95 protein-coding genes, 2 tRNA genes and 3 pseudogenes (1 of these 100 only partly in view) are annotated in these 109,662 nt (G+C 72.4%); 38 read left to right on the top strand and 62 right to left on the bottom strand.

The window, feature by feature from the left end; translation table 11 throughout:
* Positions 1-377 precede the first annotated feature (377 nt).
* From ACZ6Y1_RS14610 to ACZ6Y1_RS14595, 4 genes are all read right to left on the bottom strand, one after another.
* On the bottom strand, positions 378-1,544 hold the full coding sequence (locus tag ACZ6Y1_RS14610) for a serine hydrolase domain-containing protein (protein WP_469627952.1): 1,167 nt from the start codon (positions 1,542-1,544) through the stop codon (positions 378-380).
* A gap of 87 nt (positions 1,545-1,631) precedes the next feature.
* On the bottom strand, positions 1,632-2,420 hold the full coding sequence (locus ACZ6Y1_RS14605) for an energy-coupling factor ABC transporter ATP-binding protein (RefSeq protein WP_469627950.1): 789 nt from the start codon (positions 2,418-2,420) through the stop codon (positions 1,632-1,634).
* Positions 2,408-3,169 carry a cobalt ECF transporter T component CbiQ gene (gene cbiQ, locus ACZ6Y1_RS14600; protein WP_469627948.1) on the bottom strand — a complete coding sequence of 254 codons (762 nt, stop codon included), beginning with the start codon at positions 3,167-3,169 and terminating at the stop codon, positions 2,408-2,410. Before cbiQ ends, ACZ6Y1_RS14605 begins: the two co-directional genes overlap by 13 nt.
* A complete protein-coding gene (locus ACZ6Y1_RS14595; RefSeq protein WP_469627945.1) occupies positions 3,169-4,221 on the bottom strand; it encodes an energy-coupling factor ABC transporter permease in 1,053 nt (350 codons plus the stop codon). Before ACZ6Y1_RS14595 ends, cbiQ begins: the two co-directional genes overlap by 1 nt.
* 163 nt (positions 4,222-4,384) lie before the next feature.
* Here ACZ6Y1_RS14595 and ACZ6Y1_RS14590 point away from each other — a divergent pair, with 163 nt between their 5' ends.
* Entirely contained in the window at positions 4,385-4,783 is a 399-nt protein-coding gene (locus ACZ6Y1_RS14590; protein WP_385122604.1) for an SsgA family sporulation/cell division regulator, read from the top strand.
* A gap of 66 nt (positions 4,784-4,849) precedes the next feature.
* Here ACZ6Y1_RS14590 and ACZ6Y1_RS14585 read toward each other — a convergent pair whose 3' ends face one another.
* Positions 4,850-7,054, bottom strand: coding sequence for an MMPL family transporter (locus tag ACZ6Y1_RS14585; protein ID WP_469627941.1), 2,205 nt, complete (start codon positions 7,052-7,054; stop codon positions 4,850-4,852).
* A gap of 123 nt (positions 7,055-7,177) precedes the next feature.
* Positions 7,178-7,768 carry a TetR/AcrR family transcriptional regulator gene (locus ACZ6Y1_RS14580; RefSeq protein WP_469627938.1) on the bottom strand — a complete coding sequence of 197 codons (591 nt, stop codon included), beginning with the start codon at positions 7,766-7,768 and terminating at the stop codon, positions 7,178-7,180.
* A 152-nt stretch (positions 7,769-7,920) separates the two neighbouring features.
* Between ACZ6Y1_RS14580 and ACZ6Y1_RS14575 the strand changes: the two genes are divergently transcribed.
* Complete coding sequence (locus ACZ6Y1_RS14575) at positions 7,921-11,175, top strand: S41 family peptidase (protein WP_469627935.1); 3,255 nt, start codon at positions 7,921-7,923, stop codon at positions 11,173-11,175.
* 114 nt (positions 11,176-11,289) lie between these two features.
* On the opposite strand, the gene ACZ6Y1_RS14570 is transcribed toward ACZ6Y1_RS14575, so the two are convergent.
* The 4 genes and pseudogenes from ACZ6Y1_RS14570 to ACZ6Y1_RS14555 form a co-directional block, all read right to left on the bottom strand.
* Positions 11,290-11,475, bottom strand: coding sequence for a hypothetical protein (locus ACZ6Y1_RS14570; protein ID WP_469627932.1), 186 nt, complete (start codon positions 11,473-11,475; stop codon positions 11,290-11,292).
* A gap of 76 nt (positions 11,476-11,551) precedes the next feature.
* Positions 11,552-12,436, bottom strand: coding sequence for an SDR family oxidoreductase (locus ACZ6Y1_RS14565; RefSeq protein WP_469627929.1), 885 nt, complete (start codon positions 12,434-12,436; stop codon positions 11,552-11,554).
* Positions 12,433-13,347: an alpha/beta fold hydrolase gene (locus tag ACZ6Y1_RS14560; protein ID WP_469627926.1), complete on the bottom strand. Its 915-nt coding sequence runs from the start codon at positions 13,345-13,347 to the stop codon at positions 12,433-12,435. The genes ACZ6Y1_RS14565 and ACZ6Y1_RS14560 overlap by 4 nt, the downstream gene beginning before the upstream one ends.
* 262 nt (positions 13,348-13,609) lie before the next feature.
* Positions 13,610-15,086: pseudogene (locus ACZ6Y1_RS14555) on the bottom strand (flavin-containing monooxygenase); the annotation flags it as partial.
* Between the two features lie 137 nt (positions 15,087-15,223).
* On the opposite strand from ACZ6Y1_RS14555, the gene ACZ6Y1_RS14550 reads away from it, so the two are divergent.
* A complete protein-coding gene (locus ACZ6Y1_RS14550) occupies positions 15,224-15,919 on the top strand; it encodes a MerR family transcriptional regulator (protein ID WP_469627922.1) in 696 nt (231 codons plus the stop codon).
* On the opposite strand, the gene ACZ6Y1_RS14545 is transcribed toward ACZ6Y1_RS14550, so the two are convergent.
* A complete protein-coding gene (locus ACZ6Y1_RS14545; RefSeq protein ID WP_469627919.1) occupies positions 15,901-16,704 on the bottom strand; it encodes an exodeoxyribonuclease III in 804 nt (267 codons plus the stop codon). The two genes, ACZ6Y1_RS14550 and ACZ6Y1_RS14545, sit on opposite strands and share 19 nt — an antisense overlap.
* A gap of 38 nt (positions 16,705-16,742) precedes the next feature.
* On the opposite strand from ACZ6Y1_RS14545, the gene ACZ6Y1_RS14540 reads away from it, so the two are divergent.
* A complete protein-coding gene (locus tag ACZ6Y1_RS14540; protein WP_469627916.1) occupies positions 16,743-17,234 on the top strand; it encodes a GNAT family N-acetyltransferase in 492 nt (163 codons plus the stop codon).
* 430 nt (positions 17,235-17,664) lie between these two features.
* Here the strand turns inward: ACZ6Y1_RS14540 and ACZ6Y1_RS14535 are convergent, their stop codons facing one another.
* From ACZ6Y1_RS14535 to galU, 8 genes are all read right to left on the bottom strand, one after another.
* On the bottom strand, positions 17,665-19,050 hold the full coding sequence (locus ACZ6Y1_RS14535; RefSeq protein ID WP_469627912.1) for a CoA transferase: 1,386 nt from the start codon (positions 19,048-19,050) through the stop codon (positions 17,665-17,667).
* Between the two features lie 171 nt (positions 19,051-19,221).
* A tRNA-Ala gene (locus ACZ6Y1_RS14530) sits at positions 19,222-19,295 on the bottom strand.
* Positions 19,296-19,373: 78 nt separating this feature from the next.
* Positions 19,374-20,420 carry a divisome protein SepX/GlpR gene (gene sepX / locus ACZ6Y1_RS14525; RefSeq protein ID WP_469627909.1) on the bottom strand — a complete coding sequence of 349 codons (1,047 nt, stop codon included), beginning with the start codon at positions 20,418-20,420 and terminating at the stop codon, positions 19,374-19,376.
* A 169-nt stretch (positions 20,421-20,589) separates the two neighbouring features.
* Positions 20,590-21,198, bottom strand: coding sequence for a GNAT family N-acetyltransferase (locus ACZ6Y1_RS14520; RefSeq protein ID WP_469627906.1), 609 nt, complete (start codon positions 21,196-21,198; stop codon positions 20,590-20,592).
* Between the two features lie 17 nt (positions 21,199-21,215).
* Positions 21,216-21,707: a MogA/MoaB family molybdenum cofactor biosynthesis protein gene (locus ACZ6Y1_RS14515; protein ID WP_469628297.1), complete on the bottom strand. Its 492-nt coding sequence runs from the start codon at positions 21,705-21,707 to the stop codon at positions 21,216-21,218.
* An 86-nt stretch (positions 21,708-21,793) separates the two neighbouring features.
* Positions 21,794-22,273 (bottom strand): cyclic pyranopterin monophosphate synthase MoaC, encoded by a 480-nt coding sequence (moaC, locus tag ACZ6Y1_RS14510; RefSeq protein WP_469627903.1) that lies wholly within the window; start codon positions 22,271-22,273, stop codon positions 21,794-21,796.
* Positions 22,274-22,346: 73 nt separating this feature from the next.
* Positions 22,347-23,708: a molybdotransferase-like divisome protein Glp gene (gene glp / locus ACZ6Y1_RS14505; RefSeq protein WP_469627900.1), complete on the bottom strand. Its 1,362-nt coding sequence runs from the start codon at positions 23,706-23,708 to the stop codon at positions 22,347-22,349.
* Positions 23,709-23,712: 4 nt separating this feature from the next.
* Positions 23,713-24,615 (bottom strand): UTP--glucose-1-phosphate uridylyltransferase GalU, encoded by a 903-nt coding sequence (galU, locus tag ACZ6Y1_RS14500; RefSeq protein ID WP_469627897.1) that lies wholly within the window; start codon positions 24,613-24,615, stop codon positions 23,713-23,715.
* 94 nt (positions 24,616-24,709) lie between these two features.
* Between galU and ACZ6Y1_RS14495 the strand changes: the two genes are divergently transcribed.
* Positions 24,710-25,321, top strand: a complete 612-nt coding sequence (locus ACZ6Y1_RS14495; RefSeq protein WP_469627894.1) for a 5-formyltetrahydrofolate cyclo-ligase — start codon at positions 24,710-24,712, stop codon at positions 25,319-25,321.
* Positions 25,322-25,334: 13 nt separating this feature from the next.
* On the opposite strand, the gene ACZ6Y1_RS14490 is transcribed toward ACZ6Y1_RS14495, so the two are convergent.
* Positions 25,335-28,187 (bottom strand): penicillin acylase family protein, encoded by a 2,853-nt coding sequence (locus tag ACZ6Y1_RS14490; RefSeq protein WP_469627891.1) that lies wholly within the window; start codon positions 28,185-28,187, stop codon positions 25,335-25,337.
* Positions 28,188-28,475: 288 nt separating this feature from the next.
* On the opposite strand from ACZ6Y1_RS14490, the gene ACZ6Y1_RS14485 reads away from it, so the two are divergent.
* The 8 genes from ACZ6Y1_RS14485 to mscL all read left to right on the top strand — a co-directional run bounded on the left by ACZ6Y1_RS14485 (position 28,476) and on the right by mscL (position 35,484).
* On the top strand, positions 28,476-29,990 hold the full coding sequence (locus ACZ6Y1_RS14485) for a potassium/proton antiporter (RefSeq protein ID WP_469628294.1): 1,515 nt from the start codon (positions 28,476-28,478) through the stop codon (positions 29,988-29,990).
* A 364-nt stretch (positions 29,991-30,354) separates the two neighbouring features.
* Positions 30,355-31,677, top strand: coding sequence for an MFS transporter (locus tag ACZ6Y1_RS14480; RefSeq protein ID WP_469627888.1), 1,323 nt, complete (start codon positions 30,355-30,357; stop codon positions 31,675-31,677).
* Between the two features lie 67 nt (positions 31,678-31,744).
* Positions 31,745-32,065: an FmdB family zinc ribbon protein gene (locus ACZ6Y1_RS14475; protein WP_469627885.1), complete on the top strand. Its 321-nt coding sequence runs from the start codon at positions 31,745-31,747 to the stop codon at positions 32,063-32,065.
* Positions 32,066-32,155: 90 nt separating this feature from the next.
* The gene (locus tag ACZ6Y1_RS14470) at positions 32,156-32,989 is read left to right on the top strand and encodes an S-methyl-5'-thioadenosine phosphorylase (protein ID WP_469627882.1); all 834 of its coding nucleotides are present in this window, start codon (positions 32,156-32,158) and stop codon (positions 32,987-32,989) included.
* 43 nt (positions 32,990-33,032) lie between these two features.
* On the top strand, positions 33,033-33,500 hold the full coding sequence (locus ACZ6Y1_RS14465; RefSeq protein WP_469627879.1) for a hypothetical protein: 468 nt from the start codon (positions 33,033-33,035) through the stop codon (positions 33,498-33,500).
* Positions 33,501-33,630: 130 nt separating this feature from the next.
* On the top strand, positions 33,631-34,185 hold the full coding sequence (locus ACZ6Y1_RS14460) for a carboxymuconolactone decarboxylase family protein (RefSeq protein WP_469627874.1): 555 nt from the start codon (positions 33,631-33,633) through the stop codon (positions 34,183-34,185).
* A 129-nt stretch (positions 34,186-34,314) separates the two neighbouring features.
* On the top strand, positions 34,315-34,857 hold the full coding sequence (locus ACZ6Y1_RS14455) for a hypothetical protein (protein ID WP_469627872.1): 543 nt from the start codon (positions 34,315-34,317) through the stop codon (positions 34,855-34,857).
* Positions 34,858-34,977: 120 nt separating this feature from the next.
* A complete protein-coding gene (mscL, locus tag ACZ6Y1_RS14450; RefSeq protein ID WP_469627869.1) occupies positions 34,978-35,484 on the top strand; it encodes a large conductance mechanosensitive channel protein MscL in 507 nt (168 codons plus the stop codon).
* Between the two features lie 13 nt (positions 35,485-35,497).
* Here mscL and ACZ6Y1_RS14445 read toward each other — a convergent pair whose 3' ends face one another.
* The 10 genes from ACZ6Y1_RS14445 to ACZ6Y1_RS14400 all read right to left on the bottom strand — a co-directional run bounded on the left by ACZ6Y1_RS14445 (position 35,498) and on the right by ACZ6Y1_RS14400 (position 47,439).
* Positions 35,498-35,716 carry a hypothetical protein gene (locus ACZ6Y1_RS14445; RefSeq protein ID WP_469627866.1) on the bottom strand — a complete coding sequence of 73 codons (219 nt, stop codon included), beginning with the start codon at positions 35,714-35,716 and terminating at the stop codon, positions 35,498-35,500.
* 37 nt (positions 35,717-35,753) lie between these two features.
* On the bottom strand, positions 35,754-37,181 hold the full coding sequence (locus tag ACZ6Y1_RS14440; RefSeq protein ID WP_469627863.1) for a NarK family nitrate/nitrite MFS transporter: 1,428 nt from the start codon (positions 37,179-37,181) through the stop codon (positions 35,754-35,756).
* Positions 37,182-37,183: 2 nt separating this feature from the next.
* The gene (locus ACZ6Y1_RS14435; protein WP_469627860.1) at positions 37,184-37,552 is read right to left on the bottom strand and encodes a hypothetical protein; all 369 of its coding nucleotides are present in this window, start codon (positions 37,550-37,552) and stop codon (positions 37,184-37,186) included.
* A complete protein-coding gene (locus tag ACZ6Y1_RS14430; protein ID WP_469627857.1) occupies positions 37,549-38,208 on the bottom strand; it encodes a QcrA and Rieske domain-containing protein in 660 nt (219 codons plus the stop codon). Before ACZ6Y1_RS14430 ends, ACZ6Y1_RS14435 begins: the two co-directional genes overlap by 4 nt.
* Positions 38,205-38,867 (bottom strand): 4Fe-4S dicluster domain-containing protein, encoded by a 663-nt coding sequence (locus ACZ6Y1_RS14425; protein WP_469627854.1) that lies wholly within the window; start codon positions 38,865-38,867, stop codon positions 38,205-38,207. The genes ACZ6Y1_RS14430 and ACZ6Y1_RS14425 overlap by 4 nt, the downstream gene beginning before the upstream one ends.
* A 6-nt stretch (positions 38,868-38,873) precedes the next feature.
* Positions 38,874-41,192, bottom strand: a complete 2,319-nt coding sequence (locus ACZ6Y1_RS14420) for a molybdopterin oxidoreductase family protein (protein WP_469627851.1) — start codon at positions 41,190-41,192, stop codon at positions 38,874-38,876.
* Entirely contained in the window at positions 41,189-42,295 is a 1,107-nt protein-coding gene (locus ACZ6Y1_RS14415; protein WP_469627848.1) for an MFS transporter, read from the bottom strand. Before ACZ6Y1_RS14415 ends, ACZ6Y1_RS14420 begins: the two co-directional genes overlap by 4 nt.
* Positions 42,296-42,362: 67 nt before the next feature.
* Positions 42,363-43,190, bottom strand: a complete 828-nt coding sequence (gene pflA / locus ACZ6Y1_RS14410) for a pyruvate formate-lyase-activating protein (RefSeq protein ID WP_469627845.1) — start codon at positions 43,188-43,190, stop codon at positions 42,363-42,365.
* Positions 43,191-43,375: 185 nt separating this feature from the next.
* A complete protein-coding gene (gene pflB / locus ACZ6Y1_RS14405; RefSeq protein ID WP_469627843.1) occupies positions 43,376-45,646 on the bottom strand; it encodes a formate C-acetyltransferase in 2,271 nt (756 codons plus the stop codon).
* Between the two features lie 383 nt (positions 45,647-46,029).
* Positions 46,030-47,439, bottom strand: coding sequence for a NarK family nitrate/nitrite MFS transporter (locus ACZ6Y1_RS14400; protein ID WP_469627838.1), 1,410 nt, complete (start codon positions 47,437-47,439; stop codon positions 46,030-46,032).
* A 275-nt stretch (positions 47,440-47,714) separates the two neighbouring features.
* On the opposite strand from ACZ6Y1_RS14400, the gene ACZ6Y1_RS14395 reads away from it, so the two are divergent.
* Complete coding sequence (locus tag ACZ6Y1_RS14395; RefSeq protein WP_469627835.1) at positions 47,715-48,881, top strand: low temperature requirement protein A; 1,167 nt, start codon at positions 47,715-47,717, stop codon at positions 48,879-48,881.
* A 327-nt stretch (positions 48,882-49,208) separates the two neighbouring features.
* Positions 49,209-50,456, top strand: a complete 1,248-nt coding sequence (locus tag ACZ6Y1_RS14390; protein ID WP_469627832.1) for a cytochrome P450 — start codon at positions 49,209-49,211, stop codon at positions 50,454-50,456.
* Between the two features lie 95 nt (positions 50,457-50,551).
* On the opposite strand, the gene ACZ6Y1_RS14385 is transcribed toward ACZ6Y1_RS14390, so the two are convergent.
* Positions 50,552-51,046: a DUF5949 family protein gene (locus tag ACZ6Y1_RS14385; RefSeq protein WP_469627829.1), complete on the bottom strand. Its 495-nt coding sequence runs from the start codon at positions 51,044-51,046 to the stop codon at positions 50,552-50,554.
* 57 nt (positions 51,047-51,103) lie between these two features.
* Positions 51,104-51,697 carry a DUF4352 domain-containing protein gene (locus tag ACZ6Y1_RS14380; protein WP_469627826.1) on the bottom strand — a complete coding sequence of 198 codons (594 nt, stop codon included), beginning with the start codon at positions 51,695-51,697 and terminating at the stop codon, positions 51,104-51,106.
* Between the two features lie 155 nt (positions 51,698-51,852).
* On the opposite strand from ACZ6Y1_RS14380, the gene ACZ6Y1_RS14375 reads away from it, so the two are divergent.
* Entirely contained in the window at positions 51,853-52,299 is a 447-nt protein-coding gene (locus ACZ6Y1_RS14375) for a DUF6299 family protein (RefSeq protein ID WP_469627823.1), read from the top strand.
* A 52-nt stretch (positions 52,300-52,351) separates the two neighbouring features.
* On the opposite strand, the gene ACZ6Y1_RS14370 is transcribed toward ACZ6Y1_RS14375, so the two are convergent.
* The 5 genes from ACZ6Y1_RS14370 to ACZ6Y1_RS14350 all read right to left on the bottom strand — a co-directional run bounded on the left by ACZ6Y1_RS14370 (position 52,352) and on the right by ACZ6Y1_RS14350 (position 57,632).
* Complete coding sequence (locus ACZ6Y1_RS14370; RefSeq protein ID WP_469627820.1) at positions 52,352-52,519, bottom strand: hypothetical protein; 168 nt, start codon at positions 52,517-52,519, stop codon at positions 52,352-52,354.
* Between the two features lie 95 nt (positions 52,520-52,614).
* Positions 52,615-54,714 carry a SpoIIE family protein phosphatase gene (locus tag ACZ6Y1_RS14365; RefSeq protein ID WP_469627817.1) on the bottom strand — a complete coding sequence of 700 codons (2,100 nt, stop codon included), beginning with the start codon at positions 54,712-54,714 and terminating at the stop codon, positions 52,615-52,617.
* 12 nt (positions 54,715-54,726) lie between these two features.
* Positions 54,727-55,062 carry a hypothetical protein gene (locus tag ACZ6Y1_RS14360; RefSeq protein WP_469627812.1) on the bottom strand — a complete coding sequence of 112 codons (336 nt, stop codon included), beginning with the start codon at positions 55,060-55,062 and terminating at the stop codon, positions 54,727-54,729.
* A 31-nt stretch (positions 55,063-55,093) separates the two neighbouring features.
* Positions 55,094-56,377: an NAD(P)-binding domain-containing protein gene (locus tag ACZ6Y1_RS14355; protein WP_469627809.1), complete on the bottom strand. Its 1,284-nt coding sequence runs from the start codon at positions 56,375-56,377 to the stop codon at positions 55,094-55,096.
* A 37-nt stretch (positions 56,378-56,414) separates the two neighbouring features.
* The gene (locus tag ACZ6Y1_RS14350) at positions 56,415-57,632 is read right to left on the bottom strand and encodes a carboxylate--amine ligase (protein ID WP_469627806.1); all 1,218 of its coding nucleotides are present in this window, start codon (positions 57,630-57,632) and stop codon (positions 56,415-56,417) included.
* A gap of 296 nt (positions 57,633-57,928) precedes the next feature.
* On the opposite strand from ACZ6Y1_RS14350, the gene ACZ6Y1_RS14345 reads away from it, so the two are divergent.
* The gene (locus tag ACZ6Y1_RS14345) at positions 57,929-59,452 is read left to right on the top strand and encodes a glycoside hydrolase family 26 protein (RefSeq protein ID WP_469627803.1); all 1,524 of its coding nucleotides are present in this window, start codon (positions 57,929-57,931) and stop codon (positions 59,450-59,452) included.
* A 5-nt stretch (positions 59,453-59,457) separates the two neighbouring features.
* On the opposite strand, the gene ACZ6Y1_RS14340 is transcribed toward ACZ6Y1_RS14345, so the two are convergent.
* The 9 genes and pseudogenes from ACZ6Y1_RS14340 to ACZ6Y1_RS14300 form a co-directional block, all read right to left on the bottom strand.
* Entirely contained in the window at positions 59,458-60,603 is a 1,146-nt protein-coding gene (locus ACZ6Y1_RS14340) for a GNAT family N-acetyltransferase (RefSeq protein WP_469627800.1), read from the bottom strand.
* Complete coding sequence (locus tag ACZ6Y1_RS14335; protein WP_469627797.1) at positions 60,600-61,298, bottom strand: YveK family protein; 699 nt, start codon at positions 61,296-61,298, stop codon at positions 60,600-60,602. Before ACZ6Y1_RS14335 ends, ACZ6Y1_RS14340 begins: the two co-directional genes overlap by 4 nt.
* A 409-nt stretch (positions 61,299-61,707) precedes the next feature.
* Positions 61,708-62,820, bottom strand: a pseudogene (locus ACZ6Y1_RS14330) (glycosyltransferase); the annotation flags it as partial.
* Positions 62,817-63,593 carry a polysaccharide deacetylase family protein gene (locus tag ACZ6Y1_RS14325; protein WP_469627794.1) on the bottom strand — a complete coding sequence of 259 codons (777 nt, stop codon included), beginning with the start codon at positions 63,591-63,593 and terminating at the stop codon, positions 62,817-62,819. The gene ACZ6Y1_RS14325 and the pseudogene ACZ6Y1_RS14330, both read right to left, overlap by 4 nt.
* Complete coding sequence (locus tag ACZ6Y1_RS14320) at positions 63,583-65,313, bottom strand: lipid II flippase MurJ (protein WP_469628291.1); 1,731 nt, start codon at positions 65,311-65,313, stop codon at positions 63,583-63,585. Before ACZ6Y1_RS14320 ends, ACZ6Y1_RS14325 begins: the two co-directional genes overlap by 11 nt.
* 629 nt (positions 65,314-65,942) lie before the next feature.
* Positions 65,943-67,424, bottom strand: a complete 1,482-nt coding sequence (locus tag ACZ6Y1_RS14315) for an O-antigen ligase family protein (protein WP_469627791.1) — start codon at positions 67,422-67,424, stop codon at positions 65,943-65,945.
* Positions 67,424-68,941 (bottom strand): exopolysaccharide biosynthesis polyprenyl glycosylphosphotransferase, encoded by a 1,518-nt coding sequence (locus ACZ6Y1_RS14310; RefSeq protein ID WP_469627788.1) that lies wholly within the window; start codon positions 68,939-68,941, stop codon positions 67,424-67,426. Before ACZ6Y1_RS14310 ends, ACZ6Y1_RS14315 begins: the two co-directional genes overlap by 1 nt.
* On the bottom strand, positions 68,938-70,134 hold the full coding sequence (locus ACZ6Y1_RS14305; RefSeq protein WP_469627787.1) for a glycosyltransferase: 1,197 nt from the start codon (positions 70,132-70,134) through the stop codon (positions 68,938-68,940). The genes ACZ6Y1_RS14310 and ACZ6Y1_RS14305 overlap by 4 nt, the downstream gene beginning before the upstream one ends.
* A gap of 17 nt (positions 70,135-70,151) precedes the next feature.
* Positions 70,152-71,234 carry a DUF3344 domain-containing protein gene (locus ACZ6Y1_RS14300; RefSeq protein ID WP_469627783.1) on the bottom strand — a complete coding sequence of 361 codons (1,083 nt, stop codon included), beginning with the start codon at positions 71,232-71,234 and terminating at the stop codon, positions 70,152-70,154.
* A 204-nt stretch (positions 71,235-71,438) separates the two neighbouring features.
* On the opposite strand from ACZ6Y1_RS14300, the gene ACZ6Y1_RS14295 reads away from it, so the two are divergent.
* From ACZ6Y1_RS14295 to ACZ6Y1_RS14275, 5 genes are all read left to right on the top strand, one after another.
* Positions 71,439-71,663, top strand: a complete 225-nt coding sequence (locus tag ACZ6Y1_RS14295; RefSeq protein ID WP_469628288.1) for a chaplin — start codon at positions 71,439-71,441, stop codon at positions 71,661-71,663.
* A gap of 118 nt (positions 71,664-71,781) precedes the next feature.
* Positions 71,782-72,192 (top strand): rodlin, encoded by a 411-nt coding sequence (locus ACZ6Y1_RS14290; protein WP_469627780.1) that lies wholly within the window; start codon positions 71,782-71,784, stop codon positions 72,190-72,192.
* A 244-nt stretch (positions 72,193-72,436) separates the two neighbouring features.
* On the top strand, positions 72,437-72,670 hold the full coding sequence (locus ACZ6Y1_RS14285) for a chaplin (RefSeq protein WP_384757197.1): 234 nt from the start codon (positions 72,437-72,439) through the stop codon (positions 72,668-72,670).
* Positions 72,671-72,791: 121 nt separating this feature from the next.
* The gene (locus tag ACZ6Y1_RS14280) at positions 72,792-73,973 is read left to right on the top strand and encodes a chaplin (protein WP_469627776.1); all 1,182 of its coding nucleotides are present in this window, start codon (positions 72,792-72,794) and stop codon (positions 73,971-73,973) included.
* A 191-nt stretch (positions 73,974-74,164) separates the two neighbouring features.
* A complete protein-coding gene (locus ACZ6Y1_RS14275) occupies positions 74,165-74,515 on the top strand; it encodes a hypothetical protein (protein ID WP_469627772.1) in 351 nt (116 codons plus the stop codon).
* 77 nt (positions 74,516-74,592) lie between these two features.
* Here ACZ6Y1_RS14275 and ACZ6Y1_RS14270 read toward each other — a convergent pair whose 3' ends face one another.
* Both ACZ6Y1_RS14270 and ACZ6Y1_RS14265 read right to left on the bottom strand, forming a co-directional pair.
* Positions 74,593-74,832 (bottom strand): chaplin, encoded by a 240-nt coding sequence (locus tag ACZ6Y1_RS14270; protein WP_469627769.1) that lies wholly within the window; start codon positions 74,830-74,832, stop codon positions 74,593-74,595.
* A gap of 110 nt (positions 74,833-74,942) precedes the next feature.
* Positions 74,943-75,512: a hypothetical protein gene (locus ACZ6Y1_RS14265; RefSeq protein WP_469627766.1), complete on the bottom strand. Its 570-nt coding sequence runs from the start codon at positions 75,510-75,512 to the stop codon at positions 74,943-74,945.
* Between the two features lie 270 nt (positions 75,513-75,782).
* Here ACZ6Y1_RS14265 and ACZ6Y1_RS14260 point away from each other — a divergent pair, with 270 nt between their 5' ends.
* Positions 75,783-76,196, top strand: coding sequence for a rodlin (locus ACZ6Y1_RS14260; RefSeq protein ID WP_469627763.1), 414 nt, complete (start codon positions 75,783-75,785; stop codon positions 76,194-76,196).
* Positions 76,197-76,278: 82 nt separating this feature from the next.
* On the opposite strand, the gene ACZ6Y1_RS14255 is transcribed toward ACZ6Y1_RS14260, so the two are convergent.
* Positions 76,279-76,938, bottom strand: coding sequence for a vitamin K epoxide reductase family protein (locus tag ACZ6Y1_RS14255; protein ID WP_469627760.1), 660 nt, complete (start codon positions 76,936-76,938; stop codon positions 76,279-76,281).
* Between the two features lie 183 nt (positions 76,939-77,121).
* Between ACZ6Y1_RS14255 and ACZ6Y1_RS14250 the strand changes: the two genes are divergently transcribed.
* On the top strand, positions 77,122-77,898 hold the full coding sequence (locus tag ACZ6Y1_RS14250) for a DUF6227 family protein (RefSeq protein ID WP_469627757.1): 777 nt from the start codon (positions 77,122-77,124) through the stop codon (positions 77,896-77,898).
* Positions 77,899-77,934: 36 nt separating this feature from the next.
* Here ACZ6Y1_RS14250 and pfkB read toward each other — a convergent pair whose 3' ends face one another.
* From pfkB to ACZ6Y1_RS14235, 3 genes are all read right to left on the bottom strand, one after another.
* Complete coding sequence (gene pfkB / locus ACZ6Y1_RS14245; protein WP_469627754.1) at positions 77,935-78,891, bottom strand: 1-phosphofructokinase; 957 nt, start codon at positions 78,889-78,891, stop codon at positions 77,935-77,937.
* Positions 78,888-79,649, bottom strand: coding sequence for a DeoR/GlpR family DNA-binding transcription regulator (locus ACZ6Y1_RS14240; protein ID WP_469627751.1), 762 nt, complete (start codon positions 79,647-79,649; stop codon positions 78,888-78,890). The genes pfkB and ACZ6Y1_RS14240 overlap by 4 nt, the downstream gene beginning before the upstream one ends.
* Positions 79,650-79,822: 173 nt before the next feature.
* Positions 79,823-81,400 carry an MFS transporter gene (locus tag ACZ6Y1_RS14235; RefSeq protein ID WP_469627748.1) on the bottom strand — a complete coding sequence of 526 codons (1,578 nt, stop codon included), beginning with the start codon at positions 81,398-81,400 and terminating at the stop codon, positions 79,823-79,825.
* A 62-nt stretch (positions 81,401-81,462) separates the two neighbouring features.
* Here ACZ6Y1_RS14235 and ACZ6Y1_RS14230 point away from each other — a divergent pair, with 62 nt between their 5' ends.
* Complete coding sequence (locus ACZ6Y1_RS14230; RefSeq protein ID WP_469627745.1) at positions 81,463-82,422, top strand: helix-turn-helix transcriptional regulator; 960 nt, start codon at positions 81,463-81,465, stop codon at positions 82,420-82,422.
* A gap of 188 nt (positions 82,423-82,610) precedes the next feature.
* Here ACZ6Y1_RS14230 and ACZ6Y1_RS14225 read toward each other — a convergent pair whose 3' ends face one another.
* The 4 genes from ACZ6Y1_RS14225 to ACZ6Y1_RS14210 form a co-directional block, all read right to left on the bottom strand.
* Entirely contained in the window at positions 82,611-83,588 is a 978-nt protein-coding gene (locus ACZ6Y1_RS14225) for a sigma-70 family RNA polymerase sigma factor (RefSeq protein WP_469627742.1), read from the bottom strand.
* 487 nt (positions 83,589-84,075) lie between these two features.
* On the bottom strand, positions 84,076-84,873 hold the full coding sequence (locus ACZ6Y1_RS14220; RefSeq protein WP_469627738.1) for a dioxygenase family protein: 798 nt from the start codon (positions 84,871-84,873) through the stop codon (positions 84,076-84,078).
* Between the two features lie 144 nt (positions 84,874-85,017).
* The gene (locus ACZ6Y1_RS14215; RefSeq protein ID WP_469627735.1) at positions 85,018-86,559 is read right to left on the bottom strand and encodes an MFS transporter; all 1,542 of its coding nucleotides are present in this window, start codon (positions 86,557-86,559) and stop codon (positions 85,018-85,020) included.
* Between the two features lie 91 nt (positions 86,560-86,650).
* Entirely contained in the window at positions 86,651-87,247 is a 597-nt protein-coding gene (locus tag ACZ6Y1_RS14210) for a TetR/AcrR family transcriptional regulator (RefSeq protein ID WP_469627732.1), read from the bottom strand.
* Positions 87,248-87,994: 747 nt separating this feature from the next.
* Between ACZ6Y1_RS14210 and ACZ6Y1_RS14205 the strand changes: the two genes are divergently transcribed.
* The 7 genes and pseudogenes from ACZ6Y1_RS14205 to ACZ6Y1_RS14175 all read left to right on the top strand — a co-directional run.
* Positions 87,995-89,272: a M6 family metalloprotease domain-containing protein gene (locus ACZ6Y1_RS14205; protein ID WP_469627729.1), complete on the top strand. Its 1,278-nt coding sequence runs from the start codon at positions 87,995-87,997 to the stop codon at positions 89,270-89,272.
* Between the two features lie 506 nt (positions 89,273-89,778).
* A complete protein-coding gene (locus ACZ6Y1_RS14200; protein ID WP_469627726.1) occupies positions 89,779-90,768 on the top strand; it encodes a cucumopine synthase-related protein in 990 nt (329 codons plus the stop codon).
* Positions 90,769-90,827: 59 nt separating this feature from the next.
* Positions 90,828-91,298, top strand: a complete 471-nt coding sequence (locus ACZ6Y1_RS14195; RefSeq protein WP_469627723.1) for an SRPBCC family protein — start codon at positions 90,828-90,830, stop codon at positions 91,296-91,298.
* A 36-nt stretch (positions 91,299-91,334) separates the two neighbouring features.
* Complete coding sequence (locus tag ACZ6Y1_RS14190; protein ID WP_469627719.1) at positions 91,335-92,303, top strand: cucumopine synthase-related protein; 969 nt, start codon at positions 91,335-91,337, stop codon at positions 92,301-92,303.
* Positions 92,300-93,415 (top strand): NAD(P)/FAD-dependent oxidoreductase, encoded by a 1,116-nt coding sequence (locus tag ACZ6Y1_RS14185; protein WP_469627717.1) that lies wholly within the window; start codon positions 92,300-92,302, stop codon positions 93,413-93,415. The genes ACZ6Y1_RS14190 and ACZ6Y1_RS14185 overlap by 4 nt, the downstream gene beginning before the upstream one ends.
* Positions 93,416-93,434: 19 nt before the next feature.
* On the top strand, positions 93,435-95,234 hold the full coding sequence (locus ACZ6Y1_RS14180) for a carbamoyltransferase family protein (RefSeq protein ID WP_469627714.1): 1,800 nt from the start codon (positions 93,435-93,437) through the stop codon (positions 95,232-95,234).
* A 189-nt stretch (positions 95,235-95,423) separates the two neighbouring features.
* A pseudogene (locus tag ACZ6Y1_RS14175) lies at positions 95,424-96,053 on the top strand (histidine phosphatase family protein); the annotation flags it as partial.
* Positions 96,054-96,271: 218 nt separating this feature from the next.
* On the opposite strand, the gene ACZ6Y1_RS14170 reads toward ACZ6Y1_RS14175, so the two are convergent.
* Complete coding sequence (locus tag ACZ6Y1_RS14170) at positions 96,272-96,775, bottom strand: nucleoside deaminase (RefSeq protein WP_469627710.1); 504 nt, start codon at positions 96,773-96,775, stop codon at positions 96,272-96,274.
* A gap of 850 nt (positions 96,776-97,625) precedes the next feature.
* Between ACZ6Y1_RS14170 and ACZ6Y1_RS14165 the strand changes: the two genes are divergently transcribed.
* Positions 97,626-97,698, top strand: a tRNA-Arg gene (locus tag ACZ6Y1_RS14165).
* Between the two features lie 278 nt (positions 97,699-97,976).
* On the opposite strand, the gene ACZ6Y1_RS14160 is transcribed toward ACZ6Y1_RS14165, so the two are convergent.
* The 3 genes from ACZ6Y1_RS14160 to ACZ6Y1_RS14150 all read right to left on the bottom strand — a co-directional run bounded on the left by ACZ6Y1_RS14160 (position 97,977) and on the right by ACZ6Y1_RS14150 (position 103,307).
* The gene (locus tag ACZ6Y1_RS14160; RefSeq protein ID WP_469627707.1) at positions 97,977-98,183 is read right to left on the bottom strand and encodes a hypothetical protein; all 207 of its coding nucleotides are present in this window, start codon (positions 98,181-98,183) and stop codon (positions 97,977-97,979) included.
* Between the two features lie 115 nt (positions 98,184-98,298).
* Positions 98,299-100,287 carry an MFS transporter gene (locus ACZ6Y1_RS14155; RefSeq protein ID WP_469628285.1) on the bottom strand — a complete coding sequence of 663 codons (1,989 nt, stop codon included), beginning with the start codon at positions 100,285-100,287 and terminating at the stop codon, positions 98,299-98,301.
* Positions 100,284-103,307 carry a D-alanyl-D-alanine carboxypeptidase family protein gene (locus ACZ6Y1_RS14150; RefSeq protein WP_469627704.1) on the bottom strand — a complete coding sequence of 1,008 codons (3,024 nt, stop codon included), beginning with the start codon at positions 103,305-103,307 and terminating at the stop codon, positions 100,284-100,286. The genes ACZ6Y1_RS14155 and ACZ6Y1_RS14150 overlap by 4 nt, the downstream gene beginning before the upstream one ends.
* Before the next feature lie 186 nt (positions 103,308-103,493).
* On the opposite strand from ACZ6Y1_RS14150, the gene ACZ6Y1_RS14145 reads away from it, so the two are divergent.
* The 3 genes from ACZ6Y1_RS14145 to ACZ6Y1_RS14135 all read left to right on the top strand — a co-directional run bounded on the left by ACZ6Y1_RS14145 (position 103,494) and on the right by ACZ6Y1_RS14135 (position 105,806).
* Complete coding sequence (locus ACZ6Y1_RS14145; protein WP_469627700.1) at positions 103,494-104,231, top strand: GOLPH3/VPS74 family protein; 738 nt, start codon at positions 103,494-103,496, stop codon at positions 104,229-104,231.
* A 268-nt stretch (positions 104,232-104,499) separates the two neighbouring features.
* The gene (locus ACZ6Y1_RS14140) at positions 104,500-105,384 is read left to right on the top strand and encodes a helix-turn-helix domain-containing protein (protein ID WP_469627697.1); all 885 of its coding nucleotides are present in this window, start codon (positions 104,500-104,502) and stop codon (positions 105,382-105,384) included.
* Positions 105,385-105,593: 209 nt separating this feature from the next.
* Complete coding sequence (locus ACZ6Y1_RS14135) at positions 105,594-105,806, top strand: DUF397 domain-containing protein (RefSeq protein WP_469627694.1); 213 nt, start codon at positions 105,594-105,596, stop codon at positions 105,804-105,806.
* A gap of 150 nt (positions 105,807-105,956) precedes the next feature.
* Here ACZ6Y1_RS14135 and ACZ6Y1_RS14130 read toward each other — a convergent pair whose 3' ends face one another.
* Positions 105,957-106,805: a hypothetical protein gene (locus tag ACZ6Y1_RS14130; protein ID WP_469627691.1), complete on the bottom strand. Its 849-nt coding sequence runs from the start codon at positions 106,803-106,805 to the stop codon at positions 105,957-105,959.
* Positions 106,806-106,936: 131 nt separating this feature from the next.
* Here ACZ6Y1_RS14130 and ACZ6Y1_RS14125 point away from each other — a divergent pair, with 131 nt between their 5' ends.
* Complete coding sequence (locus ACZ6Y1_RS14125; protein ID WP_469627688.1) at positions 106,937-108,187, top strand: aminotransferase-like domain-containing protein; 1,251 nt, start codon at positions 106,937-106,939, stop codon at positions 108,185-108,187.
* On the opposite strand, the gene ACZ6Y1_RS14120 is transcribed toward ACZ6Y1_RS14125, so the two are convergent.
* Positions 108,184-108,714, bottom strand: a complete 531-nt coding sequence (locus tag ACZ6Y1_RS14120) for a hypothetical protein (protein WP_469627686.1) — start codon at positions 108,712-108,714, stop codon at positions 108,184-108,186. The genes ACZ6Y1_RS14125 and ACZ6Y1_RS14120 overlap by 4 nt on opposite strands.
* A 493-nt stretch (positions 108,715-109,207) precedes the next feature.
* Here ACZ6Y1_RS14120 and ACZ6Y1_RS14115 point away from each other — a divergent pair, with 493 nt between their 5' ends.
* Positions 109,208-109,662: the 5' portion of an SDR family oxidoreductase gene (locus tag ACZ6Y1_RS14115; protein WP_469627683.1), read on the top strand. 328 nt of this gene lie beyond the right edge of the window; only the first 455 of its 783 coding nucleotides appear in the window; it begins with the start codon at positions 109,208-109,210; its stop codon lies off the right edge, out of view.

Raw genomic sequence — 109,662 nt, 5'->3', positions numbered from 1 at the left:
TGCGCGCTCCTCCTGCGGGGACGCCCCTGCGCGCCCCCGCTCCCCGCACACCTGCCACCACCCGCCCCGGGCGAGGGCACGCCTGACACCACCCGTGCACCTGCCACCGCCCCCTGGGCCGGGGCCGGAGGGGTTCGCCTGTCACCGCCTCCTGGGCCGGGGTGGAGTGGGCGGGGTGGGGACCCGCAGGAGGGTCCCCGCAGGAGGAGCGCGCAACCACCCTCCACCGCGTGCGGTGCCCGCAGGCGCGACGACGAGGAGTCACTCCGGAGGGGCACCGCCCCGACCACTCCGCCCCGGCCCAGGGACACCACCCAGCCCCGCCGGCGATTGAGGCGCGGGGTCCGGGGCGGATCCCCGGCAGCGGGGCCGCAGGTCTAGAGGGCCGACTTCAGGGCCCGGACCAGGGCCTGCGCCCGCGGGTCGGCCGTGACCGACTTGGCGTGGGCGTTGGTGACGTACCCGAAGCCGATGCCGGCCTCCGGGTCCGCGAAGGCCAGCGAGCCGCCGCGGCCCGGGTGCCCGAAGGAGGCCAGGGAGAGCAGCGGGGAGGCGGGGCCGTGCAGCATGTAGCCGGGGCCGAAGCGGGTGTTCACGATCAGCACCCGGTCGGGGCCCGAGGACAGCTCCCGGCCGGCCAGCGCGGTGGTCTCCGGGGTGAAGACGCGGGCGCCGTCCTCGACCACGCCGATGGTGGCCCCGTAGAAGCGGGCCAGGGCGCGGGCCGTGCCGATGCCGGCCGACCCGGGGAGCTCTGCGGCCTGGTAGGCGGGGTCGTTCTCGTCCGGCTGGGGGTCGATGGCCGCGAAGGCGCGGCGGGTGAGGGAGTCCGGGTCGGCGTAGGCCTCGGAGACGTTCCGCCGCGGCCGGGTCCTGAGCAGGCCCGCGCGCTCCGGCGGGTCCACGGGCGCCACCCGCCCCACCCGGTGGGCCTCGGCCTCCGGCAGGCCTATCCAGAAGTCCAGGCCCAGCGGCTCGGCGATCTCCTCCGCGAGGAACGATCCGATGGTGCGGCCGGTCGCCCGCAGGACCAGCTCGGACAGCAGCCAGCTGAAGGTCTGCGCGTGGTACCCGTGCTCGGTGCCGGGCTCCCAGAAGGGCTGCTGCGCGGCGACCGCACGGGCCCCGCTGACCCCGTCCGCGGCCTCGGCCACGGTCAGCCCCCGGTCCAGCGCGGGGACGCCGGCCCGGTGGGCGAGCAGGTCGCGCACCAGGGCCCGGTCCTTGCCGCCCGCCTTGAACTCGGGCCAGTACGAGCCCACCGGCGCGTCCAGGTCCAGCAGCCCGCGCTGGTGCAGCAGCAGCGGCACCGCGGCGGCCACGCCCTTGGTGGCGGAGCGGACTATCTGCGCGGTGTCCTCGCCCCAGGGCTCGGAGCCCTCGCCGCCGTCGGCGTCCTTGGTGCCGCCCCACAGGTCGACGACCTTGCGGCCGTCCCGGTAGACGGCCACCGCCGCGCCCCGGTCGCCGAGCACCTCGAAGTTTCGTACGAAAGCCTCGCGGACGGACTCGAAGCCCTCCGCCACCGACCCGTGGACATCCACGTCTACTCCCAGCACCTGCCGCGGCGCCCCGACGGCGCCTACGCCACGATGCAACGTCTGCCGGGCGGCCCTGCCTCCCGGCGCCGGTCAGTGCGAGGGGTGCGTCACAAGGGGCGTGCGCGGGTCGAAGCCGAACGGCAGCTCCAGGCGGTGCGCCCGCATCAGCTCCTCGTCGCACAGCAGTTCCTGGGTGCGGCCGTCGGCGGCGATGACCCCGTCGCTGAGGATCACCGAGCGGGGGCACAGCTCCAGCGCGTACGGCAGGTCGTGGGTCACCATCAGCACGGTCACGTCGAGCGAGCGCAGGATGTCCGCGAGCTCGCGGCGCGAGGCCGGGTCGAGGTTGGAGGACGGCTCGTCGAGGACGAGGATCTCCGGCCGCATCGCGAGGACCGTGGCGACGGCCACGCGGCGGCGCTGGCCGAAGGACAGGTGGTGCGGCGGCCGGTCGGCGAAGTCCGCCATGCCGACCTGCTCCAGCGCCCCGCGCACCCGTTCCTCCAGTTCGGCGCCGCGCAGGCCCGCGGCGGCCGGGCCGAAGGCCACGTCCTCGCGGACGGTCGGCATGAACAGCTGGTCGTCGGGGTCCTGGAAGACGATCCCGACGCGGCGGCGGATCTCGGCGAGATTGCGCTTCTCCACCGGCAGTCCGGCCACGGTGACCGAGCCGACCCCGCCGCCGAGGATGCCGTTGAGGTGCAGCACGAGGGTGGTCTTGCCGGCGCCGTTGGGGCCGAGCAGGGCGACCCGCTCGCCGCGCCCGACGCTCAGGTCCACGCCGAAGAGGGCCTGGTGTCCGTCGGGGTAGGCGTAGGCGAGGCCGGTCACCTGGAGGGAGGGAACAGCAGCAGCGGGAACAGGGGTCACAGTGACCATCCCATCAGACAGACGGCGAGGGCCGTCACCGGGAGCACGGCCGCGTACGCCCACTGGGCGCGGGTGGCCACGACGTCGTCGATCACCGGCATAGAGCCGGCGTAGCCGCGGCTGACCATCGCGAGGTAGACCCGCTCGCCGCGTTCGTAGGAGCGGATGAACAGCGCGCCGGCGGTCTTGGCCAGCACCCCCCAGTGGCGGATGCCGCTGGCCTCGAAGCCGCGCGAGCGCCGCGCGATGGACATCCGGCGCAGCTCGTCGCTGATGACGTCCCCGTACCGGATCATGAAGGAGGCGATCTGTACGAGCAGCGGGGGCAGTTTCAGCCGCTGCAGGCCGAGCAGCAGTGCCCGCAGTTCCGTCGTCGAGGCGAGCAGGACGGAGGCGGCGACGCCGAGGGTGCCCTTGGCCAGGACGTTCCAGGCGCCCCACAGGCCGGAGACGCTCAGCGACATGCCGAGGACCTCCACGCGTTCGCCCTGTGCGACGAACGGCATGAGCACGGCGAAGGCGACGAAGGGGATCTCGATCAGCAGCCTGCGCAGCAGGAAGCCGGCCGGGATGCGGGCGGCGGCCGCGGCGGCCGCGATCAGGAGCGCGTACACCCCGAAGGCCCACACCGCCTCGCGCGGTGTGGAGACGACGGCCACGACGAAGGCGAAGGTCGCCGCCAGCTTGCAGTGCGGGGGCAGGTCGTGGACGGGGGTGTGGGCGTGCCGGTAGAGCTTGTGGGCGTGTCCCGCGCCCATCAGACGGCTGCCGACGGCTCGGTCGCGGCTGCCGACGGCTCGGTCGTGCGGCGGCGGCGCACGGTCCAGAAGATCCCGGTGCCCACGGCGACGGTAGCGCCGACGCCGAGGGCGCCCGCGAGGCCGCCGGAGAGGCGGGCGTCGGCGACGTCCTTGACGGAGTAGTCGGCGAGCGGGGAGTCCTTGGCGGCGTGCTCCTGGACCTTGGCGTCGATGCCCTGGTCGGCGGCGACCTTCTCCAGGCCGTCGGGGCTGGCGGAGGCGTAGAAGGAGACGAAGCCGGCCAGCGCGAGGGCGGTGACCAGGCCGGTGACCCACACCTTCGTGGTGGAGCGGGCGGCGGCGGGCGCCGCGGCCGCGGGGGCGTCGACCAGTTCGCCGCCGACGCGCAGCTTCAGCGGGTTGCCGAGCCCGCGCGCGCCGTGCACCAGGTCGGGGCGTACGGCGATCACGGCACCCACGGTCGCCGCGGTGATGGCGGCCTCGCCGATGCCGATGAGCACGTGCACGCCGACCATCGCGGTGAGGACCTTGCCGATGGGAACGTCGGTGGTGCCGCCGACGGCGTAGACCGCGGTGAAGGCGGCGGCCGCGCCCGGGACGGAGAGCAGGGCTCCGGCGAAGGCGGCGACGGTAACCGAGCGGCGGGTGGAGGGGAGCACCTTGAGGAGCCCGCGGAAGACGGCGTAGGCCACGACGACGGTGACGACGCCCATGACGGTGATGTTGACGCCGAGGGCGGTCAGGCCGCCGTCGGCGAAGAGGATGCCCTGCATGAGGAGGACCACCGACACGCACAGGACGCCGGTGTACGGGCCGACGAGTATCGCGGCGAGCGCCCCTCCGAGCAGGTGCCCGCTGGTGCCGGCGGCGACGGGGAAGTTGAGCATCTGCACGGCGAAGATGAAGGCGGCGACGAGTCCGGCGAGCGGCGCGGTGCGCTCGTCGAGCTCGCGGCGGGCGCCTCGCAGGCTGACGGCGACCGCGCCGGCCGCCGCGACTCCGGCGGCCACCGATACGGGTGCGTTGATGAATCCGTCGGGCACGTGCATGGGGGCTCCGCTTTCTCGCAGTTTTCAGCCGTCCAAGAATAGTGCCTAGTTGCAAACCGTTGGCAACAGCGTCGTCGCAACAAATGGCCCCGTGCGGTTTCGTGGGAATGTGCGAGGCTGGAGGACAAACGGACGCAGATGTTCCGAAAAGAGGAGTCTTGTCGTGTCAGCCACCGCCGAGAATCCCCCAGCGACCGCCACCTCCGTCGAGGAGCGCGTGATCGCGCGCGTGATCAGCGACGACCCTCTCTACCGGAAGATTCCGGTGGCCCTGCGCTTCGCCGAGTCCGAGCCGCTGGCCGTACGGATCGTCTTCCCCGCCGAGCTGTCCCCCGAGGGCACGGAGAACGAGTGGGTGTTTCCCCGCGCCCTGCTCGAAGCCGGGCTCCAGGCGCCGACGGGGACCGGGGACGTACGCGTCTGGCCCTGCGGCCGCGTCCAGGCGGTCGTCGAGTTCCACTCCCCCGACGGAGTGGCGGTGGTGCAGTTCGACATCGCGGCCCTGCGGCGCTTCCTGCGCCGGACCAACGCCCCGGCCCCCGCGGGGCGCCGGCTCGCCTGAACGGGTCCGGCCCCGCACCCCCGGTGATCAGGGGGTGCGGGGCCGGAACCGTCGTGCGGGTTTCGGTTACGCGTTGACCAGCTCGCGGTCCTTGTCCGGACCCTCCGGGCCGTCCGCGGACTCCTCGGCCAGGTGCTTGCGCAGGCTCTCGCCCTCGACGTCGACGTTCGGCAGGAGCCGGTCGAGCCACTTCGGCAGCCACCAGGCCTTGTGGCCGAGCAGGGCGAGCACCGCCGGGACGATGGTCATGCGGACCACGAAGGCGTCGAAGAAGACGGCGACGGCCAGGCCGAAGCCGATCATCTTGACCATCTGCTCGCTGGCCCCGATGAAGCCCGCGAACACCGCGATCATGATGACGGCGGCGGCCACGACCACCCGGGCGCTGTACTGGAAGCCGGTCACCACGGCCTGGCCGGGGCGCTCGCCGTGGACGTACGCCTCACGCATGCGGGTGACGAGGAAGACCTCGTAGTCCATGGCCAGACCGAAGACCACGCCCACCATGAAGATCGGCATCATCGACATGATCGGACCGGTCTGCTCCACGCCGAAGAGCGAGCCGAGCCAGCCCCACTGGAAGACCGCGACGACCGCGCCGAGGGCGGCGACGACGGAGAGCAGGAAGCCGAGGGCCGCCTTGAGCGGGACCAGGACCGAGCGGAACACCAGCATCAGGAGCAGGAAGGCGAGGCCGACGACGAGCGCGAGGTAGGGCAGCAGCGCGTCGTTCATCTTCTGCGAGAAGTCGATGTTCATGGCGGTGGCGCCGGTGACGAGGACCTCGTCACCGCTGCCGGCGCGGATCTGGTGGACCAGGTCCTCGGTCTGCGTGGAGGAGGGCCGGTCCTTCGGGATCACGTTGATGATCGCCGCGTCGCCGTCCTTGTTGAGCATCGGCGGGGTGACCGCGGCCACGCCGTCGAGGCCCTTGATCCGGTCGGCGGTCTTGTCGGCGAGTTCCTTGCCGCCGTCGACGACCACCATCAGCGGACCGTTGAAGCCGGGGCCGAAGCCGTCGGACAGCAGGTCGTACGCCTTGCGCTGGGTGGTGGAGACCGGCTGGGAGCCGTCGTCCGGCAGGCCCATCTCCAGCTTGCTCGCGGGGATCGCGATGACGCCGAGTCCGATCACACCGGCCAGCAGCACCATGACGGGGCGGCGCAGCACGAAGCGGGCCCAGCGGGTGCCGCCGTTGACCTTGGGCTTGCCGCCCGCGGGCCTGCCCTTGCCGAAGAGCTTGCTCTTCTGGCCGGCCGGCAGGACCTTCTTGCCGGCGAAACCGAGGATGGCCGGGACCAGGGTCAGTGCCACGAGGACCGCGATGACCACGGTGCCGGCGGCCGCCGCGCCCATCTTGGTCAGCATCGGGATGTTGACGACGGCCAGGCCCACGAGGGCGATGACCACGGTCAGACCGGCGAAGACGACGGCGGAACCGGCGGTTCCGGCGGCGCGGCCGGCGGCCTCGTCGCGCTCCCGGCCCTCGGCGAGCTCCGCGCGGTAGCGGGAGACGATGAAGAGGGCGTAGTCGATGCCGACCGCGAGGCCGATCATCATCGCGAGGGTGGAGGTGGTGGAGCCGAGGTCGAGCACGTTCGCGAGCGCGGTGATGGAGGAGACTCCGATGCCCACGCCGATCAGCGCGGTCAGCAGCGGCAGGCCGGCCGCGATCAGCGAGCCGAAGGTGATGACGAGGACGATCGCGGCGATCAGGATGCCGATGACCTCGCCGGAGCCGGTCTCGGGCGCCGCCATCAGGGCGTCACCGCCGATCTCGACGGTCAGGCCGTGCTCCTGGGCCTCCTTGCCGGAGTCCTTCAGCGCGTCGCGGGTCGCGTCGGTCAGCTCCATGCCGCTGACCTTGTACTTGGTGCTGATGTAGGTCGTCGAACCGTCCTGGCTCACGGCCTGCGCCTGGTACGGGTCGGTGACCGAGGAGATCTGGTCCTTGCCCGGACCGGACTTGAGGTCGTCGATGATCTTCTGGACCTCGGCCTTGGGGCCGGGGTCGGTGACCTTCGCGCCCGCCGGGGCCTTGATGACGATACGGGCGGTGGCGCCGTCGGCGGCCATGCCCGGGAAGCGCTCGTCCAGCAGGTCGAAGGCCTTCTGGGCCTCCGTGCCGGGGATCGAGAAGGAACCGGAGCTGGGTGCGCCGGCCGAGGCCGCGCCGAATCCGGCGGCGAACAGCAGCGCCACCCATATGAGGGCGACGATGCCCCGGCGCCTGAAGGCGCCGCGGCCGAGCCGGTAGAGGAAGGTGGCCACGAGGGTGGTTCTCCCGTTCAGGTCGTGGGATGGAAGGGCAGGATGAGCCGGCCCGACGACGAGAGCGGCGTGTCAGGAGCAGCAGCGAGCGACGAGCTGGGGGACGGGGTGCAACGGGGAGGATCAGACGCCGAGGGCGGGGAACACCACGGCGTCGATGAAGTCACCGAGGAAGGTCCGGTCCACCGGACGGTCCTCGATCAGCGGGAGCGCGATGAACGCCCCGATGAGCATGTGCGGCACGAAGTCGAGGGCACGGCAGTCCGGGCTGATCTCGCCCCGGTCCACGGCGCGCCGCAGCATCAGCTGGAGACCGTTGATCTCCGGGTCGACGAGCAGCTCGCGCAGTGCCTTGTGGAGTTCCGGGCTCTCGTGGATGGCGTGGGTCAGACCCCGCATGAGGGCGGTGTCCTTGGCCATCTGCGCGTCGTCGGAGTGCTCCACCATGCGCGCGAAGTCTCCGCGCAGGGTGCCCGTGTCGATCTCCCGCAGCGAGACGGGCTGCGTACATCGCAGGGCTTTGGCGACCAGCTCCGGCTTGCTCCCCCACTGGCGGTAGAGGGTGGCCTTGCTGGACTTCGTACGGGCGGCGATGGCGTCCATGGTCAGCGCCTCGTAGCCGACGTCACGCAGGAGGTCGAGGACCGCCTCGTGCAGTTCGGCCTGTCGTTCGGGGGTGATCCGGCTGCGCCTCGGCGCGTTCGCCTCGGTCATCTCCACACCTCCCATTCGAACGAAACGACTTCGTACTCATAAGACCATACCTCCCCGCTCAGCGAAACGAAACCGTTCCGTTTCGCTAGTGGAGGTGGTCTGGATCACCTGTACGAGTTGCCAGGCCCCCCTGGCGCGGAAAGCATTGGGGGGTGAGTCACGACGTCGCGTACCTCCGCTTCCCGCACCTGCACGACGACCTGCTGTGCTTCGCATCCGAGGACGATCTCTGGGTCGCGCCCCTGGTTCCCCCTGGAGATCCGGTCGGCCGGGCCTGGCGCCTGACCGTCGACCGGACGAGGGTCAGCCACCCCCGCTTCTCCCCCGACGGCAGCCACATCGCCTACACCAACTGGCGCAGCCTCGACCCGGAGATCCACCTGGCCCCGGTGGACGGCGGGCCCGTCCGCCGGCTCAGCTACTGGGGCGCCACCGACACCCGCGTCTGCGGGTGGGACCCGGACGGCAACGTCCTCGCGGTCTCCTCGCAGAACCAGCCCTTCTCCTACTACTCCTGGGCCTACAAGGTGCCGGTGGACGGCAGCCCCGGCGGGCGCCTGCCCTGGGGGCCCGTCTCCGACATCCAGGTCGCCGACATCGACGGCGAGCACCGCACGCTGCTGCTCACCGGCAAGCCCCCGCACGAGCCCGCCGCCTGGAAGCGCTACCGGGGCGGTGCCACCGGCCGGCTGTGGCTGCACGGCAAGCGGCTGCTGGAGGACCTGGAGGGCCACCTCGACGCCGCGATGTTCGTGGACGGCCGCATCGCCTTCCTCTCCGACCACGAGGGCATCGGCAACCTGTACTCCTGCCGGCACGACGGCACCGACCTGCGCCGCCACACCGACCACGAGGAGTTCTACGCCCGGCACGCCTCAAGCGACGGCCGCCGGGTCGTCTACCAGTGCGCCGGGGAGATCTGGCTCGTCGACTCCCTCGCCCCCGACGCCGTCCCGCGCAGGCTCGACGTCCGGCTCGGCGGCCCGCGCGCCGGCCGGCGCACCTACCAGGTCCCGGCCGCCAGCCACGTCGACTCCCTCTCCGTCGACACCACCGGGCGGGCCAGCGCCGTCGTCGTGCGCGGCAGCCTGTACTGGCTGACGCACCGCGACGGGCCGGCCCGGACCATCGCCGACACCCCGGGCGTACGCGTTCGGCTGCCCGAGATGCTCGGCTCCGGCGGCCAGGTCGCCTACGTGACGGACGCCGAGGGCGAGGACGCGATCGAGATCGCCTACCTGCCCCGGGCCTCCGGCGACCGGGAGCCGCGCCGGCTCGCCTCCGGCGCGCTGGGCCGCGTACTGGAACTGCTGTCCGACCCGGACGGGGAACGCCTCGCGATCGCCTCCCACGACGGGCGGCTGCTGCTCATCGACGCCACGGAGGAGTCCGACGGGGAGGTCACCGAGCTCATCCGGTCCATCAACGGGCCCGTCACCGACCTGGCGTTCTCCCCCGACGGGGCCTGGCTGACCTGGTCGCACCCCGGCATCGGGCGCTCGCTGCGGCAGATCAAGATGGCCCGGATCTCCGGTCCCGGACCGCGCGTCATCGTCGACGTCACCAACGGCCGCTTCGAGGACGAGAACCCGGTCTTCACCCGGGACGGCCGCTACCTGGCCTTCCTGTCCTGGCGCGGCTTCGACCCGGTCTACGACGTGCACACCGGCGACCTCTCCTTCCCGCTGGGCTGCCGCCCCTACCTGGTGCCGCTGTCCTCGGCCACCCCCTCCCCCTTCGCGCTCTCCGCCGAGGGCCGGCCCGCCGCGGGCGGACTCGACCCGGCGGAGGGCGACACGGGCGACGGCACGGTGACCGTGGAGGTGGAGGGGCTGGAGAGCCGGGTCACGCCCTTCCCCGTGACCGCGTCCAAGTACTCGGCCCTGTACCCGGTGAGCGGCGGCGGGCTGGTCTGGCTGCGCTGGCCCATCTCGGGCGCGCTCGGCGAGACCTTCGCCAACCCGAACGACATCAGCGGCAAACCGACGCTGGAGTACTTCGACCTCACCAAGGCCCGCAAGACGGAACTGGCCTCCGGGCTCGACTGGTTCGCGGTCAGCGGCGACGGCACCCGGCTCGTCGTCAACGACGACGGCGACCTGCGCGCGGCCCCCGCCACCGAGTCCGGCGACAGCGATTCGACGGTCTACCTCGACCTGCGGCGCATCCTGCACGAGGTGGACCCGGCGGCCGAGTGGCGCCAGGCCTTCGAGGAGGCCGGCAGGCTCATCCAGGCGTACTTCTGGGAGCCGAAGATGTGCGGCATCGACTGGGACGGCGTACTGCGCCAGTACCGCCCCCTCGTCGAACGGGTCGCCTCCCCGGACGAGTTCGCCGACCTGCTGCGCGAGGTCCTCGGCGAGCTGGGCACCTCGCACGCCTACGTCTCCCCCGCCCGGCGCAACGAGGGACCGCCCCACTACCAGCGGGCCATCGGGCTGCTCGGCGCCAACCTCGTGCACCGGGACGAGGGCTGGGTGGTCAAGCGGATCCTGCCCGGCGAGTCCTCCGACTCCAAGGCCCGCTCCCCGCTGGCCGGCACCGGCATCCGGGAGGGCGCGGTCCTCACCCACGTCGACGGCCGGCCCGTGGACCCGGTGACCGGGCCCTACCCGCTGCTGTCGGCGGCGGGCGGCACCACCGTCGAGCTGACCTTCACCCCCGCCGAGGGGGACGGCCCGGCCCGCCGGGTGGCGATCGTGCCGCTGATCGACGAACGGCCGCTGCGCTACCAGGACTGGGTGGCCAAGCGGCGCGCGGTCGTCCGCGAACTCAGCGGCGGCCGGTGCGGCTATCTGCACATCCCCGACATGGGCGGCTCGGGCTGGGCCCAGTTCAACCGCGACCTGCGCATGGAGATGTCCCGGCCCGCGCTGATCGTGGACGTGCGCGGCAACGCGGGCGGTCACATCAGCGAGCTGGTGGTGGAGAAACTGACCCGCTCGATCCTCGGCTGGGACCTCACGCGCAACGCTCAGCCCGTGTCGTACGCCTCCAACGCGCCCCGCGGTCCGATCGTGGCCCTCGCCGACGAGGCGACCTCCTCGGACGGCGACATGATCACCGCGGCCTTCAAACTGCTGGGCCTGGGCCCGGTGGTCGGCCAGCGCACCTGGGGCGGGGTGGTCGGCATGACGGGCCGGCACACCCTCGGCGACGGCACGGTGATCACGGTGCCGATGAACGCCGCCTGGTTCCCGGAGTACGGCTGGTCGGTGGAGAACCACGGCGTGGAGCCGGACCTGGAGATCCTGCGCACGCCGCTCGACTGGGCGGAGGGCCGGCATGCCCAGCTCGACGACGCCGTGCACCTGGCGCTGGAACTGCTCGAACAGGACCCGGCCGCGATCCCGCCCGGCTACACCGACGTGCCCGACCGCCGCCGCCCGAAGCTGCCGCCGCGGTAGCCGGGCCCGGTAGCCGGTACGCCGGGCACACGGAACCGGTACGCCGGGCACACGGAAGGGGCGCGGTTCCCGCGACGGCGGGAACCGCGCCTCTGGGCGCCGTACGGACCGCGGTCAGGCCTCGAAGTCGTCGTCGAACCGGGCGCGGGCCTTGTCGTCCGCCCCCTGCGCCTTCCTCCTCGCCTGTTCCGCGGCCTGCGAAGAGCGTTCGGCGGTTTCGTCCTCGGCTCCGGCGGCCTGCGAGTTCGCCTTCTGCGCGAGCCGTTCGGCCTTGTCCTGGAACTGGTCCTTGATACCCATGCTTCTCACTCCGTGCGGGGGGGTGGGTGGTCGGGCCCGACCAGACTTGCACGGCCGGGCGGACCCCGCATTTCGATCAGCGGCCCACGGTGCGTTCCTTCTCGTCCGCGGCCCCGCCGGCCCCCACGAGCCCCTTGGAGACACCGGCCAGTCGCGGTTCGAAGCGCTTCATCTCGCGCTGTCCGACCGTCGCGATGACCCCCGGCAGGTAGCCGCGCATCCCCTGCATCCCGCGCAGCCACCACTGCGCGTACACGTGGGCCGAGCGCCGCTCGATGCCCGCCACGATCCGGTCGACGGCCGGGCCGAGCGGGTAGGTGCGGTTGGACGGCCACGGCAGCCGCTGGCGCAGCTCGCGCATCACCTCGTCCTGGTCGGCGCCGCGCACCATGTCGGTGTCGGTCCAGGAGAGGTAGCCGACGCCGACCTTGACGCCCTTGTGGCCGACCTCGGCGCGCAGGCAGTGCGCGAAGGCCTCGACGCCCGACTTGGAGGCGCAGTACGCGGTCATCATCGGGGCCGGGGTGATCGCGGCGAGCGAGGCGATCTGCAGGAAGTAGCCGCGGCTCTCCGTCAGTACGGGCAGGAACGCGCGGGCCGTGACCGCCCCGCCGATGAGGTTGACCTCGATGACCCGGCGCCAGGCGTCGGGGTCCGAGTCGGCGAACGGCCCGCCGGCGGCGACGCCCGCGTTGGCCACGACGATGTCGACCTTGCCGAAGCGCTGCTTGACCTCCTGGGCGACGCGGGCCATGGCCTCGTGGTCGGTGACGTCGGCGTACCAGTGGTCGCTGTCGGTGTGCAGCCGTTCGGAGACCTCCTTGAGGGCCTCCGGTTCCAGGCCGACGAGCGCGATCCTGGCGCCGCGGGCCGACAGCTTGCGGGCCAGCAGCTCGCCGACGCCGCGGGCGGCGCCGGTGACGACGGCGACCTGGCCTTCCAGACTCCTGCGGGAGCTCATACCGTCTTCTCCTTCACATTCACATCGACGAGTCGGCGTATCACGTCCGTGACGGCTTCGGGCGCCTCGATCGGCGTCATGTGCCCCATGCCGGTCAGCTCGGTCAGCCCGACGCAGTTCGGCAGCGCGGCGGCGAGGCGGCGGGCGTGCGCGACCGGGGTGAGCCGGTCCGCGGTACCGCCGATCACCGCCGTGGGCACGGTCAGCGCGGCCAGGTTCGCGTCGAGGTCGAGCCCCGCCAGCACCTCGGACCACGCGTGCCGCACCTTGGTGGGGCACGCGTGCACGATACGGGCGCAGGCCTCGACCCGGTCGGGTGCGGAGCCGGGGCCCATGGTGGCGTACTTGAGGACCTTCCGGGCGACGGGGGTGACCGGCCCGAGCGGGGCCCGGGAGCCGAGTACCGCGCCGGTGACACGCGTCCGCGCGCGTCCGGCGGCGAGCGGCAGCACCCGCGCCTCCTCGACCAGCCGGGAGCTGCCGGTGCTGCACAGCAGCGCGGCGGCGACGTGCTCGGCGAACTCCGGCCGCCCGGCGGCGGCCATGATCGTCATGCCGCCCATGGAGTGCCCGGCGACGACCGCCCGCTCTCCGGGGGCCAGGGTGGCCCCGAGCACCGCGACGAGGTCGTCGGCGAGGGCGGTCGTACTGTGCGCGGCCGCGGCGGGACTGCGCCCGTGGCCCCGCTGGTCGTAGGCGACGACCCGATGGTCCTTGGCCAGTTCCCTCACCTGGGCGGCCCAGAAGGCGGTGGAACAGGTCCACCCGTGCGCCAGCACCACGGCGGGCGCCCCCTCCTCCCCGTGCACCTCGACGTGCAACCGCGCCCCGTCGGCCGACACCGCGACGGCCTCCCGCCGCGCGGCGGGCGGCGCGTACGGCCCGGAGGTGACGTGCGCTGCGCGACTCATGCCGCACCCTCCCCGGCCTCAGCCGCCGGACCGGCCTTCGGCTCCTTGATGGCCGCCGGCCGCCCCTTCGCCTGCACCTGGTCGATGCGCCGTGCCCCGACCGCCTCACCGGAGGCCGATCCGGCCTCGCCGCCCTTCGAAGCCCCGCCGGGGACGACTCCGGCCCCGCCGGCGTCCGAGGCGCGGGGGTCCGGGGGCACCGCCCCCGGCATCGGCGCCGCACCGGCCCCCACCAGGCGGGGCACCCGCTCGCGCTCCCGGACCCGTACGACCTCGTACTCCGCCAGATCGACGCCTCGCGTCTCCCGCCGGAACTCCCCCGTCGTCCCCGGCCACACCGTCGTGTTGCGCCCCTGCGCGTCGAGGTACCAGCTGGTGCAGCCGCCGGTGTTCCACACCGTCCGCTCCATCCGCGCCTGCACGTGCCGGTTCCACCGGTTCACCGCCGACGGCCGCGCCGCCAGCGCGACCTTCCCCCCGAGCACGCCCAGCTGCCGCAGGTAGTCCGCCATGTAGTTCAGCTGCGACTCGATCATGAGGATCATCGAGCTGTTCCCCAGGCCGGTGTTCGGCCCGATGATCGTCATCCAGTTCGGGAAGCCGGCCGCCGTCGCCCCGCGCAGCGCCTGCATCCCGTCCTTCCAGGCGTCCGCGAGGGTCTGGCCCTCCGCACCCACCACCCGGTCCGCGATCGGCATGTCCGTGACGTGGAAGCCCGTGCCGAAGACGATCGCGTCGACCTCGGTCTCCGTGCCGTCCGCGGCCACCAGCACCGAGCCCCGGATCTCCTTCAGTCCCGAGGCGACCAGGTCCACATTGGGCCGGGCCAGCGCCGGGTAGTACTCGCTCGACAGCAGGATCCGCTTGCAGCCGATCCGGTACGACGGCGTCAGCTTGGCCCGCAGCGCCGGATCCTTGATCGAGCGCGCCATGTTGGCCTTGGCGAGCGACTCGATGAGCCCGAGCTGGTTCGGCCGCTTGGTGAACGCGCTGACCTGGAGCTCCCGGATCCCCCACAGCAGCCCCCGCCGCGCCGCCCGGGTGAACGGCAGCTGCCGGTGCAGCCAGCGCTCCACGGCCGTGATCGCCCGGTCGGTGCGCGGCATCACCCACGGCGGGGTCCGCTGGAACAGCGTGAGGCGCTGCACGTCCGGCGCGATGGCCGGGACGATCTGGATGGCGGAGGCACCCGTACCGATCATGGCGACGCGCTTGCCGGTGAGGTCGTAGTCGTGGTCCCAGCGCGCGGAGTGGAAGACCTTGCCGGAGAACTCGGCGAGCCCCGGGATCTCCGGCATCTTCGGGTCGGACAGCGGCCCGGTGGCGGAGACGACCACGTCGGCGGTGAGGTCCCCGCCCGCCGTCTCGATCTCCCAGCGCAGCTCGTCCGCGTCCCAGCGCATCATCCGGACCTCGTGGTTCAGCCGGATGTGGCGGCGCAGCCCGAAGGTGTCGGCGACGTGCTCCAGGTACGCGCGGATGGCCGGCTGCCCGGAGAACGTCCGCGGCCAGTCGGGGTTGGGCGCGAACGAGAACGAGTACAGATGGGAGGGGACGTCGCACGCGCATCCCGGGTAGCTGTTGTCGCGCCAGGTCCCGCCGACCGATTCGGCCCGCTCCAGTACGACGAAGTCGGTGATCCCCTCGCGCCGCAGCCGCACGGCCGCGCCGAGCCCGCCGAACCCGGACCCGATCACCGCCACCCGTACGTGCTCCCGCACGCCGTCGCCCTTGCCCATGCCGCCCATGCCGCCGCCTTCCGCATCTGCAACACTGCCAGCAATCACTGGCACAATCGGGAGAGTAGAGCAGGCCCGTACTCATGGGTAGGGGTCGCGCGCGGAAAGTTACCGCCCGTACGCCATAGGCTGCGCCCGTGGCGAAGGATGAGACGGGACCCGACACAGTGCGTGAATACCGTACGGAGGAACTGGCCGAGGCGGCCGGCATCCCCGTGCGCACCCTGCGCTTCTACCGCGAGCGCAAGCTGCTCCCGCCGCCCCGCCGCGTGGGCCGGATCGCCTGGTACGACGAGCACCACCTGGCCCGGCTGCGCACCATCGCCGCCCTGCTGGAACGCGGCCACACCCTCGGCGGCATCGCCGAACTGACCGCCGCCTTCGAGAACGGCCGCGACGCCGGCCAGGTCGGCGAGCTGCTGGGCATCGGCTGGTCGGAGGAGACCCCGGTCCGCCTCTCCCCCGAGACGCTCGCCGACTACTTCGAGGGCGAGGTCACCCCGGAGAACCTGGCCGCCGCGCTCGACCTCGGCTACCTGGCCGTCGACGGCGACGAGATCGTGCACGTGAGCCGCCGGCTGCTCGACGTCTCCTCGGACCTGGTCCGCGAGGGCGTGCCGCTGGCGGTGGTGCTGGAGACGGGCCGCCAGGTCCGCGCGCACGCGGACGCGATGGCGGCCCTCTTCACGGAGCTCATCGCCGCCCACATACCGGGCGAGGACGCCCTGACCCGGCTGCGCCCGCTGGCGAAGAGCGTGGTCGAGGCGGAACTCACGATGGCCATGGACCGCCTGCTGTCCCGCGGTGACGGGAATCAGACCCCGAGTTCGTAGACGACCGTGACCGGCGCGTGGTCGGACCACCGCTCGGGGTGCGTCTCGGCCCGTTCCACGAAGGCCTTCACGGCCCTGGCGGCCAGCCCCGGGGTGGCCACCTGCAGGTCGATGCGCCAGCCGGCGTCGTTGTCGAAGGCCCGCCCGCGGTAGGACCACCAGGAGTACGGGCCCTCGGTGTCCGGGTGCAGCGCGCGCACGACGTCCACGTACCCGGTCTCCGCGTACACCTTGCCGAGCCACTCCCGCTCCTCGGGCAGGAAGCCGGCGCTCTTCCGGTTGGTCTTCCAGTTCTTGAGGTCGGCTTCGCGGTGGCAGATGTTCCAGTCGCCGCACACGACGACCTCACGCCCGTCGGCGGCGGCCCGCACCTTCAGCTCCGCGAGGTAGGCGCGGAACTCCTCCATGAACCGGTACTTCTCGTCCTGCTTCGCGGTCCCGGCCTCGCCGGAGGGCAGGTAGAGGCTGGCCACGGTCACGCCGGGCAGATCGATCTCGATGTAGCGCCCGCTCGCGTCGAACTCGTCACTCCCGAACCCGACCCGCACCCGCTCGGGCTCCCGCCGCGTGTACAGCGCGACACCCGCCCGCCCCTTCACCGCGGCCGGCGCGAACACGGTGTGCCACCCCTCGGGCTTGCGGGCCTCCTCCGGGATCTGCTCCTCCTCGGCCCGCACCTCCTGCAGGCAGACCACGTCGGCGTCGGACCCGGCCAGCCAGGGGACGAAGCCCTTCTTGGCCGCGGCGCGGATCCCATTCACATTCACGGAGGTAACGGTGAGCATCCCAGCACCATAGCCGGAGCGTTCCGTACGATATTCGAATGTCTCACGGTATAAACCTCCGCGCCGTGCCGTACGACCACCCGGACGCGGTCAAGCTCAACGACCAGGTACAGCTCGAATACCGGGAGCGGTACGACGGCGAGGGTGACGAAACGTTCCTCGACCCGGCGATGTTCGTGCCTCCGCAGGGCCTCTACCTCCTCGCGTACGACGCCTCGGGCGCCCCGGTCGCGAGCGGGGGCTGGCGCAGCCAGGAGGAGAACGAGGAGGGCTACGCGGACGGCGACGCCGAGCTGAAGCGCATGTACGTCGTCCCGGAGGCCCGCGGCCTGGGCCTGGCCCGCCGCATCCTGGCCACCCTGGAGGACGACGCCCGCGAGGCGGGCCGCACCCGCATGGTCCTGGAAACGGGCGACCAGCAGCCGGAGGCGATCGCCCTGTACCTCTCGTCGGACTACGCGATGTGCCCCAAGTTCGGCTTCTACCGCGAGTACGACTCAAGCCGCTGCATGTCCAAGCCGTTGCGCTAGCACGGCCCCACCGAACAAACCCGGCCCCGCCGGGACCACTCCAATCCCGGCCAGGGCCACTCCAGCCCGCCGGGGAACACTCCAGCCCCGGCCAGGGCCATTCCAGCCCCGCCGGCGTTTGAGGCGCGGGGGCCCGGGGGCAGCGCCCCCGGCAACGGCGCCGCACCCGCACGGCCGCCCACCCCCACCAGGACCCTCCAACCCCGCCGGGAAGCACTCCAGCCCTGGCCAGGGCCACTCCAGCCCCGCCGGCGATTGAGGCGCGGGGGCCCGGGGGCAGCGCACCCGGCAACGGCGCCGCACCCGCACGGCCGCCCACCCCCGCCAGGGCCACTACAGCCCCGCCGGGGAACACTCCAGCCCCGCCGGCGATTGAGGCGCGGGGGCCCGGGGGCAGCGCACCCGGCAACCGCGCCGCACCCGCAAACCGCTACCCCCGCGGGAGCCAGACGGCCTCGTCCGCGCCCCACCGGGACGGCCCCCGCTCCCACTCCCCGAAGGGACTCGCGGCGTACCGCAGCACCCCGTACCCCGAGCCCACCTCCCGCAGCCACGGCCCGGCCGAGTACGCCCCGCGCCCGCACCGGCCCCCGGCCAGCCCCCGTACCAGCCACGACGCCGTCCCCGCGAGGGAGAACCGCAGCCCCCGCCCGCCCCCCTCCGCGAGCGCCCTCAGCACACCGGCCGCCACGAGGTACCCCGTCCCGTGGTCCAGCGCCTGCGCCGGCAACACCCCCGGCCCCCCAATCCCACCCCCACCCCCACCCCCATCCGCACACGCCGCCGCGATCCCGTACCCCGCCTGCACCAGCGAGTCGAACCCCCGGCGCCCCGCCCAGGGGCCCCACTCCCGCCACCCCCACGCGCACAGCTCGGCCACCACCAGCCCCGGCCACCGCTCCAGCAGCTCCGCCGCGCCCAGCCCGTACCGCTCCAGCGCGCCCGGCCGGTACCCCGAGACCACCACGTCGGCCTCCGCCAGCAGCCCCTCGAACACCTCCCGGTCCCCCGCCACCGCCAGGTCCAGCCGCGCCGACCGCTTCCCGAAGCCGGTGTCCGCGTACGCGTCGTCCGCCTCCGGCAGCCGCGGCGAGTCGATGCGCAGCACGTCCGCGCCCAGCACCCCGAGCGTCCGCGTGGCCACCGGCCCGGCGATGACGCGGGTCAGGTCCAGCACCCGCACCCCGGCCGCGGGCCGCCCGGCGGGGGCGGGCCCGAGCGGCCGCCCCCGCGCGCCCGAGTCCCGTACGGGCTCCACAAGCGGCTGCGGTTCCCCGTACTCCGCGGCCACGGCGACGGCCAGCCCGCCCCCCGCGTACACCAGCTCCTGCACTTCGACGGCCGGCCGCCCCGCCACGGCGGCCCGCAGCGCCTCCGGCGTCGCCGACGGCAGTCCGAGCGCCCGCACCAACGCCGCCTCGTGATGCGGATAGTTGGCGTGCGTCCGCACCCACCCGTCGGCCGCCCGCCAGAAGCCCGACAGCGGCGCGAAGTTCACCGGCGCCCGCCCCGCCACCCTCAGGTGCCGCTCGCTGACGAACGCCGTCGCCACCGCGCCTTCGTCCACCACCACCGGAGGCACGTCCCGCGGCCCGCCCCCGGCCCGTACGGCGGCCAGCTCGGCCGCCGCCAGCGCACACGCCCCGACCGTGGACCGCGCCAACTCCGCGACCGGCAGCGGCCCTTCCCCCAGGTTCCCGGCCCCCCGGTACCGCACGCGCCCGGCGATCCCCGGCGCCCCGCCGATCGCCGCCCAGGCCTGCGCGACGCCCCCGCCCTGCCCTTGCCCCTGCCCACCCGCACCAGCGCTCGTCATGGCCCCATTCTGCGAGCCCCCGCCGCCCCCTCGGCCTGATCCCGGTCACCGCCTGGGAGTTACCTCCGGCCGGGCGCCAAAGGACCCCGGAAAACGCCGAGATCCCGCCCGGTCTTCCGACTGGACGGGATCTCATGACGTTCCCGAGAGCTACTCGCGAACTGTCGTTTGTGGACCTGTGGGGATTTGAACCCCAGACCCCCTCGATGCGAACGAGGTGCGCTACCAGACTGCGCCACAGGCCCTTGCGACGTGTGAAACATTAGCATCCCCGCGCCGGTGCTCCAAAACGCGTATCCAGGAGCGTCCGCGCAGGTCACCGATCACTCGTTCGCGGCGCGCGGGCGGTCGTCGCTCTCGTACTGGTCGAACAGCGGTGTGCGACCCCGGCCCTGGCCGCGCGGGCGCGGGGTGGACTGGGGCTTCGGCTCCGCCTTCGGGGGCGTCGGCTGCTGCTGCAGCTGGGCGCGCAGGCGGGGGTCCGTCGGTTCGGCCGTGCTGGAGCGGGTCGCGCTCCAGGCGTCCGGGGTCGCGGGGCCCGTGGCGCGCGGGGCCACTGGGGCCGTCACGTACGTCGGCAGCGGGACCGGCACCGGCTCCCAGCTGTCACCGCGCGCGGCGCCGCGGTCGCGTTCGCGCTGCTGGTCCACCCACTCGGCGTGGTCGGTCTGCTCGACCAGCGCGCGCCGCCCGGCCTCCTGCGGGGAGACCGGTGGCGCGGGGTCCGGTTCGGCGCCCGGCGCGGGGGTCTCCTCGGAGTCACGGCGGCGCGGGCGGTTCTCCCGCAGGCTGCGCGCGGCGGCCTCGGCGCGGCGCCGGTCCATCGTGAACTCGTAGCGGCGCCGCTCCTGGACCCGCAGGTGCACGATGTACGCGCTCAGGAGGAGGGCGGGGACGGCGGGGGCCCACAGGTAGTGCAGACCGCCGACCGCGGCGACGACCGCGCCCAGCGTGAAGGCGAGGAAGAGGAGCGCGGTGGTGCGCCGGCGGCGCGCGAGGACCTGGAGGCGCTGTTCGCGCCGGGCCCGCTCCGCGCGGTGCTCCCGCTCGACGGCGGCCTGCCTCGGCTCCGCCCTGGTCGGGGGCACGCCAAAGGCCCGGGCGTCGGCGTCGACGGAATCAACCGTTTCCGTGACCGCGTCCGGGTCCGCGTGGGGCTGGGGCTCCGCTTCCTCGGCACCGCGCTCACGCAGTCCCTTGGCGTAACGGCGCTCCATTCCCGCCCGGCCGGAAAGCAGCCGAATGGCAGTGGAGAAGCGTTCCGTCGGACGGGCTTCGTTCAGCTCGTCCTGCCTCCGGAGCCACATGGGCACCAAGTAGGCGGCCCAGGCCCCGACAATGACTGCGTAGATGAGGCCGCTGCTGCTCACACCTCACACCGTAGAGGGGCGCGGCCCACGGGATCGGCCAATTGGGCCGGTGTGTCGCGCGATCTCGCTGATATCACGGACTTTTTTTGTGATTCTTCGGATCAGGTTATGGGCAAATCGGTTGTCGGGGCCCTACCGGGCTCGATAAATCGAACAGATAATCGATTATTTATTCCGGCGGCTTATCCGGCTGCCGGGACCGCTGCCAGCGGCGCAGCAGCCCCTCAGGGACCTCCTCCGCCGTGACCGCGTAGACGAGGTGGTCGCGCCAGGCGCCGTCGATGTGCAGGTAGCGGGGGCGCAGCCCCTCCTCGCGCAGGCCCAGCTTCTCCACGACCCGCCGGCTCGGCCCGTTCTCGGGGCGGATGCACACCTCGATCCGGTGCAGTCCGACCTTCGCGAAGCAGTGGTCCACCGCGAGCGCGACCGCCGTGGGCATGACCCCGCGGCCCGCCACGTCGCGGTCCACCCAGTAGCCGACGTGCGCCGCGCACATCGAGCCCCAGGTGATCCCGGCGACGGTGAGCTGGCCGACGAGCCGGCCCTCGTACTCGATGACGAAGGGCAGCATCCGGCCCGCGTTCGCCTCCGCCCGCAGATGGCGGACCATCTGGCGGTACGTCGGCCGCTGTATGACCGGCCCCCAGGGGGCGGGCGGCGGGATGGTGGCCTCCCAGGGCCGCAGCCAGTCCCGGTTGCGCCGGTTGACCTCCCGCCAGGCCTTCTGGTCCCGCAGTTTTATCGGCCGGAGGGTGACGTCGCCGTCGGTCAGGACCACCGGCCAGGTGGGGCCGTTCAGCTCGTGCTCCCGGAGGTTTCCGCCGGTCTGGGGTGGTCGCCGCCCCGGATCTGGTCCACGGCGTGCGGGATGACGCGGGAGAGGACGGCGAGGCCGTCGCGGACGCCGCCCGTGGAACCCGGCAGGTTCACGATCAGGGTGTGCCCGGCCACGCCCGCCAGCCCCCGGGACAGCGCGGCGGTCGGCACCTTCGCCAGGCCCTCCGCGCGGATGGCCTGCGGGATGCCCGGGATCTCGTAGTCCAGCACGCGGGCGGTGGCGTCGGGGGTGCGGTCGGTGGGCGAGATGCCGGTGCCGCCGGTGGTCAGGATGACGTCGTAGCCCGCGGCCACGCCCTCGCGCAGCGCCTGTTCGACGGGATCGCCGTCCGGGACGACCCGGGGGCCGTCCACCGTGAAGCCGAGCTTCTCCAGCGCCTCGGCGAGCAGCGGGCCGCCCTTGTCCTCGTACACGCCCCGCGAGGCGCGGTTCGAGGCCGTGACGACCAGGGCCCGGCCCGTGGAAGCGGGTGCGGGAGCCGCCGGAGCGGCTTCGGCGTGGCTGTGGCTGTGGACCTCGCCGCCGCGCGGGGGGTTCACGAGCGCGCCCAGTCGCCGGACTTGCCGCCGGTCTTCTCCTCCACCCGGACGTCCGTGATGACGGCGCCCTTGTCCACGGCCTTGACCATGTCGATCACGGTGAGTCCGGCGACCGCGACGGCGGTCAGCGCCTCCATCTCGACGCCCGTGCGGTCGGTCGTCCTGACGGTGGCGAGGATCTCGACGGCGTCGTCGGCGACCCTCAGGTCCACCTTCACACCCGAGACAGCCAGCGGGTGGCAGAGCGGAATCAGGTCGGGGGTCTTCTTGGCCCCCATGATCCCGGCGATCCGCGCCGTCGCGAGGGCGTCGCCCTTGGGCACGCCCTCGCCGCGCAGCAGCTCGATCACCCGGGGGGAGACGAGGACCCGTCCGCTGGCACGGGCCGTCCGGGTGGTGACGTCCTTCTCGGAGACGTCGACCATCCGGGCCGCGCCGGCCTCGTCGATGTGGGTCAGCCTGCTCTGGGTACTCATCGCTGTGCCGCTCCGCTCTGGGCCCGCGCGGGGCCTGTGTGGTGCGACACACGCTACCCGCACCGGCCCGGCTTCAGCCGAGCAGGACCACTTCCAGCTCCGTGCCCGGCTCCACCGAAGTGACGTCCTCGGGTACGACCATCAGCGAGTCGGCGTGGGCCAGCGCGGCGATCAGGTGGGAGCCCGATCCGCCGACCGGGCTGACCGTGCCGCTCTCCGCGTCGTACTTGCCGCGCAGGAACTGGCGGCGGCCGGCCGGGGAGCCGAGCGCCTTGTCGGCCTTCAGTACGGCCCGCACGCTGGGGCGGCGCACCTCGGACTCCGGCAGGCCCATGAGCGTGCGGATGGCGGGGCGCACGAAGAGCTCGAAGGAGACGTACGAGGACACCGGGTTGCCGGGCAGGGCCAGCAGCGGGGTGTGGTCCGGGCCGATGGTACCGAAGCCCTGCGGCTTGCCGGGCTGCATGGCGAGCTTGCGGAAGTCCATCCGGCCGGCGTCGATGTCCGCGGCGTCCGTGCCGTCGCCGCCCGTGCCGGACTGTCCGACCGAGGACAGCGCCTCCTTGACCACGTCGTACGCGCCGACGCTGACCCCGCCCGTGGTGACGAGCAGGTCGGCCCGGATCAGCTGGTCCTCGATGGTGGAGCGCAGGGTGTCGGCGTCGTCCGCGACCGCGCCGACCCGGTAGGCGATGGCTCCGGCGTCCCGCGCGGCCGCGGCCAGCGCGAAGCTGTTGGAGTCGTAGATCGTCCCGGCGGCCAGCGCCTCGCCCGGCTGGACCAGTTCACTGCCCGTGGACAGCACGACCACGCGCGGCCTCGGCCGCACCCGGACGGTGCCGCGGCCGATGGCGGCGAGCAGGGCGATCTGCGGCGGGCCGAGCACGGTACCCGCCGCCAGGGCGAGGTCGCCGGCCTGTACGTCGCTGCCGCGCGAGCGGACGTGCGCCCGCGCCTCGGCGGCCCGGTGCACCCGCACCTCGCCGGCCGCGCCCTCGGGGGAGGTACTGGCCGGGGTCATCCCGGAGGCCGCGCCGCCGCCCGTGCCGCCGTCGGTCCACTCGACCGGTACGACGGCTTCCGCTCCGGGCGGCAGCGGGGCGCCGGTCATGATGCGGGCGGCCTCGCCGGGGCCGACGGCGGGCAGCTCACCGCTGCCCGCCGCGACGTCCCCGACGACCGTCAGCACCGCGGGGAACTCCTCACTGGCGCCCTGGACGTCGGCCACCCGGACGGCGTATCCGTCCATGGAGCTGTTGTCGAAGGGCGGGAGGGCGACGGGCACGGTCACGTCCTCGACCAGGACGCAGCCCTGGGCGTCCAGCAGCTGGAGCTCGATCGGCTCCAGCGGGCGGACGGCGGCGAGGACGTCCGCGAGGTGCTCGTCCACGGACCACAGACGGTGGCCGGTCTCCTGCGGTGCGGAACTGCTCAAGGTGCTACATCTCCTCCGTGACGTAACGGTGAAGCCAGGTGCGGAACTCCGGACCCAGGTCGTCCCGCTCGCACGCGAGGCGGACGATGGCCCGCAGGTAGTCGCCGCGGTCCCCGGTGTCGTAGCGACGGCCCCGGAAGATCACGCCGTGCACCGGACCGCCGACGGTCTCGTCGGCGGCCAGCTTCTGCAGGGCGTCGGTGAGCTGGATCTCCCCACCGCGGCCCGGCTCGGTCTCCCGCAGTATGTCGAAGATCGCGGGGTTGAGGACGTAGCGGCCGATCACCGCGAAGTTGCTGGGGGCGTCCGCGGGGTCCGGCTTCTCGACGAGTCCGGTGATCCGGACCACGTCCTGCTCGTCGGTGGCCTCGACGGCGGCGCAGCCGTAGAGGTGCACGTTGGCCGGGTCGACCTCCATGAGGGCGATGACGGTGCCGCCGGTGCGGGAGTAGACGTCGGTCATCTGACGCAGCAGCGGGTCGCGCGGGTCGATGAGGTCGTCACCGAGGAGGACGGCGAAGGGCTCCTGGCCGACGTGCGGTTCGGCGCACAGCACGGCGTGGCCGAGGCCGCGCGGGTCGCCCTGGCGGACGTAGTGCATGGTGGCCAGGTCGCTGGATTCCTGGACCTTCTTCAGCCGGTCGTCGTCGCCCTTGGCGATGAGGGCGGACTCCAGCTCGTAGTTCCGGTCGAAGTGGTCCTCCAGAGCGCGCTTGTTACGCCCGGTGATCATCAGGACGTCGTCCAGCCCGGCCCCCACGGCCTCCTCGACCACGTACTGGATGGCCGGCTTGTCCACAACCGGGAGCATTTCCTTCGGGGTCGCCTTGGTCGCCGGAAGGAATCGCGTACCGAGGCCCGCAGCCGGAATGACGGCCTTCTTGATCACGGGGTGCAACATAGTCATGGCCAGAACGATAGTGGGTTCCGTCGGACGCTCAACGGGATCGCGGTAGGTAGATCCACTTATGTCCATATTCCGAGGGAGATTTGGTTCCGCTGTGAATGAGAACCCGCAGACCGCCGCCTCGACCAAGGCCGAGCTGCGCCGGGAACTCCTCGCCGCCCGCCGCGCCTTGTCCCCCGATGCCTGCCGCGCGGCCGCCGCCGCGCTCGCCGGCCGGGCTCTGGAGCTGCCCGAACTGGCCGGTGCGCGCACGGTGGCGGCGTACGTCTCCGTCGGCACGGAACCGGGCACCCGCGATCTGCTCGACGCCCTGCGCGCGGCCGGGAAGCGGGTACTGCTGCCCCTGCTGCTGCCCGACAACGATCTCGACTGGGCCGTGTACGAGGGCCGGGCGGGCCTCGCCGAAGCCGCTCACCCCGGGAAGATGCGGCTGCTGGAGCCGTCCGGCCCGGCGCTCGGGCCGGACGCGGTGACCGGCGCCGACGCCGTGCTTCTGCCCGGACTCGCGGTGGACGGTCGCGGGATGCGGCTCGGCCGCGGCGGCGGCTCGTACGACCGGGTGCTGCGGCGGCTGGAGCGCGCCGGAGCGCATCCCGCGCTGGTGGTGCTCCTCTACGACGACGAGGTGGTCGCGCGGGTCCCGGAGGAACCGCACGACCACCCCGTTCAGGCGGTGGCCACCCCTTCCGGGGTGCTCCGCTTCTGAGACCTGCGCGCCGCTAGGGCTTGAGGGTCAGGGTGTCGACCGTCGCCTTGTCGACGGCCTCCTTGCCGAAGGGCCACTCCAGCAGCTCGCCCTTGGCCCACATCGTCGTCTGGTCGGTGTAGTTCGAGTGGTACGTGTGCCCCGAGGCGCCCGTGAGGTTGATCCAGCGGGACTTGTCGAGGTCGTTGAGGTTCACGACCATCCGCATCGACGGCACCCAGGTCACCCCGTACCCGCTGGAGGCGTTCCAGCCGGTCGCGTTGACGGTGGCCTCGCCGCCGCCCAGGTTCCAGGGGCCGCGGTTGAGGAGCCACTGCATGAAGCCGGGGCCCTCTGTGCCGATCGTCTGGTTCTTGAGGTTCAGCTGGTGCAGCCGGCCCCAGCTCCAGGTGGACTGGTCCTTGCCGAGCTTGGCGGTCAGCTCCCAGCGGGCGTCCTCCATGGCCCGCGCGAACAGCTCGTCGCGGGTGGTGGTCGCCGGGACCGTGAGGTTCTTCCTGGGCGCGGCCCACCAGGGCGACTTCTCGTCCTTGACGAGGCGGCGGACCACCTCGAACCAGCGGTCGCCGCCGTCCGGCTGCGCCGAGTCGCTGCCGCGCATGCCGCATTCGCGGACCACTTCGGCCAGGTCGTCGTTGGGGCCGCTGCTCTGGTCGTGGACGTTCATGCAGCTGCCCTCGATGCGCAGCTCCTTGGGCATCTTGTCGCCGAAGGCCAGCTTGAGGATGTTGCGCCAGACGGCGTTGAAGTAGGCGGCCGCGGCCGAGTCGGGCTCCTGGGTGTAGTTCCAGCCCTCCAGCAGCTTCTGCGCGGAGCGCACGTCCGGGTCCTTGACCTCGATCTTGGCGAGCATCGGGGTCAGCAGCGCGGCGATCTCGCTGCTGTTGTCCATCTGCATGGCGCGCATGTCGTCGGTCGAGATCTTGCCGCTGTCCTTGATCTTCGCCTCGATGAGGTCGTTGATCCGCTGGCTGCGGGCGCCGTAGCCCCAGTCCGTGGTCAGCGTGTTCGGGTACTTGCCGGCGCCGGTGCCGCTCTCGACGACCGCCTGGTTGGCGGTGACGATGAAGCCGCGCTGCGGGTTCTGCTCCCACGGCAGCTCGTTCTGCGGGATCCAGCCGGTGGCGCTGCCCGGGGTGCCCTTCCAGGCGTACTTGGGGTCCCAGCCGGGGGCGGGCATGCGGCCGTCGCCCGCGCCGCGCACAGGGATCCGGCCGGGGGCCTGGTAGCCGATGTTGCCGTACTGGCCCTTGTTGTCGGCGTAGATCAGGTTCTGGGAGGGGACCTCGAAGTCGGAGGCGGCCTTGCGGAAGTCGTCGAAGTTCTTGGCCTTGTCGAGCTTGAAGACCGCGTCCATGGACTTGCCCGGGTCGAGGGCGGTCCAGCGCAGGGCGACGGCGTAGCCGGTGCCGCGGTCGGGGGCCGAGGAGGCGACGGGGGCGCGGGAGCCCACCGTGCCGAGCTCGTCGCTGCGGTCGGAGATCAGCGGGCCGTTGTTGGTGGTGCGGACGGTGATCTTCTTGCTCTTCTCGCCCGCGATCTTGATCTCTTCGACGCGGGTGGTGAAGGGGAGCACCTTGTTGTCGTAGACGTAGCCCTCGGGCTTGACCTGCTCCAGGTAGAGGTCGGTGACGTCGGCGCCGAGGTTGGTCATGCCCCAGGCGATGTCGGTGTTGTGGCCGATGACCACGCCGGGCATGCCGGAGAAGGTGAAGCCGGCGACGTCGTACTGGCACTGGGCCGAGGCGGCGCGGCAGTGCAGGCCCATCTGGTACCAGACCGAGGGCAGCTGCGGGGAGAGGTGCGGGTCGTTCGCGAGGAGCGGCTTGCCGGTGGTCGTGTACTTGCCGGAGACGACCCAGGAGTTCGAGCCGATGCCGCTGCCGTTGGGGCCGAGGATCGCGGGGATCTGGTCCAGGGTCTTGGCGAGGGAGGTCATCTGCGTGCGCAGGCCCACGGTCGCGCCCTGGGCGGTGGCGTTGTCGGCGAGACCGGTGGGGCTGCCGGTGCCGCCGTTGGCGGTGCTCGCGTTCGAGCCGGTGGCGCCGGAGCCGGTGGTGCCGGTGCCCGTGGCGTCCTTCGAGGCGGGGCCGGCCGCGGCGCCCTGCGGCGCGTACTTGCCGCCCTCGACCTTGCCGCCCTCGACGATCGGACGGTTCCGGTCGAAGGGGTACGGCGGGTACAGCTCCTCGATCTGCGCCGGCGAGAGCGTGTTCGACATCAGGGCGCGGTCGATCTCGTCCTGCATGTTGCCGCGCAGGTCCCAGGCCATCGCCTTGAGCCAGGCCACCGAGTCCACCGGCGACCACTGCTCGGGCTTGTAGTCGGAGCTGAGCCCGAGGGCGGCGTGCTCGACGGAGAGGTCCTTGCCGGACTTGCCCTTGAGGTACGCGTTGACCCCGTCGGCGTAGGCCTGGAGGTACTTCTTCGTCTCGGGCGAGAGCTTCTTGTCGAACTCCTCCTGCGCGACCTGGCGCCAGCCCAGCGTCCGCAGGAAGGCGTCGGTCTCGACCTGGCCGGAGCCGAACATCTCCGAGAGCCGCCCGGAGGTCATGTGACGGCGTACGTCCATCTCCCAGAAGCGGTCCTGGGCGTGGACGAAGCCCTGCGCACGGAAGAGGTCCTCGTCGTTGTCGGCGTAGAGCTGGGGGATCCCGTGCTCGTCGCGCTTGACGTCGACGGTCCCGGTCAGGCCGGGCACCTTCAGGGAGCCGGTCGTCTGGGGGAACGAGGCGCGCACGCCGTCCACGCCCCAGTACGCCCCGTAGCCGAGGCCCGCGAAGAGCGCCAGGACCAGCACGAGCACGATCAGACGGGCTCGTCGTCCCTTCTTCTTGACGGGAGGAGCGGTTTCGTTGGCGGGCATCGCTGTCCTTAGAGGGGCAGGGTGGTCCTGGGAGTGCTGGGAGCAACCATAGGCGCAGGACCGGCCCCGGTGATCCGCCAGGGGTCCAGGTGCTGAGGACAGGGGCGAACACGCGTTTCACAATGTGGTTATCACGTAAAGAGAGCGTCAAAGATTAGGTAAGGTAACGAATTACTTGCCGAACCTGTCGCGCGGAGGAGCGGTCCACCGGCTCCCCCGTGCGCTTTGAGGAAGGGTCGCCCGCTGACTGTCCACACGCTCAATGAGCTCCTGCTGGTCTGCTCGCTCGTGCTGCTCGTCGCCGTCGCGGCGGTGCGCATCTCCTCGCGCAGCGGCCTCCCCAGCCTGCTCATATACCTCGGCATAGGCGTCGCGATAGGCCAGGACGGGATAGGCAACGTCGTCTTCGACAACGCCGAGCTGACCCAGGTCATCGGCTATGCCGCACTCGTCGTGATCCTCGCCGAGGGTGGTCTGGGCACCAAGTGGAAAGAGATCAAGCCGGCTCTGCCGGCGGCGATCGTGCTGTCGACGGTGGGCGTCGCGGTCAGCGTGGGCGTCACGGCGGCCGCCGCGCACTACCTGGTCGGGCTGGAATGGCGCCAGGCCCTGCTCATCGGCGCGGTCGTCTCCTCGACCGACGCCGCGGCCGTCTTCTCCGTACTGCGCAAGGTCCCGCTCCCCTCCCGGATCACGGGCGTGCTGGAGGCCGAGTCCGGCTTCAACGACGCACCCGTCGTGATCCTCGTCGTCGCCTTCGCGACGGTCGGCCCGGTGGGCCCCTGGTACGTCCTGGTCGGCAAGATCGCGCTGGAGCTGCTGCTCGGCGCCGCCATCGGCCTGGCCGTGGGCTTCCTGGGCGCCTACGCGCTGCGGCACGTGGCCCTGCCCGCCTCGGGCCTCTACCCGATCGCCGTGATGGCCATCGCGATGGTGGCGTACGCGGCCGGAGCGCTGGCGCACGGCTCCGGCTTCCTCGCCGTCTACCTGGCCGCCATGGTGCTCGGCAACGCGAAGCTGCCGCACTGGCCGGCGACGCGGGGGTTCGCGGACGGGCTCGGCTGGATCGCCCAGATCGGCATGTTCGTGCTGCTGGGACTGCTGGTCACCCCGCACGAGCTGGTGAACGACTTCTGGCCCGCGGTGATCATCGGGCTGGTGCTGACGATGGTGGCGCGGCCGCTGGAGGTCTTCGTCAGCCTGCTGCCCTTCCGGATCCCGTGGCGGGAGCAGGCCCTGATGTCGTGGGCCGGTCTGCGCGGAGCGGTGCCCATCATCCTGGCGACCATCCCGATGGTGTCCGGGATCGAGGGCAGCGACCGCGTCTTCAACATCGTCTTCGTGCTCGTCGTCGTCTACACCCTGGTGCAGGGGCCGACGCTGCCCTGGCTGGCGCGCGAACTGCGGCTCGGGGACACCGACGAGGGCGCCTCGGACCTCGGCATCGAGTCGGCGCCGCTGGAGAAGCTGCGCGGACATCTGCTGTCCTTCGCGATCCCGCCGGCCTCGCGCATGCACGGCGTGGAGGTGAGCGAGCTGCGGCTGCCCGCCGGAGCCTCGGTGACCCTGGTGGTACGGGACGCGAAGAGCTTCGTGCCGGCGCCGTCGACGGTGCTGCGGCGCGGTGACGAGCTGCTGGTCGTGGCCACGGATCCGGTGCGGGACGCGGCGGAGGCGCGGCTGCGGGCGGTGGCCCGGGGCGGCAAGCTCGCCGGGTGGCTGGGCACGGGCAACGGATCGGGCCGGGGGCCGGGCGGCGGACCCGGCGGGGCGGGCGGCACGAGGGGCGTCACAGGGCGTTAGAGCGTCGCTCTAATTCGATGCCTTAGTGGATTCTGCCCATATTTACCCATGTTTTTATGGCTTCCGAAGGCGAAGTTCCAGTTAATCGCAGGTGAAGACACCTCTTGTCGCCGTAATCACAGGGCGCTTCAGGACCCTTCCCTGTATGATTAAGGCACAACCATCGAACCAACTCTGCCTGACGCAGAGCTGGCGCGACCGCAAAGCGGCCGTGGCTCCCTCCCGCAGTGGGCGCCCAGGTATCACTCGGTTCTGCGCAAGAGGACAGCTCTCGGGGCTCCCACATGTACGGGTGCGGCCGCTCACAAGGCGGAACACCGTCCGCAGACGGGGACGCTCTACCAGGCAGCGGAAAGGCAAGGCCGTGACATCCGCGGTCACGACCGACACGTCCGCCCGCCCCGGCTACGGGCAGCTCCTGCGCACGCCCGGCGCCCTCAGCTTCCTGCTCCCCGGCTTCGCGGCCCGGCAGCCCTTCGCGATGCTGACCGTGAGCATCGTCCTCCTGGTCCAGCACACCACCGGCTCCTTCGGCAGCGCCGGCATCGTCGCCGCCGTCACCGGCGTCTCGATGGCGCTCTTCGCCCCGCAGATGGGCAAGCTGGTCGACCGGCTCGGCCAGAGCCGCGTGCTGGTCCCGGTGGTCCTCTCGCACGCCGCGGCCATCAGCGCCCTGACCGCGCTCGCCCTGCTCGGCGCACCGCTGTGGGCGCTCGCGCTCGCCGCGATCCCCGCCGGCGCGTCCGTCCCGCAGGTCGGCCCCATGGTCCGGGCCCGCTGGGCCGCCAAGCTGGAGGGCTCGCCGCTGCTGCAGACCGCGGCCGCGTTCGAGTCCGTCACCGACGAGTTCACCTTCGTGGTGGGCCCGGTGCTGGCGACCTTCCTATGCACCGCGGTCCACCCGTCGGCCGGCCTCGTCGCCGAGGCGACGCTGACGGTCGTCGGCGGTCTGCTCTTCGCCGCCCGGCGCGGCACCCAGCCGAAGCCGGCCGCCCGCGCGGCGAACGGCGAGAAGCACGCCTCCGCCCTGTCCTTCGCGGGCCTGCGCGTCCTGATCGTGGCCTTCATCGGCATCGGCGCCGTGTTCGGCGGCATGCTCGTCTCTGTCGCCGCCTTCTCCGAGGAGATCGGCAACCCGGGCGCCAACGGCCTGCTCTACGGCATCTTCGCGGGCGGCAACATGATCGCCGGCATCGCCATGGGCGCCGTCGCCTGGAAGATCGGCCCGCGCCGCCGCCTGATGATCGGCTACGTCGGCCTCACCGCGGCGGCCTCGGTCCTGTGGGCCGTGCACTCGGCGGTCCTGCTGGGCGCCCTCGGCCTCGTCGTCGGCCTGTGCATCGCCCCGGCGCTGATCACCGGCTACACCATGATCGAGCAGCTGGTCCCCGCCGCCTCCCGGACCGAGGCCTTCACCTGGCTCACCGGAGCGGTCGCCTTCGGGCAGGCCGGTGCCGTGACCCTGGCCGGGCGTCTGACCGACGCGCACGGGTCCTCGTACGGCTTCCTGGTGCCCGCGGCGGCCACCGCCCTCGCGCTGGCCACCCTGCTGGTGCTGCGCGGGAAGCTGGCCCCGAAGGCCCCCAGCCGGGTCGTGAAGTCGTCCGCCCCGGCCGCCCCGAAGGCGGTGCGGAACACGGGCAACGAGCGTGGGATGGGTCACCGCGTGCCGGTGACGGTGGACTGATCCGCCGGAATACGTCACCATGGAGCGTCGTTAGCACTCATTGAGTCAGAGTGCCAGGAGGAAATTCGTGCCGACCTACCAGTACCAGTGCACCGAGTGCGGTGAGGGCCTTGAGGCCGTGCAGAAGTTCACCGATGAAGCGCTGACCGTGTGCCCGAGCTGCGACGGACGCCTGAAGAAGGTGTTCTCCGCAGTCGGCATCGTGTTCAAGGGCTCCGGTTTCTACCGGAACGACAGCCGCGGCGCCTCTTCGAGCAGCACCCCTGCCACGAAGTCGTCGTCGACGACGTCGTCCGCGACGTCCACCGCTGCCGCCGCCCCCGCCGCTTCGGCCTCCTCGACGTCGTCGAGCTCGGGCAGCAGCGCCGGCTCCACCTCGGCGGCCTGACCGTCCCATCGCCTTTTCCCAGGCCCCGCAGCCCTTCCCGGGCAGCGGGGCCTCGGGCATGCCCCGCGGGTCCCCGTTAGGGTGACGTACATGGCGAACGCAGAGATCGGTGTCATCGGCGGCTCGGGCTTCTACTCCTTCCTGGAGGACGTCTCCGAGATACAGGTGGACACCCCGTACGGCCCCCCGAGCGACTCCCTCTACCTCGGCGAGCTGGCGGGCCGCACGGTGGCCTTCCTCCCCCGGCACGGGCGCACCCACACCGTCCCGCCGCACAAGATCAACTACCGGGCCAACCTGTGGGCGCTGCGCTCGGTCGGTGTCCGCCAGGTGCTCGGCCCGTGTGCCGTGGGCGGCCTGCGGCCCGAGTACGGACCGGGCACGCTCCTCGTACCGGACCAGCTGGTCGACCGTACGAAGTCCCGCGTCCAGACCTTCTTCGACGGGGAGCCCCTGCCCGACGGCAGCGTCCCGAACGTCGTGCACACCACCTTCGCCGACCCGTACTGCCCGGTGGGCCGGTCCGTGGCGCTCGCGTCGGCCCGGCAGCAGGGCTGGGAGGCGGTGGACGGCGGCACCATGGTCGTGGTCGAGGGGCCCCGCTTCTCGACGCGCGCCGAGTCCCGGTGGCACGCGGCGGCGGGCTGGTCGGTGGTCGGCATGACGGGCCACCCGGAGGCGATCCTCGCCCGTGAGCTGGGCCTCTGCTACACCTCGATGGCACTGGTCACGGACCTGGACGCGGGCGCCGAGACGGGTGAGGGCGTCTCGCACACCGAGGTCCTGAGGGTGTTCGGCGAGAACGTGGGCCGCCTGCGCAAGGTCCTCTTCGACGCGGTCGCGGCCCTGCCGGAGACCGATTCCCGCGACTGCCTGTGCACCCACGCCCACGACGGCTGGGACCTGGGGATCGAGCTTCCCTGATCTTTCGTACGCCGGTGTCGGACGCGGGCCGTACCCTCCGGCCATGGGAGATTTCGGGGGGATGGTCGTGGCCCGCTGTTCCGCGGCGGAGCTGCTGGGGATCGCCGGGGCGGCCGGGTTCGAGGGGATCGACCCAGGTGCGAGACCGGCCGGCGAGTGGGCGGCGGTGACCTTCGCCGACCGGCCGGCCGGTGGCGGCACCGTGGTGGCGCGGCGCACGGGGGAGCCCGTCTTCACGGTGGCGTACCTCGACAGCGACGTCGGCTTCGTCGAGGCCGTCACCCCGGTCGGGAGCCGCTGGAAGGCCGTGCTGAACCGGAGGAAGGCCGAGGACTACGGGATACCGGTCGACCGCTACCCGGTCGAAGGGGCCGTGGCCGGGGCCCTCGCCTGGGCGGCGGCCGCCGGGCTGACCGCCGACGCGGCGGGCATCAGGGCCGCGCTCACCGGCGAGGAGACCTTCGCGGAGGACCTCGCCGACCGGCTCCTCGTCGCGCTCGGAGTCTCGTAGAAACGTTTTCCCGGAGGGTGTCACATTCCGGGGGGGCTGTCCGGTCCTTGCTCATGAAGGACCCACCGAGACCGCTTCCACCGCTTCCACCGCTTCCACCGCTTCCACCGCTTCCCGGGAGACGACAGCCATGCCGCGCATCTCGCTCACCCCGCCCCGCACCCTTCTCATGCGCATCGGCGCCTGGTACTCGCGCCGCACCTACGGCAAGGTGCTCGACCCCGGCCAGGCGTACGGGCACAACTCGCGCGTGCTGCTCTCGTACGTCCTCCTCGAACAGCGGGCGGCGAAGTGGAACGCCCTCGACGCCGGGCTGAAGCACCTCGCGGTGATGGCCTCGGCCGCCCGCATCAACTGCTCGTGGTGCATGGACTTCGGCCACTGGGAGGGCCAGGAGAAGGGCCTGCCGGCGCAGAAGATCGCGCTGGTACCGCGGTGGAGGGAGAACCGCGGGGCCTTCAGCGCGCTGGAGGCGCTCGTCATGGAGTACGCCGAGGCCGTGACGGAGACCGAGCCGGCGGTCACCGACGAGCTCGCCGCGGAGCTGATCGTGCGGCTCGGCGAGGCGGCGTTCGTCGAACTCACCGCCGTGGTCGCCCTGGAGAACTGGCGCTCGCGCGTGAACAGCGCCTTCGGCCTGACCAGCCAGGGCTTCGCGGAGGAGTGCCGGGTCTCCCCCGTGTGAGTGACGGGATCGTCCACAGGGCGGGGGCCGTCCACAGGCCGGAGCGGGATCCGGCGGGAGGCCGGATCGTGGGGTGTGTCCGGACGCAGGGTCCGGACACGGCACGCGACCGGTCAGGCGGTGTTCCTCATGTCCCTTACGGCTTCCCCCAGTTCTTCCTCCTCTTCGATCCATTCCTCCGCGTGTCCCCCCGCGCGTAAGGTCCCGCAGTTCCCCCCGCTCCGTGTGGGGCGGGGCGGGGAGCGGCTGCGCAGGGTCCTGCGGCGTCGGCGGCGGGCCGCCGCCGCCGGGTTGGCGGTCGCGGCGGCGGCCCTGGCCGTGGGCGGGGCGGAGGCCCAGGCCTCGCGGGGGGCCGCACCGGCGGGGGTGAAGGCCCAGGCGCCGGCCCCGGCCCCCGCGGCGGCCGTGCGGACGGTGTCCGCGCCGGTGCGCATCGCGGACGCGGCGACGGTGCGGCTGCTGCGGCCCGGGGACCGGGTCGACGTGGTGGCGGCGGAGCGGGCCGGGCCGCCGAGGGTGGTGGCCGAGGGGGCCCGGGTTGCCGAAGTGCCCGATCCCGAGCAGGGTGTCGGGGACGGTGGGGCCCTCGTGGTCCTGTCCGTGCCCCGGGACACCGCACGGGTCCTCGTGGGGGCGGGCTCCGTGGCGCGGCTGGCGGTGACGTTGTGCTGATTCGCACGCACGCCCAGTCAAGTCACCTCCAAGTGGGCGTCGATTGGACACGCCGGGCCTGGACTGCCGTAGCTTTCGGAACCGTTGACTCCGTGTTCGGCAGATTCGAAGAAAGGCTCAGTGGTGGGCGAGAAGAAGAAGGAGAGCGTCCTGGCGGGCTTCAAGGCCTTCCTGATGCGCGGCAACGTGGTCGACCTGGCGGTCGCCGTGGTCATCGGCGCCGCGTTCACGAACATCGTGAACACGATCGTCAAGGGGATCATCAGCCCGGTCGTGGGCGCGGTCGGGACGCAGAGTCTGGAGGGCTACAAGACCTGCATCAAGGCGCCCTGCGAGATCGGGAAGGACGGGCAGCCCACGGGCGTCGAGATCCTCTGGGGCTCGGTGCTGAACGCCACGCTGACCTTCCTGATCACCGCGGCGGTCGTGTACTTCCTGATGGTCCTGCCGATGGCGAAGTACCTCGCCAAGCAGGAGCAGCGCCGCAAGGCCCGGGAGGGCGTCCAGGAGACCATGGAGATCACCGAGCTGGAGGTCCTCAAGGAGATCCGGGACAACCTGGTCGCCCAGCGGAGCGGCAGCGCGAACGGCACGACCGTCGCTCCGGGGTCGCGCGACGCGTTCTGACCCGTCTGGCGGCTCAGATGTGGTGCGGGGGCTTCTCGTCGAGGAAGCGGGCCAGGTCGGCCGCGCTTCCGCCGGCGGGGGGCCGCTCGCCCCAGCCGCGGTCGGTGTCGTCCGAGGACTGCTGGTCCAGGGGGTCGTCGAAGACCAGCCTGGGCCTGGGCCTGCTCTCCGGCCTGGGCTCCGGCTTCGCGGCGGGCTCGGGATGCGGGTCGGGGGCGGCGGAGGTGCTCATGCCTCCAGGGTACGGCCGCCCCCGGCGCCCGCTCGGCTCAGCTCGGGGCCTCGGCGCCCTTGCGGGCGTAGAACCACCAGCACACCGCCAGGCACGTGGCGTAGAAGCCGATGAACATCCACAGGGCGTTGGTGACGGCCATCGCCGCGAACATCGCGGGAATGAAGAAGAAGCCGTAGGCGGCGATGGCGGAGGAGAAGCCGGTGACGGCGCCCGCCTCCATCTCGGACTGCTTGAGCGCCGCCGCCTGCGCCTCGGGGCCCTTGCCCTCCGCCTCGCGCATGTGCTGGTCCCGGAAGATCACCGGGATCTGCCGGAAGGTCGATCCGTTGCCGAGGCCGGAGAAGGCGAAGGCCGCGAGGAAGCCGATGAAGAAGGCCCAGAAGCTGCCCTGGTCGCCGCCCGAGGGCAGCGCGAAGATCACCACGACCAGGGCCGCGGCCATGCCGACGAAGGACAGCATGGTGACCTTCGCGCCGCCGATCCTGTCGGCGAGCCAGCCGCCCGCCCAGCGCATGAGCGCGCCGATGAAGGGGCCGATCCAGGCGTAGGTGGTGGCCTGGTAGCCCTGCGACTCGAAGTTGTTCTTGATCAGGAGGGGCAGGCCGGCGGCGAAGCCGATGAAGGAGCCGAAGGTGCCGACGTAGAGCCAGGTCATCAGCCAGTTGTGCTTGCGCCTGAAGATGATCTTCTGCTGACTGAAGGGCGCCGCGGCCACCCTGAGGTCGTTCATCAGGAACCAGGCGAGCAAGGCCATGATCACCAGCAGCGGCACCCAGAGGAAGGCGCCGTTCTGCAGCCAGATGTCCGTGTCGTTCTTCGCGTCGTGCTGCGGGCCGCCCGCCGGGGCGCCCAGCACGGCCGCGGTGACCACCAGCGGAGCGACCAGCTGGACCACGCTCACACCGAGGTTGCCGAGCCCGCCGTTGAGGCCGTTGGCGCTGCCCTTCTCCCGCTTGGGGAAGAAGAAACCGATGTTGGCCATGGAGGAGGCGAAGTTCGCACCGCCGATGCCGCAGACGGCGGCGATCAGCGCCAGCTCCCAGTAGGGGGTGCCGTTGTCCTGGAGCGCGAAGCCGAGCCACAGCATCGGCACGACGAGGATCAGCGTGCTGAAGGCGGTGAACTTCCGCTCGCCGAAGATCGGCCCGATGAAGGTGTAGAGGATCCGGAAGGTGCCGCCGGTGATCCCGGGGATGGCGGTCAGCCAGAACAGCTGCGACTTCGAGAAGCCGAAGCCGACGTCGTTCAGCTTGACGACGGTCACCGACCAGACCTGCCAGACCACGAAGCCGAGCATCAGAGCGGGGATCGAGACCCAGAGGTTGCGCTGCGCGACCCTGCGCCCGGTGGACTGCCAGAAGCCGTCGTCCTCGGGCCGCCAGTCGCCGATGGTGGCGCCGGGCTTGTAGGTCTCGGCACGGTGCGAGCGCACCGCGGACGGGGTGGGCGTGGGCATCGACATGGTCATCGGTCCTTCGGGTCGAGGAGCCACAGTCCGAGGACGACGAGGAAGGACAGGATCAGGAATCCCGCGCCCCACCAGGCCGTTCCGGTGTTCCCCTTCATCCACTCGTTGACGGTCACGGTCAGCGCCCAGAGCTGTCCGACGACCACGGTGAGGGCCAGGGCCAGGCGGGCGTTGAGCTTCGAGGACCGCTCCGGCTCCTGCTCGGTGCCGGCTCCCGGGCCCGGGCCCGTGTGCCGGATCCGCGGGTCCCCGTAGCCGCTGGTGGAGCGGATCTGCGGATACCGGTCGCGGACCGGCCGGTTCAGCCGGGGCTGGGCGCTGCCCGGGCGGTACTCCGGAAGCGGAGGGATCTGCGGGGCACTCATGTGCGCTTCCTCTCGGGCTCGGCGGCGCGATCCGAACCCGGGCAGCGCAGTTGCAGCGAGAACTCGGGGTGGGAATCGCCGAACTGCCGGCAGAGGGCGTCCTTGGCCGGCTCGCCCGACCGGGCGGTGCCGATGGCCCAGACGCTGCCGTCGGGCTGCTCGGTCAGGAAGATCCTGGGGAGCGGGCGCGGCGGCGGCCCCGCGGCCACCTCGCCGGTGCGCACGTCGAAGACGCCCTCGTGGCAGGGGCAGTACAACTCCCCCTCGGGCCCGCGGTCCTCGCGCCAGAGCACGGCGCAGGCCAGGTGGGTGCAGACGGCGGAGTAGCCGACGAGGGTGCCGTCACCGAGCCGGACGGCGACGGCCCGGTCCTCGTCGCCGGGAAAGCGGAAGGCGACGGACTGGCCGGGCGCCAGCAGGTCGGTGACCTTCTTGGGCTCGGGCAGCTTCTCGCTGTCGCCGTGCCGGTGCAGGATGCCGGCGGCGACGCCGACACCGCCGACGGCCAGGCCGCCGGAGACGGTCGCGACGATCCGCAGGTAGTCGCGCCGGGTGGTGAGGGAGTCGGCGCTGATCCGGTCGCGCAGCTGCCCGGCGGCGGCGTCGGCGTCGGGGTCCGGGGTGGAGGCCGGAGGGGGCTGTTCGGTGACGCTCATCGGACGTCCACTCCCCCCACCCGTCGCCCGCCGCCATCCTCATGCGAATGCGCTTCGCGCATGTCCACGTCCACTCCGTTCACTTCCACGACGGGGAGGCCGCCGGGGACGGGCCACTGGACCTTGTCGGCGGGGACGACCATCGCCACGCCGGTGCTGACCACCACGTCGCCGAAGACGAAGGAGTCGGCGACCTGCACGCCGGGGCGCTCGGCCTGGAGCTCTTCGAGGGTTCCGTAGAAGAGGGCTCCGGTGGGGCAGACGGTGGCGCACATGGGCGCCAGGCCGTAGGCGGTGCGGTCGTAGCAGAGGTTGCACTTCATCTGCAGCTTCGCCTGGAGGTCGATCTTCGGGACGCCGAAGGGGCAGGCGTTGACGCAGTTGGCGCAGCCGATGCAGCGGGTGGTGTCGGCCTGCTGGACCACCCCGTCGGCGGTCACCAGGATCGCGTCGGCGGGGCAGACCTCGGCGCAGGGTGCGACCGGGTCCTCGCAGTGCATGCAGACGGTCGGAAGGGAGGCGACGGACATGCCGGGATCGGTGTAGTCCAGGTGGATCATCGACTTGCCGCGGTGGGAGTCGCATTCGCGGCAGGCGGAGACGCAGGCCTGGCAGCCGATGCAGCGACCTGGGTCGATGAAGATCGTGCGGCCCATCATGGCGAGTCAGCTCCTCTCCGCCGTGCCACGGCCCTGCGGCGACGTGGGCGGCAGGGGGTCGGTGCGGGAGAGCTGGGTCTCCGGGTAGGCCTCACGGCCCGGGGCGGTGGGCGGCGCGGGCACCTCGTCGACCTGTTCGCCGGCCTCGATCCGGGCGGCGCAGACCTTGAACTCGGGGATCTTCGAGCGGGGGTCGAGCGCGTCGATGGTCAGGGCGTTCGCGGCCGTCGGCACGGGCCAGTGGTAGGGGATGAAGACGGTGTCCGGCCGGATGGCCTCGGTGACCAGGGCCGGGAAGACCTCGCTGCCGCGGCGGGTGACCACCCTGACCGGGTCGCCGTTGCGGAAGCCGTGCGAGGGGTGGACCTCCACCCAGGGGCGCGGGGTCTGCTCGACGAGGGCGCCCAGGCGGCGGGTCTGGTTGCCGGAGAGGAAGTGCGCGACGGTACGGCCGGTGGTGAGGGAGAGGGGGAACTCCTCGGTGTACGGGTCCATCGGCGCGTGCCACTCGACGACCTGCATGTGGACCTTCCCGTCGGGGTGGAAGGTCTTGCCGCCCTCGAACAGCCGGGGAGTGCCCGGATGGTCGGTGCTGGGGCAGGGCCACATGATGCCGCCGGTCTCCTCCAGGCGTTCGTAGGTGATGCCGTAGTAGTCGTTGACCGTGCCGGCGGAGGCGACGCGGAGCTCTTCGAAGACCTCGCGGGAGCCCGCGAAGTCGAACTTGTCCCCGGCGCCGAGACGCCGTGCGAGTTCGCACATCACCCAGGTGTCGGTGCGCACTCCGGGGGGCGGTTCCTGCGCCTTGTTGTGCTTGACGACGCGGGCCTCGGTGTTGGCCATGACGCCCTCGTCCTCGGCCCACACGGTGACGGGGAAGACCACGTGCGCGTTGGCCGCGGTCTCGGAGAGGAAGAAGTCGAACTGGGCGTGGAACTCCAGGCGGTCGTAGCCCTCCTTGACCGCGCCGTAGTTGGGGAGGGAGACGAAGGGGTTGTTGCAGATGCCGATCAGTCCGCGGATCTCCTGCCGCTGCATCTGCCAGACCATCTCCATCATGGAGGTGCCGGCGGGTGGGAGTTCGGACTCCTCGATGCCCCAGATCCGGCAGATCTGGCGGCGGTGCTCCTCGTTCATGATGGAGCGGCCGCCGGGCAGCAGGTCCGCCTTCTGGCCGTGCTCGCGGCCGCCCTGGCCGTTGCCCTGGCCGGTGATGGTGCCGTAGCCGGCGCCTGGCTTGCCGAGGTTCCCGGTGGCCACGCACAAGTTGATGATCGTCAGGCAGTTCTCGACGCCCTGCGAGTGGTGCTCGACCCCGCGCGCGTGGAAGGCCATGGCCTTCTCCGCCCCGCCGAACATGCGGGCCACCTGGACGATCTGCTCCTCGGGGACCCCGCAGATCGCGGCGGAGCGGGCGGGCGGGTAGTCCTGGACGGTCTTCTTGACCTCGTCCCAGCCGGTGGTGTGGGCGGCGAGGTAGGCCTCGTCGGTCAGGCCCTCCTCGATGACCACGTGCAGGACGGCGTTGAAGAACGCGGAGTCGGTGCCGGGCTTGAGGGCGACGTGCACGTCGGCGGTGCGGGCGATGGCCGTCTCGCGCGGATCGACCACGATCAGCGAGGCCCCGCGGTCCCGGGCGCCCCAGAGGTACTGGGTCATCACGGGGAAGCACTCCCCCACGTTCGACCCGGCGATCAGCAGGCAGTCGGTGAGGAGGATGTCGGAAAAGGGGTTCGCGGCCCGGTCGATGCCGAAGGACAGCTTGTTGGCACCGGCGGCGCTGACCATGCACAGGCGGCCGTTGTAGTCGACGTGCCGGGTCTTGAGGGCGACCCGGGCGAACTTGCCGACCAGGTAGGTCTTCTCGGAATAGAGGCTGGCGCCGCCGAGCAGGCCGAAGGCGTCGTTGCCGTGGGCGCCCTGGATGCGGCGGATCTCGGAGACGGTGAAGTCCAGGGCCTCGTCCCAGGAGACCTCCCTGAACTCCTCGTCCCGGGAGCGGCGCAGCAGCGGGCTCGTGAGCCGGTCGGGGTGGTTGACCTGCTGGTAGGCGTTGATGCCCTTGGGGCACAGCCGCATCCGGTTGATGTCGTGGTTGCGGGGCTCGACGCCGAAGACCTTGCCGCCCCGGTCCACGCGCAGGTACATCCCGCACTGCACGCCGCAGAAGCAGCAGTGGGTGGGGACGAGGGTCTCGCCGTTCTGGTCGGCGTGCCACTGGTCGGCGGGGATGCCGCCCGCGTCACGGAAGTTGCGGGTGCCGGGAGGGGCGATGGAGGGGTCGATGGGCAGCGGGCCAGTCCGGGCGGGGTCCGTCGCGGTCACTTGAAGCCCTTCTTGACGTGGTTCAGGTAGGCGTTGCCGCGCAGGACCCGTTTGCAGCGCGGGCAGTATTCGGCCCAGGAGTCGAAGTCGAGCTTCAGGTCCCGCATCGTGCCGCGCAGGTTCTCGACGTACGGGGTGGTGTCGACGGGCTCCCCGCAGCGCTTGCAGGCGAAGACCTGGTCGCCCTGGCGGGCCGTGTACTTGAACAGCTGCATGCCGACCGCGGCGGGGCGCTGGACGATGTGGAAGAACTTCCCGAACGGGATGTAGATGAGGGTGAACACCACCGACACCATGTGCAGGAGGGCCAGGAACTCGTAGCCGCCGCCGTGCAGGAAGATCGACGAGAAGGTCAGCAGCAGCCCGGTCACGGAGATCACGATCAGGCAGATCAGCGGCAGCAGGTCGTAGGCGAACCGCTGCCCCGTGATGGCACCCCGGTCCTTCATCCGGCGCCACAGGAAGTACGAGGCTCCGGGGATGACGAGGACCGCGGCGATGTCCAGGCCGTGGAACATCAGCCAGCCCAGGATGTTCAGCGAGTCGAAGCCGAGGACCTTGAACCCCCAGATCCGCATCTCGTAGCCCGGCCCGGAGCCGCTGCCCGAGGTGAAGGTGAACCAGCCCCAGGTCAGCGGGAAGGTGATGAGCGCCGCCAGGACGCAGCCCCAGAAGATGAGCTGGTGGGCGGCCCAGCGTGAGCGTGAGCGGGCGCCGAGGAACTTCTGGAAGCCCAGGTAGGTGGCGATCATCTTCGGCAGTGCGGTGGGCGCCTTGCGGAAGTTATCGACGGAGAAGAAGCTGCCGAACCCCTTCTTGAAGAGGCGGCGCGCGCCGGGTGCGGAGACCCACACGGTGTACCGGTAGGCCACGCCGAAGGCGAGGAACACGGTGGCGACCGCGTACGGCAACAGCGCCGAGTCGAAGTCGCGCAGGAAGCGGCTGCCGAGCACGATCGCGGCGATGAGCAGCAGCGAGACGACGACACCGGCCAGGGTGGCCCGTACGGCGACGGGTTGCCCGGCCGGTGACGGGCTCTGGGGTGGCTGGGCCGGGGGCTCCGGCGGCGGGGTTTCGGTGAGGACTTCGGTGGGCTCGGACACAGCACCACGCTAAGTGGTCTGTACCGATTAGGCCCGTTATGCGGCATTTACTATTGGGCTGAACGGGTCAGACGGCCTTCAAGCCCTGAGCGGCGAAGACCGCCTTGGCCTCGGCCACCTGCTCCGGCGTGGGCGAGGGGGTGTCGTGCAGGGTGAACTTCATGTCCAGGGCTTCCCACTTGCTCTCCCCCAGCTTGTGGAAGGGCAGGACGTCGACCCGCGAGACGTTGCCGAGGGTGCCGGCGAAGGCGGCGACGCCCTCGACGTTCTCGCGGGCGTCGGTCAGCCCGGGCACCAGCACGAACCGCAGGTGCACCTCCTTGCCCAGGTCCGCGAGGCGGCGGGCGAAGTGCAGGGTGGGCTCCAGCGGGCGGCTGGTGAGGCGCTCGTACGTCTCGCGGTCCCAGGACTTGATGTCGAGCAGGACCAGGTCCACGTCGCGCAGCAGCGCGTCGGTGGCGCGGGCGCCCAGGAAGCCCGAGGTGTCGAGGGCGGTGTGCAGGCCGAGGTCGTGCTTCATCCGGTGCAGCAGTTCGCCCGCGAAGACGGGCTGGAGCAGCGGCTCGCCGCCGGAGACGGTGGCCCCGCCGCCCGCGGCCGCGATGAACCGCGTGTACTTGCGGGCCTCGGCGATGACGTCGTCGGCCGAGGTGCGCCTGCCGGCCCGCATCCTCATGGTGTCGGGGTTGTGGCAGTACAGACAGGTCAGCGGGCACCCGGCGAGGAAGGTCACGAAGCGGGTCCCCGGGCCGTCCACCCCGGTGGAGAGGTCCCAGGAGTGCACGGAACCCTCGCTGGGCCGCTGCGTCGCGGCGGCGGCCGGGGTCTGCCCGGCGCTGACGGCGACGGCCGCGGCCCGGCCGACGGGGATGCTCGTACCGAAGAGGACGGTCATGGCAGGTGCTCCAGAGGTGATCCGGTGTCGGACCGGTGTGCCGGTGTGCCGGTGTGCCGGTGTGCCGGTGTGCCGGTGTGCCGGTGTGCCGGTGTGCCGGTGTGCCGGTGTGCCGGTTTCCGATGGGTCGCGCGGTCCCGGGGGCCTGGTGAGGGCCCGGCCCCCGGGGCGCGTCCGGCGGCTCCTTACAGCGAGCCGTGGAAGGTGCGGTTCAGCACGTCGAGCTGCTGGTCCCGCGTGAGGCGGACGAAGTTGACCGCGTAGCCGCTGACGCGGATGGTCAGCTGCGGGTAGTTCTCCGGGTGCTCCATGGCGTCCATGAGCGTGTCGCGGTTGAGGACGTTCACGTTCATGTGGAAGCCGTCGACGGCCATGTAGCCGTCGAGCACGCCCGCCAGGTTCTTGATCCGCTCCTCGGGGGTACGGCCCAGGCCGTCGGGGGTGACGGTGTTGGTCAGCGAGATACCGTCCTCGGCGTCCTCGTAGGGGAGCTTGGCCACCGACAGCGCCGAGGTGATGTAGCCGTGGGTGTCGCGGCCGTTCATCGGGTTGGCGCCCGGGGAGAAGGGCTCGCCGGCGCGGCGCCCGTCGGGAGTGTTGCCGGTCTTCTTGCCGTAGACCACGTTCGACGTGATCGTCAGCACGGACTGGGTGTGCTCCGCGTCCCGGTAGGCCGGGTGCCTCCGCACCTTTTTCATGAACTCCTCGACCAGCCACACGGCGATGCCGTCGACGCGGTCGTCGTTGTTCCCGAACGCGGGGTAGTCGCCCTCGACGACGTAGTCGGTGACGAGCCCCGTCTCGTCGCGCACGGCGGTGACCTTGGCGTGCTTGATGGCGGACAGCGAGTCCGCGGCGACCGAGAGGCCCGCGATGCCGCAGGCCATGGTGCGGCGCACGTCGCGGTCGTGCAGGGCCATCTCGATGCGCTCGTAGGCGTACTTGTCGTGCATGTAGTGGATGACGTTCAGGGCGTGGACGTAGGTCGCGGCGAGCCATTCCATCTGCTGGTCGAACCTGGCCATGACCTCGTTGTAGTCCAGCACCTCGGCGGTGAGGGCGCCGGTGTCCGGGCCGACCTGGACGCCGGACTTCTCGTCGCGGCCTCCGTTGATCGCGTAGAGGAGGGTCTTGGCGAGGTTCACGCGGGCGCCGAAGAACTGCATCTGCTTGCCGACCGGCATCGCGGAGACGCAGCACGCGATGGCGGTGTCGTCGCCGAAGCGCGGACGCATCAGCTCGTCGGACTCGTACTGCACCGAGGAGGTGTCGATCGAGACGCGCGCGCAGAACTCCTTGAAGCCCTGCGGCAGCCGCGGCGACCAGAAGACCGTCATGTTCGGCTCGGGGGCCGGGCCGAGGTTGTAGAGGGTCTGGAGGTAGCGGAAGGAGGTCTTGGTGACCAGCGGACGGCCGTCCTCGCCCATGCCGGCGATCGACTCGGTGACCCAGGCCGGATCCCCGGAGAACAGCTCGTCGTACTCCGGGGTGCGCAGGAAGCGGACGATGCGGAGCTTGATGATGAAGTCGTCGACGAGTTCCTGGGCCTGCTCCTCGGTGAGGCGGCCGGCCTCCAGGTCGCGCTGGAGGTAGACGTCGATGAAGGTGGAGGTGCGGCCGAGCGACATGGCCGCGCCGTTCTGCTCCTTCACGGCGGCCAGGTACGCGAAGTACAGCCACTGGATCGCCTCGCGGCCGGTGGTGGCCGGGCCGGAGATGTCGTGGCCGTAGGAGGCCGCCATTGCCTTGAGTTCGACGAGTGCGCGGATCTGCTCGGCGAGCTCCTCGCGCAGCCTGATCGTCTCCTCCAGCGAACGGTCGCCGGCCGGGAGGCAGTTCAGCTCCTCCTTCTCCTCCTTCTTGAAGGAGATCAGGCGGTCGACGCCGTAGAGGGCCACGCGGCGGTAGTCGCCGATGATGCGGCCGCGGCCGTAGGCGTCCGGCAGGCCGGTCACGACGCCGGCCTTGCGGGCGGCGCGGATGTCGGGGGTGTAGGCGTCGAAGACACCGGCGTTGTGGGTCTTGCGGTACTCCGTGAAGACCTTCTCCAGCTCCGGGGAGACCGGGTAGCCGTAGGTCTCCAGGGCTCCGGCGACCATGCGCCAGCCGCCGTAGGGCATGATCGAGCGCTTGAGCGGGGCGTCCGTCTGGAGGCCGACGATCAGGTCCTTGTCGCGGTCGATCCAGCCGGGGGCGTGCGCGGTGATCGTCGACGGGATGTCGTGGGCGATGTCGTAGACGCCCTTCTCGCGCTCCTCCGGGAACTTGTCGGTGATCGACTTCCACACGGCGGTGGTGCGCTCGGTGGGACCGGCGAGGAAGGAGTCGTCGCCCTCGTACGGCGTGTAGTTCTGCTGGATGAAGTCGCGGACGTCGATGGCGTCTCGCCACAGTCCGCCCTTGAAGCCCTCCCAGGCCTTGCCGTTCCTCGTGGTCTCCGCAGGGGTGACAGTCATCGCCCGCACCTTCCCAGTCGCCTCGTTGCTTGTATCCATTGCACGCCTTTTGATCGATCATTTGCCTCCGCGTTGGTCCTGAGCTGGGGCCCAAAGGTCCCGCCGTTTGCCGCCCGGCGGGCACCGACACCGACCTGACCTGGCATTTCGCGCGCGCCAAAAGGCCATCGTGCACTTGTGAAAAGCTTCACAAGAATCTCGCAGCGGCAGGGCGACCAGGCCGGGCGCCGACGGGGCACGCTGCGGAATTCCCCTGCGGCTCCGCTGCGGGAGCCAGCCCCCGATCCCCCGTGCCTCGAACGCCGGCGGGGCTGAGTTTTCAGCCCCGCCGGCGTTCGAGGCACGGGGGATCGGGGCGGAGCCCCAGGAGGCGGGCCGGGGGCTCAGCTCGGAGCCTCGGCACCTCGGCGGGCATAGAACCACCAGGCCACGACCACGCAGGAGGCGTAGAAGGCCACGAAGCCCCACATCGCGCTCGTCACAGCGAAGTTGGCGAACATCGCCGGGATGAAGAAGAAGCCGTAGGCGGCGATCGCGGCGGTGAAGCCCGTCACCGCGCCCGACTCGATCTCGGCCTGCTTCAGCGCGGCCGCGTACTGCGGGGTGCCCTCCGTCAGGCCCTTCAGGTGCTGGCCCCGGAAGATCACCGGGATCTGCCGGAAGGTCGAGCCGTTGCCGATGCCCGAGAAGAAGAACGCCGACAGGAAGCAGAGGAAGAAGCCGTAGAAGGAGCCGGTGTCCGACCCCGAGGGGAGGAAGGTGATCACGCCGATGATCGAGGCCGCCATGCCCGTGAAGGACAGGATCGTCACCCGCGCACCGCCCAGCTTGTCCGCGATCCAGCCCCCCGCCCAGCGGGCCAGCGCGCCCAGGGCCGGGCCCATCCAGGCGTAGGTCGCCACCGAGTACGCGGGAAAAGTGGTCTTGATGAGCAGCGGCAGCGCCGCCGCGAAGCCGATGAAGGAGCCGAACGTGCCGACGTAGAGCCAGGTCATCAGCCAGTTGTGCTTGCGCCTGAAGATGATCTTCTGCTGGCTGAAGGGGGTGGAGGCCACCTTCAGGTCGTTCTGCCCGAACCAGGCCACCGCGGCGAGCACCACCAGCACCGGTACCCACACGAAGGCCGCGTTCTGGAGGTAGATCTCCGAGCCGTCCGCCTTCCTCTGGCCCGCGCCGATCGCGAGGACCGAGGACGTGATCAGGATCGGGGTGAGGAGCTGGACGACGGAGACGCCCAGGTTGCCCAGACCGCCGTTGATCCCGGTCGCGTTGCCCTTCTCCTGCTTCGGGTAGAAGAAGCCGATGTTGGCGAGCGAGGAGGAGAAGTTCGCGCCGCCGATGCCGCACAGCGCGGCGATCGCGACCATCGTCGTGTACGAGGTCGACGGGTCCTGCACCGCGAAGCCCAGCCACAGCAGCGGCACGATCAGCACGACCGTGGAGAGCGCGGTGAAGCGGCGCTGGCCGATCATCGGGCCGAGGAAGGTGTAGAGGATTCGGGCCGTTCCGCCGGTGATGCCGGGCACGGCCGTGAGCCAGAACAGCTGGGACTGGCTGAAGCCGAAGCCGACGTCCTTCAGGTTCGTCGCCGTGATGCTCCAGACCTGCCAGACGACGAACGCCACCAGCAGGGCGGGCACGGCGATCCACAGGTTGCGGGTGGCCACCTTCTTCCCCGTGGTCCGCCAGAAGGAGGGGTCCTCCGGCGTCCAGTCCGTGATCGTGCGGCCCGGACGGTACTGCTCCGGATCGGCGAGCTGCGGCCGTACCGCTTCCTGCGTGGCGGAACTCATGGCTTCGTCCTCAGGTGTCGAGGGGTGTCCTTGCCTATCCAGGTTCCGGTTCGACGGGCACCTCGCGGCAGAGGAGAACGCACTGTGGGTGACGGGACAAGGTCCCGCCGCCCACAGTGCGTTCGTCGGTCGGCGGGCGCGGGCTCCTCCCGGCCGCGGGCCTCGGTGCGGTACCTCCCAGCGGTGTCCGGGGGAGAGTCCGCCCGGGGCACGCGGGCGGTGCGGGCTGCGCGTCCGGTCTGCTGAACGGGCGCCCGTCTGCTCTGCTGGGCGGTATGGCCTACCTGACGATGACCGCCCGCCGGCGCGACGAGCTCCACCGCGCATCCACCCCGCTGGAACTGTTCTTCGACCTCTGCTTCGTCGTCGCCATCGCGCAGGCCGGCGCCCGGCTGGTGCACGCGCTGGCGGAGGGGCATCCGGGGGCGGGGGTGACCGGCTACTTCTTCGTCTTCTTCGGCGTGTGGTGGGCGTGGATGAACTTCACGTGGTTCGCCTCCGCCTACGACGTCGACGACGTCCCGTACCGGCTCGCGACGTTCGTCCAGATCGTCGGCGTACTGGTCTACGCGGCGGGGGTGAGCCGGGCCTTCGACGAGAACGACTGGACGGTCCCCGTCATCGGCTACATCATCATGCGCGTCGCGCTGACCGCCCAGTGGCTGCGGGCCGCGGCCGGCGAGCAGGGCGCGGCGAGGACCTCCGCGCTGACGTACGCGGCCGGGCTGGTGATCTGCCAGGTGGGCTGGGTGGCGCTGCTGTTCGCGCCCGAGGGCGCCAAGCGCTGGCTGTTCCTGGTCCTGGTCGTCGCCGAGCTGCTCGTCCCGGCGATCGCGGAGCGAAACCACCAGACCTCGTGGCACGCGCACCACATCGTGGAGCGGTACGGCCTGTTCACCATCATCGTGCTGGGCGAGACGATCGCGGCGGCCACGGTCGCGGTGAAGTCGGCGCTCGACGAGCACGAGGCGGTGGGCCTGCTGCTGCCGATCGCCGGCGGCGGGCTCCTGATCGTCTTCGCGGCGTGGTGGATCTACTTCGCGGTGCCGATGCACGAACGGCTGAACACCAACCGGGAGGCGATCCCGTGGGGGTACGGCCACCTGCTGATCTTCGCCTCGGGCGCGGCGATCGGGGCGGGCATCGAGGTGGCGGTCGAGCACGCGGTGGGTGCGGCGCACATCTCGCAGGCCGCCGCGAACGCCGCCGTGACGGTGCCGAGTGCGGGGTTCCTGCTGATGGTCTGGCTCCTGCACTCCCGCCACTTCAAGCGGGGGGTGGCGCAGCAACTGACCCTGCCGGTGGCTGCCGTGGCCGTCCTGGCGTGCACGTGGGCGGGTGCGTACGCGGTCCTCTACGCGGGGGTCGTCTGCGCGGCGACGGTCGCCGTGGGCCTGGTCCTCGCCGCGAGGCCCGCCCGGCAGGCCGCCGCCCCCCGTTGACCGCTCCCGTTGCCGGGCTCTGCCCGGACCCGCGCCTCAAACGCCGGCAGGGCTGGATCGGACCGCTGCCCGTCTGCCCGGCGCGCCTCAGAACCCCCGGGGCTCCGCCCCGGACCCCGCTCCTCAAACGCCGGAGGGGCTGGTTTTCGCCCCCGCCGTCGTCTGAGGCGCCGCCGAAGGATCTCCAGCCCGCCGGCGTTTGAGGCGCGGGGCGGGGCAGCGCCCCGGCAGTGGCGCCCCCGCCGCCGCGGGGGCCTGGGCGGGAGCCGAGGGGCAGCGGGGCCGCCCCGGCCGTCACCCCCGCGCCCCCGGCGGCGTTTCCAGGCCATGACACTCCCCGCACCGCGCACCCCCGCAGACCCCGCCAGGGAACTGGCCGAGCCTGGGTTCTGGCAACTGCCCCCGGAACGGCGTCTCGCCGCCTTCGCCCGGCTGCGTGCGGCCGGCGGTCCCGTCTTCGTCCCCGAAGGGGCCGGCCACTGGGCCCTCGTCCGGCACGCCCACGTGCAGGAGGCCAGCCGCCTCCCCAAGGTGTTCGCCAGCGCCCCCGGCGTGACCACCCCCGAGCCCGCCCGCTGGGTCCGCGCCCTGTTCGGGGACTCGATGGTCAACCTGGACGGCCCGGAACACGCCCAGCTCCGCAAGATCGTGCAGCGGGCCTTCACGCCCCGCCTGCTGGCGGCCGCCGAGGCCGACATCCACGCCGTGGCGGCCCGCATCGTGGACGACGTACTGGCGGAGCGGCCCGACGAGTTCGTCTCGGCGGTGGCCTCCCGGCTGCCGCTGGAGGTCATCTGCAACATGATGGGCATCCCGGAGCGCTACCGCCCCGAGATCGCCGACCGCGTCAACCACGCCTCCGAGAACATCGGCGTGGAGCGGGGCCTGGCCTCCCGCCTGCGGATGCCCGGCCGGGGCCTGCGCGCCCTCGCGCGCATGCAGCGGATGGTGGCGGGCATCGGGCGCGAGCGCCGCAGGAACCCCACGGACGACCTGATCTCCGCGCTGGTCTGCGCGAACGTGGACGGCCAGGCCCTCGGCGCCCGGCAACTCGGCGCGTTCTTCTCGCTCCTGATGGTCGCCGGGGTGGAGACCACCCGCAACGCGATCACCCACGGGCTGACGCTGCTCACCGACCACCCGGACCAACGCGATCTGCTGCTCTCGGACTTCGACAGGTACGCGGACGGCGCGGTCGAGGAGATGATCCGCCACTCGACGCCGATCATCCAGTTCCGCCGGACCGTGGTGGCCGAACACACCGTGGAGGGGCACCTGTTCCGCCCCGGCGACAAGGTGGTGCTGTACTACGCCTCCGCCAACCGCGACGAGGCGGTCTTCCCCGACCCGGACGCCTTCGACATCACCCGCTCGCCCAATCCCCACCTCGGCTTCGGCGGCGGCGGCCCGCACTTCTGTCTGGGCGCGCACCTGGCCCGGGTGGAGATGCGGGCCCTCTTCCACGAGCTGCTGACCCGGCCGGTCGGGCTGCGCGCGGTGGGCCTGCCCGATCTGGCGGGGTCGAACTTCGACAACCGGGTCCGCTCGCTCAAGTTCGCCTTCGAGCGGCCCTGAGGCCGCCCCCGGGGCGGGCGGGGGGGCCGGCCACCGGGCAGGCTGGGAGCCCGGCGGCCGGAGCACGGTGCCGTGCGGCCGCGACGGCGGCGCGGCTACTTCTGCAGGCGGCGCACCGCGAGCACGCAGTGGGCGCTGCCCGTGAGCACCGCCTCGTCGCCGGCGAACGCCTGCAGGGTCTCCGGGGAGACCGGCTGGCCGGGGACGGCCTCGGGCCAGGCCCGCGTGGCGAAGAGGAAGTACGCCTGGCCGCTCTCGTCCGCCGCGGCGACCCACTCGTCGGGGGCGGTGCAGCGCGCGTTCATCCCGGGCAGGGTGAGCGCGATCTGGTTGCCCTCCAGCAGGATCTGCACCGGGAAGCCGGCCGGGTTGCGGGTGCCGTCCATGACGACGTCTCCGATGGGCAGGCCGATCTCCTCCAGCAGCCCGCGGGCCGCCGTCTCCCCGGCTTCCCGGCCGCCCGGGCCGTCACCGAGGGTGTAGGCGAGAAGGTACGGGATGTCGTGCGCCTCGGAGGGGTCGCCGATCCAGGCGAGCACGGAAAGGGTGCCGAGCTGGGTCCGGTCGATTTCGGCTTGAGTAGAAGTCATGCGCCGCACCCTAGTGGTCCGGCCACCGAGCCTTTCACGGCCTTTCACCCGGGCGGGCTAGACCGCCCAGAATCCCTCTCCGGAATTCGACCGGGTGTTCGCGTCCAAGTACTGGAGCCGGTCGACGCGCGCGTTTTCCGGGACTTCGAACACCACCCATCCCTCGGCCCGTTCACCGACCGCGAGGGAATCGAAGACGAGCGGTTTGCCCGTCGTCAGTTCACCGGCGGGCACCACCGGATGGCGCTGCCCCGCGCTGTCGTGCGCCCACATGCGTCCGAGCGCCCCGTACGAGTCCCCGCCCACGCTGACGAACGACATCGAGGCCGCCACCCACCGCTTCCCGGGCGCCGGGGCGAAGTCCTTCGCCACGCTGACCGCCGGGTCCACGTACGCGCCCAGGACGACCTCCAGGTGGCGGCCGAGCCGCTGCCCGCGCACCCGCAGCACGTCACCCACATGGGCATCGTTCGCCCCGGCCCGCACGGGCGCCCCCGCGGCGCCGGGAACCCCGTCGTCCACCGGGACCGCGGGCGCGGCGGCCGGGGCGAGCGCCCCCTCGGGAGCGCGGTCGCAGCCCGCGGCACCGAGCAGCAGCAGCGGCAGGGCGGTGGCGGCGAACACGGGGAGCGGGCGGGGGGAGGGGGGCATGCGGGATCCCTTCGGGGCGTATTCCGGCCAGTCTCACGCGCTCCGACGGGGAATTGCACACACCGACACGAGTGCGCGGAGCGAGTGAGCACGCCCGGCTGCCAGCACAATTCGTTCCGGCGGATTCCCGCCCCTACGACCACCCGGAGGAACGAATGCGCATTGACGGCTCCCGCCTGGCCCTGACGGCCCTGTCGGCCCTTGCGGCCACCGCCGTATTCACCACGCAGGCGAGTGCGACCGTTTTCAACCAGGGAATTTCCGTACAGCCGTACGGTCACATTTCCCAGGGCGGCACGATCACCCTTTCCGGCACCTACCACTGCGAGACCGCGTCACCCGTGGGGACGAGTCCGCAGATCGCGGTGACCGTCGTCCAGGACGGCACCCGCCTGTCGTTCGGCGGCGGCGAGGCGCGGTGCGACGGCGCCGAGCACGCGTGGACGGCCACCGGCTCGCTCCGCTTCACCCCGGGCGTCCACCCGGGCGCGGCGCAGGCCGACGCCCGCCTCAACGAGATCACCTTCTCCGGCCTGATGCCGCGGTCGGTCGTCACGGTCGCCCAGGACGTCCGGGACGTCCGGCTGGTCGAGCGCCGCTGAGGACGCGCGGGAGGGCCCGGGCCGTGCCCGTCGAGTGGTCCGGTAGCCGCCGCTACCGGCACTCGGGCGCCACACCGGTCATCGACATGAACGCCACCGACTGGCATCCGGGGTCCGCGTGCGACCGCCCCGCCGCCCGGTCCACGACCGTCGGCACCCCGGCGGCGAGGAGGATCAGGGCGAGGATGCCCGTGACCGCTCCCTTGCTCAGCCCGCGCACGGCGTGGTCCCGCGGAGCCGGTCGCCCACAAAAGCTGTCATGGACCGCATCATCACCCCACCCCCGGCGCTCCACAACTCGACGTGACCGGGCGGTCACCCCACGCTCCGGGGGCTGCCGTTCGCGTCGAACTCGCACCACACGGCCTTGCCCTCACCCCGGGACTCCACACCCCAGTGCGTGGCCAGCGCGTCCACCAGCAGCAGCCCGCGCCCCGTGGTGGCCGCCTCGCCCGGGGAGCGCCGGCGCGGCCACACGCTGGAGCGGTCCTTGACCCACAGCCGGATCCGCCGGACCGGCTCCGGCAGCACCTCCATGGTCAGCACCGCTCCGCCGTCGGTGTGCAGCAGGGCGTTGACCAGCAGCTCCCCGGCCGCCAGCTCCACGTCGTCGGCGAGCTCCGGCATCCCCCAGTCGCGCAGGGCCTGCCGCAGCGCGTAGCGGGCCTCCGACAGGCCCTCCGGGTCCGCCTGGTGGACGTACTGGTGGATGCGCGGGGCCCGGTGCGTGCCCGGGTCGGGGGCGCGGCGCAGCACCAGCAGGGCCACGTCGTCCCCGGAGCCCCAGCGCTCCCAGAGCCGGTCGGAGAGGTGGTCCGCGAGCGCCCCGGCCTCCTGCGGGCCGCTGCGCACCGCGTGGGCGAGGGCATCCATGCCCTGGGTGATGGCGGTGCCCGGCTCCTCCACGAGCCCGTCGGTGCACAGCACGAGGGTCTCGCCGGGGACCAGGTCGAGCCGGGTCTCGGGGAACTCCTCCTGTTCGAAGACGGAGGCCAGTCCCAGCGGCAGGCCGCCGCGCACGTTGGGCCAGCCGGTACGCCCGTCCGTGTGACGGATCAGCGGGCCCAGGTGGCCCGCTCGGACCGCCCGTACGCCTCCGGTCTCCAGGTCCACCTGCGCGTACATGCAGGTCGCGAAGCGCTCGGTGTCCAGTTCGGCGAGGAAGCGCGAGGCCCGAGCCAGCACCGTGGACGGCGGGTGCCCCTCCCCCGCGTACGCCCGCAGGGCGATGCGCAGCTGGCCCATGATGGCCGCGGCGTGCGTGTCGTGGCCCTGTACGTCCCCGACGACGAGGCCGACCCGGTCGCGGGGCAGCGCGATCACGTCGTACCAGTCCCCGCCGACCTCCCGCCCGCTCCAGGCGGAGTGGTAGCGGACGGCGATCTCCCCGCCCGAGATCTCGGGGATCCGGCGCGGCAGCATGGCCGCCTGCAGGCCGGTGGCGAACTCCCGTTCCTGGTCGAAGAGGAGCGCCCGCTGCAGCGACTGGGCGACGATTCCCGCGAGACCCAGGCACAGATTGCGTTCCTCGGGGCTGAACTCGGTGCGCCGCCGGTAGAAGAGGACCAGCCCGCCGATGGCCTTGGCCTGCGCGATGAGCGGCAGGTAGGCGGCCGCGTCGTAGTGGATCCGGTTGAGGTACTCCGAGAGCAGCGGGAACTCGCCGCCCAGCTCGGTGAGCGAGGTGACGAAACGTGCCTTCCGGGAGAGCACCGCCTGGGACAGCGGGAGCGAGCCGTCCAGCCGGGTGAACTGCCGCTCGCTGAGGATCTCCAGCGTCTCCCCGCTGAGCGCGATGATCTTGATGGAGGCACCCTCGACCAGGCCGAGCGCCAGCCCGTCCGCACCGAGCCGCTCCAGGGCGCCGGCCCCGGTCAGCGCGGCCGTCACGTCGTCGACCGTCACCGCCCGCGACAGGGCCTCGGTGGTCCGCTGCACGATCGTGGTCTGCTGGGCCCGCGCCGTCTCCAGCTTGCGCAGCAGGGTGGCGTGGGCCAGCTCCGGCGTGGCGTCCCGGACGATCCCCACGATCCGGTGCGGCCGCCCGTCGGGGTCGCGCAGCACCCGGCCCTGGGTGTGGGTCCACTGGTCGGTGCCGTCGCGCCTGCGCACCGTGAAGTACGCGCCGTACGTGTCCCCGCCGGCGTCGAGGACGGAGGCCACGCTCTCGTTCAGCCGGGCGCCGTCCTCGGGCGGGATCCGCACCCCGAGCCCCTCCGGCGTGCCGTCGAACTCCTCCGGCGTCACGTCGACGACGGCCATGCCCGCCTCGTCGAGCACCATCGTCCCCGCGTCCAGGTCCCACTCGAAGCTGCCCATGCCGTTCAGCGCGAGCCGCTCACCCGGCCCGGTCGCCGGGGGGCCTCCGTCGGGCCGCCGGGCCCGCCCGGGTCCGTCCTGCTCCGCCGCTGCCACGCTTCACACCACCTAACGGACGGGCCAGCACGGCTGGGAGATGAGCCGCTCCCACTCCTCGTCAGGATGCCCCGGAAGAGTGCGCCCGGCCTCCCGCCAGCGCTTGACGAGGGTGAGGTAGATCGTGGCGTGGTCGGGGGCCTGCCCCGCCTGGTGGCCCGAGCCGTACGCGGCCCCGTATCCGGCCCCGTACGACGGTTCCGACGGCCCCCGGTGCGAGGTCGGCCCCGGGTTCCCGGCCGGCCCGCGGGCCGGGTCGTACCCGGCGGTCCTGGCCGCCGCGGGCTGTTCCCCGCGGCTGGCGGGGATCCGCACCCAGCCACGGCCCTGTGCTCGCTCCGCGCTCATCGCAGACCTCTCTCACCCGCAGTTCCGTCACTCACCGCAGATACGACCTCGGCGACCCGGCGGCGGCCCGGCGGGGCGCGACGATCGTCCGCACGCCCGACAGCGGGCCTCCGGCGCCGAGGCGCTTTCGGACTCCTCTCACCAGTCTCCCCGCCGTGAAGCCCGCACCGTGCACGAATCGCATGGAAGGGCCGAATGAGGGAGCGGTCAGCAGTCCCGCGAAGAACAGCCCGGGCCACGAGGACTCGAACCCGGGGCCGAGCTCCGGCGTCCCGGTCCGCCCCACGGTCGCCAGCGAGGCCCGCAGCCCCGCGTCGAGCAGCTCCAGCCGGGCCAGGTCCGGGGTGAACCCGGTGGCCGCGATGACGTGCTCCGTGTCCAGGACGACCGGTTCACCGGACCGGTCGGTCAGGCCGAGCCTGGTCCGCCCGCCCACGGCCGCCGCCCGGTGCAGCCGGTGCCCGAGCATCACCGGCACCCGCCGCTCGAACCGCTCGCGCAGCCACCACGCGCCGGCCGGCCCCAGCGCGGTCGCGGCGATCCGCTCCCTGCGCCGCGCGGGGAGCCCGCGCACCGCCCAGGGCAGCTCCGACCACGCCCAGCTGCGCCAGCCCGTGCCGAGACCGCTGTGGGGCTCTCGCAGGGCGCGCAGCGCGGGCCGGCTCAGGGGCTGCGGCACGCTGTTCCAGTTCAGCCGGGAGCGCCGGGCGACCAGGCACGGCCGGGCACCCCGCTCGGCCAGCAGCGCGGCGGTCTCCAGCGCCGCCTGCCCCGCCCCGAGCACGGCGACCTCCTGCCCCGCGAATACGGCCAGGTCCCGGTGGCCGCTGCTGTGCGAGCAGTGGCCGGTCGGGAGCCCCCGCAGGGCCGCGGGGACGTGCGCGAACGGCATGACCCCGACCGCGAGGGCCACCGTACGGGCGAGCAGCTGCGGCCCCTCGGCGGTGCGGACGCGGAAACCGTCGCCCTCGGGGGTCACCTCCGTGACGGTCACCTCCTCCACCTCGGGCGCGGCGTGCCGGGCGAACCACATCCCGTACGAGCTGAACGTGCCGATCGGCAGCGGAGTGCCGTGTTCCGCGCGCAGGCCGCGGGTGGCGCAGTAGTCGGCCAGGGTGTGTCCGCCGCCGGGTGCGGAGAGGTTGGAGGACCAGGGCTCCGACTTCAGGTACATCCCCTCGGGCATGTGGTCGCGCCAGGAGGCCATGGGACGGCCGAGCAGCCGTACGTCGAGCCCCGCGCCGGCCGCGTGGGCGGCGACCGACAGCCCGTACGGTCCCGCGCCGACCACCACGAGATCGTCGGTCCGCGTCATGCCCGTTCCTTCCCTTCCGCCCGCCGGACGGGCCCGTTCACCTGGTCACCAACCCGTCCGGCTCCGCCGGTGCCTCCGGCGGGGCGGCGCGTGCGGACGGCCCCGGCCGCTCCCCGCCCCGCTGGCGCGGCGCGCGGACCGCCGCGAGCGCGGTGCGCCCGCCGTGCGCCGGGAACCCGCGCAGCGCCCGGACCCCCTTCCCGGCGCCCCGCCCCGCGAAGGCGGCGAGCATCGCCAGGAACGGCCGCGGGTCGTCGGCCGCGAACCAGGCCGCCTCGACCCGCCCCCGCGGCGCGGGGGGCACGGCTCCGGTGCGGCCCGGGCGGCACCGGCCGCCCCGGAGCACGGCCAGCAGCGCGTAGTTCTCGGCGAGGAACACCCGGCCCGGCCCGCCCGAGGGCTCCGGCACCCGCCGGCCCGTCAGGTCCAGGTACATCGCCTGTACGACGTCGAGCCCGGACGGGTCGGTGAACAGCCGGAACTGCGCGCCCGGGCGCGGGTTGAAGTCCACGAGCCGGAAGGCGCCCGACTCGTCCCTGCGGAAGTCCAGGTCCAGGATCCCCTGGTAGCCGAGCCGTTCGGCGAGCCGCAGCCCCACCTCCTCGACCGCCGGGTCGGGCAGCCAGCGGCCGACCGCCGTCAGCCCCGTCCGCAGCGGCCAGGACAGCTCCTTGCGGCCGGACCCGGTGAGCAGCGGACGCCCGCCCCGCCCGAAGGCTCCGTGGAAGAACCGGTCGGTGTCCGGCCCGGCCGGCAGGAACCGCTGGAGCAGCAGCGGGCTCCCGGCCTCGCCGGAGCGCTCGTACAGCCGGACCGCCTCGGCGGCGGTCCGTACGAGCACGGTGCTGCGCAGTTCCCCGCCCCCGGCGGGCAGCAGCCACGGCCGGCTCCACTTGGCCACCAGCGGCAGGCCCAGCCGCCACGCGGCCCGGGCCGCCCCGGCCGGGCTCCGCGGGATCGCCGTCTCCGGGTGCGGGATGTCCCACCGGGCGCAGAGCCGCGCCAGCTCGGCCTTGTCCGCGACCCGGGCCGGCAGGTCGTCGGGCTGGTCGGGGATCCGGAACCGGCCCTCCAGCATCGGCGCGACCCGGGCCACCGCGATCGCGCTCAGATCGTCCATGGCGATCAGCACCGCCGGCCGGCCGATCCGCTCCGAGACCCCGGTCAGACACTCCAGCAACGGCTCCGGCGCCTCGGGGTCCAGCCCGCCGGACGGACCGGGGTGCACGGCGCGCAGGTACCGCGAACGCCCCACGGGACCTCCCCCGGCCTCGACGACGGCATGCACCTCCACACCCTTGCGGCCAAGGGATCTGACGGCGCCGAGGGTTCCGTGGTGGAACGGATTCCGGTCGAGTCTGAGCACAACGGCGGGCACGTGAACGGGATGCGCGTGCATGACAACGGCGTCTTTCACCTAGTCGGACCAAGCGGAGGATGCTACGCAGATGCGAATGGCCTAGGAGACCGTCACCGGGCAGGCCGTTCGTCGGATCTGATGCCTAACGTCTGTGACAAGCACACCGATTCGGGAAAGCCCGGGGAGACGCCATGCGCAGACCACACCGCCGACTGGCGAGCACCTGTATCGGTACGGTCGCGGCCGGACTGCTCGCCACCGGCGCCGCACTCTCGGCGCCGCCCTCGAAGGGCTGGTCCGGTCACGACGACATCGCCATGGGCGCCTATCTCGACTACGGACCGACGGGAGTCGCGCGGATCCCGCGCCTGTCGAACTGGCTGGGCGGCAAGGAGATCCGGGTGGGCCACACCTACCTGCCCGGCGACCAGTGGGCCGGCATCGAGGGACGCGTCTCGTTCCTGGCCGACTGGGCGGCGTGGCGGCTGTCCCGCTCCGACCGGATGTTCGTCCTCAACGTACCCATGCAGGAGCGCAACGAGGACCACCTCTCCGACGCCCGGGTCGCCCGGCTGATCAGGGCGGGCGCGCAGGGCGAGTACGACGTGCACTTCCGCAGGCTCGCCGAGCGGCTGGTCACGCTGGGTGTCCCGGACACGGTGATCGTGCTCGGCTGGGAGATGAACGGCACCACCTACTCGCACCGCTGCGGACCGGACCCGGAGAACTGGAAGGCGTACTGGAAGCGCATCGTCAACACGATGCGCTCCGTACCCGGTCAGAGGTTCAAGTTCGATTTCGCCCCCAACCGGGGCACCGACGCGATCGGCTGGACCCGCTGCTACCCGGGCGACGACGTGGTCGACATCGTCGGAATGGATTCGTACGACCAGTCCCCCGGCGAGACCTTCGACGAGCAGATCTCCCAGCCGTACGGGCTCCAGCAGCACGTCGACTTCGCGGAAGCACACGGCAAGGAGATCTCGTACCCGGAGTGGGGGCTGTTCCGGCACGGGGACAACGCGGAGTACGTACGGCGGATGCTGCAGTGGATCGAGCAGCACAAGCCGCTCTACCACACCATCACCGACTACTGCCCGCACGGCGTGTGGCAGTGCAAGCAGAACCCGGAGGCGTCGAAGGCCTTCCGGGAGGCCCTGACGCCGGAGAAGGCCGTCCCGGTCCCGACGCCGGTGGTCCCGACGCCGGTGGTACCCACCCCGGTCATCCCGACGCCGGTGGTACCCACGCCGGTCGTCCCGACGCCCCAGGTCCCCACCCCGCAGATCCCGACGCCCCAGATCCCGACGCCCCAGGTCCCCACCCCGCAGATCCCGACGCCGCAGATCCCCCCGGTCCCGACACCCCAGGTGCCGACACCGGTACCGACGCCCGAGGTCTCCGAGCCCCTGCCGGTGTCCCCGACGCCGCTCGACCCGGCGCCCGAGCCCACCCCGGACGCCACGCTCCCCGCGAGCCCGAGCCCCAGCCCGCTCGTCCCGAAGCCCGACCCCACCCCGGCCGTGACGCCGAAGCCGAAGCCCACTCCCAAGCCGCAGCCGCAGCCGCAGCCCAAGCCGGAGACCCCGCCGGCGAACAGCAAGCAGTGGTGCGTGCCGCTGAGCTTCAGCGAGTGGCTCTCCAAGCTCGTCGGCAAGCAGTCGGTCTGCGTGAAGGTCGACTGGGGCGGGGAATCCGGCTACTGGCCCTTCTAGACGGCTCATCGCACGCGCAGTTCACCCAGCCGCGCCCGCCAGTCCCTGGCGGCCGGCAGGGCCTCCCGCAACGCGTCCACCGCCCGCTCGCGCCCCGTCACCTGCGACTCGTGCAGCCGCAGCAGGGGCGCGAGCGCGTTCGTGGCCAGCAGGAAGCGCTGGTTGACGACCGTCTCCGGCCGCCAGTGGTTCTTGTACGGCTCGTTGCCGCGCAGGAAGCTCACCACCGGGCGGCCGTCGGCCAGCGCCCGCCCCGCCTCGTGGCGCAGCAGCAGCGTCGCCACGTCCACCTTCCGGGCGCGCAGTTCCGGGTCGGCCCCGTACAGGTAGCCGCCGCTCAGGCCGGCCGAGAGCAGCGTGACGTTGGACGCCACCACCTTCCCGTCCAGCCGGAACTCCGTCAGCCGGCCCTCCCCCGCCCGCACCATCCGCCGGGTGGCCCGGGTCAGGTGCTCGGCGAAGCGCGGCCGCAGGTGCTCGGGGGTCACCCCTCGGCCCCGCCACTGCTTCTCGTGCAGCCGCAGCAGGGTCCGTACGGCACGCGGCACTTCCTGCTCGGTGACCTCGTGCTCCTCGATCCCGACGGCGTCGGCCTTGCGCAGCTTGGCCCGGACCCGCTGGGCGCCGGAGGCCGGCATCCGCTTGACCAGTTCGTCGAAGGGCAGCGCGGGCAGCTCCATGCAGGTGGAGTCGGTGAGCCGGGCGCCCGTCCCCGGCCAGTGCTTGAACAGCTGCTCGACCATGGCCCCGGGGCGGACCTCGCGCAGGTCGACGACCGCGCCCCGGGCGGCACGGTGCAGCCCGCGGGCGAGCGCCGGGACGACCTGGTCGGCGTGCTCGGCCGCGACGAGCACGTCGAACCAGTCGGTGATGGCGCCGCCGAGCGGAACGAGCAGCGGCATCGGCCGGTGCACGAGCATCAGCGCGGCCGCGCCGACCAGCTCCTCGCCGCGCCGCACGAGGACGAGCCGCAGCCGGCCCTCCTTGCCGTACGAGAGCCACCAGGAGTGCAGCCAGGCGTGGCTCTGGAAGGGGGTGGCGGTGGGACAGCCGCGGACGAGCCGGTTCCACGGCCCCTCCAGCGCCGCGAACTGCCGGGGGTCGCGGCACAGGGTCACCGACAAGGACCGCCCCGCGGAGCCCGAGGTCATCGGACGGACTCCCTCTCCTTGGCGTCGGCGTGCTCACCCTGGGCCGGGAGGGAGGCGTACCCCTCCACGGCCGGCTGCGCCTCCGGCTCATCGGGGCGCCTGCCCCGGCCGCCGGGCCGGGCGAGCAGCCACAGCCCGCCGAGCAGGCCGCCGGCGCACATCCCGACCGCGCCGCTGATGGCGGCGGAGGGGGAGGCGGGTTCGGCCGGCGCGACGGCCTGGTTGAACAGGAGCAGCTGCACACCGGTGTTCTTGGCGGCCCGGTTGCTGCTCAGGGAGAGCGCGTCCGCGACGGCGTTCGCGATGTCGGCGGCGCCCGAGGGGCTCTTCGAGGTACCGGTGATGGCGATCATCGGGGACTCGGGCGAGGTCTCGGCGCGTACCTGGGTCCGCAGCTGCCGTGCGCTGACGCCCGCGCGGGGCTGGGCGTAGGCGAGGGTGGAACTGCTGGTGGCGATGCGGGCGTACGCCTGCGCGAAGCCGAGGGCGGTGGCGGGTTCGGTGGTGTCGTCCGGGACGGCCACGACGAAGCTGGTGGCGGCGTACTCGGGTGCCTTGAGCACCCCGTACGCCCCGCCGGCGGCCAGCCCCACCAGCGCGCAGGCGGGCAGCGGCCACCAGGCCGGCAGCCGGCGCCGGCGCGGCCGGCGTTCGGAGCGGTGGTCGGACTTCTTCTGATCGACGGCGTCGGCCATGAGCGTGCGCTCGCTTCCTGTGTGTCGGAGAGTTCTTCACGGGCCCGTGCCGGGCCCCCTGCCGGGCCCCCTGCCGGGGGCTACGGGGCAACGCTCAACCGGTACCGCCCTGCCCGGACGCGGCCCCCTGCCGCCGCCCCGGCGGCGAGGGCAGCTCCGCTTGCCGCGCGGCATCCGGGGCAGGTCCCCGGGCCCCCTGCCCCCGCTGCGGCTCCGGTGCGGCCGGGGCCTGCACCACCCGCCCCGGCCCGGGCAACCCCACCCCCGCCGGGCGCACTTCCAGCCCCGCCGGCGTGTGAGGCGCGGGTTCCGGGGCGGAGCCCCGGGAGGCCCCGGCGCCGAGCCGCTCCCCCGCCGCCTCGCGCCCCGCCCCGTCCGCCCCCGCCGGGGGCACCGGGCCCTCGGGAGCGTTCAGGGCCCGGCCGTACACGTCCAGGAGGAGCGCCGCGCTGCGGGCGATGTCGTAGTGGCGGGCCACCGGCGGCACCGGCAGCCGCTGCGCCCCCGCCTCCATGTGCCCCCGCAGCGCCGCGACGAGCTCCTCCGTGCCGGTGCCGATCCGGCGGGCCCCCGGCGCCTGCAGGGCCGGCAGGTCGTCGATGGCGGGGCAGGTCACGTGCAGCACCGGCAGTCCCGCCGCCAGGGCTTCGACCACCGCCAGCCCGAACGCCTCCTCCCGCGACGGGGACACGAACACGTCCATCGCCGCCAGCAGCGCCGGGATCCCCGGCGTCCGCCCGTCCGCGCTGTCGCCCAGCGGGTCCCGCTCCCCCAGCAGGTGGATCCGGCTCTGCGCGCCCAGCTCCGCCGCCAGCCGGCGGAGCGCCGCCCGCTCCGGCCCGTCCCCCGCCAGCAGCAGATGGGCCCCCGGCAGCGCCGCGACCGCCCGTACCAGTACGTCGAACCGCTTGCCCGGCACCAGCCGCCCGACCCCGCCGACCACGAAGGCCCGTTCCGGCAGCCCCGTCCTGGCCCGCGTCCCGCGCCGTACGCCTTCGTCGAAGCGGAAGCGGACGGCCTCGATCCCGTTCGGGACGACGTGCACCCGCTCGGCCGGCACCCCCCACGCCTCCAGCCGGGCGGCCACCGTGTCGGACACCGCGACCGTCGCCGCGCCGAGCCGCTCGCTCGCCAGGTACAGCGCCCGCACCCCGCGCGTCAGCGGCCGGCCCTCGATCTCGCCGTCCCCGAGGGAGTGTTCGGTGGCCACCGTCGCCCCGACGCCCGCGACCCGCGCCGCGAGACGCCCGTACACGCAGGCCCGGTACAGGTGGGTGTGCACGAGGTCGTACCGGCCGCGCCGGATGAACCGCACCAGCTTCGGCAGCGCCCCCAGGTCCCGGTTGCCGGTCATGCCCAGGTGCACGACCCGGACCCCGTCGGCGCGCAGCCCCTCGGCCACCGGCCCGGGGTTGGTCAGCGTCAGGACGTCGCACCGCATCGGCATGTGCCGCAGCAGCAGCCGCAGTTGCTGCTCGGCGCCGCCGACGCCGAGTCCCGTGATGATGTGCAGGGCCTTCACGGCAGCACCACCCGTCGCAGCTCCCGCACCTGGTGCCGCAGCTGCTTCACGCGCAGCCGCGCCCCGCCGTCGGCCTGGCTGACGTGGGTGCGCGGCAGGGCGTAGCGGCCGACCAGCCGCCCGGGGTCGATGGCGCAGGCGTACGCGTACCCGGCGGCCCGGGTCGCCTCGACGACCCGGGCGTCGAGGTGCCCGTACGGGTAGCAGAAGCCTTCGGGCAGTGCCCCGGTGAGCTCGCGCAGCAGGTCGCGGCTGCCCCGCAGCTCCTGCTGGAGCACGTCGTCGGCGGCCGCGGTGAGGTCCTGGTGGAGCAGCCCGTGCGAGCCGATCTCCTGTCCGGAGTCGGCGATCTCGCGGACGCCCTCCGCGGTGAGCAGGGCCTTGCGGGGCCCCAGCGGGTCCCACACGTTGTCCACGCCGAGCCTGCCGGGCAGGACGAAGAGGGTGGCGGTGCAGTGGTGCCGGCGCAGCAGCGGCAGCGCCCGGGTCAGGAAGTCGCCGTATCCGTCGTCGAAGGTCAGGCCGACCAGCCCGGCGGCGCGCCCGGCCGCGCGGGCCCTCAGCAGCTCGCCGACGGACACCCCGCGCAGCCCGCGGGAGCGCAGCCACAGCAGCTGGGCCTCCAGTGCGACGGGGGTGACGGTGATGCCGTACGGGTCCTCGGCGGGGTCCGTGAACTCGGCGACCGAGTGGTACATCAGGACCCACGGCAAGGCGGTCCGGCGGGGTGGGTCCACCACGGCCGCGGGGGCCGTGTCGGTGTCAGCGGACATTGCGGAACCTCTGCGTGAGCTGGGAGATCTGTGCGGGCAGGGCGGTGACTTCGAGGGCGCGTATGGCCGTGCCGGTCGCCCCGAACATGGCCGGGACCAGCAGGCAGCCGAGTCCGGCGCTGAGCAGCGGGTCGGGGATCATCGGCCCGGCGATCCAGCCGGTGGCTCCGGCCGCGACGGCCGCGACGCCGAGCCGCCCGATGCTGACGGCGACCCGGCGGACCTGGATGGCGACGATCCGCGAGCCGAGGCCGGTGAGCAGGAGCGCCGCGGTGGTGGTGATGCCGGCCGCGTTGGCGGCGGCGATGCCGTAGGTGCCCCACCAGCGGACGGCGAAGGCTCCGGCGACGATGTTGACGAGGAGTCCGCCGCCCATCGCGCACGCCGGGAACCAGGTGGGCCGGGCGGTCGAGAAGAAGGGCCGGGACAGCGCCCCCACGAGACAGTGGCCGAGGAGACCGAGCCCGTACACCCGCATCACGGAGGCGGTGGCGAGGGTGTCCCGGTGCGTGAACGCCCCGCGCTCGAACAGCACCTGGATGATCTGGGGCGCGTAGCCGATGACGAGCGCGGTGCCCATGAGCACGGCGAGCGAGGCCAGCGCCAGGTCCCGCTCGACGCGGCGCCGGGCCTTCTCCCGTTCCCCGCCGGCCATGGCCTGGGCGACGACGGGGAAGGTGACGGTGCAGATCATCAGCGACAGCACCATCGGCATCTGCGCGACCTTCTGCGCGTAGTTCAGGTGCGAGATCGCCCCGGGCGGCAGCGAGGCGGCGAGGAACCGCTCGACGAGCACCTGCGACTGCCGGGACACCGCGAAGAAGACCACCGGCGCGATGACCCCGAAGGCGATGAGGGTGGGCCGGTCGCGGTCGCGCTGGCTGCGGGCGGCGCCGCGGCCGCGGGGCGCCGCGAAGCCGACGTTCCTGATGAAGGAGGGCAGTTGGACGAGAGCCATCAGCAGCCCCCCGACGGCGACACCGGCCGCGGCGGCCCGGACCCCCCACAGGGCGTGCAGGGCGACCATCGTGCCGATGATGCCGATGTTGTACGACACGTAGATCGCGGCGGGCGGTACGAAGGAGCGGTGCGCGCGCAGCGCCGCGCTGAAGTATCCGGCGACTCCGAAGGAGAGCACGGTCAGGGCGGTCAACCGGGTGCACTGGACGGCTAGTCCGGGGTCCGGCAGACCGGGGGCGAGGACGGAAACGACGGCCGGGGCGGCGAGGACGAGCAGGGCGGCGGCCACGGCGAGGAGCAGCACGAGCCGCGGCAGGGTCGCCTCCACGAGCAGCCGTACGGGATCCTGCGCGCGGGCCTCCTTGCGCGTGAGCCCGGTCCGGGCGGCGCGCCGGGCCAGGGCGTGGCTGAAGGCGGGCACCATCAGCAGGGCCATGGCGTCCTCGATGAGCAGCGTCGAGGCCATCTCGGGCACTGTCCAGGCGATCAGGAACGCGTCGCTGTCGTGACCGGCCCCGAAGAGGTGCGCGATGGTCTGGTCCCGGACCAGTCCGAACACGGCTCCGGCGGCGGTCAGTCCGGCGGTGACGGCCGCGGCCTTCGCCAGGAACCGCCCGAGCGGCTGGCTCCCGCCGGGTGTGGCGCGCTCGGGGGGCGCACCCGTGCGGCGCGCGTATCCGGGCCGGCTCCCGCCGGCGGGTCCGCCCGCGCGGCCGTCCCGGCCGTCGACCGGCCCGGGCGGGCCGGTGCGGGCCCCCACCGGGCCACCGCCCCACGCCGCGATCCGTACGCTCCGCGGCCCGGGATCGCCGCCGGCGTACCCGGCGGAGCCGAAGGGCGCCGCGGGCGGCCCGCCCGGCGCCGGTCCGGCCCCGGGCTCCAGCGCCCCCTCCCCGTCCCGCGCCACGACCCGCACGCCGTGGAGCCCCGGGCGGCCCGCGTCCCCGGCTTCCGGACCCGTGCCCACCGGCCGCTCCCCGGAGCCCGGCAGGCCTCCGGCCACGAGCCCCGCGTCCACCGGGGGCCGGACCCGGCCCGGAGCACCCCGGCCGTCCCCGTCCCGCGCCACGATCCGCACTCCGCGCGGCGCCGACGCACCGTGCGCGCGCCCTCCCGCCCCGGAGCCACGGGCCCCCGGCTCCACCGGGCCGCCACCGGCGCCGGAGCCGGCTTCCGGCACGCCCGGACCGTCGGCCGCCCTCGGCAGGCCGCCCGTCACGAACCCCGGATCCGACACCGCCGGAAGCCGGCCGCCGTCCGGCAGACCGCCGCCGGTCACGAAGCCGGGGTCCGACACGGCCGGTACCGCCGGGTCCGGGGTGGCCGGGAGACGGGTGGGGCCCGCCCCGGCCGGGGGGCCGGAGGCGGGCCGCCAAGGCGTGGTGTCCGTCACGGGCCGTCCGCACCCGGAACGGCGCGCATGCCGGTGCGCCCGCCCGCGGCAGCAGCCGCATCGCCGCGCGGGCGGCCGCCCGGACCGGCACCCCCGCGCACTCCCTCTGCCGCGAAGGCCGGGGCGGCTCCGCCCGGCGAACCGGCGCTCCCCGGGGAGGGAAGCGCCCACCAGGCCGCCAGGCCGACGATCACACCGGTCAGGACCGTGGACGGCCCGCCGATGTCCGCGTACAGGAAGTCGATCAGCTGCCACACGAACAGCCCGACCGCGATCAGCCCGCAGTCCCGCATGCCCCCGCCGGAGGCGAGCCGGCCGAGCCCCGCCACCAGCAGCACCGCCCAGCCGCCCGCCAGCGCGGTCAGCCCGGTCAGCCCCTGCTCGCTCAGGACCAGGAGGTACATGTTGTGCGGCGAGAGCAGAGGCTGCCGCACGAACGCCTGGCCCGCGCCCGCCGTGTCGCTGCCGGAGGACAGGCCCAGCGAGGAGTGCCCGTCCCGGTTGGCGGGGAAGCCCTTGAGCCCGACCCCCACCGCCGGCCGCTCGCGCCACATCGACCCGGCCGCGGCCCACATCGTGTAGCGGTCGGTCACCGACTGGTCGGGCGCGCTCGACACCTGCGTGATCGAGGCCAGCCGTTCGCCGACCATCTCGGAGCCGACCCCGAGCCCGCCCACCAGCACCACCCCGACGGCGCACAGCCCGACCAGCACCTTCAGCGCCCGCCGGATCCCCGCGAGGACGATCACCAGCAGGGCCGCCCCCGAGGTGGCGATCCACGCGCCGCGGCTGAACGACAGCACCAGCGGCACCACCAGCAGCAGCGCGACGCCCCCGGCGGTCCGCCGGACCCGCGGCGCGAGTCCCGGCGCCAGGGCCAGCGCGGTCGCCGCGATCAGCCCGTACGCCACCACCGTGGCCATGCCCATGACGTCACCGGGGCCGAAGGTCCCCACGGCACGGACGTCCTCGCCCTGGTACGAGGCCCCGGTGTGCGTCCCGTACTGCACGACCCCCACCGCGCCCTGCACCAGCGCCAGCACCACGAAGCACCCGGCGGCCAGCCGGAACTCCCCCGCGTCGCGCACCAGCAGCACCACCGCCGCCGGGACCAGGACGAAGACCTGGAGGTAGCGCACGAATCCCGGCAGGGCCGCGTACGGGTCCCCCGCGGTCATCGTCGCCACCGCGAGCCCGACCCCCGGCGCCCCGAGCACGAGCACGCCCAGCGGGCTCAGCTCCCGCACCCGGCCGCGCACCGCCTGCACGGCGCACACCAGGACCAGCAGCAGCGAGGCCGCGTCGGCCGGGCCGACCTTGCCGGAGGCCGTCGCGTCCCCCGCCGGGAGCGGGGCGAGGAGGAACAGCACGGTCGCGGCGAGCGGCAGCAGCGGCCAGTGCCGCAGCAGCAGCACCGGCACACCGCGCCGCCGTACGCCCCTCAGGGACGTGGTTGACGGGGATACCGCGAGGCTCATCAGCTGCCCCCCAGCCGGAAGCGGAAGAAGGAGGCCGCGGTCCGGGCGAGGATCCACAGGTCCTGCCACAGCGACCAGGTGTCGATGTAGTGGTTGTCGAAGCGGGCCCGGTCCTCGATGGAGGTGTCCCCCCGCAGGCCGTTGATCTGGGCCAGCCCGGTGATGCCCACGGGCATCCGGTGCCGGGCCTCGTAGCCGGGGTGGACGGTGGAGAACTTGGCGACGAAGAAGGGCCGTTCGGGCCGGGGCCCGACCAGGCTCATGTCACCCCGTACGACGTTCCACAGCTGCGGCAGCTCGTCCAGCGAGGACTTGCGCAGGAAGGAGCCGACCGCGCTCATCCGCCGGTCCCCCGCGACCGTCCACCGGGTGGCGGCCTCGTGCGCGTCGGCGCGCAGGGTACGGAACTTCAGCAGCGTGAAGGGCCTCCCGTACAGGCCGACCCGCTCCTGCCGGAAGATCACCCCCGGCCCGTCCCCGAGCCGCACGGCGAGCGCGCAGACGGCCATCACGGGCGCCGCCGCGACCAGCGCGAGCAGCGCGAGCACGGCGTCGATGCCCCGCTTCGCCCAGCGCTCCGCCGGCCGTGCGGGGCGCGGCAGCAGCGGCTGCACGGCGTACCCCCACAGCTGGTCGGCGGGGCACGCCACCCGCATGCCGGTGACCTTGGCGGTGCCGGCCGGGTCGGCGAGCCAGAGCCGGCAGCCGTGGTCGTGGAAGAGCCGTACCAGGGAGGCGGTGCGCTCGTCGGCCTCGGGCGGGCGCGTGAACACCGCGTGCCGGACGGAGTTCTGGATCACCGCGCGCCGGATGTCCTCATGGGTGGCGAGCAGCGGCATCGGACCGCCCTCCCCTTCGGCGGCGGCCTCGGTGTCGGCGATCCCGACCGGGCGCAGGCCGAACTCGGGGCGGCCGTGCAGGGCGGCGGCCACCGCGCCCGCCCCGGCGCCGGGTCCGACGACGAGGGCGGAGGCGGGCCTGCGCACGGCCGCGCGGCGCAGGCACTGGTTGACGAACCCGCGTCCCGCGCACGCCAGTACGGCCTGGAGGCAGACGGCGGTCAGCAGGGCGCCCCATCCCAGGGCCGGGCCGGGTCCGGCGGCGGCCCAGACGGCCGCGGCCGCGCACCACAGCACGGCGGACCGCCCGGCCAGCACGGGCAGTTCACGGAGCGCGGAGGGCGCGAGCCGCGGCCGGTAGAGCCCGGCCTGCGCGTGCAGGGCGGCGAGGAGCAGGGCCAGGGGCACGGCCGCCCCGGCCGGCAGCGCCGGTGCGGGCAGCACGGCCACGGTCAGTACGCCGGCCAGCGCGTCGGCGGTGAGCAGCGGGAGCACCCGCCCGCGGCGGCGGATCCGCTGCGGGCGCACGGCGGGCCGGGCCCGGTCGGCCTCGGGCCCGCGCGGGGGGTGGATGGCGGCCTGGGCACGGCCCGCCGCTGTGTTGGGCGCAGGCGCCAGTGCCGGCCCGTGGCCGCCCTGCCCGGTGTGCCGCCGGGCGGGTGCGCTGTCCATCGTCATCGGGTGTTGCGCTCCTGGTTCGAGGGCCGGGGCCTGCCCAGCAGTTCGTGGTACAGACCGGTGACCGCGTCCGTGGTCCGCCGCACGTCGAAGTCGGTCCGGGCGTGCTGCCGGGCCTGCTCTCCGAGTTGGGCGAGCAGCCGCGGCTCGGCGAGCAGCCCTCCCAGGGCCTTGGCCAGGGCCGTCGGGTCCTCCGGCGGTACCAGGCACTGGCGTCCCTGGCCGGGCGGCAGGCTCTCCCGGGCACCGCTGACGTCGGAGACCAGGACCGGGCGGCCGCAGGCCATCGCTTCGAGCGGGGCGAGCGCCATGCCTTCCCACCGTGACGGCAGTACAACGAGATCGGCGGCCCGAAGCCACGGTCGGATGTCCCGGGCGGCTCCGGCGAAGAGCACGCTCCCGCCCGACAGGGCCGCCGTGCGGCGCAGCCGTTCCGCGTCGGGGCCGTCGCCGACGAGGGCGAGGCGGGCTCCGGGGACGGTGCCGAGCAGCTCCGGCCAGGCGCGGAGCAGGACGTCCTGCCCCTTCTGCTGGCAGAGCCGGCCCACGCAGACGGCGAGGGGGCCATCGCCCCGGAAGGTGGCGGGCAGCGGCAGTGCGGCGCGGGCCAGGGCCTTGTCGTGGTCGGGGTCGGGGGCGCCGGGGCGGAAGTGGTCGAGGTCCACGCCGTTGCGGATCACCGACCAGTGGGCGGCGATGCCCTCGGCCTCGCCGGCGCGGCGTTCGGCCTCGCTGACGCAGAGCACCCGGTCGGCCCAGCGGGCCCCGTACCTCTCCCAGCGCAGGGCGAGGGCCGCGGTGGCCCCGCCGACGGCGTCGAAGGACCAGGCGTGGGGCTGGAAGACGGTGGGCAGGGCGCCGCGTGCGGCGAGCCGCCCGGCGAGGCCCGCCTTGGCGCTGTGGGCGTGCAGCACGTCGGGCCGGACGCGGCTCAGCAGCCGCCGGGCGCCGAGGAGTTCGGCCGGCAGGGCGGGGCCGGGGGCCCGCCCGGCGCGCCAGGTGAGCACTTCGGCGCCGGCGGCCCGGGCGGCGTCGGCGAGTACGCCGCCTCGCGGGCAGCCGACGACGGTGCGCAGGCCTTCGGCGCTCTGGGCGCGGACGAGGTCGGTGACGACCCTGGCCACGCCGCCGTCGACGGGCTGGACGAGATGGAGGACGGTCGTGGGCCTTGGGGCCCGTGGCTGTGTGGGCACGTGGAGTGCTCCTACGTTCAGCGGCGCGCGTCTGTCTGAACGAAGAGCACACCGAGGAAATGACCCTGACTTTCGCCCTTGAACCTGAAGTCCAGGCTGTGGGCGCCACCGGACAGGGCGGGACTCAGGTCGAACACGTCCGCGTCATATCCGAGATTGTTGATGTGTTCGGGCTGTCGCGCGAACGGGTGGTCCCCGAATTCCGTGATCGTGGAATTCATAACATCATTAAAAGGATTTTCGGCATCACCGAGCATCACCCGGCGCCCGCTGTCGGAGGTCACGGTGAGCGAGTCCCCCACGACCCCGCGGTCCCCGTCGTAGCCGACGAGCCCCACCTTCCCCGCGGATCCCGGCGGCGCCGACAGCCCGTCCACCGCGACGATCCCGTCGGCCGCCCGGGCCTCCAGCACCTCGAAGCCGTCCCACAGCGAGATCCGGCGCAGCGGCTCCTCCGGGTGCTCGTAGGCGACGACCAGCGTCCAGCCGCCCCAGGCCCCCACCTCGGAGTGGCCCATGGCGACGTTCAGCTGCGAGACGGTCCACACCCCGGCCCCGCCCTTGCGCACCATCGGGGTGACGTCCGCCGAGGCCTGGTAGGCATCGCTGCCGGCGTCCGTCCGGTGGCCCATCACCGTGTCGGCGAGGACCTCCTTGTAGGCCCCGCCCGGCTCGGCGACCAGCACGCGGCCGTTGTCCTCCGGCGGCTTCTGCTCGCCCACCCGCAGGTTCCCGCCCCAGTAGAGCCGGGCGTACGAGACCTTCGCGCCCTGCGGGATCCGCAGGTCGGCCCGGGTGGAGTTGTAGGTGTCCGGGTCCGCGTCGACCTCGTTGTAGAACATCTCGAAGTCACCGTTGACCCCTGCCGCCCCCCGCTCGACCTCCGCGCAGGACGCGGCCTGCGCGGATTCCTGCCTCCGGCACCCGATGGCGGAGTTGGAGGCCCGGACCAGTCCGCCGTGCTGCACGGCCTGGTAACGCTCGGTGAAGGGGACCCGGGGCAGTTCTTTCGGAGACGGGGCGCCCGAAGCCGACGGCACGGAAACGACCAGGCAGGACAGCAGGCCGAGCGTGCCGAGGATTCTGCGGGAGGAACCCATGACGCAGTCTCCTTTTTCGATCAACGGGACAAAACAGGAGTGCACTTTGTCAGAAATCGGGCTGGAAATCACGTCGGACTCGCTCGTACGGCCTTTCGGGCGAAATCGCGCACCTTCCGGGCCGGAACGTCGTTATGGCTTGCACCATTGTTCGAACCGAAAGGAAATACGGAGTTGAAGAAGAGGCTGGTGCGCGGCACCACCATGGCCGTCGCAAGCGCAGCGATGCTGATGGGCGGCGCGGGCCTCGCCTCCGCCCACGGTGGGCACGGCGCGACGGCGGACGGCTTCGCCGGCGGTTCCCCCGGCGTCCTGTCCGGCAACCTGCTCCAGGTCCCGGTCGACGTCCCGGTCAACGTCTGCGGCAACACCGTCAACGTGATCGCCCTGCTGAACCCGGCGTTCGGCAACACCTGCGTGAACGCCTGACCGTCAACCGTGCCGCCCGAAACGGCTGCATCCGGGTGAAGCCACGCAACCCAAACCAGGGCCGGGCCGTTGATCCGAGTGCTCCACTACCGGGCAATCCTGCAAAAAAGGGACGACAATGATCAAGAAGATGATGGCCTCGGCCGCGGTTGCCGCCTCGGTCGTGGGCATGGGTGCGGCCATGGCGCCGCAGGCGATGGCGATCGGCAACGACCACGGCATCAACACCGTGAACGGCAACGGCGCCTCGCAGGTCTACGGCAACCAGGCCACCTACGGCAACATGAGCCCGCAGATGGCCCTGATCCAGGGCTCGTTCAACAAGCCCTGCATCGCCCTGCCCGCGAAGGCCAACGTGCAGTCCGTGCTGGCCCTGGTCAACGTCGGCGTCCAGGACATCCCGGTCCTGTCCAGCCCGCAGAACCAGCAGTGCACCGAGAACTCCACGCAGGCCAAGGGTGACGAGGCCCTCTCGCACATCCTGGACAACATCCCGGTGCTCTCCGGCAACGCCTCCGCCGGCAGCTGACCGAAGGCCCGTGCCAGCGAGGCCGCCGCACCTTCGGGTCGCGGCGGCCTCGCCGCTTGTGGGTTTCCGGCGCACCCGGTCGAAAACGGGATCTCCGTAAATCCGCGGCACACCGGAACCGGAATTCCGGCGGGCATCGGAGTGAATTGCCGGACCCCCTGAGAAAATCCCCGGTTTCTTTTCCCCCGGACACTCGTTGTTAATTCTGCAGTGGATACGCCTCTGCGGGAAGGATCGAAAACAAATGACGTACAAGAAGGCAGTGGTGCTGGCCGCCGGCGTTCTGATGGCTGCCGGTGCCGCCTCCCCCGCCATGGCCGACGCGGACGCGGCGGGTGTCGCCAAGGACTCCCCCGGCGTCCTCTCCGGCAACCTGCTCCAGGTCCCGGTGCACGTCCCGGTCAACGTCTGCGGCAACACCGTCAACGTGATCGCCCTGCTGAACCCCGCGTTCGGCAACACCTGCGTCAACGCCTGACGAAGCTCTTGTGCCCGCTAGGGCAACCTCCTCGAAGGTGGCCTCGGAGTGCACGGCGGTGCACTTCGGGGCCACCTTCGATTCAGCACCGGCGCCCCCGCCGGTAGACAGGGAAGGACCCATGCGACAGGTACTGAGCCGACAGGTACTGGGCAAGGGGATGCTCACGGCGGCAGCCGCGTCGAGTCTGCTGTCGATCGCGACCGGTGCGGCCTACGCACACCCCGGAGCCACGGCCGAGGCCTCTCATTCGCCGGGTGTGCTGGCCGGCAACAGCGTCTCCGTACCGGTCACCTTCGCGCCGAACGTGTGCGGCAACAGCGTGGACGCCGGGGCGGGCCTCAACCCCGCGTTCGGCAACACGTGCGCCACGACGACCGGCTCCCACGCCGATGACGACCACGACTACGCGCGCTACCTGAGCCCCGAGAACGCCGAGGCCCTGGAGCGCTACCTCGACGAGCGCGAAGCCCGCCACCGGGTACCGGAGCAGCGCCACGAATCCCCCGGCGACCAGGGAGGATACGCCCGCTCCGAGGAGCAGCAGCCCCGCCACGAGCCCCAGCACGGCCAGGGCGGATACGACCACGCCGGCGAGCAGCAGCAGCCGCGCCACGAGAACCCGCACGGCCAGGGCGGATACGGCGACTCCGGCGGGCAACAGCAGGGCGAGGAGGAGTGCGACGACCACCCCCGCCCCGGAGCGGAGCACCCGGCCCCCGCCCCCCACCCGGCTCCCCCCGCGCCCCCGAAGCCGCAGCCGAAGCCGCTGCCCGTGGAGGAGCTGCCGCCGCCGGTCCCGGTGGACGAGGCCCCCAAGCCGCTCCCCGCCCCGGCTCCCGCGCCGCTGCCCGCGCCCGCCGAGGAACTGCCCGTGCCGCCGCCGGCTCCCGTGGAGCAGGCTCCCGCACCGCTGCCCGCCCCCGCGCCCGAACCGGCACCGGTCGAGGAGGCCCCGCAGCCGCTCCCCGCGCCCGCGCCGCAGGTCCCCGCCCCCACGCCCGGCATGGAGGAGGGGCCCGCGCCGCGGCCGCCGCACGGCAGCCAGCCCGTGGAGCGTCCGGCCGACCAGCCCCCGGCCGCCCCCGCGGGCGACACCCCGGTCCACCTGCCCCCGGCATCCGCGCCCGCCCCGGCGCCGCACGTCCCCGCGCCGGCGCCCGCCCCCGTACCGGCACCGGCCCGGGTGACCGCGCCCATGCTGGCCGAGACCGGCGCCGGTCAGCCCGCGGCCGCGGCGGCCCTCGCGTCGGCCCTGATCCTGGGCGGCGCCATTCTGTACCGGCGCTCGCGCGTCGCCTGACCGGTAATACCGGTAATCGGAAGAAACAGCGGCCGGAGAATCCCGTCGGATTCTCCGGCCGCTGTCATGTCCGCACTGTGTGCCCGCACCGCTCCGCGTTTCCGTACGGGCGGGCGATCGTTACCCAGGGAGAAAGCGGCGCGACGGTCGCCGCCGACACCTCTGTCCACGAAAAGAAGAGGATTTCGACAATGAAGCTCTCGAAGGTCGCCGCTGTCGTCGCCGGCTCCGTAGCCGCCCTCGGCGCCTGCGCCCCCGCTTTCGCCGCGGACGCCCCCGCCGCGTCGATGCCCCCGATGAGCCTGACCGGCGGGGCGACGGAGGTGCTGAACGCCGTCAATCCGGTCAGCGAGGCGCTTCCGCAGACCGCGGGGAACGCGCTGGCCGAGCAGGGCGACGCCGTCAACAAGGTCGTGGGCACGGCGCAGAAGGTCAACAAGGTCCGCAACGACGTGCCCGGCGCCGTCCTCGGGCTCGCCAACGGTGCCACCCAGGCGTCCCCGATGCTCGGTGGCGTCAAGCTCAACGGCGGTCAGGGCTGAGCCGCCCGGACAAGACTGTGGGCGCCACCGGCAAGGCCGGGGCGCCCACAGTCGGTTGAGCTGTCGCTCCGCGGACGTCAGTCGTTGACGCAGACGTTGCCGAACGCCGGGTTCAGCGCGCCGATGAGGTTGACGGAGTTACCGCAGACGTTGATCGGCACGTGGACCGGGACCTGACCCAGGTTGCCGGACAGGACACCGGGGGAACCCACGGCCGCGCCCTCGGCCGACGAGTCGGCCATAGCGGAGCCGGCGGCACCGGCCGCAGCGAGACCAGCGGTGGCCAGGACCAGGGCGGCCTTCTTGGCAGAGTTCATGGGAAGTGCACCTTCTGTTCGATGTTCTGCCCCGAACCGGGGCTCACACCAAGCGAAACGGTCCAGCGTCCCTGACGACACGGCCTCGTGCCGAATCAGACCTGTTCAGCTCAATAGTCGTAGTCGTGCGACAGGCTCCGGCCACCCTTCCCCACGCCCCGCAGGTCCGGCAGATCGGGGACGTCCGGGATGTCGGGCAGGTCCGGCACCAGCTCCGCCGGAGGCTTGAGCGGCGTCGCCGGCAGGTCCGGCGCCACCGTGTCGACCGGCGGGACCTCCACCGGCAGCTTCGGGAGTTCGGCCGGCAGCTTGGGGATGTCCACCGGCAGCTTCGGCAGTTCCACCGGCAGGTCGGGGACGATGTCGGACAGGTCGGGGAGTTTGATCTCCGGGAGCTTGATCTCGGGGAGCTTCACCCCGCCGGGCAGCAGGCCGCCCAGCGACTTGAGGAGGTCCCCGATGGTTTTGGTGAGGCCGGCGAGGAGGTCGTCGATCGGGCCGGCCGCGGCGGCCCGTTCCTGCACCTCCTCGATCTGCCGCTGGACGGCTGCCGATCGCTTCGAGATCTCAGCGCCCTGACCGTCCGCGGCGCCGGCGGGGGCGGCCGCGCCGGTCAGTATGACGACGGCGAGGGCCGACGGGACGAGCAGGCGGGCGCGGGACGGCTTGGTGCGGTGCATGGGTGTTCCTTCTGGTGGTGGCATACAAGCGGACCAGAGCGATCCGCTTCCTTGCTCACCGTGCGAACACCTTGCACGGAGCGCAACCGGATCATGAACGGTTGAGGGGTTCGTACGGGCCTCGCGCACGCGTCCGCAGAAGGCTCACCCCCTCCGGGGAAAACCCCGCGGGACGCGGGCCGTTTGAGTGAAGCACCGGAACCAACCCCCTGGTCGGGCAGTTGACCAGGGCGCTCCATCAGCGGGCACTCGTGCGACAAAAGGATCAAGATGTTCAAGAAGTTCATGACCGCCGCCGCGGTCTCCGCCGTTGCGGTCGGCGCGGGCGCCGCTGCCGCCGCCCCGGCCATGGCCATCGGCAACGACAACGGCATCAACACCGTCAACGGCAACGGGGCCACGCAGGTCTACGGTAACCAGAAGACCCACGGCGACCAGAGCCCGCAGCTCGGCCTCGTCCAGGGCACCCTGAACAAGCCCTGCATCGGCCTGCCGGCCAAGGTCAACGCCCAGTCCCTGGTGGCCGTCATCGCCAACGTCGGTGTCCAGGACATCAACGTCCTGTCCAACCCGCAGAACCAGCAGTGCACCGAGAACTCCACCCAGGCCAAGGGCGACGAGCCGCTCTCGCACATCCTGGACAACATCCCGGTCCTGTCGGGCAACGGCTCCGTGGGCAGCTGATCCCAGCCCCCGCGTCGAGCGACGAGGGCCCCGGCAGCGTCAGCTGCCGGGGCCCTCGCACGTACGGCCGTACGTGGCCGCGTCACCCGGTCCAGAAGTCCCACCACCGGGTCAGGATGAGCATTCCGATCACCCCGGTGTGCAGGGCGGGCGGGGCCCAGGCGAACTCGGCGAAGAAGCCTCGCACCGGGCCGGGGGCGGGGAGCACGCCCGTACGGACGTTGTGCGCGGTGACCGCCCAGAACATCAGCAGCGTCGCCAGCCAGGCCAGGCAGCACCACAGGCAGAGCGCGTTGATCTCGTACAGCGACTGGATCATCAGCCAGGTGCAGAACCCGACGCCGAAGACCGTCCCCGCGTTCAGGCCGAGCCAGAACCAGCCGCGGTAGCGGGCACCGGCCAGCACGCCCGCGGCGACGCACACCACGACACCGTACGAAACCAGCCCGAGCATGGGATTGGGGAAGCCGAACGCGTGGGCCTGTTCGCTCTGCATCACGCTGCCGCAGGAGACCACCGGGTTGAGGCTGCACGCCGGCTTGAAGTCCGGGTCCTCCAGCAGGAGGAACTTGTCGAGGGTGATCACCCAGGAGGCGAGGAGGCCGGCCGCCCCGGTCAGGGCCAGCAGCCAGGCCAGGCCCTTTGACGCGGGAACCGCGCCTTCGGGCCCGTTCTCGAGCCGACTTCCGGGCCGTCCCTGCTGGCGCGGGACGCCCACTGTATTGGTTGCCATGCCGCCCATAGTCCCGCTCTCCGTCACAGAGCGGGCCGAATCATGCGCTTCCGTACGCAAGTTGACCTGAAGGTGTGGTGGGAACCACTGATGGTTCCCGGACGTTTTACCGAACCCCGGACGTTGTGTCAGAGCCAGGGGCTACGTTGAGCTTCCGCGAAGTGACTAGCTGCGACGGCCTGGAGACCCCCCTTGAGCGATCCGTACGAGACAACCGAGGCGCACCTCGACCGCCTCCTCGGCCGCACCCTCAACTCCTTCGACCTGCCGGACCGGTTGGTCGAACGCCTCGGCGCGGCCCTCGCCCACAGCTCTTCGCTGTACACCACGCACCACAGCCCGGCGGCGGGAGTGTGGCGGGAGACGCACCGGCACACCTACCTGCTGGCGGACGGCGGTTCGGTCTCCCTGTGGGAGCTGACGTACCGGCTCGGCGGGGGCGACCGCACGGTCCGGCACGAGGTCTTCGCGAGCAAGGCGGAGGCCTGCCTGGCCGTGGCACGGCTGTTCGGCGCGGGCGCCGCGGACGCGGCGCTGGATCCGGTGCTGCCGACGGGCGACGAGGAGCCGGAGAACGACGTCGCCGTGCTGGCAGCTCTCTTCGCCGGCGCGGCGCCCGCCCAGCGCCACCGGGAGTACGCGGTGGAGCAGTCCGCCGACCACGCCCGGCGGGTCCTGCGCCGCGCGGAGAACCCGGACCGGCCCGGCGAGGAGGTGGCGGCGCTGCTGCGGTCGGCGTACGCGCACCACATCACGCAGGCGTTCGGCAGCGCCCGGCAGTGCCGCCCCGACGGGCGGGAGGCGGGCTTCAGCCTGTACGAGCACGCCTTCGTGCTGCTGGACGGTTCGGAGTTCAGCCTGTGGGAGGTCGAGCACACGGCCACGCCGGACGGGCGGCACATGTGCGAGGTGTACGACAGCGAGGCGGCCGCGCGCGGAGCGATGGAGCTCCGCTCCCGGGTGCGGTGACCGCCCCCTACCGGGCCTGAGGCGGCCCGCGCCGGGTCAGGGCGTCGCGGGTTCGGACAACGGGAGGTCCAGGGGCGGGTCCTGGGTGGTGCTGACCGCTTCGGGGTCCAGGTCCGCCCGGGTCGGCATGGCGCTGCCGGGGAGCCGGACGGCGGCCGCGCCGTGGGTCAGGGCCGCGGCGAGGGCGCCAGGACCGGCGCCCCCGGCGATGAGGAAGCCCGCCAGGGAGGCATCGCCGGCACCCACGTCGCCGCGGACGCCGTCCGCGGGGACCCGCGCGGTGCCGTAGTGGACGCCGCTGTCCTCGACCAGGAGCTGGCCGTCGGCGCCCAGCGAGGCGAGCACGGCTCCCGCCCCCTGGGAGCGGAGCTCCTGCGCCGCCTCCAGGACGTCGCCGAGGGTGGCCAGCGGGCGTCCCGTCGCCGCGGCCAGTTCGGCGGCGTTCGGCTTGACGACGTCGGGCCGGGCGGGGAGCGCCGCGAGCAGCGCCGGGCCGGAGGTGTCCAGCGCGACGCGGGCGCCGCCCTGGTGGGCGCGGGTGACGAGGTCGGCGTACCACCCGGCTTCGAGGCCGCCCGGGAGGCTGCCGCAGCAGGCGATCCAGCGCGCTCCGGCGGAGCAGCCGTGGACGGTGCCGAGGAGGAGGGCGGATTCCGCCGGGGTGAGCTCCGGGCCAGGTGCGTTGATCTTGGTGAGGGTGCCGTCGGGTTCGACGAGGGAGATGTTCGAGCGGGTCTGCCCGGCGATGGAGACCGCGGTGACGTCCACGCCCTGCACGCCGAGGAGTTCGGCGAGCAGGGTGCCCGGGGCGCCGCCGAGCGGGAGGACCGCCGTCGTGCGGTGGCCCGCGGCGGCCACCGCGCGGGAGACGTTGACGCCCTTGCCCCCGGGGTCGACCCGGTCGCTGGTGGCGCGCAGGACCGCACCGCGGACGAGCGAGGGGACCTCGTACGTCCGGTCCAGGGAGGGGTTGGGCGTGACGGTGAGGATCATACGAGCGCAACTTCCGTACCGGCGGCCTCGATCGCCGCCTTGTCGGCGGGGGCCAGCCCCGTGTCCGTGATGAGCAGGTCTATGTCCGCGAACGAGCCGAAGCGTGCGAAGTGTTCCTGTCCGGCCTTGGCGGAGTCGGCGAGCAGGACGACCCGCCGGGCGGCGGCGATCGCGGCGCGCTTGACGGCGGCCTCGGCGAGGTCGGGGGTGGTCAGGCCGCCCCGGGCGGTGAATCCGTTCGCCGCGAGGAAGAGGACGTCGGCGCGGATCTCGGCGTACGCGCGCAGCGCCCAGGCGTCCACGGCGGCGCGGGTGCGGTGGCGGACCCGGCCGCCGACGAGGTGGAGGTCGATGCCGGTGTGGTCGGCGAGGCGGGCGGCGACGGGCAGGGCGTGGGTGACCACCGTGAGCGCCGTCTCGACCGGGATGACGGCCGCGAGGCGGGCGATGGTGCTGCCCGCGTCGAGGACGACGCTGCCGCCGCGGGGGAGTTCGGCGAGGGCGGCGGCCGCGATGCGGTCCTTCTCGTCCGCGGCGGTGGCCTCCCGCTCGGTGAGGTCCGGCTCGAAGTCGAGGCGGCCGGCCGGGATGGCGCCGCCGTGCACCCGGCGGACCAGGCCGGCCCGGTCGAGTGCCTTGAGGTCGCGGCGTACGGTCTCGGCGGTCACCTGGAAGCGGTCGGCGAGGGAGAGCACGTCGACCCGGCCGGCCTCGCGGGCGAGGCGGAGGGTCTCCTGCTGGCGCTCCGGCCCGTACATGTGGGTTTACGTCCGTTCCGTGCCCGAATACGTGGACTTGCCACCATACGTCGGATTTCGGAGGCGAACAAAGAGAAACGGACACGCCCGACCGGTGAGGGCGGGCGTGTCCGTGAGCCTGGGCGGGGATCCGCGCCAGTGCTGTGACCCGGTGAACCGTGCCGGTCACGGCACTAGGCGACCGGGGTCTTCTCCGCGGCGGGCTCGGCGGGGGCCGTGTACTCGGAGCCGCCCTCGCGCTGCTCCATCGGGACGGGCCGTCGCGGCAGCAGGAACATCACCGCGCAGATCACGACCAGGACGCCCGCGATGGACCACAGCGCGCCACGGAAGGCCTCGACGTACTGCGGGCCGAAGACCATGTCGTCCTCGATCAGCCCGAAGAAGACGACGGAGGTCAGGGCGAGGCCCAGGGCGTTGCCCATCTGGCCGGTGGTGTTGATCAGGCCGGAGGCGGAGCCGGCGTGCTCGCGCGGCACCTCGGACAGCGTCGTGTCGTTCAGCGGCGCCACGATCAGGCCCATGCCGATGCCCATGAGGACCAGCGGGGCCGCCATCTGCCAGGAGGCGATCTCCATGCCGTAGTACGAGGACTCCCAGATGTAGAGGAGCAGGCCCGCGGCCATGGTGAGCGCACCGGCCTGGAGCACCTTGCGGCCGAAGCGCGGCACGAGCTTGCCGACGGAGACGCCCGCGGCCGCCGAGACGGAGAGGGAGAAGGGGATGCCGGTGAGGCCGGCGTGCAGGGCGCTCCAACCGAGGCCCAGCTGCATGTACAGCGTCCAGACCAGGAAGAAGATGCCGGTCGCGATGCCGAAGGTGAGCTGGACGGCGATGCCGCCGGCGAAGCTCTTGACCTTGAAGAGGGAGAGCTCGACGAGCGGGGAACCGTCCTTCCTGATCTTGTACTTCTCGTAGGCGACGAACGCGGCGAAGACGAACGGCGACGCGATCATGCAGACGAAGCCCCACAGCGGCCAGCCGTTCTCCCGGCCCTGGGTGAGCGGGAAGATCAGCATGACCAGGGCCAGGGTCGCGAGGACGACGCCGACGAGGTCGAGGCGCAGGGCCTTGGGGGCCTTGGACTCGCTGATGAACGCGCGGCCCAGGATCACGGCCGCGATACCGACCGGCAGGTTGATCAGGAAGATCGGGCGCCATTCGAGGCCGAAGATGTTCCACTCGGTGAGCAGCGCGCCGAGCATCGGGCCGGAGACGGCGCCGAGACCCACGATCGCGCCGAACATGCCGAAGACCTTGCCTCGCTCGTGCGGCGGGAAGGTGACGTGGATGATCGCCAGCACCTGCGGGACCATCATGGCCGCCATCCCGCCCTGGAGCAGACGGGAGGCGACGAGCATGCCCGGGTTCGCCGCGATGCCGCAGAGCAGGGAGGCGGCGGTGAATCCCGCGACGCCGAGGAGGAAGAGGCGCTTGCGGCCGTAGATGTCACCGAGACGGCCGCCGGTGATCAGACCGGCGGCGAAGGCGAGGGCGTAGCCCGCGGTGATCCACTGGATCGCGCTGGTGGATGCGCCCAGGTGCTCGCGCATGCTGGGGATGGCTATGTTGACGATCGTGACGTCGACCAGGTCCATGAAGGTCGCGGTCATCACGATGGCGAGGGCCAGCCAGCGGCGGCGGTCCACATTGGTGGGCGCGGGTGCTGCCGCCCCGCTCGCCTCGCTCCGGTCTTCTCGTGCGGGCCCGCTCTCTCTCGCGGGCGATTTCCTGGACGTCTCGGTGCTCATGAGGAGAAACCTAGACGGGATGTAGGTCAGGGTGTGTCCTCTTTCGCTGGCAACCTGGTGCCATGACCGACACACCGGCACGGCTCCTCTCCCTGCTGTCCCTCCTCCAGACCCCGCGCGAATGGCCGGGCAGTGAACTGGCGCAGCGGCTGCGGGTGAGCGCGCGGACCATCCGGCGGGACATCGAGCGGCTGCGGGATCTGGGGTACCCGGTGGAGGCCACCCTGGGCGCGGAGGGCGGCTACCGGCTGGTGGCCGGGGCGGCGCTGCCGCCGCTGCTCCTCGACGACGAGGAGGCCGTCGCGATCGCGGTGGGGCTGCGGGCGGGCGCCGGGCACGCGGTGGACGGGATCGAGGAGGCCTCCGTACGGGCTCTGGCCAAGCTGGAGCAGGTGCTGCCGTCGCGGCTGCGGCACCGGGTGGGCGCGCTGCAGTCCGCCACCACGGCGCTGACGCGCGGGGACGGGGCGAGCGTGGACCCGCGGACCCTGACGACGATGGCCTCGGCGGTGGCGGGGCCGGAGCGGCTGCGGTTCGCGTACCGGGCGGCGGACGGGGCGGAGACGCGGCGGCTGGTGGAGCCGTACCGGCTCGTCAGCACGGGGAGCCGGTGGTACCTGGTGGCCTACGACATGGAGCGCGAGGACTGGCGCACCTTCCGGGTGGACCGGGTGCGGGAGCCGTTCGCGACGGGTGCGCGGTTCGCTCCGCGGGAGCTGCCGATGGACGCCGTGGAGTTCGTACGGCGGGGCCTGCGGGGCAGGGAGACCTCGTACGCGGTGGAGGCCGCCTTCGCGGCGGGCCCGGAGCAGCTGCCCCCGTGGCTCCGGACCGTCGCCCTCCCGGGCGGGGGGCCGTCGGAAACGGTGGTCCGCTTCGAGACGGGGGACGCACCGGAGTGGGTGGCGGCCCGGCTGGCCCTGACCGGGCTGCCCTTCACGGTGCGGGGGCCGGCGCAGCTGCGCGCCGCGGCGGCGGACCTGGGGGCGCGGCTCTCGGGGTCGGCGGGCGCGGCCGGGTAGACCGGGCGCGGCCCAGCCCCGGGGCTCCGCCCCGCACCCCGCTCCTCACTCGCAGCCGGACCCAGCCTCGCCGGCGTTTGGGGCGCGGGGTCCGGGGCGGAGCCCCAGGGGCCCACGGCAGGCGGGAGCCCCGGCGCCTGGGGGGATAGGCGCCGGGGCTCGTTCAGGGGGTGGGTGGGCCGGCCGCGCTAGGCCACGGCGTCGAAGCCCGTGTCCCGCGCCATCCGCTTCAGCTCCAGCAGCGCGTGCTTCTCGATCTGGCGGATCCGCTCGCGGGTCAGGCCGTGCTGCTTGCCGACCTCCGTCAGGGTCCGCTCGCGGCCGTCCTCGATGCCGTACCGCATCTTGATGATCGACGCGGTGCGCTGGTCGAGCTTGCCGAGCAGGTCCTCCAGCTCCTCACTGCGCAGCAGCGAGAGCACGGACTGCTCGGGGGAGATCGCGGCGGTGTCCTCCAGGAGGTCGCCGAACTGCGTCTCGCCCTGGTCGTCGACCGACATGTTCAGGCTGACCGGGTCGCGCGCCCAGTCCAGTACGTCGCCCACGCGCTTCTCCGTCGAGTCCAGCTCGGCGGCGATCTCGGCGTGCTCCGGATCCCGGCCGTGCTCGCGGTTGAACTCGCGCTGGACCCGGCGGATCCGACCGAGCTCCTCGACCAGGTGCACGGGGAGGCGGATGGTGCGGGACTGGTCCGCGATGGAGCGGGTGATCGCCTGGCGGATCCACCACGTGGCGTACGTGGAGAACTTGAAGCCCTTGGTGTAGTCGAACTTCTCTACCGCCCGGACCAGGCCGGCGTTGCCCTCCTGGATGAGGTCGAGGAGCGGCAGGCCGCTGCGCGGGTAGCGGCGGGCGACGGCGACGACGAGACGGAGGTTGGAGCGGATGAAGACTTCCTTGGCGCGCTCGCCTTCGGCGGCCAGCGCCTCCAGCTCCTCGCGGGCGGGGGCCTCGCCCTCCCGCTCCGCCTCGCCGTCGAGGATCTGCTGGGCGTACACGCCCGCCTCGATGATCTGCGAGAGCTCCACTTCCTTGGCGGCGTCGAGCAGCGGGGTGCGCGCGATCTCGTCCAGGTACATGCCGACCAGGTCGCGGTCTGCGATCTCCCCGCCCGCAGCGCGTGCGCTGCTCGTGGACTGACGGCGGGCGACGGCGCGGGTTGCCATGCGTGCTCCCTTGCAATGAGTTCGGTCGCGGTGCGGCTGCCGGACGGCCACCGTGGTGCGGCGGGACGCCCTTCGGACACTCTCCCGAGTGCCCGCTTCCGAAGGAGACAACGACTGGAATCGGGACAGAATTCCCACGTTGCGCCCTCTTTTCCGAGATCTTGCAGTATCCTGCCCCGCCACGAGCGGGAAGCGGATGCCGCAGGACTTCGAGGAAGTGCAGGTCAGGCCCGGGACGGAGGCCGATCCGGCGGCCCTCGCGGACGCATGCGACCACGACGCCCGTGAGACCGCCGTCACATCCGGCAACGCCGCCCACGGCCGCACTCCCACCCTGAAGACGGCCGGCGGCGGGTTCTGGTTGCCCGGACTGGCGATCGAACCACCGAAAACTCCATAAGCAACACATTTCGACCACCCTCTCGGGTGGGGCTCAGGCATGTTCCGGTGGGGACGACGTCACCGGACCGCCGCGTGGCGGGAAGGGCTAGCCGAACTGGAGGGAGCGCTTCGAGAGGCCCATCCAGAAGCCCGTCACCGGGTCGCGGCGGGTGGTGAGGTCGCCCGCGGCCTCGGCCGCGCCGAGGGTGACGAAGAGGGGGGCGAAGTGTTCCGTGCGGGGGTGGGCCAGGCGGCCCGAGGGGGATTTGGCCTCGAAGTCGAGCAGGGAGTCCAGGTCGCCCGCGGCGATCGCCTCGTGGCCCCAGGCGTCGAACTCCGCCGACCAGGCAGGGGTGCCCGCGTGGCGGAGGGCCGCCAGGTTGTGGGTGAAGAAGCCGCTGCCGACGATCAGGACGCCCTCGTCGCGCAGGGGTGCGAGCTTGCGGCCGATGTCCATCAGGCGGCGTGGGTCGAGGGTCGGCATGGATATCTGGAGCACCGGTATGTCGGCCTCCGGGAACATCTCGACCAGGGGGACGTACGCGCCGTGGTCGAGCCCGCGGTCCGGGATGTCCTGGACGGGGGTGCCGGGGGCCCGGAGGAGTTTGCGGACCTCGGCGGCGAGCCACGGGGCGCCCGGGGCCTCGTAGCGGACCCGGTAGTAGTGCTCGGGGAAGCCCCAGAAGTCGTACACCAGCGGGATCGTCTCGGTGGCGCCGAGCGCGAGGGGCGCCTCCTCCCAGTGGGCGGAGACCATCAGGATCGCCCGGGGGCGGGGCAGGCCGGCGGACCAGGCGGCCAGTTCGCCGGGCCACACCGGGTCGTCGGCCAGCGGCGGCGCCCCGTGACTGAGGTAGAGCGCCGGCATACGGGTCCCCTGCGGGGGCGTGGCCGTGGGGGTCATGGTGGGCTCCTCCGTCGGGGTGCGGGGCCGGGCCGCGCGGGGTCGTACGGGGCCACCCGAAAAGACTAACCCCGCTTGGTTCAAATTTGAACCAAGCGGGGCCGTCAGTCATTCCCCGTCATTCCCGGACGGGTACCGCCCGCGTCAGTGGGCGATCACCGGGACCTTGACCTCGGCGTCCTCGGGCGAACCGGAGGCCACCACGCCGCCCGCGCCCGGACGGCCCGTGTTGATCAGCGTCAGCGCGATGGCCGAGCTGGCGATCAGGATGCCCACCGCCCACCAGATGGCGGAGGAGTAACCCTCGACCATGGCCTGCGCCTGGACGAGCCCGGCCGCGGCGCCGCCCGCCGCGGCCTCGGCCGCGTGGTCCGTGAGGTACGCGGTGGTCGCCGAGGCGGCGATCGTGTTCAGCAGCGCGGTACCGATGGCCCCGCCGACCTGCTGCGAGGTGTTGACCATGGCGGAGGCGACACCGGCGTCGGCCGGGTTCACCCCGTGCGTGGCCAGCGACATGGCCGGCATGAACGCCGTACCCATGCCGAGGCCGAGCAGCAGCTGCGCCGGCAGGATCAGCGCCGGGTACGAGGACCCGACCTCCAGCTGCGTCAGCAGCAGCATGCCGGTCGCGGCGAGCGCGAAGCCCGGGCCCATCAGCAGCCGCGGCGCGACCCGGGTCATCAGGCGGGCGCCGATCTGGGTGGAACCCGTGATCATGCCCGCGATCATCGGCAGGAAGGCGAAGCCGGTCTCGACGGGCGAGAAGCCCTTCACGACCTGCAGGTAGTAGGTGAGGAAGAGGAACAGGCCGAACATCGCGATGACGGCCAGGCCGAGCGAGAGGTAGACGCCGCCGCGGTTGCGCTCCAGCAGGACGCGCAGCGGCAGCAGCGGGGACTTCACCTTGGACTCGACGAGGACGAACGCCGCGAGCAGCACCGCCGAGGCGATGAACATGGAGACGGTGACCGCGTCCGACCAGCCGGCGGACTCGGCGCGGGTGAAGCCGTACACCAGGGCGACCAGACCGAGCGTGGAGAGGACCACGCCGGGGACGTCGAGCGGCGCGCGGTTGCGGCCGCCCGCGGGCTCACGGATGACCAGCCAGGCGCCTACGGCCGCGATGATCGCGAAGGGGATGTTGACGAAGAACGTCCAGCGCCAGTCGAGGTACTGGGTGAGGAAGCCGCCCAGGATCAGGCCGACGGCGCCGCCGCCGCCCGCGATCGCGCCGTAGATGCCGAAGGCCTTGGCCCGCTCCTTGGCGTCGGTGAACATGACGGCCAGCAGGGAGAGGGCGGCCGGCGCGAGCAGCGCACCGAAGGCGCCCTGGAGGGCGCGGGCGCCCAGCATCATGGCCTCGCCGTTGGCGGCGCCGCCGAGCGCGGAGGCCAGGGCGAAGCCGATGAGGCCGACGACGAAGGCGTTCCTGCGGCCCCACTTGTCGGCGATGCGGCCGCCGAAGAGGAGCAGACCGCCGAAGGCCAGCGCGTACGCGGTGATGACCCACTGGCGGTTTCCGTCGGAGATGCCGAGGTCGGTCTGGGCGGAGGGGAGGGCGATGTTCACGATGGTCGCGTCGAGGACGACCATCAGCTGGGCCAGGGCTATGAAGACGAGCGCCTTCCAGCGACTGGGATCGGCGGCAGCGGCAGCCTGCGGGGGTGTCGCGGCTGTTTTGGACATGGGGGTACCCACTTCACGGTGCGGAATGAAAGACGGAGGGGATGTACGGGGGAAAATTACTGAAAGACGATATTTAGGTCTGAACTGCGCGTCACATGGTTTTCCGCCTCAGATCCTCGAGCGTGGCCGCCGAACCGGGCAGCACGGAGGGGGCCGGGGCCCGCAACCCGTCGAGGAAGAGCTGGATGTGACGGTGGGTGAAGCGGTCGATCTCCAGGCAGTCGGTGCCGGGGAGGGGGCGGCTGAGCTGGGACAGGGCGACCATCAGATCGCCGACGCCGATGTCCGTGCGGACCAGGCCCGTCTCCTGACCGGCGGTCAGGAGGGTTTCGACGGCGGCCTCCAGGGAGGCGCGGGCGTCGAGGAGTTCGGGGTGATCCCGGTCGAAACCCTCCGCGAGCATCGGGCACAGGGCGCCGATGCGCTCGTCCGCGGCGGCGTGCGTGAAGCGGCACAGGGCCGCGAAGGCGTCGGGCTCCTGCGCGAGGGCGGCCTCGGCGGTGGCGGTGACCCGGGCCATCACGAAGAGCACGACCTGGTGGATGAGGGTGGGGCGGTCGGGAAAGTGCCGGTAGAGGGTGGCGTTGCCGACGCCCGCCCGGCGGGCGACCTCGTCGAAGGGGGCGTTGCAGCCGAACTCGACGAACATCTCGCGGGCGGCCGCGAGGATCCGCTCCCGGTTCCGCACGGCGTCGGCCCGCGGCCGCGGGCCGACACGGGTCCCGGCGGGCGCCGGCGGGGGTGCGGACGGGGCCGGCGCGGGCGTCGCCGGCGCGGATGCGGTCGACGCGGACACCGCCGGCACGGATGCCGTCGGTGCGGACGCGGTCAGCGCGGACGCGGGGGGCACGGACGCGGGGGGCGCGGACGCGGTCAGCGCAGACGCGGGGGGCGCGGACGCGGTCAGCGCAGACGCGGGGGGCGCGGACGCGGTCGGCGCAGACGCGGTCAGCGCAGACGCGGGGGGCGCGGACGCGGTCGATGTGGATGCCGCCGGCGCGGACGCGGTCGATGTGGATGCCGCCGGCACGGATGCGGGCAGCGCGGATGTGCTCGGCGCGGGTGCAGCAGGGGCGGATACGGCCGGTGCGGTGGCCGTGGGGAGGTCGGTCACTCGGGTCGCGGCCCCGAGACCACCGTCGGCCGTTGCTGCCGCCGCCGTGCTGTGGTGCTTCATCCGGGGCCTCCCTGGCGCTGCGATCCGTACCGTCTCCGCCAAACGGGGAGCCGGTCCCCACTTCGTGGGACTCACGTTCAAACGGGGATCCACTCCCCGGTTATTTCACCCCTGAGTGTGAGCCGGGTCACAGGATGCGTGGGACCCGTCACCGTTTGGCCTCTCCCGGCGCGCGGGCGCGCCGCGCCCGTCGGAGGGTGATCGAACAGAGCGCAGACCGGGCAGGGCCGGCTGCCGCGGACCCGAAGGCGATCTCCAATGCCGCAGACGCGCCACCGGATACGCAAGCCACGCCGCACCAGCGCCTACATCGGCATCACCGCGCTGGCCCTCGGCGTCACGGCGACCGCGAGCGCCGGCATATCCAGCCGCAGTCACTCCGCGGCAGGCCCCGTCGCCACCAGCGCCGAATCGGCCCTCGCTCCGTGCCGGATCGCCGGCACGATGGGCGTACAGATGTCCGAAGGTCTGCTGACCCCTCCGGGGTACTCCCGCTCGACCGGCGAGGTCCGCGCGCTGAACCTGATGATCGACTTCCCTGACGCCAAAGGCGAGGGGACGGCCGCCGACCGGCTCGCGGAGTTCTTCCCGCAGACCTCCGACTGGTTCCGCACGAGCTCCTACGGGCGGCTCACCTACCGGGCCGAGGCGCCCATAAAGAACTGGCTGCGAATGCCGATGCCCTTCGCCTCGTACGGGATCGAGCGCGGATCCGCGTACGAACCGGGCTACCGCCAGCTCGTCGAGCACATAGCGAAGGCCGCCGACCCCGAGGTGGACTTCACCCGGTACGACCTGATCAACATCCTGGTGACGCCGAACGCGGGCCCGTCCGCCCTGGACACCGTCCTGTCGGTGACCTTCTCGGGCAACGGAGAGGCACCGACGGCGGACGGGGTGCCGCTGGCCAACACGTCCTTCGTCTACAGCCGGCAGGACGACGGCTCCGGCACCTACCGCGAGACCGGCTACCGGGTGCTCCCCCACGAGAACGGGCACGTCTTCGGGCTGCCCGACCTCTACACCTCCGACGGCGGCGGCACGGTCGGGCACTGGGACATCATGAGCGAGGACTGGGGGGCCAACAACGACCTGCTGGGCTGGCACAAGTGGAAGCTGGGCTGGCTGGACAGCTCGCAGATCAGCTGCGCCGCGAAGTCGGGCACCAGCGACCACGTCCTGTCGCCGCTGGCGGTGGAGGGCGGCGTGAAGCTGGCCTTCGTCCCCATCTCGGAGAGCGTCGGGTACGCGGTGGAGGTACGCACCCAGGCCGGGAACGACGAGGCCGTCTGCAAGCCGGGCGTCCTCATCTACAAGGTGGACTCCGACGTGGACACCGGGCACGGACCCGTGACGGTCTCGGACAGCTCCGGTTCGAGCGGCGGCTGCACCCGGCGGCCCAATGTGCACTCGGAGCTCTCCGACGCGCCGTTCCGCCCGGGCGAGACCTTCACCGACGACAAGGCGGGCATCAGCATCTCGGTGGTGGGAGAACTGCGCAACGGCAACTTCCAGGTCCGGATCATCCGCCCCTGACGCTCCGCGGCACAGCGGCCGACCCCATCGTTTCCGCCAAGGCCCCGCATGTCCGCGCTTTACCGGTGGGTACCATTCCGGGCTCCGCGCCGGTCGCGGCGGACGCCGCGGACCGCGCACGGACCCGCGTTCCGCTTCGGCCGGAACGCGTCTCATTTCCTTGATGACCGCTCAATTCGGCTCCGCCAGACGGATGTTCCGCATGGCGTCCCGACCGGGAGGAACCGGACTGGAGCATTCACCATGGGGGGCACCAAGAGCGCGATGGTTCCCGTAGAAATCTACGAAGAGCGGTTCTCAGCCAGGGGAGTTTTCATGTCTTCGGCCGCTAGCTGACTCCTCCGGGGTCCCTGTGTACTCCTCGTACAAGTGGCAACAGCACGGGGGATTGCGCTTGTTGTGTCCGCACGTCCGGCCACCACGTTTCGTGGGGCCTCTGTGTGCTGCCGGTTTTCCGGCCGGACCACCGGATCCCCCCTGGCGTTCTTCGGACGAAGGGGACAGTCATGAGCAACACGAAGACGTTATCCACGCGGAACATCGAGATCGTCTGGCCCGACCTCGGTATCACCGTCACCGCCGAGCTCGACGGGCGCAACCCCGAGCTCGCCGACGCACTGTGGGACTCACTCCCCTACCAGAGCCTCCAGGGCCACGCCCTCGTCGCGGGCCAGCACCTCTACCACCACGCGCCCATCCCCTCCCTCCTCCACCTCCACGCCACCGAACGCATCGCCGACCGCCGCGACGCACCCGACGGCACCGTCTTCTGCTCCGGCCTCCAACACCTCGGCATCAAATACGGCACCCTCACCGAACCCATGCCCGCAGCCCCCGTCGGCCGCATCCGCGAAGAAGACATCACCGCCCTCAAGGAAGCCGGCGACGCCATATGGGACGCCGTCTACTCCACCAAGAAGCAGATCCTCGTCGAAGTCCGCAAAGCCGGCACCACCAGCGGACACACCATCCCCCAACTCACCGCCACCCACACCGAAGCACAAGCCCTCATCCACGACATCCACACCGAGACCGACCGGTACTGGCTCACCGCACCCCCCGAACTCGCCGCCCTCCACGAAGGCGTCATCCCCTCCGGCGCAGGCACCCACGACACCGTCCTGCCCACCCTCCTCTTCGTCAACGGCGAAACCCGCCCCCTCGGCTACGCCGGCTACGGCGGACTCATCCGCGCCGCCGTCGCCGACATGCCCCTCGAACCCCTCCGCCAGATGACCCGACTCCTCATCGGCGTCCCCGCCGAATTCCTCGGCTACTGCGGCCTCGAAAAACTCTGGGACTACACCCAGCGCTTCCTCACCCTCCTCGACCAACTCGACCGCGACGACTACCTCGCCGTCACCCGCCAACTCGCCCTCTACATCAACCTCCTCGGCGCCTGGAACCTCCACCTCTTCCCCTGGGACGCCACCGACCACCTCCGCCAACAACACCCCACCGAGCAGGCACGGTCAGTCGAACTGGTGAACCAATAGGCCGCGAGAACCACCCGCCATTGCCGACTTCTTCTCCTTTTTCCCGAACTGGAGTTCCCATGGGTATCGCCAACAAGCACACGATGTACGACTCGACCGTCATCGACGCCACTCCGGACGCCGTCTGGGCCGTTGTCCGCGACGCCCTGAAGGTGGTGTCGATCGTGTCCGGACCCAACGCGAAGGACGTGGGCTGGGCCGAGGGCGGCGAGGTCGAGCGGGTGCCGGCGCGTTATGACTTCACGCTGGTCTTCAACGACGGGCTCGTCCAGCAGGAGATCGCCGGGCGCAACGAGGTGGACCGCTCGCAGACCTACCGCGCCGTCGCCCCGACCATGGGCGTCGACCAGTACGTCGCCACGATCCGCATCCGGCCGATCACCAATGACCCGAACCGCTGCTTCTTCGACTGGACCCGCGAGCTGACCATCGCCGACGACGCGGACCCCGCGGTCATCGAGGCGATCGTCGCCATGATGTCGAAGCAGACCGATGCCATGCGGGACCACTTCGCGTCGACCGACAAGTAATTCCGGCGGAACAATTCGATATTGAAGGGACATGCCTTGACCGGGATATCCACTGCTCGACACATCGAGATCGTCTGGCCCGACCTCGGTATCACCGTCACCGCCGAGCTCGACGGGCGCAACCCCGAGCTCGCCGACGCACTGTGGGACTCACTCCCCTACCAGAGCCTCCAGGGCCACGCCCTCGTCGCGGGCCAGCACCTCTACCACCACGCGCCCATCCCCTCCCTCCTCCACCTCCACGCCACCGAACGCATCGCCGACCGCCGCGACGCACCCGACGGCACCGTCTTCTGCTCCGGCCTCCAACACCTCGGCATCAAATACGGCACCCTCACCGAACCCATGCCCGCAGCCCCCGTCGGCCGCATCCGCGAAGAAGACATCACCGCCCTCAAGGAAGCCGGCGACGCCATATGGGACGCCGTCTACTCCACCAAGAAGCAGATCCTCGTCGAAGTCCGCAAAGCCGGCACCACCAGCGGACACACCATCCCCCAACTCACCGCCACCCACACCGAAGCACAAGCCCTCATCCACGACATCCACACCGAGACCGACCGGTACTGGCTCACCGCACCCCCCGAACTCGCCGCCCTCCACGAAGGCGTCATCCCCTCCGGCGCAGGCACCCACGACACCGTCCTGCCCACCCTCCTCTTCGTCAACGGCGAAACCCGCCCCCTCGGCTACGCCGGCTACGGCGGACTCATCCGCGCCGCCGTCGCCGACATGCCCCTCGAACCCCTCCGCCAGATGACCCGACTCCTCATCGGCGTCCCCGCCGAATTCCTCGGCTACTGCGGCCTCGAAAAACTCTGGGACTACACCCAGCGCTTCCTCACCCTCCTCGACCAACTCGACCGCGACGACTACCTCGCCGTCACCCGCCAACTCGCCCTCTACATCAACCTCCTCGGCGCCTGGAACCTCCACCTCTTCCCCTGGGACGCCACCGACCACCTCCGCCAACAACGCCCCACCGAGCAGGAGCAGCCCGCATGACCCAGCTGCCCGAACACACCGAGACCCTCGTCATCGGCGGAGGCGTCATCGGCACGTCGATCGCGTACCACCTCGCCGAGGCCGGCGTCGGCACCGTTCTGCTGGAGCGCGGCGCCCTCGGATCGGGGGCTTCCGGGAACACCGCGGGCGTCGTCCGCACGTTCTTCCCCGGCAGCCCCCTCACCAGCCGGCTGGCCGCCCGCAGCATGGACGCGTACCACTCCTTCCACGAGCGGACCGGGACGGACCTCGGTCTGGAGCGCTTCGGCTTCCTGGTGCTGTTCACCGACGAGGAGCAGGTGGAGGCGTTCCGGCAGGAGCAGGCCGCCCACCAGGCCGCGGGGGTGGACGTCGAGCTCGTGACACCGTCCGAGGCCGTGCGGCTCAACCCGCTGGTGGACGAGCACCGCATCGTGGCGGCGGCCTGGGCGCCCGAGGCCTACTCCATCGACCCCGGCGCGATCGTGCGCGGTTACGCCGCGGCCGCCGAGCGGGAGGGTGCCGTACTGCACACGGAGACTCCCGTCACCGGCATCGACCCGGACGGGCGGGTCCACACGCCCGCGGGCAGCATCCGCGCCGACACGGTCATCTGTGCGGCGGGGCCCTGGGCGGACACGGTCGCCGCCATGGCGGGCGTGGCCCTTCCGGTGATCACGTACCCCGTGGACATGCTCCTCACCGATCCGCCCGCCGACGCTCCGCGTACCGCGCTGCCGATGACCCTGCACCCGTCCAGCCTGCGGATCAGGACCCTGGGGGACCGGATCCTCGTCGGGATGGGCCGCCCCGGACCGGACGAGTCCCGGGAGGACTGGCTGCGGCGGGTGTCGGAGCAGCTCGGCACCACCTATCCGGCCCTCGCCGGCCAGGGGCTCGACCTCGGCTGGACCGGCCACCTCGACATCAGCCCGGACGGGCTGCCCCTCATCGGCCGCGTCCCGTCCCGGCCCGGCTTCATCTACGCGGCCGGCTTCTCCGGCCAGGGGCTGTGCCAGGCGCCCGCCGCGGGAGAGATCGTCCGCGACCTCGTGCTCGGCAAGCAGCCCTGGACCGACACGGCCGGCCTCACCACCGACCGCCTGTCCGGTGGCACGGCCACGGCCGCGTAGCAGAGAAAGGAATCCTCACATGATCGTCTTGGGCTGTAACGGCTTCACCCGGGTGTCGGAGTTCTTCGCCGAGAACCTCGGCGCTGTCGGCATCAACAAGCACTACCTCATGGGCCACGACGCGGGTGCCTCGCTGCTGGTCGACGGCGAACTCGTCGCCGCCGTGGAGGAGGAGCGCCTCAACCGGGACAAGAAGACCACCGACTTCCCGTTCAACTCGGTGAAGTGGTGTCTGGACCAGGCCGGGATCCAGTTCTCGGACATCGACCTGATCGCCATTCCCTGGGACTGGTCGGCGGGCGTGCAGGAGCGGCTCCTGGCCGACATCATGGCGGCTCCCATGGACCCCGGGGCGCAGGCATACGTCGTGGACAGCATGCGCAGGCTGTTCTCCGAGATCGTCAGCCCCGAGGCGATGATCGCGGACTTCGCCGCGCGCACCGGCTTCACCCCCGACCCGGAGAAGGTGGTGTTCGTACCGCACCACATCGCCCACGCGATGACCGGCTACTACCTGGCCGGCATGCACGACGCCGCGTTCCTCGTCAGCGACGGCCGGGCCGAGCGGTTCTCGACGCTGATGGGCGAGATCCGCGACGGCCGGATCCAGGTCTTCGAAGAGACGACGATCGGCGCCGAGTACTCGATCGGCATCCTCTTCAGCGCGATCACACGGTTCCTGGGCTTCGTTCCCAACAATGACGAGTACAAGGTCATGGGACTGGCCGGCTACGCCAAGCCCCCGGTCCCGAACCCGTTCGTCGAGAACCTCGTCGAACTGCGCGAGGACGGGCGGTACACCTTCTCCACGCCGCTCGCGACGGAGGACCCGCACAGCCTCGACCCGCTCTTCGAGGAGTACTTCGGTCCCCGGCAGGACACCCTCGAATACCAGGCCACGGTGGCCGCCGCGGCGCAGGAGATGCTGGAGGTCGTCACCCGCCACCAGGTCCGCGCGCTGGAGGCGAAGTCCGGTCTGGACCGCCTGCTGTTCGAGGGCGGCGTGGCGCTGAACTGCCTCAACAACACCCCGCTGTTCGAGGGGTCGCGGTTCGCGGACATGGACGTGAGTTTCGGTGCCAGCGACACCGGCATCACCATCGGCGCGGCGGTGCAGGCGTGGATCGGCCACCCGGACAGCGCCGGCAGGGTGAAGCCCGTCGCGCCGGTCACCCCGTACCTCGGTCCGGAGTACGACGAGGCGACGATCGAGCGGACCCTCGCGGAGTTCGGCGACCGCGTGGAGTGGACGCGGCTGAGCGACGACGAGATCGTCGACCAGGTGTCGAAGCTGCTGACCGAGAAGGTCGTCGTCGGCTACTTCGAGGGCCGGGTCGAGCACGGGCCGCGGGCCCTGGGGCACCGCAGCATCCTTGCGAACCCGAGCTTCCCGGACATCAAGGACATCATCAATACCAAGGTCAAGCACCGCGAGCCGTTCCGCCCGTTCGCACCGCTCGTCCTGGAGTCGGACGCGCCGCGGGTCTTCGACATGGGCCGCAAGACCCGTTCGCCGTACATGACCTTCGTCTTCCCGGTGCGGCCGGAGTTCGTGGACCGGATCCCGGGTGCGGTCCACGTGGACGGCACCTCCAGGGTCCAGACGCTCACCGACGGGGCCACCCCTCGGCTGGCGGCGCTTCTGCGGCGGTTCACCGCCCTGACCGACGTTCCCTGCCTGATCAACACCTCGTTCAACGTGGCCGGCGAGCCGATCGTGTGCACCCCGGCCGACGCGCTGAACTGCTTCCTCGGCACGGAGATCGATTACGTCGTGCTCGGGAACCACCTCGTCAGGAAGACCGCCGCGTCCGCCTGACCCCTCCCCGCCCCACCCGTCGCCGGGACGTCGTACACGGACGTCCCGGCGACGGCTTTCGCCCGTACGCCCACACATCCAGGAGCATCAGGCTTGAACGTACGCAAGGAGCACGAGGAGCAGGACGGGCACGAGAAGACCGGGGGGCACGAGAAGACCGGGGGGCCCGAGCCGGCCCCGGCGGGGCTCGCCGACCAGGGCGCGCCCACCACCTTCCTCCTCGTACGGCACGGGGAGACGGCCCTGACGCCCGAGAAGCGGTTCTCCGGCAGCGGTGGCACCGACCCGGCGCTCTCCGCGGCCGGGAGGCGGCAGGCCGAGGCGACCGCGGCCCTGCTCGCGGCGCGGGGGGACGTACAGGCGGTCGTGACCTCGCCGCTGCGGCGCTGCCGGGAGACCGCCGAGGCGGCGGCCGGGCACCTGGGGCTGGAGGTGCGGGTCGACAAGGAACTGCGGGAGGCGGATTTCGGCGCCTGGGAGGGGCTGACCTTCGCCGAGGTGCGCGAGCGACACCCGGAGGAGCTGGCGGCCTGGCTGCGCTCCCCCGCGGCCGTGCCGCCGGGCGGGGAGTCCATGGACGTGGTGGCCGGGCGGGTCGCGGCGGCGCGGGACGGGCTGCTGGCGCGCCACGCCGGACAGACCGTACTGGTCGTGTCGCACGTGGTACCGGTGAGGCAGCTGATCCGGCTGGCGCTCGGCGCGCCGCCCGAGTCGCTGTTCCGGATGGAGATCGCGGCGGCGTCGGTCTCGACGATCGCGTACTACCCGACCGGGAACGCGTCCGTACGGTCGTTCAACGACACCTCGCACCTGCGGTAGCCGCGGTGGCCGCGGGGCTGCGGGGCCGCGCACGGCGGCAGGAAGCCGGAATGCGGGAAAGCGGTGGAAGCGGTGGAAGCGGGAAAGCAGGAAGCGCCCCGGCCACGGGGGCCGGGGCGCTTCTGGGCGCTTCCTGCTGACCTGGCGACCGATGTCACCGACGGTCCCCGGCTCCTGCCGCGCGAAGGAGCCGGGGACCGGGGTTTGACCGGGGGTGCTCAGTAGTCGATGCGGTCGGTCTTGGCCAGCCACGCGTCGAAGGGCGCCGTACGGTTCGGCAGGTCGAGCCGCTCGATCTGCATCGGCCAGTTCGCGGAGGCCTTGACCTCGAGCAGGTCGTAGAACTTGCGGTCGTCGAAGCCCGCCACCGCGGCGTCGTCACGGTCGGCGGCGAAGATGATCCGGTCCACGCGCGCCCACAGGGCGGAGGACAGGCACATCGGACAGGGCTCGCACGAGGTGACCAGGACACAGCCCTCGAGGGAGAAGGTACCCAGCTTCTGGCACGCGTTGCGGATCGCGGTGACCTCACCGTGCGCCGTCGGGTCCAGGTTGGAGGTGACCTGGTTGTTCCCGAGTGCGACGATCTCGCCGTCCCTGGCGATCAGGGCACCGAACGGGCCGCCGCCGTTGGCCACGCTCTCGGTGGCCAGTCTGATCGCCTCGTCGAGCCAGGCGGTCTCGACGGCCTGGACGCTCGGTTCGGTGGTGTGCGCGGTCATGGTCACTCCTTTGGAGAGGGTGGGGGATTCCCCGGATGGTGTGCTGCTGTGCCCGTGCGGTGCTCCGCACCCGGGGCTGGTAGGGGGCCCTGCGGATGCCGGCCCAGCGGTCAGATCTGCTGGTGGCACCTGCGGGAGATCGGCGCGGCGGAGCGCCGATCAGGTGTTCCGGTACGGCCGGGATGTGGATCGGATCCGGTTCGGTCGCCTTGCGGATGGCTTGGATCAGGCCATGCGACGGCGACGTGCCGACCAGACAGCGTCACACTCAAGGCCCTCCCCCTTCGTTCGGCCAGGAAACGGGAGGGACCGGGATCCTGGCTGGGATTTCGGCTGCCGCACGGACGCCCCAGGAGTGATGGCGACCCGGAGTCGCAGGCGCATTCCGCCTGCTTCGCGGCAACTCGTCACGAGTAGACAGGCAACCGAGTGGTGTCAGCTAGCGGTCGAAGACATGAAAACTGCCCTGGCTGAGAACCGCTCTTCGTAGACTTCTACGAGACCCGGTACGGGCGTGGTGTCACGCCTGGTTCATGCTCCAGCAATCATGCGTCCCGGCCAGGCCGAAAATGTGGAACCGGACGACAACCGGCCAGGTCGGGCGGAGGCCGGAAATATGCGCCGCCCCGGGGAGGAAGCGGAACACCGGCGGGATCCCGCCCTTGACACCTCCGCCCGGGGGCGAGGACTTCGCCGTCGCAATGACGATCTCCACGCGGCCCCGCTCACGCCGCGCCCCCGCCCCACCCCATCCCCCGAAAACGGGGCCCCGTAGCCGCCTCCTGATCCGCTACGCTGTCCCTGGGCCGCCAGGTGGACGGCCCAGACCCTTGCCGCGGTGCAAGGCCCCGCCTTCGTAGCTCAGGGGATAGAGCACGGCTCTCCTAAAGCCGGTGTCGCAGGTTCGAATCCTGCCGAGGGCACAGGAACGAGGACCCCCGGCCGATCAGGCCGGGGGTCCTCGTCGTGTGGCGGGCCGTGGTCGTGCTCGTGGTCGCGATCGGTCCCGACCGCAGGTCAGAAGGCGCAGAGGCCGATTCGGTCCGCCGCCGCCGCGGTGCCGCGGTGCGGTACGCCGCCGGCGCTACGAGGGTCGGTGCTGATATCCGGCAGGGGATGGAACGGTTGTCCTGGTACCTCCCCGCGAGGCGGTTGCGAAAGCCCTCCCGGCCGGACACCGGAAGGGCCTCGCCATCTCGGATCAGCTCAGGCCGCTGGTGCGCTCGCCGATACGGTCGCCCTGCGGAGTGCCGGCCCGCTTGAGCGCGGCCTTCGTGTGCAGTCCGCCCTTGACCTTGCTCCGCACCGGCCCGTCGAAACCGTGGCCCTGCGTGCGCGGCGGCACCCGGTCCTGCGCCTGCGCCTTCGCGATGGCTGCCCGGACATCCTGCTTCTGCTCTTTGGTCATCCCGTCGTCAACTCCCTCGGGGGACACGGCATCCAATCGGACTATTGGGATCGTATGCAGATACAGGTACGAACGCACCCGGACCGACGTTAAAGAATCGCGGACCGGCCAGGCCTCACGGGCGCGGCGGGACCTGCCGGGGCGGCGACCCCACCGACTGGTTGACCAGCTCCTCCGGGCAGGGCGTCCCCCGCGGCAGCTGGTACTTCGCCGCCACCTGGTACTCCCCCGGCGCCGGGGCCAGCAGCTCCGTCCACACGTCCCCGGCCGCGTCCGGGGGGGCCTTGAAGAGGCACCCGGCGGTGTTCGCGTACTCCTTCGGGAGCGAGGCCCCGCCGCCGCCCCTGGCGCCGCTCCGGGCCCGCGACGCGAAGGTCTCCTCCGGCGGCGCCACCGGCTTGCCCGAGGCGTCCACCAGCCCCAGCCAGGGCGAGTGGGGGATCCGTACGAACACCCGGCCGGCCTGCTTCACGTCGATGACCAGCCGGTCCGCGGTCGCCCGCACCACGGTCGCCGGCCCGGCCACCAGGTCGGTCGGCCCGTCGACCCTGAAGAGCTGCCAGTTCGCGTCGCCCCACACCTGGCGGAGGTACGGGAGCCCGCCGCGCAGCAGCTTCGCCTCGTCCTCCCCGCCCGAGTCGGGTTTGTCGGCCGGCAGCACCACGTAGTGCACGGCCCAGCGCTCCAGCCAGGCCCGGTAGCTCTCGGCGGTCAGGGTGTCGTCGTAGAAGAGCGGGTTCCGCTCCAGGTCGGCCTGCCGGTTCCAGCCGCGCGCGAGGTTCACGTACGAGGGGAAGGCGGAGGACTCCCGGTGGCTGCTGGCCGGCACCACCTCGACCCGGCCGCGGTCGGCGCCCGCCTTCTTCAGCTGGTCGACGAGCGGGGCCAGCTCCCGGTTCCAGGCCGCCACCGGGGTGGTGCGGACCACGTCCATGACGCTGTTGACGGTGATCCAGACGGTGAGCCCGGCGAAGGCGGCCACCAGCGCGTACCGGCGCCGGGAGCGCTCGGCGGCGTACGGGAGGGCCGCGAGGAGCACCGCCCCGCCGAACAGCATCACCAGCCGGGTGACGTTCGAACCGACCTGCGAGTCGATCGCCCAGGTCAGGAACACCCCGAGGGCGTAGACCGCCGAGGCGATCCGGACGGTTTTCCACCGCTTCGGTACGAGCAACATGACAGCGAGCCCGAACACGAACGGCAGCCACGCCGAGCCGAACTTCATCGGCTGCGTCCCGGAGAAGGGGAACAGCCAGGCCGACAGCCCGACCACGGCCACCGGCGCCAGCCCCAGCGCGTACGCACCCGGGCGCCGCCCGCTCAGGAACAGCGCGGCCGCGATCACCCCGAGGAACAGGCCCGCGACGGGACTGGCCGCCGTCGCCAGCCCGGCGAGCGGCGCTGCCACCGCCGCCTTGGCCCAGCGGCGGCGCGACCACTTGCGCGGCCAGCAGAAGACGGCGGCGACCGCGCCGAGCGCGAACATCACGCCGAGCCCGAAGGTGACGCGGCCGGACAGGGCGTTGCACAGCAGCCCGTACACCCCGGCCAGGGCGGGCCACAGGGGCTCCCGCACGGCGCCCCGGCAGCGGGTCAGCACCAGCGCGAGCAGGCCGGCCGAGACGGTGCCGGCGATCATCATCGTGGTCCGGACGCCGAGCATGTGCATGAGGTACGGCGAGACCACGCTGTACGACACCGGGTGCATGCCCCCGTACCAGGCGAGGTTGTACGCCGAGTCGGGATGCCGGCCGACGAACTCGGCCCAGGCGTCCTGCGCGGCCAGATCGCCGCCGCTGTTGGCGAAGCTGTAGAACCAGGCGACGTGCAGCAGCCCCGCGAGCACGGTGGCCACGACCACCGGATGCCGCCGGGCCCAGCCGGTCGCGGACGGCCGGGAATCACCGCCGGCCGGCGGCGCGGCCACCGCGCCCGCACGCCGGTCCTGCCGCTCAGCGGTGGTCACAGCCGTACTCCCCACACGTGGATCCGCACCCGCGCACGCGCACGTGCGCACGCCCCCGGCCCGATAGACGGGATCCGGCGCCCCGGGGTTGCCCGGGGCGCCGGATCCCCCGTACGCCTCCTCGCTCCCGGCGGTCAGCCGAGGCGCGTCAGCTTGCTGCCGACGGTCGGCGCGACGAGGTCGTCCTTCAGCGCCACCGGCACCTTGACCTGGCTCGCGCCCTCGCCCACGGTCAGCACGCCCATCTCGGTGCCCGCCTTCGCGGTCTGCGGGAGCGGGCCGCCGCCGTCGGAGAGCTTCACCTTGACGGTGAGCGAGGCCCAGCCGACCGCCTGCACGTCGGCGGTGGCCACGACCGCGGCCCGGCCGCCGAGGCCGTCGTCCACGTAACCCACGACGTCGCCCTTCTTGACGACGACCGCGCCGTCGAGGGACTTCTGGGTGGCGACCAGCAGCTGCTTGCTCGCGGCGATGACGGTGTCGATGATCGGCGCCTTGTGCTGGCCGAGGACGGCACCGACGATCAGCTGGTTGGTGTTGCCGATCTTCTTCTGCGCGGCGAAGAGCAGGTTTCCGCCGGCCTTCGTCGTCGTACCGGTCTTGATGCCGAGCGAGTCGTTGCCCGGGACCAGACGGTTCCAGTTGTCCCACTTCTTGCCGGAGGGGTCGATCCAGCTGGGCTTCCGGGTGATGTCGATCATGGCGTCCATCTCGACGATCTTCAGGCCCAGCTTCACCTGGTCCTCGGCGGTGCTGACCGTGGTCGCGTCCAGACCCGAGGGGTCGGTGTACGTGGTGTTGGTCATGCCGAGTTCCTTGGCGGTGTCGTTCATCTTCTTGACGAACGCCTCCTGGGTCCCGGAGTCCCAGCGCGCGAGCAGCCGCGCGATGTTGTTGGCCGACGGGATCATGAGGGCGGCGATCGCGTCGTACTCGGAGATCTTGTCGCCCTCCTTGACCGTGTTGAGGGTGGACTCGTTGTCGGACTTGTCCTTCTGGCCCTCGGCCTCGGCGGTCTTGTCGATGTCGATCATCGCGCCCTTCTCACCCTTCTTGAAGGGGTGGTCGCGCATGATGATGTACGCCGTCATCGACTTGGTGACACTGGCGATGGGCACGGGCTTCTGCTCGCCGGACGAGCCGATCGTGCCGAGGCCTGCGGCGGCCATCGAGGCCTGGCCCTCGCTGGGCCAGGGCAGCTGGGGCGCGCCTCCGTCGAAGGTGTACGCGGACTTCGCCGTCATCACGAGCTTCGGCTGCGGCAGGGGGCGCACCAGCTGGACGACGGCCAGGATGATCGCCAGGAGTACGACGATCGGCGTGTAGATCTTGAACCGCCGGATGGCGGTGCGCAGCGGGCTCGGCGGCGGGGGCGGATTGTTCGTGAGGTCCGCGAGCAGGTCGAGCGGCGGCCGGGGCGGCAGGGGCTGCTGGGTGGTCCGCTCGCTGTGGTCCGCCGGGGGCCGCGGGGCGGCCGGCGGCCTGGACTCCTGGCGGGGCTCCTGGCGGGGCTCCTGGCCGGCCTCGGCGTCGTCGGTGCGCAGCGGTACGAACGTACTGTCCTTCGGCGCCGCCCCGCCCGGCTTCACGGCCCGGAAGGCGGCGGGCCGCTCCCCTGCCGGGGCGCCTGCGGCGGGCTTCGCGGTACCGGGACGGTCACCTGCCGAGTCGCCGGCGGCGGGCTTCGCGGTACCGGGACGGTCCCCTGCCGGGGCGCCTGCGGCGGGCTTCGCGGTACCGGGACGGTCGCCTGCGGGCGCGCCTGCGGCGGGCTTCGCGGTACCGGGACGGTCGCCTGCCGGGGCGCCTGCGGCGGGCTTCGCGGTACCGGGCCGGTCGCCTGCGGTGGCGGGGGTGGCGGTGCCGGGCTTCGGGACCCGGAACACCGCGGTGCGCTCGCTGTCGGCGGGCTCAGCCGCATCCGCCGCCGCCCCACCGGTGGTGGAACCGGAACCGGGCCGCACGGCGCGGAACACGGCCGTGCGCTCGCTGTCGGCCGACTCCCCGGCGGCGGGCTTCGCGGCATCGGCCGGAGCAGCACCGGGCCGAACGGCCCGGAAGACCGCCGTGCGCTCACTGTCCGCGGACTCGCTCGCGGCGGGCGCCGCGGAATCCCGGTCCGCACTGGACGCGGGCTTCGCGGCATCGGCCGCCGCCCCGCCCGGGGCAGAAACGGAACCCGGCCGCACGGCACGGAAGATTGCGGTGCGCTCACTGTCGGCGGACTCGTCCGCCGCGGGCACGGCGGGAGCGGACGCGGGCTTCGCGGCATCGGCCGCCGCCCCGCCCGGGGCGGAACCGGAACCCGGCTTCGCGGCCCTGCGCCCGCTGTCCGCGGGAGCGTCACCGGACGCCGGTTCCGCGGCTCCGGACCGCTCCGAGGTGGAATCGGACCCGCGCTCCGCGGTGGCCGCAGCCGCACCGGCGGCCCCGGACCCGCCCGGGGCGGGCCGCGAACCGAAGGCTCGGAAGACGGCGGTGCGCTCACCGGCGGCGGACTCGTCCGCCGCGGGCACGGCGGGAGCGGACGCGGGCTTCGCGGCATCGGCCGCCGCCCCGCCCGGGGCAGAAACGGAACCCGGCCGCACGGCACGGAAGATTGCGGTGCGCTCGCTCTCGGCGGTCTCGCCCGCCCCCGGCTCCGCGGAATCCCGGTCCGCACCGGACGCCGGCTCCGCGGCATCCGCCGACGCCCCGCCCGGGGCGGAACCGGAACCCGCCTTCACGCCACGCTCACTGCCGGCCGGCTCGTCGGCGCGGGCCGCCCCCGCCTTCCCGGCGGGCGGAGCCGCGTCGTCGGCCCCGGGCTCGCCCGCGTCGGTCTCGTCGGCCGCAGCCCCGTCGGCCTTCGGGGCAGCCGACTCCTCCGCAGCCACATCGGCATCGGCATCCGCAGCCACATCCGCATCCGCATCCGCGGAGTCGCCGTCCGCCGAGGCGACCCACGCCGCCACCGCCTCCCGCAGCGGATCCCGCCCGGCGGCCCCACCGGCGGAACCGGCTTCACCGGAACGGGCGTCCACCTTGGCGGAGTCCGCTGACCCGCCCTCAGGTTCCCTCGGCCTGAACACCGACAGCCTCGGGTCGCGTCCCTCGGAGGACTCCACCGCCCCCGGCGTTCCTTCATCTACCGACTTGTCGGGGGACTCGCCCGCCACCGTTCCTCCTCCATCGACGCCACGACCGGTTGTCCGAATGTCTAACAGTGTCCCGTCTCGGGGGCATCGCCCCCGTGCTAGACGAGAACGACATAGCTGCGGGTTCCCCCACAAAGCAGGCAGGCGCTCTCGACAGATGAATGTGAGAGGCGTCACCCTGTCACTCATCCACGCGGGGAGGCATGGATGGGCAGGAGCCGCAGAACAATTCCGGAGGAGCTTCTGCTGCTCGCCTTGGACCCGACCACGGGCACCACGGCGCAGCCGCAGTCGCTCGACCTCGGCCTGGCCGGGGCACAGCTAGTGGAGCTGGCTCTGGCAGGACGGATAGCCCCTGACGGGGATCGTATCGCCGTGGTGATGCCACGGCCGACAGGAGATCCGACTCTGGACTCCGCACTGGAACTGCTGCGCAGGCGCGGCAGCCCGGTACGGGCCGTCCATTGGATCGGCGGACCCCGGCTGGGGCTCCGCCAGATTTACCTGGCGCACCTGGAGCGCTGCGGCATGGTCCATGCCGTCGCGGGACAGATGTGCGGGGTGCTGCCGACGACTCGCTACCAGGCGACCGACACGGCGATCAGCCGGGAGATCCGTACCCGGCTCGACACGGCGATCCGCACCGGCGTACCACCGGACCCGCGGACCGCGGCGCTCGCCGCACTGGCCCACGCGGTCGGACTCGGCAAGCACCTGTACCCCGGGAACGAGGGGCGGTCGTCCAGGTCCCGGCTGCGGGACCTGATCCGGCACGACCCCATGGGCGGTCTCGTGGCGCACGCCGTCATGGACGTCCAGAACGGTGTGGCCGCACAGCCGCGCCGCGACCGCGCACCGGCTCAGCCGGCCGCCCGGGCCACCGCGAACGGTGTTCCGATGCAGCCGCGCCGGACGGGTGCGATGGCCCGCGCGGCCGCGCACTGATCGGGTCCGACCCGTTCGGCCCGTTCGGCCCGTTCGACGCGTTCGACCGTTCGACCTGTTCGGCCAGTTCCACCCGCTCCACCGCAATGCCACCAGCGCGCGGGGTGGCGGTGCCGGTTCGCCGGTACCGCCACCCCGCGCGTCTGCTTTCCCTGCCGTTCGCCAGCGGCGCCAACCGCTTCGGTGGCAGTCTGCTCAACATCAGGCACGCAGAGAGACAGCTGCCGCACGGCAGAAGAAGACAGAAGAAGGCGGAGGTGCCGTTCACGTGGCGTCCAATGTCAATCCCACCGTCCGACGCCGCCGACTGGGCATGGAGTTGCGCAAGCTCCGCGAGGACAAGGGCATGACGGCCGAACAGGTCGCCGAGCGCCTGCTGGTCTCCCAGTCGAAGATCAGCCGACTGGAGAACGGCCGCCGTTCCATCAGCCAGCGCGACGTCCGCGACCTGTGCGACGTGTACGAGGTCGAGGACCGCCGGCTCGTCGACTCCCTCATGCAGATGGCGAAGGACTCCCGCCAGCAGGGCTGGTGGCACGCCTTCGGCGACATCCCGTACAGCGTGTACATCGGCCTGGAGACGGACGCGGCCAGCCTGCGCACCTACGAGCCCCAGATGGTTCCGGGCCTGCTCCAGACCCCGGAGTACGCCCAGGCCCTCATCCGCGGCGCGCTGCCCGAGACCGCCCCGCTCGACGTGGAGAAGCGCGTCCAGGTCCGGATGCACCGCCAGAAGCGGCTCTCGGAGACCGACAACAACAACCCGGACGTGGGACCCCTGCGGCTGTGGGCCGTCATCGACGAGGCGGCGCTGCGCCGGCACGTGGGGGACGCCCAGCTGATGATCCGGCAGCTGGAGTACTTGATAGAGCAGTCGGAGCAGCCGTACATCACGGTGCAGGTGATGCCGTTCACGATGGGCGCGCATCCGGGCATGAACGGCCAGTACGCGATCCTGGAGTTCCCGGACGCGTCGGACTCGACGGTGGTCTACATCGAGGGCGTCACGAGCGATCTGTACCTGGAGAAGGCCAACGACGTCCAGAAGTACAGCGTGATGTACGAGCACCTGCGCGCCCAGGCGCTCAACGTCGAGCAGACGCGGCAGTTCATCGGCGAGATCATCGACGGCTATGCGGGCAAGGGGAAGTAAAAGCCCGGAAAAGGGCGCAGGTCGCGAGGAGGGCCCGTACGGTACACCGTCACTCCCCGGCCACAGAAGGCCTGAATGGAATATGCCACCCGGTCGGGTGAACGTCCCCTTCGCCCATCGGGAGGTGCGGGTAGCGTCGATCACGTCGGCCGGAAAGAACGAATTCGGCCGACGCCCCACCGGCACTACTCGCTGAACCGGAGAGAAACATGGCTATTCGTCAGGGCGCCACCGAAAACTGGGTCAAGTCCTCCTACTCCGGCGGGAACGGCGCCTGCGTCGAGGTCAAGTCCCCCCTCGTGGAGGCCATCGCGGTCCGCGACTCGAAGGTGCAGGACGGCCCGTCCCTCACCTTCGCGCCCGGCTCCTGGACCTCGTTCGTCGCCGACGTCACCGAGGGCCGGATGGGCCGCCTCGCCTGAACGTCACGGCATGCGTCCCAACCGCCTCGGATCGACTGATACCAACAGCAGCACCAGCAGTACCAGCAGCACCGGTACCACCCAGTGGAGCCCTCTCGACCGGCACGCCGTCCTGGCCGAGGGGGCTCGGCCATGCCCGGGCCCGGGCCGCTACCTGAGCTGATCGACGTACCGGTCGGTCCCCGGCACCGTCGGGATGAACGGCGCCACCAGCTCGACCCGCCCCAGCCCGGCCCCCGCGACCTCCGCGTCCAGTCCCTGGAAGCGGTCCCAGCAGGTCCGCGGATCGGCCTCCAGGAACCAGAGCAGTGTCAGGCGGGTGTCGACCCCCTCCACCTGCTTGACGTAGGTCATCCGGTCGCCGGGCAGCGGTGTCGGCCGGAAGAGCGTGACCATCGCGGCCGGTGAGCCGTGCAGCCGTTTCGGCAGGGCGCTCGACCGCAGCCACTCCAGCAGCTCGGCCCGCTGCTCCGGCCCGTCGGCGTCGACGACCTGGACCACGAGCCCGGCGTACGGGTGGTCCAGGGCGTGGAAGTCGCGGGGGCCGGCGGCGCCGTCGCGGTAGACGGTGGCCTGGTGGTCCTGGAAGGACGTGAAGACGTGCGTCCGGTCCTGGTAGACGCGGCCGTCCCGGTTGAGGCGTTTGTTGATGCCGACGGTCCACTTCATGTGCTCGTCGTAGCGGCCCTCGGTGACCCAGTACGTCGAGATGTAGCAGCCCGCCGTGACGGGCTGGGCGACCGCCGACTTCTCCGGGTAGCGCAGCTCCTGGAGGTCGCGGGTGGCCACCCAGCGGCGGCCTGCGTACATCCACGGCATGGCCATGGCGCCGGCGTAGTAGTGGTCGTCCTCGTACCAGCGGTTGTACGCGAACTCGTGGCCCGGGTGGGGTTCCACCATGGTGATCAGCGCGTGGCCGGGGTGGACGCCGTAGGGGCCGACCGCCGCGAGCCCGGCGTAGTCCTCGACGCGGGTGTCCTGTCGCCTGTCTGTCGTCATGGCACCGGTCTAGCTGATGCGACGTCAGATCGGGAGGGGTCGGGAGGGGTCGGACGGTCCGGGACCACCGCGGGCCCCGTCCTTTTCACCATGCGATACATAGATGCCGTGTACAAGCTTCTCTGCCTACGATGCGCGCACCCCGACTCCGAGGAGCCACCGTGCCTGCCGCCGCCGCCACTTCCGCCGTCGCACCGCCCTCGTTCGCCGCCCGCGCCACCTCGGTGGAGGGCTCCCCCGTACGCGAGATCCTCGCGCTCACCGAGCGCCCCGGGGTGATCTCCTTCGCCGGCGGCCTCCCCGCGCCCGAGCTCTTCGACACCGAGGGCCTGCGGGCCGCCTACGACTCCGCGTTCGCGGCGTCGGCGCGGCGCGCGCTCCAGTACTCCACCACCGAGGGCGTCCCGGAGCTCCGCGAGGCCGTCGCCGCCCGTGCCACCGCGCGCGGCCTGGCCACGGGCGCGGGCGACGTCCTGGTCACCTCGGGCTCCCAGCAGGCCCTCACCCTCATCACCGGCGCCCTGGTCGAGCCCGGGGACGTGGTGCTGGTCGAGAACCCCACCTACCTCGCGGCGCTGCAGTGCTTCGGGCTGGCCGGGGCGCGGGTGGTGCCCGTTCCGTGCGACGAGGAGGGGATCGTCCCGGACGCGCTGGCCGATCTCGTCCTGCGGGAGCGCCCGAAGCTGCTCTACACGATCCCCACCTTCCAGAACCCGACCGGCCGCACCCTGCCGGCCGCCCGCCGGGCGGCGGTCGCGGAGACCGCGGCGCGGCTGGGACTGTGGCTGGTGGAGGACGACCCGTACGGAGAACTCCGCTACGAGGGCACGGACCTCCCCTGGCTCGCCGCCCACCCGGGGGCCGAGGACCGCACGGCGCTGCTCGGCAGCTTCTCGAAGGTGATGGCGCCGGGGCTGCGACTGGGCTGGCTGCGGGCGCCCGCGGCGCTGCGCCGGGCCGCGGTGGTCGCGAAGCAGGCGGCGGACCTCCACACCTCGACCGTGGACCAGCTGGCCGCGGCCCACTACCTCGCCACGGCCGACCTGGACGCCCACGTCGCCCGGGTCCGCACGGCGTACCGCTCCCGCCGCGACGCCCTGCTGGCGAACCTCGGCGAAGCCCTCCCGGCGGGCTCCACGTGGAACCGTCCCGAGGGCGGCATGTTCGTCTGGGCGCGCCTCCCCGAGGGCCACGACGCGACGGCCCTGCTCAGGACGGCCGTCGCCCACGACGTCGCCTTCGTCCCGGGAGCCCCCTTCTTCACGGGCGTCCCGGACCCGCGCACCCTGCGCCTGTCCTTCACGACGCACACCCCGGAGGAGATCGCGGAGGGCGCCTCCCGCCTGGGCGCGGCACTGGCGGAACACCGGCTGACGGTCTAGTGCTGGAGGGCGACCTTCAGCAGCACGATCAGCGCCCCGAGCAGGAGGTTGACCGCGCCGGCGGCCGCCATCAGGCCGCGCGTGGCTCCGGCGCGGCTGGCGGCCACCATCGACCAGCCCACCTGGCCCGCCAGCGCCACGAAGAGGGCCAGCCAGGCCATCCCTCTCACTCCCAGCCCGAACAGCGGGCTGACGGCCGCGGCGAGGGCGGGCGGGACGGCGGCCTCGATGATCGGGCGTTCCTCCCTGGCCATGCCGCGGACCGCGTGCCAGCTGAGGTGGCGCACGATGCGGGCCCCGAAGAGGCGCGCGAAGACGTGCGCGGCCCAGAAGACCACACCGGTGCTGAGCAGCAGCACGACGAGGTGCAGGCGGGGAAACGTCTCGGGCACTCCGGCGCCGACCACCACGGAGGCGGCGAGCAGCGAGCCGTAGACGGCGCCGGAGTAGTCGCCGCGCGGCGCGCCGGCCTCCTCGGGCCGGGCGGAGGACCCGGTGGCACGGCCGCGGCCGTCGCGATGGGCCACTTCGGTTCGCCCTCCATTCCGCGGGGGACAGCGGGGACCCCGGATACGGCTCATTGTGGGGGCGCCCACGTGTCAGGGCATCCCGAACACTCCGGCGCCGGCGCCGCCCCGTCGGAACCGGGGACCCGAGCCGTAGGCCCACAGGCCGAGGCCGGACCGCAGGCCAAGCCTGAGGCCATCGCCGGGGACGGCCAGAGCCGGGGGCCGCAGGCCTCCGCCGGGCCGCAGGCCAGGACCGGGCCCCCGGCCAAGGCCGGGACCGGGCCCCGGCTCCCGCCAGGGCTCGCAGGACCGGAGCCCGCGGGGCCGGTGCCGGGGGCCGGAGGCCGAGCGCCAGGGCCCGCGGGGCCGGGGCCGGGCGGCCGGGGGTCGGAGGCCGGGGGATTGGGCTGGGGGCGGGTGGGGCCCTGGTGGCGGGGGGCTTCACATCGGGGCGGTGCGGTCGTACCCTGACGCACCGTCAGATCTTCCGCCCCGCCCCAGGAGGCACGGCATGCTGCTGCAAGGGAAGACCGTCATCGTCTCCGGCGTCGGGGCCGGGCTCGGGCACCAGGTGGCCGCGACCGTGGTGCGTGACGGGGGCAACGCCGTGCTCGGGGCGCGGACCGAGGCGAACCTCGCCAAGTCCGCCGCCGAGATCGACCCCGACGGCGTGCACACCGCCTACCGGACGACCGACATCTCCGACGAGGCGCAGTGCGAGGCGCTGGTCGCGCTCGCGCGGGAGCGGTTCGGCGGGGTCGACGCCGTCGTGCACGTCGCCGCGTGGGACTCGTACTTCGGCGGGATCGAGGACGCCGACTTCGGGACCTGGCAGCAGATCATCGACGTGAACCTGCTCGGCACGCTGCGGATGACCCGCGCCTGCCTGCCCGCGCTCAAGGAGAACGGCGGGTCCGTCGTCATCATCGGCACCCAGTCCGCCGTCGCCGCGCCCAACGAGGTGCA

This window comes from Streptomyces sp. NPDC053432, assembly GCF_055585365.1.
The sequence above is the reverse complement of the archived record's forward strand: the minus strand, read 5'-3'. Positions and strand labels throughout refer to the sequence as shown.

Excerpts from the sequence above, each read along its gene's own strand:
- ACZ6Y1_RS14605 (WP_469627950.1), bottom strand. The coding sequence starts at position 2,420 with ATGGTCACTGTGACCCCTGTTCCCGCTGCTGCTGTTCCCTCCCTCCAG.
- cbiQ (WP_469627948.1), bottom strand. The coding sequence starts at position 3,169 with ATGGGCGCGGGACACGCCCACAAGCTCTACCGGCACGCCCACACCCCC.
- ACZ6Y1_RS14595 (WP_469627945.1), bottom strand. The coding sequence starts at position 4,221 with ATGCACGTGCCCGACGGATTCATCAACGCACCCGTATCGGTGGCCGCC.
- ACZ6Y1_RS14580 (WP_469627938.1), bottom strand. The coding sequence starts at position 7,768 with ATGACCGAGGCGAACGCGCCGAGGCGCAGCCGGATCACCCCCGAACGA.
- ACZ6Y1_RS14570 (WP_469627932.1), bottom strand. The coding sequence starts at position 11,475 with ATGGGTATCAAGGACCAGTTCCAGGACAAGGCCGAACGGCTCGCGCAG.
- ACZ6Y1_RS14565 (WP_469627929.1), bottom strand. The coding sequence starts at position 12,436 with ATGAGCTCCCGCAGGAGTCTGGAAGGCCAGGTCGCCGTCGTCACCGGC.
- ACZ6Y1_RS14560 (WP_469627926.1), bottom strand. The coding sequence starts at position 13,347 with ATGAGTCGCGCAGCGCACGTCACCTCCGGGCCGTACGCGCCGCCCGCC.
- ACZ6Y1_RS14545 (WP_469627919.1), bottom strand. The coding sequence starts at position 16,704 with ATGCTCACCGTTACCTCCGTGAATGTGAATGGGATCCGCGCCGCGGCC.
- ACZ6Y1_RS14540 (WP_469627916.1), top strand. The coding sequence starts at position 16,743 with ATGTCTCACGGTATAAACCTCCGCGCCGTGCCGTACGACCACCCGGAC.
- ACZ6Y1_RS14535 (WP_469627912.1), bottom strand. The coding sequence starts at position 19,050 with ATGACGAGCGCTGGTGCGGGTGGGCAGGGGCAAGGGCAGGGCGGGGGC.
- moaC (WP_469627903.1), bottom strand. The coding sequence starts at position 22,273 with ATGAGTACCCAGAGCAGGCTGACCCACATCGACGAGGCCGGCGCGGCC.
- galU (WP_469627897.1), bottom strand. The coding sequence starts at position 24,615 with ATGACTATGTTGCACCCCGTGATCAAGAAGGCCGTCATTCCGGCTGCG.
- ACZ6Y1_RS14490 (WP_469627891.1), bottom strand. The coding sequence starts at position 28,187 with ATGCCCGCCAACGAAACCGCTCCTCCCGTCAAGAAGAAGGGACGACGA.
- ACZ6Y1_RS14470 (WP_469627882.1), top strand. The coding sequence starts at position 32,156 with ATGGCGAACGCAGAGATCGGTGTCATCGGCGGCTCGGGCTTCTACTCC.
- ACZ6Y1_RS14465 (WP_469627879.1), top strand. The coding sequence starts at position 33,033 with ATGGGAGATTTCGGGGGGATGGTCGTGGCCCGCTGTTCCGCGGCGGAG.
- ACZ6Y1_RS14460 (WP_469627874.1), top strand. The coding sequence starts at position 33,631 with ATGCCGCGCATCTCGCTCACCCCGCCCCGCACCCTTCTCATGCGCATC.
- ACZ6Y1_RS14455 (WP_469627872.1), top strand. The coding sequence starts at position 34,315 with ATGTCCCTTACGGCTTCCCCCAGTTCTTCCTCCTCTTCGATCCATTCC.
- ACZ6Y1_RS14445 (WP_469627866.1), bottom strand. The coding sequence starts at position 35,716 with ATGAGCACCTCCGCCGCCCCCGACCCGCATCCCGAGCCCGCCGCGAAG.
- ACZ6Y1_RS14440 (WP_469627863.1), bottom strand. The coding sequence starts at position 37,181 with ATGTCGATGCCCACGCCCACCCCGTCCGCGGTGCGCTCGCACCGTGCC.
- ACZ6Y1_RS14435 (WP_469627860.1), bottom strand. The coding sequence starts at position 37,552 with ATGAGTGCCCCGCAGATCCCTCCGCTTCCGGAGTACCGCCCGGGCAGC.
- ACZ6Y1_RS14430 (WP_469627857.1), bottom strand. The coding sequence starts at position 38,208 with ATGAGCGTCACCGAACAGCCCCCTCCGGCCTCCACCCCGGACCCCGAC.
- ACZ6Y1_RS14425 (WP_469627854.1), bottom strand. The coding sequence starts at position 38,867 with ATGATGGGCCGCACGATCTTCATCGACCCAGGTCGCTGCATCGGCTGC.
- pflA (WP_469627845.1), bottom strand. The coding sequence starts at position 43,190 with ATGACCGTCCTCTTCGGTACGAGCATCCCCGTCGGCCGGGCCGCGGCC.
- pflB (WP_469627843.1), bottom strand. The coding sequence starts at position 45,646 with ATGACTGTCACCCCTGCGGAGACCACGAGGAACGGCAAGGCCTGGGAG.
- ACZ6Y1_RS14400 (WP_469627838.1), bottom strand. The coding sequence starts at position 47,439 with ATGAGTTCCGCCACGCAGGAAGCGGTACGGCCGCAGCTCGCCGATCCG.
- ACZ6Y1_RS14395 (WP_469627835.1), top strand. The coding sequence starts at position 47,715 with ATGGCCTACCTGACGATGACCGCCCGCCGGCGCGACGAGCTCCACCGC.
- ACZ6Y1_RS14390 (WP_469627832.1), top strand. The coding sequence starts at position 49,209 with ATGACACTCCCCGCACCGCGCACCCCCGCAGACCCCGCCAGGGAACTG.
- ACZ6Y1_RS14385 (WP_469627829.1), bottom strand. The coding sequence starts at position 51,046 with ATGACTTCTACTCAAGCCGAAATCGACCGGACCCAGCTCGGCACCCTT.
- ACZ6Y1_RS14380 (WP_469627826.1), bottom strand. The coding sequence starts at position 51,697 with ATGCCCCCCTCCCCCCGCCCGCTCCCCGTGTTCGCCGCCACCGCCCTG.
- ACZ6Y1_RS14375 (WP_469627823.1), top strand. The coding sequence starts at position 51,853 with ATGCGCATTGACGGCTCCCGCCTGGCCCTGACGGCCCTGTCGGCCCTT.
- ACZ6Y1_RS14360 (WP_469627812.1), bottom strand. The coding sequence starts at position 55,062 with ATGAGCGCGGAGCGAGCACAGGGCCGTGGCTGGGTGCGGATCCCCGCC.
- ACZ6Y1_RS14355 (WP_469627809.1), bottom strand. The coding sequence starts at position 56,377 with ATGACGCGGACCGACGATCTCGTGGTGGTCGGCGCGGGACCGTACGGG.
- ACZ6Y1_RS14345 (WP_469627803.1), top strand. The coding sequence starts at position 57,929 with ATGCGCAGACCACACCGCCGACTGGCGAGCACCTGTATCGGTACGGTC.
- ACZ6Y1_RS14340 (WP_469627800.1), bottom strand. The coding sequence starts at position 60,603 with ATGACCTCGGGCTCCGCGGGGCGGTCCTTGTCGGTGACCCTGTGCCGC.
- ACZ6Y1_RS14335 (WP_469627797.1), bottom strand. The coding sequence starts at position 61,298 with ATGGCCGACGCCGTCGATCAGAAGAAGTCCGACCACCGCTCCGAACGC.
- ACZ6Y1_RS14325 (WP_469627794.1), bottom strand. The coding sequence starts at position 63,593 with ATGTCCGCTGACACCGACACGGCCCCCGCGGCCGTGGTGGACCCACCC.
- ACZ6Y1_RS14315 (WP_469627791.1), bottom strand. The coding sequence starts at position 67,424 with ATGAGCCTCGCGGTATCCCCGTCAACCACGTCCCTGAGGGGCGTACGG.
- ACZ6Y1_RS14310 (WP_469627788.1), bottom strand. The coding sequence starts at position 68,941 with ATGACGATGGACAGCGCACCCGCCCGGCGGCACACCGGGCAGGGCGGC.
- ACZ6Y1_RS14300 (WP_469627783.1), bottom strand. The coding sequence starts at position 71,234 with ATGGGTTCCTCCCGCAGAATCCTCGGCACGCTCGGCCTGCTGTCCTGC.
- ACZ6Y1_RS14295 (WP_469628288.1), top strand. The coding sequence starts at position 71,439 with ATGGCCGTCGCAAGCGCAGCGATGCTGATGGGCGGCGCGGGCCTCGCC.
- ACZ6Y1_RS14290 (WP_469627780.1), top strand. The coding sequence starts at position 71,782 with ATGATCAAGAAGATGATGGCCTCGGCCGCGGTTGCCGCCTCGGTCGTG.
- ACZ6Y1_RS14285 (WP_384757197.1), top strand. The coding sequence starts at position 72,437 with ATGACGTACAAGAAGGCAGTGGTGCTGGCCGCCGGCGTTCTGATGGCT.
- ACZ6Y1_RS14280 (WP_469627776.1), top strand. The coding sequence starts at position 72,792 with ATGCGACAGGTACTGAGCCGACAGGTACTGGGCAAGGGGATGCTCACG.
- ACZ6Y1_RS14275 (WP_469627772.1), top strand. The coding sequence starts at position 74,165 with ATGAAGCTCTCGAAGGTCGCCGCTGTCGTCGCCGGCTCCGTAGCCGCC.
- ACZ6Y1_RS14270 (WP_469627769.1), bottom strand. The coding sequence starts at position 74,832 with ATGAACTCTGCCAAGAAGGCCGCCCTGGTCCTGGCCACCGCTGGTCTC.
- ACZ6Y1_RS14265 (WP_469627766.1), bottom strand. The coding sequence starts at position 75,512 with ATGCACCGCACCAAGCCGTCCCGCGCCCGCCTGCTCGTCCCGTCGGCC.
- ACZ6Y1_RS14260 (WP_469627763.1), top strand. The coding sequence starts at position 75,783 with ATGTTCAAGAAGTTCATGACCGCCGCCGCGGTCTCCGCCGTTGCGGTC.
- ACZ6Y1_RS14255 (WP_469627760.1), bottom strand. The coding sequence starts at position 76,938 with ATGGGCGGCATGGCAACCAATACAGTGGGCGTCCCGCGCCAGCAGGGA.
- pfkB (WP_469627754.1), bottom strand. The coding sequence starts at position 78,891 with ATGATCCTCACCGTCACGCCCAACCCCTCCCTGGACCGGACGTACGAG.
- ACZ6Y1_RS14240 (WP_469627751.1), bottom strand. The coding sequence starts at position 79,649 with ATGTACGGGCCGGAGCGCCAGCAGGAGACCCTCCGCCTCGCCCGCGAG.
- ACZ6Y1_RS14235 (WP_469627748.1), bottom strand. The coding sequence starts at position 81,400 with ATGAGCACCGAGACGTCCAGGAAATCGCCCGCGAGAGAGAGCGGGCCC.
- ACZ6Y1_RS14230 (WP_469627745.1), top strand. The coding sequence starts at position 81,463 with ATGACCGACACACCGGCACGGCTCCTCTCCCTGCTGTCCCTCCTCCAG.
- ACZ6Y1_RS14225 (WP_469627742.1), bottom strand. The coding sequence starts at position 83,588 with ATGGCAACCCGCGCCGTCGCCCGCCGTCAGTCCACGAGCAGCGCACGC.
- ACZ6Y1_RS14220 (WP_469627738.1), bottom strand. The coding sequence starts at position 84,873 with ATGACCCCCACGGCCACGCCCCCGCAGGGGACCCGTATGCCGGCGCTC.
- ACZ6Y1_RS14215 (WP_469627735.1), bottom strand. The coding sequence starts at position 86,559 with ATGTCCAAAACAGCCGCGACACCCCCGCAGGCTGCCGCTGCCGCCGAT.
- ACZ6Y1_RS14205 (WP_469627729.1), top strand. The coding sequence starts at position 87,995 with ATGCCGCAGACGCGCCACCGGATACGCAAGCCACGCCGCACCAGCGCC.
- ACZ6Y1_RS14200 (WP_469627726.1), top strand. The coding sequence starts at position 89,779 with ATGAGCAACACGAAGACGTTATCCACGCGGAACATCGAGATCGTCTGG.
- ACZ6Y1_RS14195 (WP_469627723.1), top strand. The coding sequence starts at position 90,828 with ATGGGTATCGCCAACAAGCACACGATGTACGACTCGACCGTCATCGAC.
- ACZ6Y1_RS14185 (WP_469627717.1), top strand. The coding sequence starts at position 92,300 with ATGACCCAGCTGCCCGAACACACCGAGACCCTCGTCATCGGCGGAGGC.
- ACZ6Y1_RS14180 (WP_469627714.1), top strand. The coding sequence starts at position 93,435 with ATGATCGTCTTGGGCTGTAACGGCTTCACCCGGGTGTCGGAGTTCTTC.
- ACZ6Y1_RS14170 (WP_469627710.1), bottom strand. The coding sequence starts at position 96,775 with ATGACCGCGCACACCACCGAACCGAGCGTCCAGGCCGTCGAGACCGCC.
- ACZ6Y1_RS14160 (WP_469627707.1), bottom strand. The coding sequence starts at position 98,183 with ATGACCAAAGAGCAGAAGCAGGATGTCCGGGCAGCCATCGCGAAGGCG.
- ACZ6Y1_RS14145 (WP_469627700.1), top strand. The coding sequence starts at position 103,494 with ATGGGCAGGAGCCGCAGAACAATTCCGGAGGAGCTTCTGCTGCTCGCC.
- ACZ6Y1_RS14135 (WP_469627694.1), top strand. The coding sequence starts at position 105,594 with ATGGCTATTCGTCAGGGCGCCACCGAAAACTGGGTCAAGTCCTCCTAC.
- ACZ6Y1_RS14130 (WP_469627691.1), bottom strand. The coding sequence starts at position 106,805 with ATGACGACAGACAGGCGACAGGACACCCGCGTCGAGGACTACGCCGGG.
- ACZ6Y1_RS14125 (WP_469627688.1), top strand. The coding sequence starts at position 106,937 with ATGCGCGCACCCCGACTCCGAGGAGCCACCGTGCCTGCCGCCGCCGCC.